General features: G+C 62.5%; 107 protein-coding genes and 5 tRNA genes (1 of these 112 only partly in view). 36 read left to right on the plus strand and 76 right to left on the minus strand.

The annotated features are described in order from the left end of the window. From rplE to IF10I1_RS18080, 31 genes are all read right to left on the minus strand, one after another. On the minus strand, positions 1 to 195 hold the 5' portion of the coding sequence (gene rplE, locus IF10I1_RS17930) for a 50S ribosomal protein L5 (protein WP_050474670.1). 360 nt of this gene lie to the left of the window's left edge; only the first 195 of its 555 coding nucleotides appear in the window; its start codon is at positions 193 to 195; its stop codon lies off the left edge, out of view. Beyond that, positions 188 to 505, minus strand: coding sequence for a 50S ribosomal protein L24 (rplX, locus tag IF10I1_RS17935; protein WP_019965861.1), 318 nt, complete (start codon positions 503 to 505; stop codon positions 188 to 190). The genes rplE and rplX overlap by 8 nt, the downstream gene beginning before the upstream one ends. Then, positions 505 to 873: a 50S ribosomal protein L14 gene (rplN, locus tag IF10I1_RS17940; protein ID WP_013652493.1), complete on the minus strand. Its 369-nt coding sequence runs from the start codon at positions 871 to 873 to the stop codon at positions 505 to 507. Before rplN ends, rplX begins: the two co-directional genes overlap by 1 nt. 69 nt (positions 874 to 942) lie before the next feature. Further along, entirely contained in the window at positions 943 to 1,170 is a 228-nt protein-coding gene (rpsQ, locus tag IF10I1_RS17945) for a 30S ribosomal protein S17 (RefSeq protein ID WP_019965862.1), read from the minus strand. A gap of 10 nt (positions 1,171 to 1,180) precedes the next feature. Then, positions 1,181 to 1,381, minus strand: a complete 201-nt coding sequence (gene rpmC, locus IF10I1_RS17950) for a 50S ribosomal protein L29 (RefSeq protein WP_019965863.1) — start codon at positions 1,379 to 1,381, stop codon at positions 1,181 to 1,183. Between the two features lie 22 nt (positions 1,382 to 1,403). Then, positions 1,404 to 1,817, minus strand: a complete 414-nt coding sequence (gene rplP, locus IF10I1_RS17955; protein ID WP_019965864.1) for a 50S ribosomal protein L16 — start codon at positions 1,815 to 1,817, stop codon at positions 1,404 to 1,406. 40 nt (positions 1,818 to 1,857) lie between these two features. After that, on the minus strand, positions 1,858 to 2,586 hold the full coding sequence (gene rpsC, locus IF10I1_RS17960) for a 30S ribosomal protein S3 (protein ID WP_019965865.1): 729 nt from the start codon (positions 2,584 to 2,586) through the stop codon (positions 1,858 to 1,860). Continuing rightward, complete coding sequence (gene rplV, locus IF10I1_RS17965; protein ID WP_019965866.1) at positions 2,586 to 2,966, minus strand: 50S ribosomal protein L22; 381 nt, start codon at positions 2,964 to 2,966, stop codon at positions 2,586 to 2,588. Before rplV ends, rpsC begins: the two co-directional genes overlap by 1 nt. Before the next feature lie 2 nt (positions 2,967 to 2,968). Beyond that, positions 2,969 to 3,247: a 30S ribosomal protein S19 gene (gene rpsS / locus IF10I1_RS17970; protein ID WP_019965867.1), complete on the minus strand. Its 279-nt coding sequence runs from the start codon at positions 3,245 to 3,247 to the stop codon at positions 2,969 to 2,971. Positions 3,248 to 3,259: 12 nt separating this feature from the next. Beyond that, a complete protein-coding gene (gene rplB, locus IF10I1_RS17975) occupies positions 3,260 to 4,093 on the minus strand; it encodes a 50S ribosomal protein L2 (protein WP_019965868.1) in 834 nt (277 codons plus the stop codon). Between the two features lie 16 nt (positions 4,094 to 4,109). Next, positions 4,110 to 4,403, minus strand: a complete 294-nt coding sequence (locus IF10I1_RS17980) for a 50S ribosomal protein L23 (protein WP_019965869.1) — start codon at positions 4,401 to 4,403, stop codon at positions 4,110 to 4,112. Further along, positions 4,400 to 5,020, minus strand: a complete 621-nt coding sequence (rplD, locus tag IF10I1_RS17985; RefSeq protein WP_019965870.1) for a 50S ribosomal protein L4 — start codon at positions 5,018 to 5,020, stop codon at positions 4,400 to 4,402. The genes IF10I1_RS17980 and rplD overlap by 4 nt, the downstream gene beginning before the upstream one ends. Then, positions 5,020 to 5,727: a 50S ribosomal protein L3 gene (gene rplC / locus IF10I1_RS17990; protein ID WP_122519810.1), complete on the minus strand. Its 708-nt coding sequence runs from the start codon at positions 5,725 to 5,727 to the stop codon at positions 5,020 to 5,022. The genes rplD and rplC overlap by 1 nt, the downstream gene beginning before the upstream one ends. 23 nt (positions 5,728 to 5,750) lie before the next feature. Further along, on the minus strand, positions 5,751 to 6,059 hold the full coding sequence (rpsJ, locus tag IF10I1_RS17995; RefSeq protein ID WP_013652482.1) for a 30S ribosomal protein S10: 309 nt from the start codon (positions 6,057 to 6,059) through the stop codon (positions 5,751 to 5,753). A 65-nt stretch (positions 6,060 to 6,124) separates the two neighbouring features. Continuing rightward, on the minus strand, positions 6,125 to 7,315 hold the full coding sequence (gene tuf / locus IF10I1_RS18000; protein WP_058900184.1) for an elongation factor Tu: 1,191 nt from the start codon (positions 7,313 to 7,315) through the stop codon (positions 6,125 to 6,127). Positions 7,316 to 7,359: 44 nt separating this feature from the next. Continuing rightward, positions 7,360 to 9,435 carry an elongation factor G gene (gene fusA / locus IF10I1_RS18005; RefSeq protein ID WP_050475497.1) on the minus strand — a complete coding sequence of 692 codons (2,076 nt, stop codon included), beginning with the start codon at positions 9,433 to 9,435 and terminating at the stop codon, positions 7,360 to 7,362. A 21-nt stretch (positions 9,436 to 9,456) separates the two neighbouring features. Further along, a complete protein-coding gene (rpsG, locus tag IF10I1_RS18010) occupies positions 9,457 to 9,927 on the minus strand; it encodes a 30S ribosomal protein S7 (protein WP_019966690.1) in 471 nt (156 codons plus the stop codon). Positions 9,928 to 9,939: 12 nt separating this feature from the next. Beyond that, on the minus strand, positions 9,940 to 10,311 hold the full coding sequence (gene rpsL / locus IF10I1_RS18015) for a 30S ribosomal protein S12 (protein ID WP_019966691.1): 372 nt from the start codon (positions 10,309 to 10,311) through the stop codon (positions 9,940 to 9,942). A gap of 778 nt (positions 10,312 to 11,089) precedes the next feature. Next, positions 11,090 to 11,389, minus strand: a complete 300-nt coding sequence (locus IF10I1_RS18020) for a regulator (protein ID WP_186393747.1) — start codon at positions 11,387 to 11,389, stop codon at positions 11,090 to 11,092. Between the two features lie 71 nt (positions 11,390 to 11,460). Next, positions 11,461 to 15,660, minus strand: a complete 4,200-nt coding sequence (rpoC, locus tag IF10I1_RS18025; RefSeq protein WP_123194003.1) for a DNA-directed RNA polymerase subunit beta' — start codon at positions 15,658 to 15,660, stop codon at positions 11,461 to 11,463. Positions 15,661 to 15,757: 97 nt separating this feature from the next. Further along, on the minus strand, positions 15,758 to 19,894 hold the full coding sequence (rpoB, locus tag IF10I1_RS18030) for a DNA-directed RNA polymerase subunit beta (protein ID WP_186424593.1): 4,137 nt from the start codon (positions 19,892 to 19,894) through the stop codon (positions 15,758 to 15,760). A 190-nt stretch (positions 19,895 to 20,084) separates the two neighbouring features. Further along, positions 20,085 to 20,456, minus strand: a complete 372-nt coding sequence (rplL, locus tag IF10I1_RS18035; RefSeq protein WP_019966695.1) for a 50S ribosomal protein L7/L12 — start codon at positions 20,454 to 20,456, stop codon at positions 20,085 to 20,087. 65 nt (positions 20,457 to 20,521) lie between these two features. Further along, positions 20,522 to 21,040: a 50S ribosomal protein L10 gene (gene rplJ / locus IF10I1_RS18040; RefSeq protein ID WP_050475500.1), complete on the minus strand. Its 519-nt coding sequence runs from the start codon at positions 21,038 to 21,040 to the stop codon at positions 20,522 to 20,524. Between the two features lie 403 nt (positions 21,041 to 21,443). Next, on the minus strand, positions 21,444 to 22,139 hold the full coding sequence (gene rplA, locus IF10I1_RS18045) for a 50S ribosomal protein L1 (protein ID WP_019966697.1): 696 nt from the start codon (positions 22,137 to 22,139) through the stop codon (positions 21,444 to 21,446). A 4-nt stretch (positions 22,140 to 22,143) separates the two neighbouring features. Next, complete coding sequence (rplK, locus tag IF10I1_RS18050; protein ID WP_019966698.1) at positions 22,144 to 22,572, minus strand: 50S ribosomal protein L11; 429 nt, start codon at positions 22,570 to 22,572, stop codon at positions 22,144 to 22,146. Between the two features lie 159 nt (positions 22,573 to 22,731). Next, the gene (gene nusG / locus IF10I1_RS18055) at positions 22,732 to 23,262 is read right to left on the minus strand and encodes a transcription termination/antitermination protein NusG (RefSeq protein WP_019966699.1); all 531 of its coding nucleotides are present in this window, start codon (positions 23,260 to 23,262) and stop codon (positions 22,732 to 22,734) included. Between the two features lie 41 nt (positions 23,263 to 23,303). Continuing rightward, entirely contained in the window at positions 23,304 to 23,501 is a 198-nt protein-coding gene (gene secE / locus IF10I1_RS18060) for a preprotein translocase subunit SecE (protein ID WP_019966700.1), read from the minus strand. Between the two features lie 104 nt (positions 23,502 to 23,605). Then, a tRNA-Trp gene (locus IF10I1_RS18065) sits at positions 23,606 to 23,681 on the minus strand. A 117-nt stretch (positions 23,682 to 23,798) separates the two neighbouring features. Beyond that, positions 23,799 to 24,989: an elongation factor Tu gene (gene tuf / locus IF10I1_RS18070; RefSeq protein ID WP_058900184.1), complete on the minus strand. Its 1,191-nt coding sequence runs from the start codon at positions 24,987 to 24,989 to the stop codon at positions 23,799 to 23,801. 172 nt (positions 24,990 to 25,161) lie between these two features. After that, positions 25,162 to 25,235: transfer RNA gene (locus tag IF10I1_RS18075), tRNA-Gly, on the minus strand. 22 nt (positions 25,236 to 25,257) lie between these two features. Then, positions 25,258 to 25,342, minus strand: a tRNA-Tyr gene (locus IF10I1_RS18080). A gap of 404 nt (positions 25,343 to 25,746) precedes the next feature. On the opposite strand from IF10I1_RS18080, the gene IF10I1_RS18085 reads away from it, so the two are divergent. Further along, entirely contained in the window at positions 25,747 to 26,571 is an 825-nt protein-coding gene (locus IF10I1_RS18085) for an RNA methyltransferase (protein WP_186393749.1), read from the plus strand. Between the two features lie 47 nt (positions 26,572 to 26,618). Here IF10I1_RS18085 and IF10I1_RS18090 read toward each other — a convergent pair whose 3' ends face one another. Together IF10I1_RS18090 and IF10I1_RS18095 are read right to left on the minus strand one after the other, a co-directional pair. Further along, positions 26,619 to 27,113 (minus strand): hypothetical protein, encoded by a 495-nt coding sequence (locus IF10I1_RS18090; RefSeq protein ID WP_186393750.1) that lies wholly within the window; start codon positions 27,111 to 27,113, stop codon positions 26,619 to 26,621. Positions 27,114 to 27,184: 71 nt separating this feature from the next. After that, complete coding sequence (locus IF10I1_RS18095) at positions 27,185 to 27,499, minus strand: antibiotic biosynthesis monooxygenase (RefSeq protein WP_019962483.1); 315 nt, start codon at positions 27,497 to 27,499, stop codon at positions 27,185 to 27,187. Between the two features lie 242 nt (positions 27,500 to 27,741). Between IF10I1_RS18095 and IF10I1_RS18100 the strand changes: the two genes are divergently transcribed. Both IF10I1_RS18100 and IF10I1_RS18105 read left to right on the plus strand, forming a co-directional pair. After that, positions 27,742 to 28,947, plus strand: a complete 1,206-nt coding sequence (locus IF10I1_RS18100; RefSeq protein WP_186424594.1) for a GTP-binding protein — start codon at positions 27,742 to 27,744, stop codon at positions 28,945 to 28,947. A gap of 132 nt (positions 28,948 to 29,079) precedes the next feature. Then, positions 29,080 to 29,155: transfer RNA gene (locus IF10I1_RS18105), tRNA-Thr, on the plus strand. A 452-nt stretch (positions 29,156 to 29,607) separates the two neighbouring features. On the opposite strand, the gene IF10I1_RS18110 is transcribed toward IF10I1_RS18105, so the two are convergent. After that, complete coding sequence (locus IF10I1_RS18110; protein WP_186393751.1) at positions 29,608 to 29,973, minus strand: hypothetical protein; 366 nt, start codon at positions 29,971 to 29,973, stop codon at positions 29,608 to 29,610. A 16-nt stretch (positions 29,974 to 29,989) separates the two neighbouring features. Further along, positions 29,990 to 31,255, minus strand: a complete 1,266-nt coding sequence (locus IF10I1_RS18115; RefSeq protein WP_244284747.1) for an MFS transporter — start codon at positions 31,253 to 31,255, stop codon at positions 29,990 to 29,992. 94 nt (positions 31,256 to 31,349) lie between these two features. On the opposite strand from IF10I1_RS18115, the gene IF10I1_RS18120 reads away from it, so the two are divergent. Both IF10I1_RS18120 and IF10I1_RS23170 read left to right on the plus strand, forming a co-directional pair. Further along, on the plus strand, positions 31,350 to 32,285 hold the full coding sequence (locus tag IF10I1_RS18120; RefSeq protein WP_186393752.1) for a LysR substrate-binding domain-containing protein: 936 nt from the start codon (positions 31,350 to 31,352) through the stop codon (positions 32,283 to 32,285). A gap of 264 nt (positions 32,286 to 32,549) precedes the next feature. Next, positions 32,550 to 32,723 carry a hypothetical protein gene (locus tag IF10I1_RS23170; RefSeq protein WP_164477524.1) on the plus strand — a complete coding sequence of 58 codons (174 nt, stop codon included), beginning with the start codon at positions 32,550 to 32,552 and terminating at the stop codon, positions 32,721 to 32,723. 163 nt (positions 32,724 to 32,886) lie between these two features. On the opposite strand, the gene IF10I1_RS18130 is transcribed toward IF10I1_RS23170, so the two are convergent. Beyond that, positions 32,887 to 33,906, minus strand: a complete 1,020-nt coding sequence (locus IF10I1_RS18130) for a 1-aminocyclopropane-1-carboxylate deaminase (protein ID WP_186424595.1) — start codon at positions 33,904 to 33,906, stop codon at positions 32,887 to 32,889. 139 nt (positions 33,907 to 34,045) lie between these two features. On the opposite strand from IF10I1_RS18130, the gene IF10I1_RS18135 reads away from it, so the two are divergent. The 3 genes from IF10I1_RS18135 to IF10I1_RS18145 all read left to right on the plus strand — a co-directional run bounded on the left by IF10I1_RS18135 (position 34,046) and on the right by IF10I1_RS18145 (position 36,017). Continuing rightward, complete coding sequence (locus tag IF10I1_RS18135) at positions 34,046 to 34,525, plus strand: Lrp/AsnC family transcriptional regulator (protein WP_019962501.1); 480 nt, start codon at positions 34,046 to 34,048, stop codon at positions 34,523 to 34,525. A 126-nt stretch (positions 34,526 to 34,651) separates the two neighbouring features. Beyond that, positions 34,652 to 35,434 (plus strand): NAD kinase, encoded by a 783-nt coding sequence (locus IF10I1_RS18140; protein ID WP_050471342.1) that lies wholly within the window; start codon positions 34,652 to 34,654, stop codon positions 35,432 to 35,434. A 58-nt stretch (positions 35,435 to 35,492) separates the two neighbouring features. Continuing rightward, positions 35,493 to 36,017, plus strand: coding sequence for an Hpt domain-containing protein (locus IF10I1_RS18145; RefSeq protein ID WP_186393754.1), 525 nt, complete (start codon positions 35,493 to 35,495; stop codon positions 36,015 to 36,017). A 21-nt stretch (positions 36,018 to 36,038) separates the two neighbouring features. Here the strand turns inward: IF10I1_RS18145 and IF10I1_RS18150 are convergent, their stop codons facing one another. From IF10I1_RS18150 to IF10I1_RS18165, 4 genes are all read right to left on the minus strand, one after another. Beyond that, complete coding sequence (locus IF10I1_RS18150) at positions 36,039 to 37,190, minus strand: DUF2336 domain-containing protein (protein ID WP_186393755.1); 1,152 nt, start codon at positions 37,188 to 37,190, stop codon at positions 36,039 to 36,041. Between the two features lie 110 nt (positions 37,191 to 37,300). After that, positions 37,301 to 38,317 (minus strand): transglycosylase SLT domain-containing protein, encoded by a 1,017-nt coding sequence (locus tag IF10I1_RS18155; protein ID WP_050471337.1) that lies wholly within the window; start codon positions 38,315 to 38,317, stop codon positions 37,301 to 37,303. Between the two features lie 204 nt (positions 38,318 to 38,521). Beyond that, the gene (locus IF10I1_RS18160) at positions 38,522 to 39,124 is read right to left on the minus strand and encodes a flavin reductase family protein (RefSeq protein ID WP_050471336.1); all 603 of its coding nucleotides are present in this window, start codon (positions 39,122 to 39,124) and stop codon (positions 38,522 to 38,524) included. Between the two features lie 4 nt (positions 39,125 to 39,128). Further along, positions 39,129 to 39,722 (minus strand): nitroreductase, encoded by a 594-nt coding sequence (locus tag IF10I1_RS18165; protein WP_186393756.1) that lies wholly within the window; start codon positions 39,720 to 39,722, stop codon positions 39,129 to 39,131. Between the two features lie 296 nt (positions 39,723 to 40,018). Between IF10I1_RS18165 and IF10I1_RS18170 the strand changes: the two genes are divergently transcribed. Beyond that, positions 40,019 to 41,122, plus strand: a complete 1,104-nt coding sequence (locus IF10I1_RS18170) for a hypothetical protein (protein ID WP_186393757.1) — start codon at positions 40,019 to 40,021, stop codon at positions 41,120 to 41,122. A gap of 88 nt (positions 41,123 to 41,210) precedes the next feature. Here IF10I1_RS18170 and thrS read toward each other — a convergent pair whose 3' ends face one another. The 4 genes from thrS to IF10I1_RS18190 all read right to left on the minus strand — a co-directional run bounded on the left by thrS (position 41,211) and on the right by IF10I1_RS18190 (position 46,162). Further along, positions 41,211 to 43,193 carry a threonine--tRNA ligase gene (gene thrS / locus IF10I1_RS18175; protein WP_186393758.1) on the minus strand — a complete coding sequence of 661 codons (1,983 nt, stop codon included), beginning with the start codon at positions 43,191 to 43,193 and terminating at the stop codon, positions 41,211 to 41,213. A 204-nt stretch (positions 43,194 to 43,397) separates the two neighbouring features. Continuing rightward, the gene (locus IF10I1_RS18180; RefSeq protein ID WP_186393759.1) at positions 43,398 to 45,071 is read right to left on the minus strand and encodes a methyl-accepting chemotaxis protein; all 1,674 of its coding nucleotides are present in this window, start codon (positions 45,069 to 45,071) and stop codon (positions 43,398 to 43,400) included. A 256-nt stretch (positions 45,072 to 45,327) separates the two neighbouring features. After that, positions 45,328 to 45,696 carry a membrane protein insertion efficiency factor YidD gene (yidD, locus tag IF10I1_RS18185; protein WP_208977666.1) on the minus strand — a complete coding sequence of 123 codons (369 nt, stop codon included), beginning with the start codon at positions 45,694 to 45,696 and terminating at the stop codon, positions 45,328 to 45,330. A 25-nt stretch (positions 45,697 to 45,721) separates the two neighbouring features. Next, the gene (locus tag IF10I1_RS18190; RefSeq protein ID WP_050471415.1) at positions 45,722 to 46,162 is read right to left on the minus strand and encodes an iron-sulfur cluster assembly scaffold protein; all 441 of its coding nucleotides are present in this window, start codon (positions 46,160 to 46,162) and stop codon (positions 45,722 to 45,724) included. 271 nt (positions 46,163 to 46,433) lie between these two features. On the opposite strand from IF10I1_RS18190, the gene folE reads away from it, so the two are divergent. The 3 genes from folE (at position 46,434) to IF10I1_RS18205 (ending at position 49,048) form a co-directional block, all read left to right on the plus strand. Continuing rightward, positions 46,434 to 47,069 carry a GTP cyclohydrolase I FolE gene (gene folE, locus IF10I1_RS18195; protein ID WP_050471330.1) on the plus strand — a complete coding sequence of 212 codons (636 nt, stop codon included), beginning with the start codon at positions 46,434 to 46,436 and terminating at the stop codon, positions 47,067 to 47,069. A 28-nt stretch (positions 47,070 to 47,097) separates the two neighbouring features. Beyond that, positions 47,098 to 47,574, plus strand: a complete 477-nt coding sequence (hisI, locus tag IF10I1_RS18200) for a phosphoribosyl-AMP cyclohydrolase (RefSeq protein WP_186393760.1) — start codon at positions 47,098 to 47,100, stop codon at positions 47,572 to 47,574. Positions 47,575 to 47,758: 184 nt separating this feature from the next. Next, complete coding sequence (locus IF10I1_RS18205) at positions 47,759 to 49,048, plus strand: O-acetylhomoserine aminocarboxypropyltransferase (protein WP_186393761.1); 1,290 nt, start codon at positions 47,759 to 47,761, stop codon at positions 49,046 to 49,048. A gap of 146 nt (positions 49,049 to 49,194) precedes the next feature. Here IF10I1_RS18205 and IF10I1_RS18210 read toward each other — a convergent pair whose 3' ends face one another. After that, positions 49,195 to 50,277 (minus strand): COX15/CtaA family protein, encoded by a 1,083-nt coding sequence (locus IF10I1_RS18210; protein WP_186393762.1) that lies wholly within the window; start codon positions 50,275 to 50,277, stop codon positions 49,195 to 49,197. A gap of 157 nt (positions 50,278 to 50,434) precedes the next feature. Here IF10I1_RS18210 and IF10I1_RS18215 point away from each other — a divergent pair, with 157 nt between their 5' ends. Further along, positions 50,435 to 50,647 (plus strand): DUF2842 domain-containing protein, encoded by a 213-nt coding sequence (locus IF10I1_RS18215; protein WP_050471326.1) that lies wholly within the window; start codon positions 50,435 to 50,437, stop codon positions 50,645 to 50,647. Here the strand turns inward: IF10I1_RS18215 and IF10I1_RS18220 are convergent. Further along, a complete protein-coding gene (locus IF10I1_RS18220) occupies positions 50,607 to 51,689 on the minus strand; it encodes a polysaccharide deacetylase family protein (RefSeq protein ID WP_186415452.1) in 1,083 nt (360 codons plus the stop codon). The two genes, IF10I1_RS18215 and IF10I1_RS18220, sit on opposite strands and share 41 nt — an antisense overlap. Before the next feature lie 213 nt (positions 51,690 to 51,902). On the opposite strand from IF10I1_RS18220, the gene IF10I1_RS18225 reads away from it, so the two are divergent. After that, on the plus strand, positions 51,903 to 53,036 hold the full coding sequence (locus IF10I1_RS18225) for a GNAT family N-acetyltransferase (RefSeq protein WP_186415451.1): 1,134 nt from the start codon (positions 51,903 to 51,905) through the stop codon (positions 53,034 to 53,036). A gap of 30 nt (positions 53,037 to 53,066) precedes the next feature. Here the strand turns inward: IF10I1_RS18225 and IF10I1_RS18230 are convergent, their stop codons facing one another. Continuing rightward, positions 53,067 to 55,367, minus strand: coding sequence for a GumC family protein (locus tag IF10I1_RS18230; RefSeq protein WP_186415450.1), 2,301 nt, complete (start codon positions 55,365 to 55,367; stop codon positions 53,067 to 53,069). A gap of 193 nt (positions 55,368 to 55,560) precedes the next feature. Here IF10I1_RS18230 and IF10I1_RS18235 point away from each other — a divergent pair, with 193 nt between their 5' ends. The 5 genes from IF10I1_RS18235 (at position 55,561) to IF10I1_RS18255 (ending at position 60,426) form a co-directional block, all read left to right on the plus strand. Next, the gene (locus IF10I1_RS18235; RefSeq protein ID WP_186415449.1) at positions 55,561 to 56,118 is read left to right on the plus strand and encodes a polysaccharide biosynthesis/export family protein; all 558 of its coding nucleotides are present in this window, start codon (positions 55,561 to 55,563) and stop codon (positions 56,116 to 56,118) included. Positions 56,119 to 56,221: 103 nt separating this feature from the next. Further along, the gene (locus tag IF10I1_RS18240) at positions 56,222 to 57,442 is read left to right on the plus strand and encodes a glycosyltransferase family 4 protein (RefSeq protein ID WP_186415448.1); all 1,221 of its coding nucleotides are present in this window, start codon (positions 56,222 to 56,224) and stop codon (positions 57,440 to 57,442) included. Beyond that, entirely contained in the window at positions 57,442 to 59,055 is a 1,614-nt protein-coding gene (locus IF10I1_RS18245; protein ID WP_208977383.1) for an undecaprenyl-phosphate glucose phosphotransferase, read from the plus strand. The genes IF10I1_RS18240 and IF10I1_RS18245 overlap by 1 nt, the downstream gene beginning before the upstream one ends. Then, complete coding sequence (locus IF10I1_RS18250; RefSeq protein ID WP_208977382.1) at positions 59,052 to 60,359, plus strand: O-antigen ligase; 1,308 nt, start codon at positions 59,052 to 59,054, stop codon at positions 60,357 to 60,359. Before IF10I1_RS18245 ends, IF10I1_RS18250 begins: the two co-directional genes overlap by 4 nt. Beyond that, positions 60,350 to 60,426 (plus strand) — tRNA-Pro (locus IF10I1_RS18255). The genes IF10I1_RS18250 and IF10I1_RS18255 overlap by 10 nt, the downstream gene beginning before the upstream one ends. Before the next feature lie 846 nt (positions 60,427 to 61,272). Here IF10I1_RS18255 and IF10I1_RS18260 read toward each other — a convergent pair. The 6 genes from IF10I1_RS18260 to IF10I1_RS18285 form a co-directional block, all read right to left on the minus strand. After that, positions 61,273 to 61,893, minus strand: coding sequence for a MerR family transcriptional regulator (locus tag IF10I1_RS18260; RefSeq protein ID WP_050471318.1), 621 nt, complete (start codon positions 61,891 to 61,893; stop codon positions 61,273 to 61,275). A gap of 22 nt (positions 61,894 to 61,915) precedes the next feature. Next, positions 61,916 to 62,230 carry an integration host factor subunit alpha gene (locus IF10I1_RS18265; RefSeq protein WP_019962525.1) on the minus strand — a complete coding sequence of 105 codons (315 nt, stop codon included), beginning with the start codon at positions 62,228 to 62,230 and terminating at the stop codon, positions 61,916 to 61,918. Between the two features lie 151 nt (positions 62,231 to 62,381). Then, positions 62,382 to 63,359 (minus strand): beta-ketoacyl-ACP synthase III, encoded by a 978-nt coding sequence (locus IF10I1_RS18270; RefSeq protein WP_050471317.1) that lies wholly within the window; start codon positions 63,357 to 63,359, stop codon positions 62,382 to 62,384. After that, positions 63,356 to 64,420: a phosphate acyltransferase PlsX gene (plsX, locus tag IF10I1_RS18275; RefSeq protein WP_186415447.1), complete on the minus strand. Its 1,065-nt coding sequence runs from the start codon at positions 64,418 to 64,420 to the stop codon at positions 63,356 to 63,358. The genes IF10I1_RS18270 and plsX overlap by 4 nt, the downstream gene beginning before the upstream one ends. A 210-nt stretch (positions 64,421 to 64,630) precedes the next feature. Then, on the minus strand, positions 64,631 to 65,194 hold the full coding sequence (locus tag IF10I1_RS18280; RefSeq protein WP_050471316.1) for a DUF177 domain-containing protein: 564 nt from the start codon (positions 65,192 to 65,194) through the stop codon (positions 64,631 to 64,633). Next, entirely contained in the window at positions 65,187 to 65,741 is a 555-nt protein-coding gene (locus IF10I1_RS18285; protein WP_019962529.1) for a ubiquinol-cytochrome C chaperone family protein, read from the minus strand. The genes IF10I1_RS18280 and IF10I1_RS18285 overlap by 8 nt, the downstream gene beginning before the upstream one ends. A gap of 130 nt (positions 65,742 to 65,871) precedes the next feature. Here IF10I1_RS18285 and IF10I1_RS18290 point away from each other — a divergent pair, with 130 nt between their 5' ends. Continuing rightward, complete coding sequence (locus tag IF10I1_RS18290; protein ID WP_050471315.1) at positions 65,872 to 66,309, plus strand: outer membrane protein assembly factor BamE; 438 nt, start codon at positions 65,872 to 65,874, stop codon at positions 66,307 to 66,309. 83 nt (positions 66,310 to 66,392) lie between these two features. Here the strand turns inward: IF10I1_RS18290 and IF10I1_RS18295 are convergent, their stop codons facing one another. The 12 genes from IF10I1_RS18295 to IF10I1_RS18350 form a co-directional block, all read right to left on the minus strand. Next, positions 66,393 to 68,522 carry a sodium-translocating pyrophosphatase gene (locus IF10I1_RS18295; RefSeq protein WP_186393768.1) on the minus strand — a complete coding sequence of 710 codons (2,130 nt, stop codon included), beginning with the start codon at positions 68,520 to 68,522 and terminating at the stop codon, positions 66,393 to 66,395. Between the two features lie 292 nt (positions 68,523 to 68,814). Continuing rightward, positions 68,815 to 70,053 (minus strand): MFS transporter, encoded by a 1,239-nt coding sequence (locus IF10I1_RS18300; RefSeq protein ID WP_186393769.1) that lies wholly within the window; start codon positions 70,051 to 70,053, stop codon positions 68,815 to 68,817. Positions 70,054 to 70,181: 128 nt separating this feature from the next. Further along, complete coding sequence (gene thiL, locus IF10I1_RS18305; RefSeq protein WP_186393770.1) at positions 70,182 to 71,213, minus strand: thiamine-phosphate kinase; 1,032 nt, start codon at positions 71,211 to 71,213, stop codon at positions 70,182 to 70,184. A gap of 1 nt (position 71,214) precedes the next feature. Beyond that, positions 71,215 to 71,760: a transcription antitermination factor NusB gene (nusB, locus tag IF10I1_RS18310; protein WP_058900219.1), complete on the minus strand. Its 546-nt coding sequence runs from the start codon at positions 71,758 to 71,760 to the stop codon at positions 71,215 to 71,217. 6 nt (positions 71,761 to 71,766) lie between these two features. Further along, a complete protein-coding gene (gene ribH, locus IF10I1_RS18315) occupies positions 71,767 to 72,216 on the minus strand; it encodes a 6,7-dimethyl-8-ribityllumazine synthase (RefSeq protein ID WP_050471310.1) in 450 nt (149 codons plus the stop codon). Positions 72,217 to 72,300: 84 nt separating this feature from the next. Further along, positions 72,301 to 72,912 (minus strand): riboflavin synthase, encoded by a 612-nt coding sequence (locus IF10I1_RS18320; RefSeq protein WP_186393771.1) that lies wholly within the window; start codon positions 72,910 to 72,912, stop codon positions 72,301 to 72,303. Between the two features lies 1 nt (position 72,913). After that, positions 72,914 to 74,083 (minus strand): bifunctional diaminohydroxyphosphoribosylaminopyrimidine deaminase/5-amino-6-(5-phosphoribosylamino)uracil reductase RibD, encoded by a 1,170-nt coding sequence (ribD, locus tag IF10I1_RS18325; RefSeq protein WP_186393772.1) that lies wholly within the window; start codon positions 74,081 to 74,083, stop codon positions 72,914 to 72,916. Next, a complete protein-coding gene (gene nrdR, locus IF10I1_RS18330) occupies positions 74,080 to 74,562 on the minus strand; it encodes a transcriptional regulator NrdR (RefSeq protein ID WP_019962538.1) in 483 nt (160 codons plus the stop codon). Before nrdR ends, ribD begins: the two co-directional genes overlap by 4 nt. A 168-nt stretch (positions 74,563 to 74,730) precedes the next feature. Beyond that, a complete protein-coding gene (gene glyA / locus IF10I1_RS18335) occupies positions 74,731 to 76,038 on the minus strand; it encodes a serine hydroxymethyltransferase (RefSeq protein ID WP_050471412.1) in 1,308 nt (435 codons plus the stop codon). 208 nt (positions 76,039 to 76,246) lie between these two features. Further along, positions 76,247 to 76,471, minus strand: a complete 225-nt coding sequence (locus IF10I1_RS18340; RefSeq protein WP_186393773.1) for a serine hydroxymethyltransferase — start codon at positions 76,469 to 76,471, stop codon at positions 76,247 to 76,249. 243 nt (positions 76,472 to 76,714) lie between these two features. Continuing rightward, positions 76,715 to 78,007 carry a murein L,D-transpeptidase gene (locus IF10I1_RS18345; RefSeq protein ID WP_094463748.1) on the minus strand — a complete coding sequence of 431 codons (1,293 nt, stop codon included), beginning with the start codon at positions 78,005 to 78,007 and terminating at the stop codon, positions 76,715 to 76,717. Between the two features lie 297 nt (positions 78,008 to 78,304). Continuing rightward, positions 78,305 to 79,216: a LysR family transcriptional regulator gene (locus tag IF10I1_RS18350; RefSeq protein WP_186394032.1), complete on the minus strand. Its 912-nt coding sequence runs from the start codon at positions 79,214 to 79,216 to the stop codon at positions 78,305 to 78,307. Between the two features lie 144 nt (positions 79,217 to 79,360). Between IF10I1_RS18350 and bla the strand changes: the two genes are divergently transcribed. After that, positions 79,361 to 80,245 (plus strand): class A beta-lactamase, encoded by an 885-nt coding sequence (bla, locus tag IF10I1_RS18355; protein WP_208977381.1) that lies wholly within the window; start codon positions 79,361 to 79,363, stop codon positions 80,243 to 80,245. A gap of 88 nt (positions 80,246 to 80,333) precedes the next feature. Here bla and ldtR read toward each other — a convergent pair whose 3' ends face one another. The 5 genes from ldtR to IF10I1_RS18380 form a co-directional block, all read right to left on the minus strand. Next, a complete protein-coding gene (gene ldtR, locus IF10I1_RS18360; protein WP_026355281.1) occupies positions 80,334 to 80,846 on the minus strand; it encodes a transcriptional regulator LdtR in 513 nt (170 codons plus the stop codon). A gap of 161 nt (positions 80,847 to 81,007) precedes the next feature. Continuing rightward, positions 81,008 to 81,919, minus strand: coding sequence for a 3-hydroxyisobutyrate dehydrogenase (gene mmsB / locus IF10I1_RS18365; RefSeq protein ID WP_256387622.1), 912 nt, complete (start codon positions 81,917 to 81,919; stop codon positions 81,008 to 81,010). A 45-nt stretch (positions 81,920 to 81,964) separates the two neighbouring features. Then, positions 81,965 to 82,378 carry a DUF6163 family protein gene (locus tag IF10I1_RS18370; RefSeq protein WP_050471303.1) on the minus strand — a complete coding sequence of 138 codons (414 nt, stop codon included), beginning with the start codon at positions 82,376 to 82,378 and terminating at the stop codon, positions 81,965 to 81,967. A gap of 55 nt (positions 82,379 to 82,433) precedes the next feature. Beyond that, positions 82,434 to 83,489: an enoyl-CoA hydratase/isomerase family protein gene (locus tag IF10I1_RS18375; RefSeq protein WP_186393775.1), complete on the minus strand. Its 1,056-nt coding sequence runs from the start codon at positions 83,487 to 83,489 to the stop codon at positions 82,434 to 82,436. A 27-nt stretch (positions 83,490 to 83,516) separates the two neighbouring features. After that, positions 83,517 to 84,656, minus strand: a complete 1,140-nt coding sequence (locus IF10I1_RS18380) for an acyl-CoA dehydrogenase family protein (RefSeq protein WP_186393776.1) — start codon at positions 84,654 to 84,656, stop codon at positions 83,517 to 83,519. Between the two features lie 294 nt (positions 84,657 to 84,950). Between IF10I1_RS18380 and hemB the strand changes: the two genes are divergently transcribed. The 4 genes from hemB (at position 84,951) to IF10I1_RS18400 (ending at position 88,783) form a co-directional block, all read left to right on the plus strand. Continuing rightward, positions 84,951 to 85,982: a porphobilinogen synthase gene (hemB, locus tag IF10I1_RS18385; RefSeq protein ID WP_186393777.1), complete on the plus strand. Its 1,032-nt coding sequence runs from the start codon at positions 84,951 to 84,953 to the stop codon at positions 85,980 to 85,982. A gap of 26 nt (positions 85,983 to 86,008) precedes the next feature. After that, positions 86,009 to 87,283: a threonine ammonia-lyase gene (locus IF10I1_RS18390; RefSeq protein WP_186393778.1), complete on the plus strand. Its 1,275-nt coding sequence runs from the start codon at positions 86,009 to 86,011 to the stop codon at positions 87,281 to 87,283. 119 nt (positions 87,284 to 87,402) lie between these two features. Continuing rightward, positions 87,403 to 87,888: an RDD family protein gene (locus IF10I1_RS18395; protein WP_186393779.1), complete on the plus strand. Its 486-nt coding sequence runs from the start codon at positions 87,403 to 87,405 to the stop codon at positions 87,886 to 87,888. Between the two features lie 124 nt (positions 87,889 to 88,012). Beyond that, a complete protein-coding gene (locus tag IF10I1_RS18400; RefSeq protein WP_186393780.1) occupies positions 88,013 to 88,783 on the plus strand; it encodes an arginyltransferase in 771 nt (256 codons plus the stop codon). On the opposite strand, the gene IF10I1_RS18405 is transcribed toward IF10I1_RS18400, so the two are convergent. Then, positions 88,784 to 89,455, minus strand: coding sequence for a uracil-DNA glycosylase (locus IF10I1_RS18405; protein WP_186393781.1), 672 nt, complete (start codon positions 89,453 to 89,455; stop codon positions 88,784 to 88,786). It lies immediately after the preceding gene. Between the two features lie 14 nt (positions 89,456 to 89,469). Continuing rightward, the gene (locus IF10I1_RS18410; protein ID WP_050471294.1) at positions 89,470 to 90,057 is read right to left on the minus strand and encodes an NYN domain-containing protein; all 588 of its coding nucleotides are present in this window, start codon (positions 90,055 to 90,057) and stop codon (positions 89,470 to 89,472) included. 363 nt (positions 90,058 to 90,420) lie between these two features. On the opposite strand from IF10I1_RS18410, the gene rpoZ reads away from it, so the two are divergent. The 10 genes from rpoZ to parC all read left to right on the plus strand — a co-directional run bounded on the left by rpoZ (position 90,421) and on the right by parC (position 100,668). After that, complete coding sequence (gene rpoZ / locus IF10I1_RS18415; protein ID WP_019962555.1) at positions 90,421 to 90,819, plus strand: DNA-directed RNA polymerase subunit omega; 399 nt, start codon at positions 90,421 to 90,423, stop codon at positions 90,817 to 90,819. Between the two features lie 77 nt (positions 90,820 to 90,896). Then, positions 90,897 to 93,107, plus strand: coding sequence for a bifunctional (p)ppGpp synthetase/guanosine-3',5'-bis(diphosphate) 3'-pyrophosphohydrolase (locus tag IF10I1_RS18420; protein ID WP_050471293.1), 2,211 nt, complete (start codon positions 90,897 to 90,899; stop codon positions 93,105 to 93,107). Between the two features lie 27 nt (positions 93,108 to 93,134). After that, the gene (gene pyrE / locus IF10I1_RS18425; protein WP_186393782.1) at positions 93,135 to 93,716 is read left to right on the plus strand and encodes an orotate phosphoribosyltransferase; all 582 of its coding nucleotides are present in this window, start codon (positions 93,135 to 93,137) and stop codon (positions 93,714 to 93,716) included. A 32-nt stretch (positions 93,717 to 93,748) separates the two neighbouring features. Then, positions 93,749 to 94,321: a DUF2062 domain-containing protein gene (locus IF10I1_RS18430; protein ID WP_058900231.1), complete on the plus strand. Its 573-nt coding sequence runs from the start codon at positions 93,749 to 93,751 to the stop codon at positions 94,319 to 94,321. A 69-nt stretch (positions 94,322 to 94,390) separates the two neighbouring features. Further along, a complete protein-coding gene (gene acpS / locus IF10I1_RS18435) occupies positions 94,391 to 94,831 on the plus strand; it encodes a holo-ACP synthase (protein WP_186393783.1) in 441 nt (146 codons plus the stop codon). Between the two features lie 136 nt (positions 94,832 to 94,967). Then, positions 94,968 to 95,729: a signal peptidase I gene (gene lepB / locus IF10I1_RS18440; protein ID WP_050471409.1), complete on the plus strand. Its 762-nt coding sequence runs from the start codon at positions 94,968 to 94,970 to the stop codon at positions 95,727 to 95,729. Positions 95,730 to 95,742: 13 nt separating this feature from the next. Beyond that, positions 95,743 to 96,450 (plus strand): ribonuclease III, encoded by a 708-nt coding sequence (gene rnc / locus IF10I1_RS18445; protein ID WP_174235457.1) that lies wholly within the window; start codon positions 95,743 to 95,745, stop codon positions 96,448 to 96,450. 153 nt (positions 96,451 to 96,603) lie between these two features. Then, positions 96,604 to 97,518: a GTPase Era gene (gene era / locus IF10I1_RS18450; protein WP_186394033.1), complete on the plus strand. Its 915-nt coding sequence runs from the start codon at positions 96,604 to 96,606 to the stop codon at positions 97,516 to 97,518. Positions 97,519 to 97,560: 42 nt separating this feature from the next. Beyond that, positions 97,561 to 98,325: a DNA repair protein RecO gene (recO, locus tag IF10I1_RS18455; protein WP_186393784.1), complete on the plus strand. Its 765-nt coding sequence runs from the start codon at positions 97,561 to 97,563 to the stop codon at positions 98,323 to 98,325. Between the two features lie 93 nt (positions 98,326 to 98,418). Next, positions 98,419 to 100,668 carry a DNA topoisomerase IV subunit A gene (parC, locus tag IF10I1_RS18460; RefSeq protein WP_123193972.1) on the plus strand — a complete coding sequence of 750 codons (2,250 nt, stop codon included), beginning with the start codon at positions 98,419 to 98,421 and terminating at the stop codon, positions 100,666 to 100,668. A gap of 1,006 nt (positions 100,669 to 101,674) precedes the next feature. Here the strand turns inward: parC and smpB are convergent. Beyond that, positions 101,675 to 102,151, minus strand: a complete 477-nt coding sequence (gene smpB / locus IF10I1_RS18465; RefSeq protein ID WP_186393785.1) for an SsrA-binding protein SmpB — start codon at positions 102,149 to 102,151, stop codon at positions 101,675 to 101,677. A gap of 278 nt (positions 102,152 to 102,429) precedes the next feature. After that, a complete protein-coding gene (gene dapA, locus IF10I1_RS18470; RefSeq protein WP_094463740.1) occupies positions 102,430 to 103,308 on the minus strand; it encodes a 4-hydroxy-tetrahydrodipicolinate synthase in 879 nt (292 codons plus the stop codon). A 226-nt stretch (positions 103,309 to 103,534) separates the two neighbouring features. Between dapA and IF10I1_RS18475 the strand changes: the two genes are divergently transcribed. Next, the gene (locus IF10I1_RS18475) at positions 103,535 to 104,416 is read left to right on the plus strand and encodes an alpha/beta fold hydrolase (protein WP_186393786.1); all 882 of its coding nucleotides are present in this window, start codon (positions 103,535 to 103,537) and stop codon (positions 104,414 to 104,416) included. A gap of 318 nt (positions 104,417 to 104,734) precedes the next feature. Here IF10I1_RS18475 and IF10I1_RS18480 read toward each other — a convergent pair whose 3' ends face one another. Then, positions 104,735 to 105,886: a porin gene (locus tag IF10I1_RS18480; protein ID WP_186393787.1), complete on the minus strand. Its 1,152-nt coding sequence runs from the start codon at positions 105,884 to 105,886 to the stop codon at positions 104,735 to 104,737. Between the two features lie 467 nt (positions 105,887 to 106,353). After that, entirely contained in the window at positions 106,354 to 108,561 is a 2,208-nt protein-coding gene (gene pbpC, locus IF10I1_RS18485) for a penicillin-binding protein 1C (RefSeq protein ID WP_186393788.1), read from the minus strand. Between the last annotated feature and the right edge of the window lie 422 nt (positions 108,562 to 108,983).

The raw sequence follows: 108,983 nt of genomic DNA on the forward strand, positions 1-108,983 counted from the left end.
GATGAGCGCCAGGTCGTCCGCAGCGATGCGCACCTTCTTGCTGTCTGCAACTGCCTCACCGACGCCCATGTTGAGAACAACCTTCTCAAGCTTGGGGATCTGCATCGGGTTGGTGTAGTTGAACTTTTCCTGCAGCTGCTTGCGCACCACTTCATCGTAGTGCGTCTTGAACCGCGGCACGTAGGTCTCAGCCATCGATCAGGTCTCCCGAACGCTTGGCCACACGGACCTTGCGGCCGTCTTCCTGCACCTTGAACCCGACGCGAGTCGGCTTGCCATCCTTCGGATCGGCTACAGCCAGGTTGGAAACGTGGATCGGGGCTTCCTTTGCCACGATGCCTGCTTCCTGGGTCTGCGTCTGGCGCTGGTGGCGGCGAACGACGTTGATGCCGCGCACGAGAGCCTTGTTGTCCGTCGGCAGCATCTGCAGCACTTCGCCGGTCTTGCCCTTGTCACGACCGGCGAGCACGACAACCGTGTCGCCTTTTTTAATTTTCGCAGCCATCAGAGCACCTCCGGCGCGAGCGAAATGATCTTCATGTGGTTCTTTGCACGGAGCTCGCGCGGCACCGGCCCAAAGATACGGGTGCCGATCGGCTCCTTGTTGTTGTTGACCAGGACCGCCGCATTGCGGTCGAACCGGATCACGCTGCCGTCGGGACGGCGAATGTCCTTCGCCGTACGCACGACGACCGCCTTCATCACGTCGCCCTTCTTGACGCGGCCGCGCGGGATAGCTTCCTTGATGCTGACGACGATGATGTCGCCAACGCGGGCATACTTCCGCTTCGAGCCGCCGAGCACCTTGATGCACATGACACGACGGGCGCCGGAATTATCCGCCACGTCGAGGTTTGTTTGCATCTGAATCATGACTTGGCCGCCTTGTTCTCTCTACGGCGCACCTGCCACGGGCGCCGGATGCTCAACAGAGCCGTGGTCTCAGGAGACCACGGTCCAACGTTTGGTCTTGGAGATCGGCGCGCACTCTTCGATCTGAACCGTGTCGCCGACCTGATACTTGTTCGCTTCGTCATGCGCCCGGTACTTCTTGGACCGGCGCACCGTCTTCTTGAGCAGCGGGTGAGTGAAGCGACGCTCCACCTTCACCGTCACCGTCTTGTCATTCGCGTTGCTGACCACGGTGCCCTGCAAAATGCGTTTCGGCATTGAGGCCTCCTTACGCGGTTGCGGTCATGCGCTTATCGCGCATGATCGTCTGGATCCGGGCGATATCCCGGCGGATCTGCCGGAAACGACCAGTGTTTTCGAGCTGACCGGTGGCCTTCTGAAAGCGCAGGTTGAACTGCTCCTTCTTCAGTGCCTCGAGTTCCGTACGGAGCTCGTCGAGGGTCTTTGCCCTTACATCATTTGCCTTCATGGCTCAACTCTCCTCGACTGCCTTACTCGGCGATCCGCTGTACGAACCGGCACTTGATCGGCAGCTTGGCAGCAGCCAGGCGCATTGCTTCGCGGGCAACGTCTTCCGGCACGCCGTCAATCTCGAACATGATACGGCCCGGCTTGACACGGCAGGCCCAGTAGTCCGGGGCACCTTTACCCTTACCCATGCGGACTTCCGCAGGCTTGGAAGACACCGGCACATCCGGGAAAATCCGGATCCAAACACGGCCCGCACGCTTCATGTGACGGGTCATTGCACGACGGGCTGCCTCGATCTGGCGGGCGGTGACACGCTCCGGCTCCACGGCCTTCAGACCGAATTCGCCGAAGTTCAGGTCAGTACCGCCCTTCGCCATGCCGTGGATGCGGCCCTTGTGCTGCTTGCGGAACTTAGTTCGCTTCGGTTGCAGCATCGTTCTTCTCTCGTTCTTGCGTTACACGGGCGCTGCCTTTTCAGGCAGCGCGCTCGCGACCACGATCACGGCGCTGGCCGCGATCACCCTGATTCGCATCCGAGCTTTCGGTCGCGCGGCGTTCAGACGCCATCGGATCGTGCTCGAGGATCTCGCCCTTGAAGATCCAGACCTTGACGCCGCAGGCGCCATAGGCGGTGTGAGCGGTCGCTGTGCCATAATCGATGTCGGCGCGCAAGGTGTGCAGCGGCACACGGCCTTCACGATACCACTCGACGCGTGCGATTTCCGCACCACCCAGACGGCCGCCGCAGTTGATGCGGATGCCAAGGGCGCCCAGACGCATGGCCGACTGAACGGCACGCTTCATGGCGCGGCGGAATGCAACACGGCGTTCCAGCTGCTGGGCGATCGAAGCGGCAACCAGGGTCGCGTCGATTTCCGGCTTGCGCACTTCAACGATGTTGATGTGCACTTCGGCGTCGGTGATCGCGGCAAGCTTCTTGCGCAGCTTGTCGATGTCCGCACCCTTCTTGCCGATGACCACACCCGGACGGCCGGAATGAATGGTCACGCGGCACTTCTTGTGCGGGCGTTCAATCACGATCTTGGAAACCGCAGCCTGCTTCAGCTCGTTCATCAGATATTCGCGGATGCGGAAATCTTCATGAAGCAGCTTGCCGTATTCACCCTTGTTGGCGAACCAGCGGGAGTCCCAGGTGCGGTTGATCCCGAGGCGCATGCCGATCGGGTTAACTTTGTGTCCCATCAGGCAGTCTCCTCGACTTGACGAACAACGATGGTCAGGTTCGAGAACGGCTTCTCGATCCGGCCAGCGCGGCCACGTGCACGGGCATGGAACCGCTTGATGACAAAAGCCTTGCCCACATGGGCTTCGGCAACCACCAGGCTGTCCACGTCCAGGTCGTGGTTGTTCTCGGCATTCGCAATCGCGGACATCAGGGTCTTCTTGACGTCACCAGCGATGCGCTTGCGGGAGAACGTCAGATCCGCCAGAGCGGAACTTACCTTCTTGCCGCGGATTGCAGCCGCCACGAGGTTCAGCTTCTGCGGGGAAACGCGCAGCATGCGCGTGACCGCCTTGGCCTCGTTGTCGGCGAGCGTCCGCTCACGCTTCGGCTTGCCCATCGTTACTTCCTCTTCGCCTTCTTGTCGGCGCCGTGCCCATAGTAGGTCCGGGTCGGCGAGAACTCGCCGAGCTTGTGACCAATCATTTCTTCAGACACCAGCACCGGAACGTGCTTCTGTCCGTTGTAGACGCCGAAGGTCAGGCCAACGAACTGCGGCAGGATCGTCGAGCGGCGGCTCCAGGTCTTGATGACCTCGTTCCGGCCGGTTTCGCGAACCTTGTCCGCCTTCTTCAGCAGATACCCGTCGACAAACGGACCTTTCCAGATCGAACGTGTCACGATCCGTACCTCTTACTTCTTGCGAGCATGACGGCTGCGAACAATGAACTTGTCCGTTGCCTTGTTGCTGCGCGTGCGCTTGCCCTTCGTCGGCTTGCCCCAAGGGGTCACCGGATGACGGCCACCCGAGGTGCGGCCTTCACCACCGCCGTGCGGATGGTCGATCGGGTTCATGGCCACACCGCGGGTGTGCGGGCGGATGCCGAGCCAGCGCGAACGTCCGGCCTTGCCCAGGTTGATGTTGCCATGGTCCGGGTTGGACACGGCGCCGATGGACGCCATGCAGGTGCCCAGAACGCGGCGCTGTTCACCGGACATGAGACGCAGGATCGTGTAACCCTGGTCACGGCCGACGATCTGAACGAAAGCACCGGCGGAACGGGCGATCTGACCGCCCTTGCCCGGCTTCAGCTCAACGTTGTGGACAATGGTGCCGACCGGAATGGAAGCCAGCGGCATTGCGTTGCCCGGCTTCACGTCGACGGACTCACCAGCCACAACCATGTCGCCAGCAGCAAGACGCTGCGGGGCCAGGATGTAGGCCAGCTCGCCATCCTCGTAACGGATCAGCGCGATGAAAGCGGTGCGGTTCGGATCGTATTCCAGGCGCTCAACAGTCGCCGGAACGTCGAACTTGCGACGCTTGAAGTCCACCAGACGGTAGGAGCGCTTGTGGCCACCACCGCGGTTCGGTGCCGTCAGACGGCCGCGGTTGTTGCGGCCGCCGGTCTTGCTCAGGCCTTCGGTCAAGGTCTTGACCGGCTTGCCCTTCCAGAGATCGGCACGGTCCACCTGAACCAGCTGGCGCCGGCCGGGGGACGTGGGGTTGAAGGTCTTGAGTGCCATAATTGTCGTCCCAGCCTTAGAGTCCGGTCGTCACGTCGATCGAGTGACCCTCGGCGAGCGTCACAATGGCCTTCTTGTAGTCGGACTGCTGTCCGATGCGGCCGCGGAAACGCTTCACCTTGCCCTTGCGGACCAGAGTGTTCACCGCAGTGACCTTGACGCCGAACAGGGCTTCAATCGCTGCCTTGATTTCCGGCTTGGTTGCCGAGTTGGCAACCTTGAAGACCACCTTGTTCTCTTCCGAGGCCATGGTCGCCTTCTCGGTGATCACCGGGCTGACGATCTTGTCGTAGTGAGCGATCTTGCTCATTTGAACCGCTCCTCGATAGCCGACACAGCAGCCTTGGTCAGAACCAGGGTGTTGCGGCGCAGGATGTCGTAGACGTTGATGCCCTGAACCGGGAGCACGTCAACAGCCGGAATGTTGCGGGCGGCGAGTGCGAAGTTCGCATCCACCTCTGCACCATCGATGACCAGCACGTTGGCGAGGCCCAGCTTGCTGAACTTTTCCTTCAGCAGCTTGGTCTTGGCTTCAGCGGCCTTGGCGTCCTCGACAACGATCAGCGAACCGGCCTTCACCTTGGAAGACAGCGCATGGGCGAGGCCCAAGGCGCGAACCTTCTTCGGCAGGTCGTGGCCATGGTCACGGACAACCGGACCAAAAGCCTTGCCGCCGCCGCGGAACTGCGGAGCCTTGCGGTTGCCGTGACGGGCGCCACCGGAGCCCTTCTGACGGACGAACTTCTTGGTCGTGCCGGAGACTTCGGCACGGCCCTTGGCCTTGTGGGTACCAGCCTGGCGCTTGGCAAGCTGCCAGCGCACAACGCGGTGGATCAGATCCGTGCGCGGCTCGAGACCGAAGATCTCGTCCGACACCGTGATCGAACCGGCGGCCGAACCTTCGAGGGTTTTGACCTCAAGTTCCATCACTCACTCTCCTTGCCCGTGGCTGCCTCGGCAACGGCCCGGAAAGCACCCGGGACCGGCACGCCTTCCGGCAGCGCCTTCTTGACGGCATCGCGAACCAGGATCCAGCCGCCCTTGGCACCGGGAACAGAGCCTTCGACCATGATCAGGCCGCGCTCGACGTCCGTGCGGACAACCTTGAGGTTCTGCGTGGTCACACGGGCATCACCCATGTGGCCGGCCATCTTCTTGCCCTTGAACACCTTGCCCGGGTCCTGACGCTGGCCGGTCGAACCGTGCGCGCGGTGGGACACCGAGTTACCGTGAGAAGCGCGGCCACCACCGAAGTTGTGGCGCTTCATGGAACCGGCAAAGCCCTTACCGATCGAGGTGCCGGTGACGTCGACAAACTGACCTTCCACATAGTGGTCGGCAGTGATTTCGGACCCGACTTCGATCAGGTTGTCCGGGCTCACGCGGAACTCAGCCAGCGTGCGCTTCGGTTCAACCTTGGCAACCGCGAAATGTCCGCGCATCGCCTTGGGCGTGTTCTTGACTTTGGCAACACCGGAGCCAAGCTGCAGTGCGGTGTAGCCGTTCTTTTCTTCAGTGCGGTGAGCAACAACCTGGCAGTTTTCGAGCCGCAATACCGTGACCGGCACATGTTCGCCGGACTCGTTGTAAATGCGGGTCATGCCCACCTTCTGAGCGATCACTCCAGAACGCATTGGCGTAAACCTTTCGATCCGACTCAGAGCTTGATCTCGACGTCCACGCCAGCTGCCAGGTCGAGCTTCATAAGAGCGTCGACGGTCTGCGGCGTCGGATCGACGATGTCGAGGAGGCGCTTGTGAGTGCGCATCTCAAACTGATCGCGGCTTTTCTTGTCGATGTGCGGACCACGAAGCACGGTGTACTTCTCAATCCGCGTCGGCAGCGGCACGGGACCCCGTACCTGCGCACCGGTCCGCTTCGCCGTGTTCACGATCTCCCGGGTGGAAGCATCGAGAATACGGTGATCGAATGCCTTGAGGCGGATCCGGATATTCTGACCGTTCATTTCAGATTTCCCGATAAGACTGGGCCCCGCCGTCCGCCTGAAGCGGCGGCGGGGGCACCCGCCGATTACTCAATGATGGAAGCGACAACGCCGGCGCCGACGGTACGGCCACCTTCGCGGATAGCGAAGCGCAGGCCATCTTCCATGGCGATCGGAACGATCAGCGTCACGACGACCGAGATGTTGTCGCCCGGCATCACCATTTCCGTGCCTTCCGGCAGTTCAACGATGCCCGTCACGTCCGTCGTGCGGAAGTAGAACTGCGGACGGTAGTTCGTGAAGAACGGCGTATGACGGCCGCCTTCTTCCTTCGTCAGGATGTAGGCTTCGGCCTTGAACTTCTTGTGCGGCTTGACCGAACCCGGCTTGCACAGAACCTGACCACGCTCAACGTCCTCACGGCCAACGCCACGGATCAGCGCGCCGATGTTGTCGCCTGCCTGGCCCTGGTCCAGAAGCTTGCGGAACATCTCAACGCCGGTCACGGTCGTCTTCTTGGTGTCGCGGATGCCGACGATCTCGACTTCCTCACCCACCTTCACGATGCCGCGCTCGACACGGCCGGTCACCACGGTGCCACGGCCGGAGATCGAGAACACGTCTTCGATCGGCATCAGGAACGGCATGTCGATCGGACGGTCCGGCGTCGGGATGTACGCGTCAACGGCGTCCATCAGAGCGCGGATGGCGTCACGGCCGATGTTGGCGTCGCGGTTTTCAACCGCTGCCAGAGCCGAGCCCTTGACGATCGGAATGTCGTCGCCCGGGAAGTCATACGAGGAGAGCAGCTCGCGCAGCTCCATCTCGACGAGATCCAGAAGCTCTTCGTCGTCGACCTGGTCGACCTTGTTCATGAACACCACCAGAGCCGGCACGCCGACCTGACGGGCGAGCAGGATGTGCTCGCGGGTCTGCGGCATCGGGCCGTCAGCGGCCGAGCACACCAGGATCGCGCCGTCCATCTGGGCAGCACCGGTGATCATGTTCTTCACGTAGTCGGCGTGACCCGGGCAGTCAACGTGAGCGTAGTGACGGTTGGCCGTCTCATACTCAACGTGCGCCGTCGAGATCGTGATGCCGCGCGCCTTTTCTTCCGGCGCTGCGTCGATCTGGTCATAGGCCTTGGCAACCGCGCCGCCAGTCTCAGCCAGCGTCATCGTGATCGCCGCGGTCAGCGTCGTCTTGCCGTGGTCAACGTGGCCGATCGTGCCAATGTTCACGTGCGGCTTCGTGCGCTCAAACTTTTCCTTCGCCATCGGATTACTCCGCTTTCTCTAGTTCTTTAATGTCGGTCGGTGGTTCAGGCGTATTTCGCCTGAACCTGGTCAGCAACGGCCTGCGGCACCTGCTCGTAATGGTCGAACACCATCGAGTACTGCGCACGCCCCTGCGACATGGACCGCAGGTTGTTTACGTAGCCAAACATGTTGGCAAGCGGGACCATCGCGGTGATCGCGGTCACAACACCACGGTCTTCCGTGCCGTTGATCTGGCCGCGGCGGGAGTTCAGGTCGCCGATCACGTCGCCCATGTAGTCAGCCGGGGTCACGACCTCGACCTTCATGATGGGCTCGAGCAGCTTCGGACCGGCCTTTGCGATGGCTTCACGGAAGCCGGCGCGGGCAGCAATTTCGAAGGCCAGAACCGAGGAGTCCACGTCGTGGTAGGCACCGTCGGTCAGGCTCGCCTTGATGTCGACCATCGGGAAGCCGGCGAGCGGGCCCGAAGACATCACGCTCTCGATACCCTTGGTCACGCCCGGGATGTATTCCTTCGGAACAGCACCACCGACGATCTGGCTCTCGAAGGCATAGCCTGCACCCACTTCGTTCGGCTCGATGACGAGCTTGATGCGGGCGAACTGGCCGGTACCACCAGTCTGCTTCTTGTGGGTGTAGTCCACTTCGGCGCGGCGGGTGATCGTCTCGCGATAGGCCACCTGCGGAGCACCGATGTTGGCTTCCACCTTGAACTCGCGGCGCATGCGGTCGACGATGATGTCGAGGTGAAGTTCACCCATGCCGGCGATGATCGTCTGGCCGCTTTCCTCGTCAGTCTTGACGCGGAAGGACGGATCTTCAGCTGCCAGGCGGTTGAGCGCGAGGCCCATCTTTTCCTGGTCGCCCTTGGTCTTCGGCTCGACGGCGATCTCGATCACCGGCTCGGGGAATTCCATGCGCTCAAGAATGACCGGCTTGGCAGGATCGCAGAGCGTGTCACCCGTGGTGGTGTCCTTCAGACCGGCGATGGCAACGATGTCGCCTGCATAAGCAACGTCGATGTCTTCACGGCTGTTGGCATGCATCTGCATCATGCGGCCGACGCGTTCCTTCTTGTCCTTCACGGTGTTCTGCAGGGACGTGCCCTTGTTCAGAACGCCCGAGTAGATGCGGCAGAAGGTGAGCGAACCGACGAACGGGTCGTTCATGATCTTGAACGCCAGCATGGACAGGGGCTCTTCGTCGCTCGACTTGCGGAGGATTTCCCCCTCGGTCTTCGGATCGATGCCCTTGATGGCCGGAACGTCGAGCGGGCACGGCAGGTAGTCCACCACGCCGTCGAGCAGCGGCTGAACGCCCTTGTTCTTGAAGGCCGAGCCAGCGAAGATCGGAATGAACTCGCCGCTGATGGTGCCCTTGCGGATGAGTGCCTTCAGCGTGTCGTTGTCCGGCTCGTTGCCTTCCAGATACGCTTCCATGGCAGCTTCATCGACTTCGACAGCCGTCTCGATCATGGCATCACGGAATTCCTGTGCCTTATCAGCCAGGTCAGCCGGGATCTCGACTTCGTCCCAGGCAGCGCCCAGGCTTTCGTCGCGCCAGATCAGCGCCTTCATCTTGATCAGATCGACAACGCCGGCGAACTCGCTCTCGGCGCCAACCGGGATCTGTACGCACAGAGCCTTGGCACCCAGACGGGTCTTGACCATCTCGACGCAGCGGTAGAAGTCCGCACCGAGCTTGTCCATCTTGTTGACGAAGATCATGCGCGGCACGCGGTACTTGTCCGCCTGACGCCACACGGTTTCAGTCTGGGGCTCAACGCCAGCGTTGGCGTCGAGAAGGGCAACGGCACCGTCCAGCACGCGCAGGGAACGCTCCACCTCAATGGTGAAGTCCACGTGACCCGGGGTGTCGATGATGTTCAGGCGCTTTTCGTTCCAGAAAGCGGTGGTCGCGGCGGACGTGATCGTGATGCCGCGTTCCTGTTCCTGCTCCATCCAGTCCATGGTGGCAGCGCCATCATGAACTTCACCGATCTTGTGGCTCTTGCCTGTGTAGTACAGGATGCGCTCGGTGGTCGTGGTCTTGCCGGCATCGATGTGAGCCATGATGCCGAAGTTGCGGTAGTCCTCGATTTTGTGCGTGCGAGACATGACGTCAGCCCTTTTCCAGGATTACCAGCGGTAGTGAGAGAAGGCGCGGTTCGCGTCCGCCATGCGGTGCGTGTCTTCGCGCTTCTTCACTGCGGAACCACGGTTGTTCGCGGCGTCGAGCATTTCACCCGACAGGCGGTCCACCATGGTGGTTTCGTTGCGGTTGCGGGCTGCAGTGATCAGCCAGCGGATCGCCAGTGCCTGACGGCGGTCCGTGCGGACTTCCACCGGAACCTGGTAGGTCGCACCACCGACGCGGCGGGAGCGGACTTCCACCTGCGGCATGACGTTTTCGAGAGCCGCATGGAACACCTCGATGGGGTTCTCACGGGTCTTCTTCTCGATGATGTCGAAGGCACCGTAAACGATGCGCTCGGCCACGGACTTCTTGCCGTGATACATGATCGAGTTCATGAACTTCGTAACGACGATATCACCGAACTTGGGATCCGGAATGATCTCGCGCTTTTCTGCGCTGTGACGACGGGACATGCCGCGCGCTCCTTACTTCGGCCGCTTGGCGCCGTACTTCGACCGGCGCTGCTTACGGTTCTTGACGCCCTGGGTGTCGAGCACGCCACGGATGATGTGGTAGCGAACACCCGGCAAATCCTTGACGCGGCCGCCGCGGATCATCACCACGGAGTGTTCCTGAAGGTTGTGGCCTTCACCCGGGATGTAACCGATGACTTCGAAGCCATTCGTCAGGCGCACCTTGGCAACCTTACGAAGTGCCGAGTTCGGCTTCTTCGGCGTCGTGGTGTATACGCGGGTGCAAACACCACGCTTCTGCGGGCAGGCCTCCATGGCCGGCACCTTGTTCCGCTTCGGCGGGTCTTTCCGCGGCTTGCGGATCAGCTGGTTGATGGTCGGCATTCTGTGCCCTTTACCTCTGCCATCCAAAAATTCGTACGCTACCCTGCTTTTCACTGACTACGTGACAAACGTAATCGCGCCTCAGCCATGTTCGCACATGGGAGGCGCTGCGAAAACCAGAGGACCACGAGGTTAATCGCGGTCGTGCAATCGACGCTTATTCGCCTTTTTGAACCCGGCAGCGTTTAAGTATTCAGGTTCCTTGCGTAGACCGCTGGAACACATCAGGACTTACCGCCTGCCCTTGGGATGGGCGGACACTACTCACGGCGCCCCCTGCCGTCAAGGGAAATCTCGGATTTCTGCGGGATTGCCCTGCCCTGCTGCGCCTTGGCCGCGGCACGGGCTGAATCTGCGCATTTCCGCATCTTTTGTAACGCCAATGCGCGCAGTATTGTAATTAAATTATACAGCCCAGGCATCCTGCAAGGCCTGGCCCTATGCCGGTTAACCGTGCCTTGCGAATCCTGCAGGGCTGTCCTGCAGCCTGCTGAGCCGCAGAAGCCCCGAATCCCCGGCGGTTTTCCCGAAAACCGGGACTCACTGCACGGTGAGCCGGTTGTTTGCCCGTTAAGGAATCAGAACAAGGGAATCAAACCACTCTGCCCTGCCCCGCTGCCGCTTGCGGGACCAATCAGGCCACTGCCGCCTGGCAGGGTTGCCAACCCTTCCTGCGGGAACGGTAAACACGGTGCAAACCCATTGCCTCAAATGCACAGGGACGGCAGCTGGCCTGTTGCCCTCTGCCGTCCCCGGTCTTCTGACTGCGATTGCTGCGTCAATCGCGGAAGGTGATCACCGCCACGTTGCCCGACAGAGCGTCCTGATAGGCGCCTTCATAGGTCGGATCATCCGGCTCGCCTTCCAGCACGCCGATCTGGTCGAGCTCGGCCTCGGCAAAGCCCTCCCCTGCCAGCGCTTCCAGCGTCTTGCGCACGGCGCTGTCGTCGTCGGGGGCGGTCAGCATCACATGGATCGGCACCGCATCTTCCGGCCCGCCGTCCTCGCTGTCCCAGACCCGGCCGATCACCAGGAAGACCGTCGGCTCCAGCGGAGTATCATCGTCATTGCCAGCCATCACGGCCTCCTTCTTGATAAACGAAAGGCCGCACGGATGGCGGCCTTTCTGGTTCATGGGTCCGGGGCCGCTTATTCGGCAGCGCCGGACAGATCCTCCAGCAGGCCTTCTGCGGCGCTGTCGCCCGAGCGCTTGCGGCGCTCGTCAAGGATCAGGTCGTCGCGGTGGGTCGCGATCTGACGGATGCGCTTCATCACGCCGCCCGTACCGGCCGGGATCAGACGGCCGACGATGACGTTCTCCTTCAGGCCGACCAGCGGGTCGATCTTGCCGTTGACGGCGGCGTCGGTGAGGACGCGCGTCGTCTCCTGGAAGGAGGCTGCCGAGAAGAACGACCGGGTCTGCAGGCTCGCCTTGGTGATACCCAGGAGAACCGGCACGCCCTTGGCCGGGGTCTTGGCGTCGTCGATGGCACGCTCGTTCGCCTCGTCGAAGTCGAGCTGGTCGACCTGCTCGCCCGAGAAGAACTCGGTCTCGCCCGGATCAGTGACCTCGACCTTCTGCAGCATCTGGCGAACGATCACCTCGATGTGCTTGTCGTTGATCACCACGCCCTGCAGACGGTAGACTTCCTGGATCTCGTTGACGAGATAGGCCGCGAGCGCTTCCACGCCCTTGACCGCCAGAATGTCGTGCGGCGCCGGGTTGCCGTCGAGGATGTACTCACCCTTCTCGATGACATCGCCTTCCTGCAGATGGAAGTGCTTGCCCTTCGGGATCAGGTACTCGACCGGCTCCAGTGCCTCGTCATGCGGCTCCACGATGATGCGGCGCTTGTTCTTGTAATCGCGGCCGAAGCGGATGGTACCGCTGATTTCCGCGATGATGGCGTGGTCCTTCGGACGGCGCGCCTCGAACAGTTCCGCCACGCGGGGCAGACCACCGGTGATGTCCTTCGTCTTGGCGCTTTCCAGCGGGATACGTGCGAGCACGTCACCAGCCTTCACCCGGTTGCCCGGCTGCACCGACAGAATGGCGTCCACCGAAAGCAGCAGGCGGGCGTCGCCACCACGGGCCAGCTTGCAGATCGAGCCATTGGCGTCCTTGACGACAACCGCCGGCTTGAGATCCTGGCCGCGATGCGACGTGCGCCAGTCGATGACGACACGCTTGGTGATACCGGTCGCCTCGTCGGTGGTTTCCTGCACCGAAGCGCCGTCCACCAGGTCTTCGAAGTCGACCACACCATCCACTTCCGACAGCATCGGACGGGTGTAGGGGTCCCACTCGGCGATACGCTGGCCACGCTTGACCGCATCACCATCGTCCACCAGCAGCTTGGCGCCGTAGGTGACGCGATGGACAGCGCGCTCGTTGCCGTCACTGTCAACGACGATGAGCGACATGTTGCGCACCATGGCAATCAGGTTGCCATCGCTGTCGCGGGTGGCGGCGCGGTTGCGGATCTTGATCGTGCCATCGACGTTGGATTCGATGAACGAGCTGTCCACCACCTGTGCCGTGCCACCGATGTGGAACGTGCGCATGGTCAGCTGGGTGCCCGGCTCACCGATCGACTGAGCGGCGATGACGCCGACAGCTTCACCGATGTTGACCGGCGTACCACGGGCAAGGTCACGGCCATAGCAGGTGCCGCAGACGCCCGTGATGGTCTGACAGGTCAGAACCGAACGGATCTTGATCTGCTGAACCTTGGCAGCCTCGATCAGTTCCACGTCCTTCTCGTCAATCATGCGGCCCTTCGGCACGATGATCTCGCCGGTTGCGTGGTTGTAGACGTCTTCTGCCGCCGTACGGCCGAGAACGCGCTGGCCAAGGCTTGCGATGACCTGACCTGCGTCCACGATCGCCTGAACGGTGATGCCGTTCTCGGAGCCGCAGTCGACTTCAAGGATGATCGAGTCCTGAGCCACGTCCACGAGGCGGCGGGTCAGGTAACCCGAGTTCGCCGTCTTGAGCGCGGTGTCAGCCAGACCCTTACGGGCGCCGTGGGTGGAGTTGAAGTACTCCAGAACCGACAGGCCTTCCTTGAAGTTCGAGATGATCGGGTTTTCGATGATCTCGCCCGACGGCTTGGCCATGAGGCCGCGCATGCCGGCAAGCTGCTTCATCTGGGCCGGAGAGCCACGGGCACCGGAGTGGGACATCATGTAAACCGAGTTCATCGGCTTCTGACGGCCCGTCTCCTGATCGATCTGAACCGCCTGAATGCGCTTCATCATCTCATCAGCGATGCGGTCGGTGCACTTGGCCCAGGCGTCAACCACCTTGTTGTACTTCTCGCCCTGAGTGATCAGGCCGTCGTTGTACTGCTGCTCGTATTCGGCAACCATTGCGGCCGTCTCGCCCACCAGCTTCTGCTTGGTGTCCGGGATGACCATGTCGTCCTTGCCGAACGAGATGCCGGCGCTGCACGCATTGCGGAAACCGAGCTGCATGATGCGGTCGCAGAAAATGACCGTCTCCTTCTGACCGCAGGCGCGGTAGACGGTGTCGATCATGCGCGAGACTTCCTTCTTCGTCATCAGCCTGTTGCAGGTGTCGAAGGGAACCTCGTGATGCTTCGGCAGCAGTTCGGCAATCATCATGCGGCCCGGCGTCGTCTCGAAGATGCCGGAGGTCGGGTTGCCGTCAGCGTCGATCGAGCGGAAGCGTCCGCGGATCTTCGTGTGCAGCGTGATGACCTTGTTGGCCAGCGCGTGCTGGATCTCGCCCATGTTGCCGAAGGCCATGCCTTCGCCCGGCTCCTTCTCTGCCATGATCGACAGATAATAGAGACCCAGAACGATATCCTGAGACGGAACGATGATCGGGCCGCCGTTGGCCGGATGCAGGATGTTGTTGGTCGACATCATCAGCGTGCGGGCTTCCAGCTGGGCTTCCAGCGAAAGCGGCACGTGCACGGCCATCTGGTCACCGTCGAAGTCGGCGTTGAAAGCCGAGCAGACGAGCGGGTGCAGCTGGATGGCCTTGCCTTCGATCAGTGTCGGTTCGAACGCCTGGATGCCGAGACGGTGCAGCGTCGGCGCACGGTTCAGAAGAACCGGGTGCTCACGGATGACCTCGTCCAGGATATCCCAGACTTCCGGACGCTCCTTCTCCACCAGCTTCTTGGCCTGCTTGACGGTCGAGGAGAAGCCCTTCGCGTCGAGACGCGAATAGATGAAGGGCTTGAACAGCTCGAGAGCCATCTTCTTCGGCAGGCCGCACTGGTGCAGCTTCAGCTCCGGACCCACGGTGATCACCGAACGGCCGGAATAGTCGACGCGCTTGCCGAGCAGGTTCTGACGGAAGCGGCCCTGCTTGCCCTTGAGCATGTCGGACAGCGACTTCAGCGGACGCTTGTTGGCACCGGTGATGACGCGGCCGCGGCGGCCGTTGTCGAACAGGGCGTCAACGGATTCCTGCAGCATGCGCTTTTCGTTGCGGATGATGATATCCGGTGCACGCAGCTCGATCAGGCGTTTCAGGCGGTTGTTGCGGTTGATCACGCGGCGGTACAGATCGTTCAGATCCGACGTCGCGAAGCGGCCGCCGTCCAGCGGAACCAGCGGGCGCAGATCCGGCGGGATCACCGGAATCACGGTCATGATCATCCATTCCGGACGGTTGCCCGACTCGGTGAAGGCTTCAATGACCTTGAGGCGCTTGGCCAGCTTCTTCGGCTTCAGCTCGGTGGTCGCTTCGGCGATCTCGACGCGCAGCTTCTCGCTTTCGCGCACCAGATCCAGCGACATCAGCATCTCGCGGATGGCTTCCGCGCCGATCATCGCCGTGAAGGCGTCCTCGCCGTACTCGTCCTGGGCGCTGATATATTCTTCCTCGCTCAGCAGCTGGTTCTGCTTCAGCGGGGTCAGGCCCGGCTCGAGAACAACATAGTTCTCGAAATAGAGCACGCGCTCCAGATCCTTCAGCGTCATGTCCAGCAGAAGGCCGATGCGGGAAGGCAGCGACTTCAGGAACCAGATATGCGCAACCGGGGCGGCCAGCTCGATGTGGCCCATGCGCTCGCGGCGCACGCGGCTCAGCGTCACTTCGACGCCGCACTTCTCACAGATGACGCCCTTGTACTTCATGCGCTTGTACTTGCCGCACAAGCACTCGTAGTCCTTGATCGGGCCAAAGATACGAGCGCAGAACAGACCATCACGCTCAGGCTTGAACGTGCGGTAGTTGATCGTCTCCGGCTTCTTGATCTCACCATAGGACCAAGACATGATCCGCTCGGGGCTGGCGAGAGAAATCCGGATCTGGTCGAAGGTCTGCGCAGGAGCCTGCTGGTTGAACAGGTTCATGACCTCATGATTCATGGGCTCTCTCCTTCGATGCACGGATGGGGAGCGGGCCGTGCCCACTCCCCTTTTCCTGCACTGTACGTCCTGTTTCAGTCTTTTTCATGCCCGCAGATCACTCTGCCGCGTCTGCCGCGGGCTCGTCGGTAATTGCGGTAAGGTCAGACTGCTGAAGTTCCACGTTGAGACCCAGCGACCGCATTTCCTTCACGAGAACGTTGAAGCTCTCCGGAATGCCGGCCTCGAACGTGTCATCACCACGGACAATTGCCTCGTAGACCTTCGTACGGCCCGCGACGTCATCCGACTTCACGGTCAGCATTTCCTGCAGCGTGTAGGCAGCGCCATATGCTTCAAGGGCCCACACCTCCATTTCACCGAAGCGCTGGCCACCGAACTGCGCCTTGCCACCCAGCGGCTGCTGAGTCACGAGCGAGTAAGGTCCAATCGAACGGGCGTGGATCTTGTCGTCCACGAGGTGGTGCAGCTTGAGCATGTAGATGTAACCCACGGTGACCTTGCGGTCGAAGGTTTCACCCGTCCGCCCGTCGTAGAGGGTCGACTGGCCGCTGGCGTCAAGGCCAGCTGCGTCGAGCATCTCCACGATGTCCGGCTCATGCGCGCCGTCGAAGACCGGCGTTGCAATCGAAACGCCCTTCTTCAGCTGTTCGGCAAGACGCAGGACGCTCTCGTCATCGTAACGCTTGACCGCATCGCCCTTGATGTTGTCGCCGTAGAGTTCGTGGATCTCGCCCTTCAGAGCCTGGATCTCACCCGTCTTGCGGTACTCGTCATAGAGCTCGCCGATCTTGCGGCCCATGCCTGCGCAGGCCCACCCAAGGTGGGTCTCGAGGATCTGGCCCACGTTCATGCGCGAAGGCACGCCCAGCGGGTTCAGCACGATGTCGACATGCGTGCCGTCCGCCAGGAACGGCATGTCCTCGTTCGGGTTGATCTTGGAGACCACACCCTTGTTGCCGTGACGGCCGGCCATCTTGTCGCCCGGCTGGATCTTGCGCTTCACGGCGACGAAGACCTTGACCATCTTCATGACGCCAGGGGGCAGCTCGTCACCGCGCTGCAGCTTCTCCACCTTGTCGATGAAACGCTGCTCGAGGCGCTTGCGGCTTTCGTCATACTGGCCGCGCAGGGCCTCCACTTCGCTCATGAACTTTTCATCGTCCATGGCAAACTGCCACCACTGCGAACGCGGGTATTCGCCAAGGACGTCACCGGTCAGGCTGGTGTCCTTCTTGAAGCCCTTCGGGCCGGCAATGGCGGTCTTGCCCAGCAGCATCTCGGCCAGACGGCCATAGACGTTGCGGTCAAGGATTGCCTGCTCGTCGTCGCGGTCCTTGGCCAGGCGCTCGATTTCCTCGCGCTCGATGGCCATCGCACGCTCGTCCTTCTCGACGCCGTGACGGTTGAACACGCGCACTTCCACGACCGTACCGGCAACGCCGGGCGGCAGACGCAGGGAGGTGTCGCGGACGTCCGAAGCCTTTTCACCGAAGATGGCGCGCAGAAGCTTTTCTTCCGGCGTCATCGGGCTTTCGCCCTTCGGCGTGATCTTGCCGACGAGAATGTCGCCCGGCTTCACTTCGGCGCCGATGTAGACGATGCCGGCTTCGTCGAGGTTCTTCAGCGCTTCTTCCGAGACGTTCGGAATGTCGCGCGTGATTTCTTCCGGTCCGAGCTTGGTGTCACGGGCGGCGACTTCAAACTCTTCCAGATGGATCGAGGTGAAGACGTCATCGGACACGATACGTTCGGACAGGAGGATGGAGTCCTCGAAGTTGTAGCCGTTCCACGGCATGAACGCGACGAGCACGTTGCGGCCGAGCGCCAGATCGCCCAGATCCGTGGACGGGCCGTCAGCGATGATGTCACCCTTGGAGATGACGTCACCGACGCGGACCAGCGGACGCTGGTTGATACAGGTGTTCTGGTTGGAACGCTGGAACTTCATCAGGCGGTAGATGTCGACGCCCGACTTGGACGGATCGAGATCTTCCGTGGCACGGATAACGATACGGGTCGCATCCACCTGATCGACCACACCGCCGCGGCGGGCACCGATGGCAGCGCCCGAGTCACGGGCCACGATCGGCTCCATGCCGGTGCCGACGAACGGCGCTTCGGCGCGCACCAGCGGCACAGCCTGACGCTGCATGTTCGAGCCCATGAGCGCGCGGTTGGCGTCGTCGTTTTCCAGGAACGGAATGAGCGCGGCAGCGACCGAAACCAGCTGCTTCGGCGACACGTCCATCAGGTCCACGCGGTCGGACGGAACGAGCATGTTTTCACCGGCATGACGGCAGGTGACCAGCTCTTCCACCAGACGGTTGCCCTCGTCGAGGACAGCGTTGGACTGGGCGACGTAGTGCTTGGCTTCTTCCATGGCCGAGAGATAGACGACCTCGTCGGAGACGATGCCATCGCGCACCTTGCGGTACGGGCTCTCGATAAAGCCGTACTTGTTCACGCGGGCGAAGGTCGCCAGCGAGTTGATCAGACCGATGTTCGGGCCTTCCGGCGTCTCGATCGGGCAGATACGGCCATAGTGGGTCGGATGCACGTCGCGGACTTCGAAGCCGGCGCGCTCACGCGTCAGACCGCCCGGTCCAAGAGCCGACAGGCGGCGCTTGTGCGTCACTTCGGACAGCGGGTTGGTCTGGTCCATGAACTGGCTGAGCTGCGAGGAGCCGAAGAACTCGCGCACGGCAGCTGCGGCCGGCTTGGCGTTGATCAGGTCCTGCGGCATGACCGTGTCGATGTCGACAGAGCTCATGCGCTCCTTGATCGCACGTTCCATGCGCAGCAGGCCGACGCGGTACTGGTTCTCCATGAGTTCGCCGACCGAACGCACACGGCGGTTGCCGAGGTTGTCGATGTCGTCGATCTCGCCCTTACCGTCGCGCAGGTCGAGCAGCAGCCGGATCACGGCCAGGATGTCTTCCTTGCGCAGGGTGCGCACGGTGTCCGGGCAGGTCAGGTCAAGGCGCATGTTCATCTTGACGCGGCCGACCGCAGACAGGTCGTAACGCTCGGCGTCAAAGAACAGCGACTGGAACATCGCTTCAGCGGAGTCCAGAGTGGGCGGCTCGCCCGGGCGCATCACGCGGTAGATGTCGAACAGCGCATCTTCACGGCTCTCGTTCTTGTCCGCAGCAAGCGTGTTGCGGACATAGGCGCCGGTGTTGATGTGGTCGATATCGAGAACGGTCAGGTCCTCGTAGCCGCGCTGGATCAGCTCGTCGAGCAGCTTGGCGCTGATCTCGTCACCGGCTTCAGCGTAGATCTCGCCGGTCACGAAGTCGACGACGTCCTCGGCCAGATACTGGCCGTGCAGGTCTTCGTCGGTCACCTTCAGGGCCTTGACGCCCTTTTCGGTGAGCTGCTTGATCGTGCGTGCGGTGACCTTGCGGCCGGCTTCGATCACGACTTCGCCGGTGTCGGCGTCGATCAGATCGTAGGAAGCCTTGTTGCCCTTGAGGCGGTCGCCGTCGAACGGCATGCGCCAGGAACCCTTGCCTGCGCGCGAATATTCGATGCGCTGGTAGAAGGTGTTCAGGATCTCTTCGCCGTCGAGGCCGAGGGCCATCAGCAGGGAGGTGACCGGAATCTTGCGGCGGCGGTCGATACGCGCATAGACGATGTCCTTGGCATCGAACTCGATGTCGAGCCAGGAACCGCGGTAGGGGATCACGCGGGCAGCAAACAGCAGCTTGCCGCTGGAATGGGTCTTGCCCTTGTCATGATCGAAGAACACGCCCGGGGAACGGTGCATCTGGGACACGATGACGCGCTCGGTGCCGTTCACGACGAACGTACCGTTCTCGGTCATGAAGGGGATGTCCCCCATGTAGACGTCCTGCTCCTTGATGTCCTTGACGGACTTGGCGCCGGTGTCTTCATCGACATCGAACACGATCAGGCGCAGGGTCACCTTCAGCGGGGCAGCAAAGGTCATGCTGCGCTGACGGCACTCCTCGACGTCGTACTTGGGCTGTTCGAATTCGAACTTGACGAATTCAAGCAGGGCCGTTCCGGCAAAATCGGAAATCGGGAAAACAGAGTTGAAGACCGCCTGGAGGCCTTCATCGGGACGGCCGCCCTTGGGCTCCTCAACCTGCAGGAACTGGTCGTAGGATGCCTTCTGAACCTCGATGAGGTTGGGCATTTCCGTTACATCGCGGATCGATCCGAAGAATTTCCGGACACGCTTGCGACCGTTGAACGTTAGGGTCATTGTCGCTCCTCGTTCGTATCGCCTTGGGTGACGGCTGTCCGCAACGCCCCTTGTCCAATCGGGCAGCTTCGCCCGGGCGCTTCGGATAACCGTCCCCTATTCGGGACTAATGCCCCGGAAACGGGTTATACCCGCCGGGGCCAGGAAACGGTCCCGGTTGCCCGGGACCGCCTTGGATCTTTCGATCCTATTACTTGAGCTCGACCTTGGCGCCAGCCTCTTCGAGCTTCTTCTTGAGGTCTTCGGCTTCAGCCTTGGAGACCTGCTCCTTGACAACCTTCGGAGCGCCTTCGACGAGCTCCTTGGCTTCCTTCAGGCCGAGGCCGGTGATGGCGCGGACTTCCTTGATCACGTTGATCTTCTTGTCGCCAGCGTCAGCGAGAACGACGTCGAATTCGGTCTGCTCTTCAACAGCAGCAGCCGGAGCAGCAGCAACGGCAGCAACAGCCACCGGAGCAGCGGCGGACACGCCCCACTTCTCTTCGAGCATCTTGGACAGCTCAGCAGCTTCCATGACGGTCAGGGCGGACAGATCTTCAACGAGCTTTTCGAGGTTAGCCATTTCTTATGTACCTTACGTTCGAACCAAATGCTTGGTTACAGACAGTGTATTGCTTAGGGGGCGCCTTATGCGGCCTCGTCCTTCTTGGCATACGCGCCGAAAACGCGGGCGAGCTGCCCGGCCGGTGCGTTGACAACCTGGGCGATGCGGGATGCCGGGGTCTGGATCATGCCCACCAGCTTTGCGCGCAGCTCATCGAGCGACGGCATCGTGGCGAGAGACTTGACGCCTTCCGCATTCAGGTTGGTCTTGCCGAGAGCACCGCCGAGGATGACGAACTTGTCCGTCGTCTTGGCGAATTCCACCATGGCCTTGGGAGCCGCGACCGGATCTTCCGAATAGGCGATCAGGGTCGGGCCCGTGAAGAGGCCATTGATGTGCTCAAGGTCAGTGCCTTGAAGGGCAAGCTTTACAAGGCGGTTCTTTGCAACCTTTACGGTGCCGCCGGCGTCACGCACTTTCAACCGCAGCGCGGTCATCTGTGCAACCGAGAGACCCGCATAGTGCGCGACGACCACAACCGAAGTGCTACCCAGCTCTTCGTTGAGGGCGGTCACGAACTCGTGCTTTTCCGCTCTTTCCACTTGCCTACTCCATTTGATGGCGTTTCCGCCACCGGTTTGCCTTTGCCGCCAGCTTGGCGGTGCGGGGAAGCCCCGTACCGCGTCACAGGCGACGCTCAGGGTTTCCTGTCCCCTCACCTCGCTTGGAGCGCGGCAAGGCATCTGGTTCGAACCGTTGCAAAACCCGGCAAGCCGGAAACAAACTGGTTCTCACCCATCTATGCAGGCCCATTCGGCTTAGACCGGTTTCCCGGCACCTGCAGTCTCGGACAGGGATGATCCGGTACGGGACCGGACCAGTGCCTCCCGGCAGAACCGGGAGGAACCTCTTGGATGCGGCGCGGGCCGAAGCTTCAACTCCAGGCCGGTCACGCCGCTGCGGCCAGCGCGAAACCCGGCAGTATGCCCTGCCGGGTCTGCAGCATCAGCCGTTGATCGAAGCCAGGTCGACCTTGACGCCCGGGCCCATTGTGGACGACAGGGCAACACGGCGCATGTACTGGCCCTTGGAACCGCTCGGCTTGGCCTTCTGGACGGCATCCACGAGAGCGCGGATGTTTTCGACCAGGGCGTCCTGGGTGAAGGAGACCTTGCCAACGCCGGCGTGGATGATACCAGCCTTCTCGACGCGGAACTGCACGGCGCCGCCCTTGGCGTCACGCACGGCCGAAGCCACGTCCGGGGTCACGGTGCCGACCTTGGGGTTCGGCATCAGGCCGCGCGGGCCGAGCACCTTACCAAGACGGCCGACCAGCGGCATCATGTCCGGGGTTGCAATGCAGCGGTCGAAGTCGATCTTGCCGCCCTGCACTTCGTTGACCAGCTCTTCGGCGCCAACGATGTCTGCGCCGGCAGCCTTGGCTTCTTCAGCCTTGTCGCCACGGGCAAACACGGCGACGCGAACGGTCTTGCCGGTGCCGTTCGGCAGCACGCAGACGCCGCGGACCATCTGGTCAGCGTGACGCGGGTCAACGCCGAGGTTGATCGCAACTTCGATGGTTTCGTCGAACTTCACCTTGGCGCGGTCCTTGAGCAGGGTCAGGGCTTCGCCGAGGGCGTAGGTCTTGTTGCTGTCGATGCCTTCACGAGCAGCACGGATACGCTTGCCAATCTTCGCCATGATCTTACTCCGTGACCTCGAGGCCCATCGAACGGGCAGAACCCTCAACCATGCGCATCGCCGCTTCCACGTCGTTCGCGTTGAGGTCCTTCATCTTGGCGGTGGCGATTTCACGCACCTGCGCCTTGTTCACCTTGCCAACCGTGCCGCGGCCCGGGGTCTTGGAACCGGACTTCAGACCAGCAGCCTTCTTCAGGAAGAAGCTGACCGGAGCGGTCTTGATCTGGAAGGTGAAGGACTTGTCGGAGAAATAGGTGATCACGACCGGGCACGGGGCGCCCTTCTCGATATCCTGGGTCTGCGCGTTGAACGCCTTGCAGAATTCCATGATGTTGAGGCCGCGCTGACCCAGCGCGGGACCGATCGGGGGAGACGGCGTTGCGGAGCCGGCTGCCACCTGCAGCTTGATGTAACCTTCGATTTTCTTCGCCATTATACTCTCCTAGCGAGTAAGCCGGATAAACCGGCATTCAGGAGCGGGTGGTCTGGCTTGACACGCCCGGCGTAGGCGCGCCTTACCTGCCACCCTCTTCTGCGCGAAGGCCATGATGGCCTCCATGCAGCTTTGGCCGCCCGTGGGCGGCCAGCTTGATCAGACCTTGTCGACCTGACCAAATTCCAGCTCGACCGGCGTCGGGCGGCCAAAGATCGACACGGCAACCTTGAGGCGCGCGCGCTCTTCGTCCACTTCCTCGACGAGGCCGGAGAAGGAGGCAAACGGGCCGTCCGACACGCGGACCTGCTCGCCAACCTCGAAACTGACCGACGGCTTCGGCCGGTCGACACCTTCCTGAACCTGGCTCAGGATGCGGCGCGCCTCGGCTTCAGAAATCGGAACGGGCTTCTGCTCGGAACCGAGGAAGCCGCTGACCTTGGGGGTGTTCTTGATCAGATGGAACGCCTCATCGGTCATGTCCATCTTCACCAGAACGTAGCCCGGGAAGAATTTGCGTTCGGCATCGACCTTGCGCCCGCGGCGCACTTCGACGACCTTTTCCATCGGAACGAGGATTTCCTCGAACAGGTCAGAAAGCCCCTTCTGGGCAGCTTTCTCGCGGATGGACTCGGCTACCTTCTTCTCGAAATTGGAGTAGGCATGCACAATGTACCAGCGCTTGGCCATGACCTCAGTTCCGTTTCCTGTCTCGTGAAACCTTGCAGGCGTCAACCGCCCACGCCGAGGAGCAAGCCAATGCCCCAGCTCATCAGCTGATCCGCCAGAAGAAAGAAGATGGAGGCAAGCACCACCATCACAAAGACCATGACAGTCGTCACAGCCGTTTCCTTGCGGGTCGGCCAGGTCACCTTGGCAGCTTCGGAGCGAACCTGCTGGATAAACGTAAAGGGATTGCTCTTGGCCATTCCGGTTCCGGTCTTGTCACGACGAGCGGGCGCGCAGAATCATCCGCGCGCCCCGCCCGAGTGGTCCTCAATAAGGCCTCGGCGGCCAATATTCAAGAACAAAATGGCAGGGGCAGCAGGGCTCGAACCCGCGACCTGCGGTTTTGGAGACCGCCGCTCTACCAACTGAGCTATACCCCTGCACGGACGGGACCTGAAGTTCCGTCCAAACCTGTTCTTATCTCCGGTTCAGGCAACCCGCAAGGGGTTGTTCAAGTCCGGAGGGGAAGGCGCCGGATGAGCCGGCGCCCGCCATCATCACTCGATGATCGATGCCACCACGCCGGCGCCGACGGTACGGCCGCCTTCGCGGATAGCGAAGCGCAGGCCGTCTTCCATGGCGATCGGAACGATCAGCGTCACGACGACCGAGATGTTGTCGCCCGGCATCACCATTTCCGTGCCTTCCGGCAGTTCAACGATGCCCGTCACGTCCGTCGTGCGGAAGTAGAACTGCGGACGGTAGTTCGTGAAGAACGGCGTATGACGGCCGCCTTCTTCCTTCGTCAGGATGTAGGCTTCGGCCTTGAACTTCTTGTGCGGCTTGACCGAACCCGGCTTGCACAGAACCTGACCACGCTCAACATCCTCACGGCCAACGCCACGGATCAGCGCGCCGATGTTGTCGCCTGCCTGGCCCTGGTCCAGAAGCTTGCGGAACATCTCAACGCCGGTCACGGTCGTCTTCTTGGTGTCGCGGATGCCGACGATCTCGACTTCCTCACCCACCTTCACGATGCCGCGCTCGACACGGCCGGTCACCACGGTGCCACGGCCGGAGATCGAGAACACGTCTTCGATCGGCATCAGGAACGGCATGTCGATCGGACGGTCCGGCGTCGGGATGTACGCGTCAACGGCGTCCATCAGAGCGCGGATGGCGTCACGGCCGATGTTGGCGTCGCGGTTTTCAACCGCAGCCAGAGCCGAGCCCTTGACGATCGGAATGTCGTCGCCCGGGAAGTCGTAAGAGGAGAGCAGCTCGCGCAGCTCCATCTCGACGAGATCCAGAAGCTCTTCGTCGTCGACCTGGTCGACCTTGTTCATGAACACCACCAGAGCCGGCACGCCGACCTGACGGGCGAGCAGGATGTGCTCGCGGGTCTGCGGCATCGGGCCGTCAGCGGCCGAGCACACCAGGATCGCGCCGTCCATCTGGGCAGCACCGGTGATCATGTTCTTGACGTAGTCGGCGTGACCCGGGCAGTCAACGTGAGCGTAGTGACGGTTGGCCGTCTCATACTCAACGTGGGCCGTCGAGATCGTGATGCCGCGCGCCTTTTCTTCCGGCGCTGCGTCGATCTGGTCATAGGCCTTGGCAACCGCGCCGCCGGTCTCAGCCAGCGTCATCGTGATCGCCGCGGTCAGCGTCGTCTTGCCGTGGTCAACGTGGCCGATCGTGCCAATGTTCACGTGCGGCTTCGTGCGCTCAAACTTTTCCTTCGCCATCGGCGTCGCTCTCTATCTGTTACGCAGTTAGTCGTCAGGTTCGAGGCGGGACGCTTTCCGGCGGCACCGGCAGCCATCTCAGGCGCCGCGGCCAATACGAATTGCTTCCCGTTCTTTCCAGGACCCTGAGCGAGCGAAGCCCGCACCGGTCAATCTGATCGGCACCCAGTGATGGAGCGGGTGAAGGGAATCGAACCCTCGTCATCAGCTTGGAAGGCTGCTGCTCTACCATTGAGCTACACCCGCTGACCCGGACTTCGGGAGACGATGGTGGAGGAGGTTGGATTCGAACCAACGTAGGCTTAGCCAACGGATTTACAGTCCGTCCCCTTTAGCCACTCGGGCACTCCTCCATTCCGTCGAGCCTCTGTCCGAAGCAGTCAGGATGGCTTCACAGACCGCCCCGTCCAACCGGCCGGGGTGTCCTGTGGCGCGTGTTATGCAGATAGGGTTCCCTGCTGTCAACGCCGATTTGGATTTCTTTCAAGAAAATTCGCCGTCAGCCGATTTCCCGCTTCGCCGGTTCTGCGGGGCAGCTCCCGCCGCCCTAGGGTTTCCCTGCCCTTCCAGCGGTTTCATGAAGTTTTGCACAGGCTTGGCCGGATATGCGCCGTCTTTGCTGCATTGCGGCGCCGGTCTCCCGGCCGCCTGTGGATGAAGCCTTCAGCCTGTCACTGCCCGAGAATCTGCAAGCGCATTCGGCCGTGTCAGCCGCCTCCCTCTTCCCCCTCCTGCATATAGAGAGTAGGAGAGCGGCATGAGCGAACATTCTTCCGGCCCGCAGCGCGGGCGCCCTTTCACCAGCAAGGCCCGTCCCGGCAAGGGACAGGGCTTCGTCAAGCCCGCCCCGCGCCGCCCCGGCCTGCCGCCGGAGGGCCCTGTGCTGCTTTACGGCCTGCACACCGTGGAAGCCGCCTTCCGCAACCGGGACCGCCGCCGCATCCGTCTCTATGCAACGGAGAATGCGGTGAACCGGCTCGAGGAGCGCGGCGTCAAGATTGACGTGCCCGTCGATATCCAGATGCCCCGCGCGCTCGACCGCATGGTCACCCGCGATGCCGTGCATCAGGGCATGATTCTGGAAGCCGCCCCCCTGCCCGCCTATGGGGTGAAGGAACTGAAGGGCGCAAGACTGGTGCTGGCGCTCGACCAGGTGACCGATCCGCATAATGTGGGTGCGATCCTGCGCTCTGCCGTGGCGCTTGCCGCCGATGCCGTTGTCACCACCGAGCGCCACGCGCCGGAGGAAGGCTCCGTGCTGGCCAAATCCGCATCCGGCGCGCTGGACATGATCCGGCACGTGCGGGTGAAGAACCTCGCCAAATTTCTGGAAGAGATGGGCGAGCAGGGCTTCTTCCGCGTCGCCCTCGACAGCGATGGCCCGGCGACGCTGGAAGAGACCACCTTCGGCAGCAAGACCGTGCTGGTGCTGGGCTCTGAGGGCAAGGGCGTGCGCCCCGGCGTGCGGGCCGCCTGCGACACCACGGCCCGTCTCGACATGCCGGGCGAGATCCGCTCGCTCAACGTGTCGAATGCCGCCGTTCTGTCGCTCTATCTGGCCCGGAGCAAGATGGGGCTTTGATCGTCTTGCGCGGGAAACACTCCCGCGCAAAAACTCTGCAGCTGATCTTATGCGGCCTGCTGATGGGCCGCGCTGCGCCTGTGCAGGAGGCCGGCCAGCCGGTCCGCCTCCAGCAGCACCCGGTTTGCCGGGCCGCCCTCGCACAGGATCATCGCATCGATCAGCGCCGGATGCACCGGGTCGGCCAGCGCGGCACGCACCATGGCCAGCACCCTGCCCTCCTGATCGGACAGGCTGGTGCGGCAGCAGGGGCAGCCTGGATCACGGAAGCGGAACGTGGTCTGGCGCACGGCGCGGATCGCCCGCATCAGCCGCATCACCGCCACCGCAACCTCTCCGCCGAGCCCTGCCCCGAATCCCGCCTGCGCCGTCAGCAGCGCCTGCTCCCAGGCCTGGCTTTGCGGCCGGGCATAGGACAGGCAGATCAGCCGCAGCACCTGCACCACCGTCTGCTCGTCGGGCGAAAGCACACTGACCGCCCCGCCCGGACAGGAAGGGGCCTGCGGGTGCGCGTCTGCGGTCTTGCGGGGCTCGGTGCTCATGGTGCTTTCTGCCTTGTCACGCGTCAGCCTTCACGGCACGCGGCGTTCGCTTCCAGTGAAATGACCCAGCCTCAGGCGCCGGTCACAGCCTCAAAACCCTCGAAGCGCGGCGGACCGGCGTAAAGGTCCTTGTTGGAACCGGCATTGCGATGCGCCTCGCGGAACTGCTCGGACTTGGTCCAGGCCAGAAAATCCTCACGGCTTTCCCAGACCGTGTGGGACGCATAGAGCGTGATGCCTTCGTCCTCATCGGCCGCCCCTTTGAGCAGATGAAAGGTCCTGAAGCCCTTCATCTCGTCGAGGCGCGAATCCCGGCCCTTCCACACGGCCTCGAAAGCCTCTTCCTGACCAGCCTTCACCTTGAAGCGGTTCATTGCCACAAACATGTGTCTCTCCCTGCGCAGCCGCCCGGACAGTCTTTTGCGGGCGGCATCAAATACCTGAGTAGATAATTCATATTTACAGGCAGGCCGCAGGTCAAGCCCCGGTCCTGCGGCCCGCCGCCGCGCAAGACGGTTTCGCCGGTGGAGAACCTGCCTGCCCCTTGGCAAGGCGGGCGGGCCATGCTAGATCGCATGTAATGTTATTACATTATAAGAACACCACTCCAGACCCACACGAGCGAACCATGACCAAACGCCTTCCCGTCACCGTGCTGTCCGGTTTTCTGGGCGCCGGAAAGACCACGCTTCTCAACCACATCCTCTCCAACCGCGAAGGCCTTCGCATTGCTGTCATTGTCAATGACATGAGTGAGGTGAACATCGACGCCGCCCTTGTGCGCGATGGCGGGGCCAACCTGTCACGCACCGAGGAAACCCTCGTCGAGATGACCAACGGCTGCATCTGCTGCACCCTGCGCGACGACCTTCTGGTGGAAGTGCGGCGCCTGGCAGAGGCTGGCCGCTTCGATTATCTCCTGATTGAATCGACCGGCATTGCCGAGCCGCTGCCCGTCGCCTCCACCTTCGAGTTCCGCGACGAGAACGGCGAGAGCCTGTCCGACATCGCCCGGCTCGACACCATGGTGACGGTGGTGGATGCGGCGAGCCTGCTCAGCCATTTCGGCTCGCTCAGCCTGCTGGATGATCTGGGCGAGTCCCTTGGGGAGGACGACACCCGCACTCTGATCGACCTTCTGGTGGACCAGATGGAATTTGCCGATGTCATCGTGCTCAACAAAGTATCGAGCGCTACACCGGAGGCGCTGGAGGCCGCCCGCAAGATCATCCGCTCGCTCAACAGCGAGGCGCGCGTGATCGAGGTGGACCATGGCCAGGTGCTGCTGTCCGATGTGCTGGGCACCGGACGCTTCGACTTCGAGCGTGCCCACACCCACCCGCTCTGGTACAAGGAGCTGAACGGCTTTTCCGATCACGTGCCGGAGACGGAGGAATATGGCATCCGCTCCTTCGTCTACCGCGCCCGTCAGCCCTTCGATCCGGAAAAACTGCAGGCCTTCATCAACCGCAGCTGGCCCGGCGTCGTGCGCGCCAAGGGCTTCTTCTGGCTGGCGACCCGGCCGGAATTCGTCGGCGAGCTGAGCATGGCCGGCGCGCAGGTGCGCACCGAAAAGCGCGGTCTGTGGTGGTCTGCCGTGCCCAAGACCCACTGGCCGGATCACCCGGACTGGCACAAGGCCATGGCGCCCTACATGGACGCGGTGTGGGGTGACCGGCGGCAGGAACTGGTGTTCATCGGCACGGACCCGATGGATGAGGAAGCGCTGCGCCGCGACCTCTCCGCCTGCCTCGTGCCCGCATCGTCCTTTGTTCCGGCCAGCTGGCGCAATCTCAAGGACCCCTTCCCCGCCTGGGGCCGCGCGGCAGCCTGACATCATCTCCCGGCGGGGCCACATTCCACCCCGCCGGGTATTCCTCTTCTTTCCGGCTATTCCTCATCAGTGGAAAAATTGCATCAAGGCGGATGCACATCCGCCAAACCCATGCTAAAAGCCGCGAAAGATGCCGGTATAGCTCAGCAGGTAGAGCACCTGATTTGTAATCAGGGGGTCACGGGTTCGAACCCTGTTGCCGGCACCATATTTTTCAATGACTTACGCCAAGACAGACCAGAACGCAGCAGGAACATATGCAACCTGTGCGAGCAGAAAAAGTCGCACGCGCGACATGGCCTTTCTGAACCGTTCATGCAGAAGGCCCGGCGCTGTTGCGGCGCCGGGCCTTCTTCACATGACTTCACAGGATCAGTCTTCGTCCGGCCAGCCGGAGGGCGTGTATAGAGCACCCTCCACCCAAACTCGCCTGACGCATCATCTCAAAGCTATGAGACAGGAATACGGGCGCAGCGGGGTGATCATTTATGATGCCCAGAGACGGTAATCGCCTAACAGTCGGCGCACCCTGACGGGGGTGGTGACGTTGCCCCCAAGTTTTATCCAGCGTGAGCGAGACACCGGGTCTGGGCTTTGCCCGTTTGGGCGGGTTGTGCAACGGGAGCTGACGTGGAGCTTTGCGGGCTGCGCGGTGTCTGGCTACGCCACGGCCTGCTCATAGACATGAAGATTGGTATTTTCGAAAGTGTCGTAAATGTAACGATAGCGGTCTATTCCCATCTTGTCGGCGCGGGAAATGAAGTAGTAATGTCCGATTGTATGAAGGATCATGAACACCCTGGAGGCGAGAGAGATCCCTTCGCCGAAGGTGAACACCCGGTTCTTGATGATGGCCTTGATCCCGAATTGGTGGCAAGGGACGAAGTGATATTGAAGTCCAAACAGGTCCGCCAGCTTGGTCGAGACGGCTTGATACTCCTCCTCATCAACGAAGCTGAGAACCGCATTTACGCGATCTTCGATTGACAGCCTTGCGAATTCAGAACTGCCGACGGCAACTGTCATTTTTGCATCTCCGTAACTATTGATTGTCGTGATCGATGGTGAACCGGGAGAGGATGAACGCAAGTCCGGCGGCCACCGAACCGACAGCGCATGTCCCGCTCCAACCAAAGTGAGAGAATGCAAGTCCGCCCAAGCCTGCCCCGATAGCGCCCCCGAAAAGCATGGTGGCCATGAACACGGTATTGAGCCGGCTGCGAGCCGTTGGGTCGAGGGCAAACACGCGTGCCTGATTTGCAACCTGAGAGGATTGGACGGCCACGTCCATAATCAATACGCCGATCGCTAGTGCCCACAGACTGCCTGGAAAGATCGCAAAGACCACGAACGCTAAAACGACTAGCGCAGCGCCGGCGCTGATCACATTTTCCGAACCGTGCCGGTCAGCGAAGCGGCCGGCCACGGGCGCCACAAAGACTCCGGCCGCTCCGATGATCGCCATCATGCCAACCGCGGAAGGACCGAGATCGAAATGTGGTAGCGAAAAGAGCAACGCGAGATTTGACCAGAATGCCAAGAACGCCCCAAAAACCAACGCTTGGATGAGAATGGCGATCCGAAGTGTCCGGTGCGTTATGAGCAACGCTGCTAGAGATCGAAGCAACGCAGAATAGCTAATCGTTGTCGTTGGCCGGACTTGCGGCAATTTGAATGCAAACAGCACCGTCAGTATGAACATGAGTGCTGCGGCCAGTTGAAACATCAGCCGCCAATCCCACCACTCGGTCACCGCTCCACTCACTGTGCGAGAGAGGAGGATTCCGAGAAGGATACCGCCCGTCACAAACCCGAGTGTCTGCCCTTTTGATGTTGCAGGTGCGATGTGGACCGACAGCGGTACAATCTGCTGTGCAACTGTAGCAAAAAGACCGATGAAAAAGCTCGATAAGATCAGAGGCAAAAAGCCCGAGGCCATGGATGCTGCCACAAGGGTCGATGCCAGGCTGAAGGTCGTGACTACGATCAACCTGCGGCGCTCTATTTTGTCACCGAGTGGCGCGATGAAAATGACGCCGGTGGTGTTTCCGATCAGCGTCGCAAAGGGAATGGCTGCGACCGCTGCCGGGCCGACACCGAATTCCTCTGCAAGCCGGCCGAGCATTGGCTGATTGTAATAACTATTTGCGACCGACAAGCCTGCTCCTGCTGCGAGCAGCAACAACAGTTTCTTGCCCAAAGCAGGCATTTCGCCTGTGTCTGGTTGCACAGCCGTCCGTTGTGTCATAACCACGCCTTTGTTGATTGGCACCTCTGCCGACGCAATACTTACTTGCTCAAGTGCCATGCCAAATCTTTTGTGACCGTGACATTGCAGGCTGTGGTTGCGATGGGCAAACCATTTCTATTGCTGTTGAGATTAGATTTGCTAAAGTCAGGGCATGAAACAACCGGTATCCCTTGTGGCCCTGAGAACGTTCCTTGAAGTCGCCCGTTTGGGCAGTATGAAGGAGGCTGCAAGTTCCCTGGGAGTGACGGCAGGCGCCGTCAGCCAACAGGTGAGGCAAATAGAGCAGCGCCTGCGGACGCGTCTTTTTCACCGCTCGAATCGCGACGTTCGCTTGACCGAGCAAGGCCACAGACTCTTTTCGTCTCTCAACAATCCGTTCCGGGAGATCGAAGATGCCGTGGCTGGTTTTCATTTTGACAAGCCACGAAATCAATGCCTCGTTGTCTCGACGGTTCCGTCATTCGCAGCTTGCTGGCTGGTTCCAAGACTCGGACGTTTCTCCGCCCTCTATCCCGGGATCGAAGTTCGCATTGAAACATCGGTGGGTCTGGTGGACCTTCGACGTGGAGGCGTCGATGTCGCGATCCGGCATGGCTCTGGTGAGTATCATGGAGTGGACATCACCCACCTGGTGACGCCGAATCTCATTGCAATCTGTAATCCGAGCTACGCTCAGGAACATGGTGCGATCGATACCCCTCGAGATTATTTGGACTATACCCTTCTGCAGGATCGCAACCGCAGTGATTGGAGAACGTGGTTCAGAGCGCACCATGTCGATGATCAAGACCATAGGGTAACGCGCGGCCCGAGTTTCGCGGATGATGCATTGCTAATCGAAGCGGTCGCAGAAGGCCTGGGCCTTGCAGTGGTGAGGGATATTTATGCCCAGCGGGCACTCTCGAAGGGGCAGGTCGTCATGCTGACGGAACGGAAGCTCGAGACAAAACAAGCCTACTTTTTTCTATCCACGCCTGACCTCGCAAACGCACCGAGAGTTCGCGCTTTTCGAAACTGGCTTCAAGGAGAAATTCGCCAAATGGAAAAGGAACCAGGGCACCATTCTTTCACGCCGATGGAGAGCTGACGGGTTCTCCTCCCACGCGTCACAAGAAAGTCGCCAGCAGGTTCCGGACCAGAAGCCGGTTTAGGTCGCAGACCCGTTAGCTGGAACACCAGGTTCTCGCGGCCATAAGCTTGATAGCAACCATGTAGTTCTCCCGCCGTTTGCCTTAACCTGTCGCAATGCCTCAAACTGTTTGATCTTGTCGAAGACCGCTCGGCGAGGTTTTGCTGCCGACAGATCCAGCGCGAGAAAGCGAAGAAGGTGCTGACGGCGACGAGGCGGCCCGTGTGGGGCCTCGATGTGGCGCTCGCGGAACTCCGGCGAGAAGCGTTCGAGCAGACAGCTCTGTTCCTCGGTCAGTTCGAACGCCAGCTCGGCGGTCACCTGCTACAGCCCGAGCAAGCGCTCGTGCCGGGTGAGCAGGCCGTGGCGCTGCCAGGCATCGCGCGCGCCGCCTGATACGGCCGGGATGGCCGAGATCTATTCGGTTCTCACCTGTATCAGGGCGCCCCAGCATGAAGGCGGCAGCCTCTTTCCTGCGAGGACAGCTTTCCGGAAAAGAAAACGGCAGCTCCCGGGGGTGGGAGCTGCCGCTTCGCACGCAGACTGGTCGATGGGGAACTCAGCCGTTGCGGTAGGTGTAGCTGTAGCCGTTGATGGCGGGGGCGCCGCCGAGGTGGGCGTAGAGAACCTTGGAACCGGCGGGGATCTTGCCCTTGCGGATGAGGTCGATCATGCCCTGCATGGACTTGCCCTCATAAACCGGGTCGGTGATCATCGCCTCGGTGCGGGCAGCCATGCGGATGGCTTCGTTGGTCTCGGCGCTCGGCACGCCATAGGCCGGATAGGCATAGTCCTCAACGATGACGATCTCGTCCTCACGCACCGGACGGCCCAGTTCCACCAGATCAGCGGTACGGTCGACGATCTCGCGCACCTGAGAGCGGGTCTGTTCCGGCGTGCCGGAGGCATCGATGCCGATCACCCGGTCGGCTCGGCCATCGGCGGCAAAGCCGACGATCATGCCGGCCTGGGTGGAGCCGGTGACGACGCAGACGATGATATAGTCGAAGCGGATGCCCATTTCGGCTTCCTGCGCCCGCACTTCCTCGGCAAAGCGCACATAGCAAAGACCGCCATAAGGATGGACGGAGGCGCCGGCCGGAATGCCGTAGGGCTTGCCGCCGGCGTCCTTGACGGACTGCAGCGCGTCTTCCCAGCTCTTGCGGATGCCGATGTCGAAGCCGTCTTCAACGATGCGGCTGTCCGCGCCCATCAGGCGGGTGAGAAGAATGTTGCCGACGCGGTCATAGACGGCATCTTCATGCGGCACCCAGCTTTCCTGCACCACCACGCACTTGAGGCCGAGCTTGGCAGCAGTTGCCGCGACCATGCGGGTGTGATTCGACTGCACGCCGCCGATGGACACGAGCGTATCGGCCCCCGAGGCCAGCACGTCCGGCACGATATATTCCAGCTTGCGCAGCTTGTTGCCCCCGAAGGCAAGGCCGGAGTTGCAGTCATCACGCTTGGCGTAGATCTCCACGGCGCCGCCCAGTTCCGCCGACAGGCGGTCCAGCTTTTCGATCGGGGTCGGGCCGAAGGTCAGGGGGTAACGTTCGAATTTATCCAGTTTCAGCATTGCCTGCTCCACTCTTGAAAGGTGGCGGAACGCTAGCAGGAAGGATATGAAAGGTGCTTGCAATCTTGGGCCTTCAATGATCGTCTGATTGCAGATATAGAGCTTTCAGATAACGATTATTCCGGATTTGATCTCTGTAATGAAAGAATCTTTCACTCCTGAGTCCCTCGACCGCATCGACCGCAAGATCCTGCATCTGCTGCAGCAGGACGGGCGCATGTCGAACGCGGATATTGCCGCAGCGGTCAATGTCAGTCCCGCCACCTGCCACCGGCGCATCCGGCGGCTGTTTGACGAGGGATATGTGCGGGACGTGCGGGCGGTGATCGATCCGCAGAAGGTCAGCCGGGGCGCGCTGGTGATGGTGGGAGTGGAGCTGGACCGCTCGACGCCCGAGAGCTTCGCCGCCTTCGAGGAGGCCATCCGCAAGCTGCCTGTCGTGCTCGATTGCCACCTGGTGGCGGGGGACTTCGATTTCTTCCTGAAGATCCGCGTCCGCGACATGGCCGATTTCAACCGCCTGCATGCGGAGCAGCTGATCGCCCTGCCCGGCGTGCGCCAGACGCGGACCTTCTTTGTCATCAAGGAAGTGGTCGACAATGCCCGGCTTGATTTTTGACCCCGCATCAACGCCCGGGGGACTTCCCCATTCCGGCAATCGCGCCTTGCAGCGGCGGGCAATCTGGCGGATGAATGGCGGGCGGCGCGGAGCCGCGGCAGATGCAGCACCCGAGTTCCAGAGCCAATGACCCAGAGAGAAATCCGCCCCGGCCGCATCGCGCTGGTTGCCAGCGACACGGAGGAAGCCCATCAGGCCCTCGTTTCGCTGACGGCGCTTTATGGCAATGCCACACCGGGCGAAGCGGATGTGATCGTCGCTCTCGGCGGCGATGGCCTGATGCTGCAGACCCTGCACCGCTTCATGAATTCCGGCATTCCGATCTATGGCATGAACCGGGGGTCCGTCGGTTTCCTGATGAACGAGTACCAGGAGGATGGCCTGCTGGAGCGGCTGGCGGCCGCGGATGTGACGACGATCCACCCGCTCTACATGCAGGCGATCGATCAGGCCGGCGTGCAATACAGTGCCCGCGCCATCAACGAAGTCTCCCTGCTGCGCCAGACCTATCAGGCGGCCAAGCTGCGCATTTCCGTTGATGGGCGCGAACGGCTGGAAGAACTGATCTGTGACGGCTGCCTGGTGGCGACCCCTGCGGGCAGCACCGCCTACAATCTGTCCGCCCATGGCCCCATCCTGCCGATTTCAGCCCCGCTTCTGGCGCTGACGCCGATCAGCGCCTTCCGCCCCCGCCGCTGGCGCGGTGCGCTGGTGCCCAATCATGCGGTGGTGGAAATCGAGGTGATGGAGAGCGCCAAGCGCCCGGTCAGCGCCGCTGCCGATCACACGGAAATCCGCAATGTGGCGAAGGTGAGCGTGCGCGAGGACAAAAGCTCCGCCTGTCTGATCATGTCCGACGCAGGCCATGGCTGGGACGAGCGAATTTTAAGTGAAATGTTCCGCTATTGACCTTACGCGGGCATCAGCGGAATCTTCCGGTATTGGCGGCAGGGCAAGGACACCGATCATGATCAGCGACGAGGATCTTCAGGGCAGCGACGTGGAGTTCGTCAAGCCGCCAACGGACCTGCGCAAGAAGGTGCGGGTGATGAGCCCGCGCGAGGCGGCCAAGTTCGATCCCATCAAGGCGGCGGAAGCGGCGCTGGAGCGGCTCTCCGTCCAGTTCGACGGCTGGATGCACCGGGAGACCGAGCAGCTGTTTGCCGACTGGAGCGCCATCGAGGAGGAGGGGCTGAACGAGACGACCCTCGCGCAGCTTTACAACACCACCCACAATGTGAAGGGACAGGCGCAGACGCTGGGCTATCCGCTGGCCGGAGCCGTCGCCGCCAGTCTCTGCCATCTCATTGAGGCCGTGAGCACACCGGAGCACCTGCCGCTGACACTTCTGCGCCAGCATGTGGACGCGATCCGCGCCATCGTGGCCGAAGAAGCCCGCGACGAGGCGAACCCGACCGGCGCAGCGCTTCTGCATAAATTGCAGGAGGTGACGCAGGACTATATCGAACGCACGGTGCCTGTTAAGGACTGAGCCTGCACCCAGGCTCTGCCCTCACGCGGCGGCCAGAAGCTCGGTATTCACCAGCAGCCGCGCTTCCTCACGGGCCGCTTCCAGGACCAGCACCCGCATCAGGGCGAAGACATCCTCCACCCCGCCGCTGACAGCCATCTCCTCAAGGCCGGCGCTGACCTCTTCCATCACCGCGCGGGTCGTGGCGGGAGGCTGATCCTGCAGGAAGCTGCAATCTGCCGCCCGGTAGGCTTCCACCATCAACTGAAACACCGCGACCGTGCGCTGGGGCAGACCGGTGGCCATGAGCAGGGAACGCAGGGCTCCGGCCCGTCCGGTGGCCAGCAGATCCGCCACCCGCGCCTGCGGCTGGCCGCAGAGGGCGGACAGGCAGGCGGACAGCACCCGCAGCCGGCCCATGCCGGCGGCGCGCAGCATCAGCCGTGCCGTCAGCTGACCGCGCGCGCGCAGATGCTCGACGAGACCACCCAGTTCCGCATCCGTGGCACCGGCTGCCAGCACGACGGTTGCGCGCTCGCGGGCCTCTTCAAGATAGGTTTCTGCGCTTTCGGGAAGCGCCTCGCCGGCAAGCACCAGCGCCTGTGCCTTGAGGCCATCGGTCAAGGCCGTCAGCAGGGTGTGGCGGATGGTCAGAGGCAGGCCGGTGCGGGCCAGCAGACGGCTGCGCACGGCAGCATCATCGGCAAAGCGTTCGGCAAGGCGGGAGAGGCTGAAGGAGACGATGACCGCATCGGGATTGTCGAGCAACACGGCGCAGGCCTCCGGCCCTGCGACTTCTGCCAGCGCGGCAGCCACAGGGGCAGAGAGGTTCCGGCGGCGGGCAATGGCGCATTGCACGGCGTCAGAGCCTTCGGCGACCAGATCGATCAGATCGCAATCGGGCACCAGCGGCGAAAATTCGAGGATCGGAGCGGCAACCAGCGCCGTGTCACGGGCCAGCGCCAGCACCACAGGGCGCGGCGCATCCTCCCGGCGGGCGAACACATCCGCAAGGGCAAAGCGGACTTCAGGCGCCGGATCATCCAGCAGATAGGTCAATGCGGCCTGACAATCGCCCCGCTCTGCCTCGCTCATCGGCGAATGCAGGAAGGCGCGTGCAAGCGCAGCGGTGGCCTCGGCGCGCTCAGCGGGCGCCGCCGTACCGGCCCAGGACAGAAACTGACGAATGATCATGACGCGTGACCCGAACACACAATGCACCTCAACAAGGTGCAAATCACACTGCCACGCAAAGGCTTAACGTTCGGTTCACCATAAATGAGGCACGGACCGGCCGCGCCTGCTCAGGCAGGCGGCAGCAGATCGCGCTTCACGCCAAGCGGCGCGTAGTTGAGGAAGCCGGTGAGGTCCAGAGGCCCTTCCTGCGTCTGCGCAATCGCCCCTTCCCCGCCCGCAAGCTGGGCCACCACACGGGTGCCGCCGACGGCGCGCGAGAAGACGTGATCATCCTTCACCCCGGCAAAGGCGGCCAGATAGCTGCCGGACATGGTGGCCGTACGCGAGCCTGCATCATCGCGGAACAGGGCCTCGAAGGGCGCGCTGGTTTCCGCAGCCCGGAAGGCGCTGTCCACCCGTGCCCCCACCGGATCGCCCGAGCCGGCCTCTTCGGCAAAGCCGGTGAGGATGCGGCTCTTCGGCAAGTCATCCGTTCCCTGCCCGGTGGCAGATGCCACCATCACCGCGGCGGCCCCATCGTGCTTGCTGACGAGGACATCGTAGACCTGCGCCAGCGTCCGCGGAGATCCCGCGCCATCATAGAAGATGGCCCGGTTGGCCTTGGCCTGCGCCGGGAACATCTGGGCGGCGGAACTCTCCGGGTTCACCTGCGCGGAATTGATCAGCCGCGAAGCCCCCTGCGCGCCGAGGAAATGGGCGATGTAAAGCTCACCCTGGTTCGGATCCCGGCCAAGGCGGTTGGAGAGGAACTCGGCATTCTTGCGGGTAAATTCGCCGGCCATGCGGGAGGAAATCTCCGGATCCTTGCGCAGGTCCAGAATCTCCTGACGCATATCGGGATCGCTGACCCGGTACTTTCCGGTGGCGGTTCTTTCGATCTGGTCGGCATAGGACTGCAGGCCGTGCCTGCCGCCGCTGTCCTTGACGGTTTCAAGCCAGGTCTGTTCGACAAACTGGAACAGACCGGTCGCACTGGAGGTCTTCGACTGCGCTGCGGGCTGGAATGAGGATTCCCGCGCAGCCGTCTTCAGCAGGTAGTCAAAGGACGTCCCCGTTGTTGTGCTTGCGGTCTGGAAGGCCTGCTCGATCCGCGACGCGATCGAGGTGGAGTCTGCTGCACGCATGAACCCGTCTCCTCGATGTAAAGATTACCACACGGTTAACATCCAGCCTGAATGGTTAACAAAAAGTTAACGGACATCCGGCGCCGGTTAACGAGTGCCACTTTCAACGGGAAAGCAGGCGAAAGCCCTGACAGATATACCGATAAATTACCGGAAGAACCCGGATCGCAAAGCCTGAAGCCGCCGCGATCCGGCAAAAGCGACTCACCCTTTGGGGCGGGTGAGCTCAAAAACGTCGCGGGTGACGTCATAATCCTTGTAACCAAGGCGGGAAAGCAGCTCCAGCCGCGAGGGCACGACGCGGCCATTCTCGATGACGCTGTCATCGATATGAACGCCGATCACCTGCCCCAGAACCATGTAGCTCTGGACCGCATTGCCATCGAGGTCCTTCAACTGCTGGATCTGCAGCATCCGGCACTCAAGCGCCGCCTTGGCCCGCTTCACACGCGGCACCTTGACCAGATTGGAAGGCGCCATTTCGAGGCCGGCCAGCTCGAATTCGGACACATCGGGACCAACGGGTGCCGAAGACGCATTCATCTCGTCGCGCAGGTCATGGCTGACGATGTTGCAGACGAATTCGCCCGTCGCCTCGATGTTGCGCACGCTGTCCTTCCAGCCGGAGGAGGAGAACATGACGATCGGCGGTGCATCGGCCACGGCGTTGAAGAAGCTGTAGGGGGCGAGATTCGCCGTGCCCTCTGCACTCAGCGACGAGATCCAGCCGATGGGCCGCGGTGCGACAAGGGCCTTGAAGGGGTTGAAGGCCAGCCCGTGAGCATTGGAAACGGTGTCATAGAACAACGGCTTACTCCCCGGCCCAGTGGGTGACGATGCTGGCAAGCTCCGGGCGCGGACGCTCGAACGGCGCCTGTGTGGGCGTGCCGATGTGGATGAAGCCGGCAAACCGCTCGCCCTCGGCTGCGCCCAGATAGCGCGCCGCGTCGTCATCGAAACTGTACCACTCGCTGATCCACTGCGCGCCGAAACCGGCTGCCGTGGCTGCCGTCAGAATGTTCATGCAAGCGGCACCGGCCGACAGTTCCTGCTCCCACACAGGGATCTTCGGATGAACGGCAGCGCGGCTCAGCACGCCGATCACGACAGCCGAGCGGATGAAGCGGTTCAGTTCCTGCGTTCTCTGAGCTTCGGAGAGCGGCCCGTTGCGGCTTTCGGCCAGCGCGGCCAGATGCTCACCGATTCTGCTGCGCGCCTCCCCTGCGTAGACGACAAAGCGCCAGGGCGCGAGCTTGCCGTGATCCGGCACGCGCGCACCAATGGTGAGGATCTTTTCCAAGGTTTCCGCATCCGGGCCCGGCTCGGACAGGGTGATGGCCAGATGCGACCGGCGGGTCAGCAAAAAGTCGGTAACATGCGGATGCGGCTTGGCAAATTCGCTCATCGGAGCCTCTGAAACGGTGGGGTGAAATCCTGGCGAAAGTGGTAAGCTTTTAACCTCACTTGTCAACCGGGCTTGCATGCGACTTGAATTCGCCCGATTTTCCGGGCCATTAACGAAATGGAAACGGATGCGGCAGCCCATGGCTGGTGCTGCCGTTGAACATCCAGTGGCCTTGGCGGGTCTGACAGAAGATCCGCGGCGAGTGGCAGAAGGCCGGCGCAGGAAAAATGATGACGGGAAACAACCGCAGCGCAGGACTGGCACGTGCTTCAAGGCGTGCTCTGACAGCAGCCCTTATGGCTCTTTTTGTGATGCAGACGGCGGCGGCGGCCCAGGAAGCCACAGCCACCCCTGCGGACCAGAAGCCCCCCTCTCTGGATGCCGGCACGGCTTTCTCGGCTCCGCTCTCCCCTCCCACGCCTCTGGGCAAGCCGCATGATTTCGGCCCCGCGGAAGGCACTTCGCCGGATCCGTCCGAGGTGCAGGGAGCCACAGCGGCGCCGCCGCTCCTGTCGCCTGAAGATCCCGCCAGCCGATTCAACGATGCGCTCGTGCCCTATGCCCCGTCGAACACGCTGACGGATGGCACCCAGTCCGGCCTCGAAAAAGGCGCGGTCTATCTGGTTGCCCGGCTGACGGAAGGAACAGCGCAGATCTCCGATGGCCTTATCTGGCGTGTCTATGGCGAAACCCCGAATGCCAGCGGCGAACTGGAACTGGTGGCAACGGCCATGGGCGGGGATGCGGAGTTCCGGCTCGATCCCGGCGCCTATCTCATCCACACCTCCTATGGCTTTGCAGGCTCCACCAACCGGCTTGTCGTCGGCCGCGGCGTCTATTCCAAGACCGTGGTGCTCAATGCAGGGGGCGTAAAGCTGAACGCAGCCCTTGGCCCGGATGATCCGCTGCCGCCAGATGACCTGCGGTTCGACATTCTGGGCATGAATTTCAACGCCATCGGCGAGCGCGAAGTCATCGTGTCCGGCGTGAAGCCGGAGGCCATCGTGCGCCTCAATGCGGGCACCTATCATGTGGTCAGCCGCTATGGCGATGTGAACGCCATCGTGCGGGCGGATATCTCCGTGGAAGCGGGCAAGCTGACGTCGGCGACACTTTTCCAGAATGCGGCCAGTGTGACGCTCAAGCTCGTCAACGATCCGGGCGGCGAGGCGATTGCCAATACGGCCTGGACCATTCTCACGCCCGGCGGCGACACGGTGGTGGAAGGCAACGGCGCCTTTCCGTCCTTCGTCCTCGCGGCAGGCGAGTATGAGGTGGTCGCCCGGAACAATGGCGTCAACTACAGCCGCAATTTCATGGTCGTCTCCGGTGAGAACGAGGAAGTCGAGGTGCTGGCCCGCACGGAAACCTCCAACGTCAGCCAGCTGCCGCAGAACTGACAGGCACACCCCGGCAGACATGAAAAGACCGCCGCAGCTTGCGCCACGGCGGTCTTTTTTTTTCATGTCAGTTCGTATGCTGCAGCACTCAGCCGCGGGCGCGTTTCAGGTCCGGCGCCACTGCTTCCTCGATGAAGGCGGCAATCGCCTCATCAAGGCTCATCGGCGTCTGGTTCTGCGAACCGAGGCGGCGGACGTTGACCGTGCGCTCTTCCGACTCGCGCTTGCCGCAGACGAGAATGACCGGCACCTTGGCCAGCGAATGCTCGCGGACCTTGTAGTTGATCTTCTCGTTGCGCAGGTCGAGATCGGCCCGGATGCCTGCCTTGCCCAGCGCCGCATGCACCTCGCGGGCGTAGTCATCCGCTTCCGAGGTGATGGTGGCGACAACCACCTGCTTGGGCGCAAGCCACAGCGGGAAGTGACCGGCGAAGTTCTCGATGAGGATGCCGAGGAAGCGTTCCATCGAGCCGCAGATGGCGCGGTGGATCATCACCGGCGTCTTCTTCTCGCCGTCCTTGTCCACGTAGAAGGCACCGAAGCGTTCCGGCAGGTTGAAGTCCACCTGCGTGGTGCCGCACTGCCACTCACGGCCGATGGCATCCTTCAGCGTGTATTCGAACTTCGGACCGTAGAAGGCGCCCTCGCCCGGCAGGATGCCGGTCTTGATGCGCCCGCCGGACTGCTCCTCGATCTGCTTGAGAACGTGGGTCATCACCTCTTCGGCATGGTCCCACAGCTCGTCGGAACCGACGCGCTTTTCCGGGCGGGTGGAGAGCTTGACGACGATCTCGTTGAAGCCGAAATCCTCATAGACCGACAGGATCAGGTCGTTGATCTTGAGGCATTCTGCCGCCATCTGCTCTTCGGTGCAGAAGATGTGAGCATCGTCCTGCGTGAAGCCGCGCACGCGCATCAGCCCGTGCATGGCGCCCGAAGGCTCGTAGCGGTGCACCACGCCGAATTCCGCCATGCGCAGCGGCAGGTCACGGTAGCTCTTCAGCCCGTGCTTGAAGATCTGCACGTGACCGGGGCAGTTCATCGGCTTCAGCGCGAAGATGCGCTCGTCCTCGGCTTCCGGATCGGCACATTGCACGGAGAACATGTTCTCCTTGTACCAGCCCCAGTGACCGGAGGTTTCCCACAGCGAGGTGTCGAGCACCTGCGGCGCGTTCACCTCATCGTAGTCGCCGGACAGGCGGCGGCGCATGTAGGAGACAAGGCTCTGGAACAGGCTCCAGCCCTTGGCATGCCAGAACACGACGCCCGGGCCTTCTTCCTGGAAGTGGAACAGGTCCATCTCGCGGCCGAGCTTGCGGTGGTCACGCTTCTCCGCCTCTTCCAGCATGTGCAGATAGGCCTTCAGATCAGCCTCGTTCGCCCACGCGGTGGCGTAGATGCGGGTCAGCATCTCGTTGTTGCTGTCGCCGCGCCAGTAGGCACCGGCTACCTTCATCAGCTTGAAGGCGTCGCCGATCTGGCGGGTGGAGGCCATGTGCGGGCCACGGCAGAGGTCCAGCCACTGGCCCTGCTTGTAGATCTTCAGGTCCTGACCTTCGGGAATCGCATCCACCAGCTCGACCTTGTAGGTCTCGCCCTTGGCGGCAAAGTAGCGCTTGGCTTCCTCGCGGGACCAGATTTCCTTGGTGAAGGCCGCCCCGCGCGCGATGATCTCGCGCATCTTCTTCTCGATGACCGGCAGGTCTTCGGGCGTGAAGGGCCAGTCCTCGCGGGTGTCCGGGTGGACGCGCTTGAAGTCGTAATAGAAGCCGTTCTCGATCACCGGGCCGATGGTGACCTGTGTCCCCGGCCAGATTTCCTGCACCGCCTCGGCCATCACGTGGGCCGCATCGTGGCGGATCAGTTCCAGGGCGCGCGGGTCCTCGCGGGTCACGATCTCGATGCGCGCATCGGAGGTGATGGCATCGGAAAGATCGCGCAGCTCGCCATCAAGGGTCATCGCCACGGCCTTCTTGGCCAGCGACTTGGAAATGCCCTCGGCAACGGCTGCACCGGTGGTGCCGGCCTCATAGGAGCGCACGGAATTGTCGGGGAAAGTCAGATTGATCATCAGTCATCTCCTGCTCACTCCTGCAGACGAGGCAGGTAAGCTTTTGTGTTTTTCGACTGGGCCTGAATAAGGGATTTGCGCGTGAGGAACAACCTCTGCGGCGCAACCAATTGCCTGGACACGACCTAAAGCCTGCGACAAAGCCAACGGGCTGAATCTCATGATCCAGCCCGTTGCATGTTCCTCATTCCATGAGCCAGCCGGTCAGGCAGCCCTGAGATTGCGCAGGAACTGCGTGACCTCCTGCTCCAGCGTGCGGGACTGGCCGGAGAGCGTGGTTGACAGTCCCATGAGCTGCGTCGAGGCTGCGCCGGTCATCTCTGCCGCCGTACCAACACCGGCAATGTTCTGGGTCACCTCGTTGGCACCAGAAGCGGCGCGGTTGATGTTCGTTGCGATTTCGACGGTTGCTGCCCCCTGCTGCTCGACAGCTGCAGAGATCGCCTGAGCCGCATCCTGAATGGTGTTGATGGTGCTGACGATCTCCGAGATCGAGTCGACCGTCGTCCGGGTTGCCGCCTGAATTTCTGAAATCTTGACCGAAATCTCGTCGGTAGCCTTGGCCGTCTGGCTCGCCAGCCCCTTGACCTCTGCCGCCACAACCGCAAAGCCCTTGCCTGCTTCACCGGCACGCGCGGCTTCAATGGTCGCATTCAGGGCCAGAAGGTTCGTCTGCTCGGCAATCGTCGTGATCAGTTCAACCACCTCACCGATCTTCTGGGCCGCATCGGACAGGGAGTTCACATGCCGGCTCGTCATTTCAGCCGTTGAGGCTGCATTCTTCGAGATGACGGCAGAACGGTCAACCTGCGAGGAGATCTCGTTGATGGAGGCAGAGAGCTCTTCAGCGCCTGCGGCAACCGTCTGAACATTGACCGAGGCCTCTTCCGCCGCTCCCGAGACTGCCTGTGCTTGACGCGAGGTCTCTTCTGCGTTTGCAGACAATCCCTCAGCCGCACCGGCAACTTCGCCGGAAGCGCGCACCAGTGACTGGATCAGTTGCCCCATGGCCGCTTCAAACTGATCGGCCAATGCACGGCGCTCGTCCAGAGCCCGCTGGGCATTCCGTGCCTCCGTCTCGACCTGTTCCGCCCGCAGCCGCTCATTTTCTACAAGGCTGTCACGGAATGTCTGCAGTGTACCCGCCATATCGCCCAGTTCATTCTTGCGGCCGACACAGGGAATGGCGGCAGAAAACTCTCCGCCTGCAATCCGGCTCATGGCGCCGGATATTCCGACAATGTTGCGGGTTACGTTGGCGACAATGTAATAGATATAAGACAGACCAATAAGGGCCGCGACTGAAGCGACAACAGCGAAGATCCAGAAGGCCCTCGAATAAGCCTCCTCCGCATGCGCGACAGACGCAGATGATCCCTGCTGATTTATATTGATAAGCTTAACGAGATCATCGGACATATCATCAAAGACAGAACGTAGCTCCCCTCTGAGAATATTCGCCGCCTCCTCATTTTGGTTCTGACGAGACAGGCCGAGAACGTCTTCACTGCGCTTCAGATAGCTTTCCCACTTTGTCCTGAAATCGTTGTAGATGCTCTGCTCCTCGGGAGAAGAGATCAACTTCTCATAATCCCTGGAGCTGTTCACGATCGCGGTTCTGATGCTTTCAAGAAATGTCTCAGCGGACCTCATTGAAGCCTCATCAAGGGAAGTGATGTGTTCAGCCTGATAAATCCGGAAGTCTGACGTTGCAGTATTGATGCTATTGACCACCGCAACACTTGGAAGCCAGTTACGGCCCAAGTCTTCAGTACTGTCGTTTAGCGTCGCCAGCCCGGATAAACCAGCCCAGACAAGGGCCGCCACGGCAGCGAGCAGCCCCGCTGTGAATGAGATCAAGAGCGTCTTCAGGCTCATTTTACATGCCCTCAATATTAAATTACCTAAAGTAATTTGATATATAAAAACTAACAGGCGCTTAATTTTATATTGCTGATTGATTAACCATCATTAACCCCTACGCTTATGGCTTATTTCTCCAAAACCACAACGCAAAAGATACGATGCAGCAAAGAAAAATCCGAATAACTCAACCAATGATATGCACGGCAGTGCAGTTCTATTGTTATTTTTTACATCCCACAGCAGGGTGCATCTGATAAAGTAAATTTTATTACGTAATATGCCTGCCGGACCAGCGGCCATAGCGCCAGGGCAGATACCAGCGGGCGGAAGGGTTCAGCGCTTCCGGCACGGGGTCATAGCCGGAGGACCCCAGCGGGTTGCAACGCAGGATGCGGGAGAGGCCGAGCCAGCCGCCGCCCCAGAAGCCGAAACGGCGGATGGCCTGACTGGTGTAATCGGAACAGGTCGGCGCGTAGCGGCAGCCGCGCCCCATGAACAGGGACAGCGAGTGGCGGTAGACCCAGATCAGCCCCAGCGCCGCATAGGCAGCCGGAGACAGGCGGCGCGGCGGCAGTGGGGATGCAGGCTCACACCTCACCTCCCTCTCGACACTGTCCTTGCCGCACTCACCGCACATCAAACAAACTCCAAGCCCTGCCTGCTCAGGCAGCCGGGGCCTTTGCCTCGATCTGGTCGAGCGCATCCACAACCGCATCAAAGGTCAGCAGGGTGGAGGCATGGCGGGCCTTGTAGTCGCGCACGGGCTCCAGGAAGCGGAACTCCTCGAACTTGCCTTCCGGCGGCGGACCGTTTTCCTTCAGCATGGCCGTTACGGTCCGGCGCAGGTCCCGCAACTCCTGCGGCGTGCAGCCGATGATGTGCCGGGCCATCAGCGAGGACGAGGCCTGACCGAGGGCACAGGCCTTCACGTCATGGGCGAACTCGCTCACCTTGCCATCGCGCACCACCAGATCGATGGTCACGGTCGAGCCGCAGAGCCGGGAATGCGCCTTGGCACTGGCATCGGGCGAAGCCAGCCGCCCAAGGTGCGGAATATTGCCCGCCAGCTCAAGGATGCGGGTGTTGTAGATGTCATCAAGCATGCGTGCCATATCCTCATGACAGCGGTCTGGGCCTTGCTGCCGGCACCCGGCCACGGAAGACAGGTGACAGCAAAAGACGGAATCGGACCACTGGGCGCTTTGCGGCGCGGGTCTTCTTCCTATATAGAGCAAGACTTGCTTCTGTTCAGCCCCGGGCTGAAGCTGCAGGAGCAGGTGTGAGAGGTTTGCGGCAAGTTTCCCCTGCCGTGATCCGGAGCAGTCAAGGCAACGTAAGATTGGCTGTTCATCCACTGTCTCAAGGACCAAACCAATGGACGCCATCTTGAAGCCTGCTGACGAAAAGGCCCCACGCCGCGCACCGCACGAGATTGCGCGTCCGAGCCGCGAGCAAGCCGAGGCCGCTGTCCGTACCCTCCTTGCCTATATCGGCGAAGATCCGGAGCGCGAGGGCCTGCTTGATACGCCCAAGCGGGTCGTCAAGTCCTATGCCGAGCTTTACAGCGGCTATGCGGAGGACCCGAAGGCGCATCTGGAGCGCACCTTTGAGGATGTGGGCGGCTATGAGGACATGATCATGGTCCGGGGCATCCCATTCCATTCCCATTGCGAGCATCACATGCTGCCGTTCATCGGCAAGGCCTATATCGCCTACTACCCGTCCGGCGGTGTGGTCGGCCTGTCGAAGCTCGCCCGCGTCGTCGATATCTATGCCAACCGGCTTCAGACGCAGGAAAACTTGACCTCGCAGATCGTCTCCTCCATTGACGAGCATCTGGCGCCGCGCGGCATCGCGGTGATGCTCGAAGCCGAGCATCAGTGCATGACCATGCGCGGCGTGCAGAAGGCGGGCGTGTCCACGATCACGACCCAGTTCACCGGTGTCTTCCAGGACGATCCGGCCGAGCAGGCCCGCTTCATGACCTTCATTCGCGGCGGAGACCGTTAATCTCCGCCCACCCCGGCGGAGAGTTGACGTGAGCAAGACCGGATTTGATCCGCGCGGATCAAAAAGCGACATCGAGAACGGTCTGTCGTTCCAGCCCAAATTTGATGAAAACGGCCTGATCGCCGCCGTGGTCACCGATGCCACGCGCGGTGATCTGCTTATGGTCGGCTACATGAATGCCGAAAGCCTGCGCCGCACCATCGATACGGGCGAGGCCTGGTACTGGAGCCGCTCGCGGCAGGAGTACTGGAAGAAGGGCGGCACCTCGGGCCAGGTGCAGAAGGTGCGCGAGATCCGCACCGATTGCGATCAGGACGCGATCTGGCTGATCGTGGATGTGGAAGGCAACGGCGCCACCTGCCACACCGGCTACCGCTCCTGCTTCCATCGTGCCCTCACCCGCCATGAGGATGGCTCGGTCTCTCTGCGTCTGATGGAAGACCACAAGGTCTATGATCCTGCCGATGTCTATGGCCACTCCGGCTGTGGGCATAATCACGGATAGATTGCGCAATGCGCGCGCATGGAAGCTGACGCAGGGGCTTTTCCGGCCCCCGCGCAAATCCTTTCTCCGGCGGACACTTACGCCGCAAATCCCGTCTTTGACCTTCTGCTCCGGCGCGGGCACACTCAGCGCCGGATCGTGCCTTCCCGTGAAGGCGAACCGCATAAAATCCTGGGAGGATGGAATGACTGCAGGAACACCCGGCTTCTCGACGCTGGCCATTCACGCGGGCGCGCAGCCCGATCCGGCCACCGGCGCGCGCGTGACACCGATCTATCAGACGGCCTCTTTCGTCTTCAACGATGTGGACCACGCCGCCTCGCTCTTCGGCCTTCAGGCCTTCGGCAACATCTACACCCGCATCACCAACCCGACGACCGCCGTTCTGGAAGAGCGCGTCGCAGCGCTTGAGGGCGGCACCGCAGCGCTGGCCGTGGCTTCCGGTCATGCGGCCCAGCTTCTCGCCTTCCACACGCTGATGACGCCGGGCGACAGCATCGTTGCCTCCACCAAGCTCTATGGCGGCTCGATCAACCAGCTCAACCATTCCTTCAAGAGCTTCGGCTGGAACGTCATCTGGGCCGACCCGTCGGATCTGGCCGCCTTCGAGGCCGCCGTTGACGGCACCACCAAGGCCATCTTCATCGAAAGCCTTGCCAATCCGGGCGGCATCGTCACCGACATTGCAGGCATCTCGGCCATTGCCAAGAAGAAGGGCGTGCCGCTCATCGTCGACAACACGCTGGCGACCCCCTATCTCTGCCGCCCGATCGAGCATGGCGCGGATGTGGTGCTGCACTCGCTGACCAAGTTCATGGGCGGCCACGGCAATTCCATGGGCGGCGTCATCGTCGACGCGGGCACGTTCAACTGGTCGGCGAGCGGCCGCTATCCGCTGCTCTCCACACCGCGTCCGGAATATCAGGGCATGGTGCTGCACGAGACCTTCGGCAACTTCGCCTTCGCCATCGCCTGCCGCGTGCTTGGCCTGCGTGACCTTGGCCCCGCCATCTCGCCCTTCAATGCCTTCATGATCCTGACCGGCATCGAGACCCTGCCGCTGCGCATGCAGCGCCACTGCGACAATGCGCTGAAGGTCGCCGAATTCCTGTCGAACCATCCGAAGGTGGCCTGGGTGTCCTACGCCGCCCTGCCGGGCGATGCGGGCCATGCGCTGCAGCAGAAATACTGCCCGAAGGGCGCAGGCGCCGTCTTCACCTTCGGCGTCAAGGGCGGCTATGACGCGGGCGTTGCCCTTGTGTCCGGCGTGGAGCTGTTCTCGCACCTCGCCAACATCGGCGACACCCGCAGCCTGATCATCCACCCGGCCTCCACCACCCACCGCCAGCTCTCCGACGAGCAGAAGACCCGGGCCGGCGCTGGCCCGGATGTGGTGCGCCTGTCCATCGGCATCGAGGACGCAAGCGACATTATTGCTGACCTCGAACAGGCCCTCGCCAAGCTGCCGGACTGAACCGGGGCTGGTTGAAGCCCAAAGTGCCCCCCCCCCCCCCCCGCCGGATCGCTCCGGCGGGGGTTTTGTTTTTGAAAAGAATCGCTTGGGCGGAAAAGGTGCGAGGCTGATTCAGCTGCTTCGCACCTTGATTCAAACAAACTGATTCAACTGCGGAACGGTGCCTCGCCCTTCAGGCGGACGAGATATTCCACCGAAAGGCCAAGCACGATCACCGCCATGGCCTGATGGGTCAGCGCCACGTCCAGCTTCACATGCAGCAGCAGCGTGGCGATGCCGATGGCGGCCTGAAGCAGCACGGCAAGGCCGAGCAGGAGAGCGGTGCCGCGCAGGCCCTTGTGGGCATTGGTGCGCAGTGTCATGACCACAAGCGCCACCACGGCCAGCACCAGCACGTAGGCGCCCAGACGATGCTGGAACTGCACGGTCATGACATTCTCGAAGACGTTCCGCCAGGCCGGGTCCATGGCAAGCAGCCCTGCCGGGATGATCTGCCCGTCCATCAACGGCCAGGTGTTGAAGGTGAGACCCGCATTCAGTCCGGCAACGAGGCCGCCGAGGAAGATCTGCACAAGGACCAGACCAATCACCACCTGTCCGAAGCGGGACAGCCTCTGCCCCTCCTGAGGCGTTGCTTCCGTGTGCGGCGCAAGCCTGCGCGCGAGCCAGAAGATATAGGCGAAGATGATGCAGGCGAGCGTGAGATGGACGGCGAGCCGGTACTGGCTGACATCCGTGCGCTCCACGAGGCCGGAGGCCACCATCCACCAGCCGACCGCGCCCTGCAGCCCGCCAAGCACCAGGCCCAGCACCAGCCAGGGCTTCAGCCAGCCCTCGATGCGCCCCGTGGCCCAGAAGAAGACCAGCGGCAGCGCAAAGGCCACACCGATGAAGCGGCCCAGCTGCCGGTGTGCCCATTCCCACCAGAAGATGAACTGGAACTCCTCAAGGCTCATCCCCTTGTTGATGAGCTGGTATTGGGGAATCTGCCGGTACTTGTCGAATTCCTCCAGCCATTCCGCTTCGCTGAGCGGCGGGATCATGCCATGAATGGGCTTCCATTCGGTGATCGACAGGCCCGACTCGGTCAGCCGTGTGGCACCGCCGACAACGACCATGGCGAGGATCAGAAGGCAGATGCCATAGAGCCAGATGCGGATCTGGGTGCGGTGGCGTGCGGCCATCTGCGGGGTCTGGGCAAGGGGTGAAACCATCTGTGAGGTGGACATGTCGCCTTCCGGATTTGACCTTTGACCGCTTGGGATATAGGTCCGCCCTGAGGAGAGCAAGCTGCGGCCTGCGGGGTTTTCCTTATTGCGACATTGCGACGCTGCGCGCAATCGCTGCAAGGATCACGCAGGCGCAGGCCAGAGGAGAGACCGGTTCATGCCTTCATTGCGGAAATTCATCGGCATGGTGCTGCTGGTGATCTTCGTTGTCGTCTATGCGCTCACAGCCATGGTCATCGGCGACATGACGCTGCAGCAGTCGTCCAACACGGTGCGGATGATCTATTTTGTCATTGCCGGTCTGGTCTGGGTCATTCCGGCGGGCGCGATCATCTGGTGGATGGAGCGCGGCGGGAAAAAGCCCGGCTGACCCGCCGGAACGCCCGGTACAGGGCAAAAGGCGCGCCGGTCAGATATTCGTCGATCACCTCCGGCCCCTGAAAATGCCCGTTGAGCGAGACGCGCGGCAGCAGCATGGCCTGTCGCGCGTGAATGGACTTGAGCACGCCCGGAACAGTCGTCACCCCGGCCCTGAGGCCAGCCCCTGCGGCCAGCGCCGCCTCGCGCAGGCCCGCGGTCTCCGCTCCGCCGTAAGGATAGGCGATGAAGGCGGGCCGGCGGCCCAGCTCATCCTCGATCCGCTCGATCCCCCGGCGGATATCGGCTTCCGCCCCGGCTTCCGGCAGGCGGGCCAATGCGTGGTGATCATGCGTATGGGCGCCGATGCTCACCAGAGGATCACGTGCCAGACTACGCGCTTCGTTCCAGCTCAGCATCTCCTCATCGGCCAGTGCCTCGAGATCAAAGCCGTTCAGCGCACAAAGCTCGCGCACCATGGCCCGCTGGCCGGTTTCGTCCAGTTCTTCCGTCAGAAGCTGGACAATCGCAGCATAACAGGCCTGCTTCTCCTCCAGCGTGGCACAGGGAATGAGCGAGGCCTCCCCCCTCGCGGCAAAATGCAGCACGTCCTGAGCGGCAATCATCCGCTCCAGCGCGATCCACCAGAGCTCCGAAGTCCGGTCAAGAAAGCCCGATGTCAGGAACAGGGTGAAGGGAACTCCCATCTGCTTGAGCAGCGGATAGGCCACCGTCAGATTGTCCCGGTAGCCGTCATCAAAGCTCAGCACCGCGTAGCGCTCCTGTCCGAAGCAGAGCTTCAGCCGGTCGACGGCCTCTTCCATGGACACGAACTTGTAGCCTCGGGAGCGGACACGCTCGATCACCTGAGCGAGAAATTCCGGAGTGATTTCAAGATGACGGTTCGGCTGGAACGTATCCTGACTGGCTGGACGCACCCGGTGAAGGGTGAAGATCAGGCCACAGCCTTGCGTGAAGGGGGCCAGCACATGGCCAAGCCTGCTGCGGCGAAGCAGCCAGAACCCTGTGTCAAATAACTGCCGCCGCTGGCTCATTCCCGTTGCCGTTCTCCCGGCCGCTTCGGCCTTCCGGCCCTTGGTACACTTTTTTCAGCCTTTGGTGCAATGCTACGGCTCAGGCAACATGACGCAGACAGAAGGCCGATGGGCATGCACCGGTCAGCCGGAACAGCAGCAAGATCCATTGACCGGACGGAGTTTCCCACCTCTCCGGCCGCACCATTGCTTGCGCCCGCAAATTCTCCAGTCGTGACCCATCTTGAAAGCCTCGGAGAAGCCCGCAGCCGCTGGCTGCAGCTTCAGGCGGCAGGGATCTACGGCCACTATCAGCGTTTCGACTGGCTTGAGGCCTGGCATGTGCATGTGGGCAGCGCTCTGGGCGTCAGGCCCCTGATCATCATCAGCGAAGACGCTTCAGGGCCTGCGATGATCCTTCCGCTTGCTCTCAACAGGCGCGGCGGAGCCACCGTGCTGGAATGGATGGGCTGGCAACAGGGCAACCAGAACACCGGCCTGTGGCGGGCCGATGCCTATGCGGCCGCTGATCCGGTTGAGCTGTCCCGCCTCTTGTTGAGGACCGCAAGGCAGGCCGGCGCCAGTCTGGTGGACCTGCGCAACATTCCCCTCACCTGGGAGGGCCGCCAGCACCCGCTCGCCCACAAGGGCACGCCTGCCAAGGATACCGTCTTCCGTGGCACGGTGGCAGAGCCTTTCGCAACGCTGCGGACGCGCCTGCAGTCCAAAGACAGCCGCAAGAAGGACGCGCGCAAGCAGAAGGCACTGGAAGCGCTGCCCGGCTTTGCCATCCGCACGCTGGAGACGGCTGCAGAGATCGAGGCAGGGCTCGACACCTTGATCAGCCAGCGGCAGGAACGCGCCCGGCAAACCGGCATCCCCAGCGGCTTTTCCGCCCCGGGCCAGCGGGCCTTTCTGCGCAAGCTGCTGCTGGAAGGGGCGGGCAAATCCTTCCCGGCGCTACAGATCAAGGTGCTGGAGGCAGAAGGCGAGGTTCTTGCGGCCTATCTTTCGGGCCTTTCCGGAAACACATGCTACGCCTATGCCAACAGCATCGGCACCGGCAGCCACTCCCAGTTCAGTCCCGGCATCGTTCTTCTCTCAAGCCTCATTGCGGCGTGCTGCGAGGACCCGGCCATCCAGACACTGGACCTCGGACTTGGAGACGAGCGCTACAAGCATCCCTGGACCCAGCCAGAGCCGCTCAGCGATCTTGTTCTGGCGGCAGACATGCGCGGGCGCTTGATCAGGCTGGTTCTGGATGTCCGCCGCACGGTGCTGAGGCGGCTGCGTCAGACCCCTGCGCTGTGGACCGGCGTCCGGGCTGTCCGGCGGTTTGCAGCTACGCTCCGCCGCCTGAAGGGCTGACGGCTCACGGCCGCCTTCCGGCAGGGCGTATCAGGCAGCGGCCTCGCCGGAGCCCTTGCGCCGGCGGATGCGTTTCACCCTCACGTCGGCATCCGTCTGCGAGGCGATCAGATCCAGCCTTTCAGCCAGAATGCGCGGCTGAATGTCCGCAGGAACCGTCACCACCACCTCATCGGCAAAGCCAAGCATATGGGTAGCTGCCGCCGTTTCAGTGAACTTGCCGAGATCAACAACGATCCGGTCATAGGTGGCGTCGATGGCGTCCAGCACCAGCGGGAAGCGTTCGTCGACCACGTCATCGCTCAGAGCCGGACGGCCCGCCTCGATGATATGCGCCCGTGATCCGGCATCCCGGTAGATCACCGAGGAGAAAGACGCCTTGCCGAAGACCAGATCGGCAAAGCCGGGCGCGGCGCCGGGATCTTCGCTCTCGGGAAAAACCTCGACCAGCAGCGCGCGCTCTTCGGCATGACCCGCTAGATCCCGGACCAGCCGGAAGGCAAAATCGTGGGACAGTTCCGCATCCGTCAGCGCAACAACGGCAACACGGCGCGGCGCTGCATCTGCGGCGTCATCCTCAGAAGCAGCGTCTGCCCCGCCCATCACCGGCGTTGCGGCAAGGGATGCCGCACTGGCGGCGGCACGCAGGCTGTCGATTGCCGCAGATGCCCCACTCTGCCCTGCCTCAGTAACTCCGGAAACACCGCCGTGATGTCCGTCATCCGCCTGAGACTGCAACAGCTCCTCATCTGAAGCTGCTGCTGCAGCAGCAGCAGAACGGTCTTCGTCTTCCTCTTCTACTACACCGTTCACCGGAGCGCCTTCGGCGTGTTCCGTTTCCGCCTGCTGGCCCTGCTGAAGGTCTTCCGGCTCCGCCTCCGGGCCACGCAGGATGACGGGAGCCGTGTAGGCTTCGGCCTCGTTGACAGGCTTCAGCGCTTCCCCGGAGAGGAACTCACGCAGGATGACAATCGCACAGCCCAGCAGGAACGTGGCGAGAGCCGAGATGAAGGTGAACAGCCCGATCTTCGGCGAATAGGGCTCGATGGGCACGCCTGCCCGCGAAATCACGCGGGCATCGGCCGGCAGGGTCTCCGCATTGCGGCCCGTGTCTGCGTTGCGATAGCTCGCCATGAGCGCGTCCAGCTGCACCGCCCGCGCATCAGCTTCGCGCTCCAGCTCACGCAGGCGCACCTGATCGGCGCTGGAGCGCGCAGCCGCAGCCTTGAGCTCTTCGACGCGGCTTTTCAAGGCAGCTGCCTGCTGCTTTGCCACCGCTGCGTCATTTTCCAGTCCGGTCAGAATCTTGCGCGCCTCGGAACGGATCTGCGCGTCATAGTCAGCGAGCTGCGACGTCAGCGCGCGGATCTGCGGGTGACCGGGCAGAAGCGTCGTGGACAATTCGGCAACCCGCGACTGGATTTCCACCTGCCGTTCCCGCAAACGCTGGATCAGGCCTGAATTGAGCACCTCGCTCGCCCCTTCAAGCGAGCCGCCGGTGTCCAGCAGCCTGCGCAGCTGCGCGGCCTTGGCGGCCGCCTCGGCTTCAGCAGCCTGTGCAGACGACTGCTGGGAGCTGATCTCGGAGAGCTGAAGTTCGTTGAGCGTCCGGTCGCCTGCGCCGGTCAGGAGGTCAGCCTTGGCCCGGAAGTCTTCCACGGCCTTGCGTGCGGTCTGCACCTCTTGTGTCATCCGGCGGATCTGCGGCTCCAATGCGGACGCTGCAGCGGCGCGGCTTTCCCGCTTGGCGGCGGACTGCATCTGCAGATACTCGTCCACCACGGCATTGGCGATTTCAGCTGCCAGAACCGCACTCTTGGCCGAATATTCGACCGCGATCACCCGGGACCCCTCCACCCGGTAGACGTCGAGATTGCGGGCAAAATGGCGGAGCAGACGTTCCTCGGCTGAAATGCGCGACGGGCTGGGAGACAGGCCGATGCTGATCAGCAGCTGCTGCAAGGTTCCGGCCTGCGTCTCGGCCTTGAACTCCGGCACGGATGCGAGGTTCATCCGCTGCGCAACGCGGCGGGCCAGATCCACGGAGGTCAGAAGCTGCACCTGGCTGGCAACGCCCTGGCTGTCCAGCAATGCACGCTCGTCTTCCGCCCCGCGGGCGGCGCCGGGGAACAGGGCATCGGCCGACTCGATCAGAACCCGCGCCTCGCCCTTGAATTTTTCCGGGACGAACTGCAAACCGGCAAAGACAAGCGCCGCCACAATCAGCGTCAGCGGCAGCAGCCAGCGCAAGGACCGGGCAATAGCACGCAGCAAGCCGCCGAGATCCAGCGCCATATCCTGCGGCTGATAGATGTCCTTCGACCCGCCCATGCACCTCACTCCATACTTGTTAGAGCGACAATGGCAAAACATGGTAAGTGAACCATTAAGCAATCCTATTTCCAGTCCAAATGAAAATTAACCTTTATAAACGAACGTTAAACACCACTCCGGCCCGACTATACGTTCACGTGCCATTAACCACGTTTTGCGAATGTGCCTCTGTGTCAGCCTGGAGTAAGTCATGTACGCGCGCCTGTTCGCAGCATTTGCCATCGCCCTCACCCTTGCCGGGTGCAGCGGCTACAAGCGCCCACCGTCTGCCTTTCACGAAATCCTGACCCAGCCCTACCGGCTCGACTCCAGCGACCGCCTGCGCATCATCGTTTTTGGCCAGAATGACCTCTCCAACACCTATGTGGTGGATCAGGCGGGTTATATTTCCATGCCTCTGATCGGGTCCGTTCCCGCCCGCGGCAAAACGCAGCAGGAACTTGCTAAGACCATTGAAGCCTCACTGCGCAAGGGTTTCCTGCGCGATCCGAATGTGTCGGTCGAGGTGGACCAGTACCGCCCGATCTTCGTCATGGGCGAAGTGCAGGCTGCCGGCCAGTACGCCTACGTGCCTGGAATGACAGTACAAAATGCTATTGCAACGGCTGGTGGCTTCTCTGCCCGTGCAGAACAGGCCAGCGCGGATCTCACACGCCAGATCAATGGCGAAATCCTCAATGGCCGCGTTCCAATCACCGATCCCGTGCGCCCGGGAGACACAATCCATGTCCGCGAGAGATTATTCTGAGGCGGGTGAGGATTAACCTGAAGATCACCCCTTTGGTCTAGTCTGCTTCCTGTTCACGCAAGAGTTCCGTAAAGAGAGCCTGCGTGAGGTCAGGGAGTTTCAAATGAATTCGCAACCGCTGCGGATCGTGCACTGTCTCCGGTCTCCAATCGGGGGAACGATCCGGCATATTCATGATCTGGCAAAAGCCCAGGCCGCAGCCGGCCACGAGGTTGGGCTCGTTTGCGATTCTTCCACCGGCTCTGCCTTTGACCTTGCCATTCTCGAAAGGCTTCGCCCGCATCTTGCGCTCGGTGTCACCCGTTTTACCATGCGCCGGCACCTCACCATTCAGGATATCGCTGCTGCGGCGCGTCTCTACGGCAGCGTGCGCGCGCTCGCACCGGATGTCCTGCACGGGCATGGCGCAAAGGGCGGGGCCTATGTGCGGCTGATCGGCTCGCTGCTGCGCGGGCGCAAACACCGGCCGGTGCGGGTCTATTCGCCGCATGGCGGCAGCCTCCACTACGATCCGAACAGATGCGAAGGGCGGATTTATCACTCCATTGAGCGCCTGCAGAACCGCTTCACCGATGGATTGCTGTTCGTTGCCGACTACGAGAAGGCAGCCTATGAAAGCAAGATCGGCGCCCTGCGCGTTCCCTCAAGGGTTGTTTACAACGGTCTGCTCCGCGAAGACTTCGAGCCGGTTACCCAGCAGGCCAATGCCGCTGATTTTGTCTATGTCGGCATGCTCCGCCAGCTCAAGGGCACGGACCTGTTCATAGACGCCATCTACGACCTGACACTGCAGACCGGACGCAAGATCAGCGCCATCATCGCAGGGGAAGGTCCGCAACGAGCCGAATTCGAGGCAAGAGCCGCTCAACTGGGCCTGGCAGATTGCATCACCTTCACAGGTGCCATGCCCGCGCGCCGCGCCTTTGCCATGGGCCGCTGCGTCGTCGTGCCCTCCCGTGCAGAGGCCATGCCCTATGTGGTTCTGGAGGCCATCGGCGCGGGCATGCCCATCGTCGCGACACGGGTCGGCGGCATTCCCGAGATTTTTGGCGTTCATGCAGACCGCCTCGTCGATTCCGGCAGCAGCAGCCGCCTTGCCAGCGCCATGCGCGCGGTCATGGCCAGTCCGGAGCGGGCCCGCGCCCAGACCGCAGAAGTGCGGCAAAGCATTATGAGCACCTTCACTGCACCGCGTATGGGTGAGCTTGTCATTTCTTTTTATCATCAATTACTTGGCATTCCCACTGTCACCAGCACGGAAGCCACTTCCTCCCTCACCCAAGGCGCATCGCTTTTGGCGAGATCGAGCAAGCAGGGATCATAATGACCACCGATTCCACGACTCCCCCCTTGTCCCAGGCCGCCGCCGCTCCTTTGGAGGGGCCGGCAAGAGCCGCAGATGATGCCGAGAGCCTGCGCAAGCGGCTCGCAGAAGAGCTGCGGCGCTCGGATACAGCCGCAGACGCCACCCGGGCCAGCAGCGGCTCCGGCACCGCGCTTTCGCCCCCGGCCGAAGAAATCGCCCGCAGCCTGCGCAGTGACGGCATCTCCCAGCCGGTGCTCGAAGGCTCGGTCCGGTTGCTTGATGTGATCATCGTCGCTGCAACGGGCTTTGCCAGCCTCAGCTTCTCCGGCACGCCCTTCACCGCGCTGACCTTCGGCGCCGTCGCGGCCGCGCTCTTCTTCACCCTTGCCTTCTTTCAGGGCTTTGATGCCTATCAGGTCCGCGTCCTGCGTTCGGGCCTTGCCCAGACCGGACGTATTGCCGGTGGCTGGACGCTGGTCCTCGCAATGTTCGCCATCGCCTTCGTGACGACCGACCTGCCGCGCCACATCGCGCCGCAGGCCGCCGGTCTCTGGTATGCTTCGGGTCTGTTTGGACTGGTTGTCAGCCGCCTCATCCTGTCGCGGCTTGTCAGCTCCTGGATCCGCTCAGGCCGGCTTGAACGGCGCGCGGTCATCGTCGGCGGAGGCCAGGCCGCCGCTGATCTTATTCATGAGCTGGAAAGCCAGAGCGGCAACGACATCCGCATCTGCGGCATCTTTGACGACCGCGCCAATGACCGCTCGCCGGAAGTGGTGGCCGGGTATCCGAAGCTAGGCAACATCGATGCACTGGTGGAATTTGGCCGCCGCGCCCGCATCGATATGCTGATCGTCTGCATTCCGTTGCGCGCCGAAAAGCGCGTTCTTGAGCTCCTGCGCAAGCTCTGGGTGCTGCCCATCGACATCCGCCTCTCCGCTCATACGGACAAGATGCGTTTCCGCAACCGCGCCTCCTCCTTCATCGGGGCGGTGCCTTTCGTCGATGTGGTTGAAAAGCCCATCACCGACTGGGACATGGTGGCCAAGCGGGTATTCGACGTGGTGGTGGCAAGCCTTGCCATCATTGCCCTGTCCCCGGTGATGCTGGCGACCGCCATTGCCATCAAGCTCGACAGCCGCGGCCCGGTGCTGTTCCGCCAGAAGCGCTACGGCTTCAACAACGAGATCATCGACGTGCTGAAGTTCCGTTCGATGTTCCATGACATGGCCGACCCGGCCGCAAAGAAGGTGGTGACCAAGGGTGATCCGCGCGTCACCAAGGTGGGGCGCTTCATCCGCCGCTCGTCCATCGACGAACTGCCGCAGCTCTTCAACGTGCTGGCAGGCACCCTCTCCCTAGTCGGCCCGCGTCCGCATGCGGTCAATGCCCACACCAATGACCAGACGTGGGATGAGGTGGTCTACGGCTACTTCGCCCGCCACAAGGTGAAGCCGGGCGTCACCGGCTGGGCCCAGATCAACGGCTGGCGCGGCGAGGTGGATACGCCGGAGAAGATCCAGAAGCGCGTCGAGTTCGACCTCTATTACATCGAGAACTGGTCGATCTTCTTCGACATCAAGATCCTCGCCCTGACGCCCATCCGCCTGCTGAATACGGAGAACGCCTATTGAGCATCGGGGCCGCCATTGCGGGACAACAGGGCAGCGGCCGCAGGCTGCTGATCCCTGTGTCACGCATCAGCGCGGCGGCCCTGTGGGTGGCCGTGTTCCTTGGCGGCTTCGTGATCGAGGAACCCGCCCCTTACGAGCTGTTCATGGCCGGGCTTCTGGTGCTGTGGCTTCTGTTCGGGCTGCGCCTGCGGCCTGAGTTCGGCCCGCTGACCGTGCTTCTCATCCTCTTCATGGCCGGCGGCACCATGGCGGTGCCCTTTGCCCGCGATGTGCCCACCGCCGCCATGTATATGGCCGTCTCCGGCTTTCTCGCCGCAACGGCGATATTCTACGCCGCCGTTGTCAGCGCCGATCCCGGCCGGCTGTTCCTCATCGAGCGGGCCTATGTTGCAAGCGCGCTTCTCTGCGCCTCCATAGGCGTTGCCGCCTATTTCCGGCTGTTTCCCGGCAGCGAGGTGTTCACGCTCTACGGCCGGGCGCGCGGGACCTTTCAGGACCCTAATGTCTTCGGCCCGTTCCTGGTGCTGCCCACGGTACTGCTGGTCCACCGGCTGCTGACGCGGGGCCTGTTCTCAAGCCCTGCCGCCTTGCTGATTCTGCCCGTGCTGGTGCTGGGCATCTTCCTCAGCTTCTCGCGCGGCGCCTGGGGCCTACTGGCCCTGTCCGGCATCATCGTCTACCTGCTCAGCCTCATCCATGAGCGCCGCCCCCGGGAACGGTTGCGGCTGGTGCTGGTGGGTGCAGGTGGGCTTGCCGCCGTGCTGCTGCTTCTTGCGGCCGCCTTGTCCATCGACAGCGTCGCTGCCATGTTCAGCGAGCGGGCAAGACTTGTGCAGGACTATGACGGCGCCCGCCTCGGCCGCTTTGCCCGCTATGGCATGGGCTTCGAGATGGTGATGGAACGCCCCTTCGGTCTCGGACCGCTGGAATTCAACAAGTATTTCCCCGAGGACGAGCACAACGTCTACCTCAAGGCCTTCACCTCCTATGGCTGGCTCGGCGGCGTTGTCTACCCGCTGCTGGTGATCTGGACGGTTGCTGCTCTCGTGCCCCTGCTCTTCCAGCACAGGCCGTGGACGGGCTTTGCCCACTGCGTTTTTGCGGTGCTCGTGGGCCATGCCTTGATGAGCGTGATCATCGATATCGACCACTGGCGCCACTATTTCCTGCTGCTCGGCCTCGCCTGGGGCCTCATCGCCATCCACAAGCTTGAGCAAAAACAGCGGACTGTGGATTTGAATGCAAGGCAAGTCTTGCGCCGGGCAAAGGAAGCGGATAGAGAGAGCCCTGTCGTCGGGCAGTAGCGCAGCCTGGTAGCGCACTTGACTGGGGGTCAAGGGGTCGTCGGTTCGAATCCGGCCTGCCCGACCACTTAAAGCCGAAAGCTCCACGGAGCATGGCAAGTGGCACCGGCGACATTTTTCCTGACATGGTGAGATGGACTGGCATGCGCTTCAAAGCGTCAGGCCTCCCATTTTCGTCATGGCATGACCTGATCATGCCATCCATGCCGTGACCTCTCATCCCGCCCCGGACAAGCGTTTCTCCGCCACAATCGACGTGCAAACCGTGCGGAAAGGCAAGGGAATGGGTGCCATGATCAAGTCATGGCATGACGGAGCGCGGGGCGGATTTTGCCGGAAAAACGCTGGCGCCCCGGTGGATGCAGCATCAACGCCTTGCCCCATCACCGCCCGTCTCAGCCCCTCTCCTGTCCTCCCAACCCATCCGTCTTCGTCATGGCATGACTTGATCATGCCATCCATGCCGTGACCTCTCATCCCGCCCCGGACAAGCGTTTCGCCGCCCTACTCGACGTGAAAACCGTGCGGATAGGCAAGGGAATGGATGCCATGATCAAGTCATGGCATGACGGAGTGTGGGGCGGATTTTGCGGGAAAAACGCTGGCGCCCCGGTGGATGCAACATCAACGCCTTGCCCCATCCCCGCTCGTCTCAGCCCCTCTCCTGCCCCCTCAACCCATCCATTTTCGTTATGGCATGACCTGATCATGCCATCCATGCCGTGCCCCCTCATCCCGATCCGGACAAGCTTTTCTCCACCATATTCGACGTGCAAACCGTGCGGAAAGGCAGGGGAATGAGTGCCATGATCAAGTCATGGCGTGACGGAGTGCGGGGTTAAAGCTTGAGCAAAAGCTGCGCGTGCCCTGCACCGGACTGATCAGTCCGGCGGCGTTCAGCACATCCCGCGCCCTACCGCGCCTGATCCAGCAGGCGCTTGCATTCCAGAAGTTCGAACAATGTCGCCTGAAGCCGGCGCACGTCGTCCTTGGAAAGGCCCGCCTCTTCGTTGCGGTCGGAGAGGAAGCGCTCCATGAAGCGGAAGCCTTTGCCCTGTGCGGCGTGAGCACGCGGATCATTGTCCGCCAGAAGCCCGCGCGGCAGAACCTCGCTCGGCAGGCCGCCCGTATCACGCGGGGGCTCCGGCTCCTGCATCACCACCTGGGGCTTGCGCTGGGGCGGCGCGGGCACGGCTGCACCGTCCTCGTCGTCCATGTCATCCATGCGCGGAGCGGCCGCCAGCGGAATGGCGTCCTCGCGCCAGATCTGCATGACGAAACGGGGTCCCTGCTCCTTGAGGATACGCTGGACGCCCTTGATCGTGTAGCCTTCACCGTAAAGAAGATGGCGGATGCCGCGCAGCAGCTCCACGTCATCGGGGCGGTAATAGCGCCGCCCGCCGCCGCGCTTCAGCGGCTTGATCTGGGTGAAGCGGGTCTCCCAGAAGCGCAGCACATGCTGGGGAAGATCGAGATCTTCCGCCACTTCGCTGATGGTCCGGAAGGCGTCCGGGCTTTTTTCAGACATGCTCATGCTGCGTCACCGGTCCGGAAGCTCAGTCGCTGCCGTTGCCTGCCAGCGACTCGTTGATCTTCTGCTTGAGTATGTTGCTGGGCTTGAAAACCATCACCCGGCGCGGCGAAATCGGCACTTCCTCGCCGGTTTTCGGATTGCGCCCGATCCGCTCCCCCTTGGAGCGGACAAGGAATGACCCGAAGGAAGAGAGCTTGACGGATTCGCCCGTCACCAGGCAATCCGAAATCTCAGAAAGCACCCGCTCCACCAGTTCGGAGGATTCCGTGCGGGACAGACCTACCTTCTGGTAGACGGCCTCACAAAGGTCAGCGCGCGTGATGGTCCTGTTACCCATGCCTCCTCCTCGCCCGGAGCGTGATCCGGCTGATTTTGCAGTGGAACTTCTTTTCCGGACGTACGGTATTGCGTCCGGAAACGAGGGTCAACCGCAGATATGAGCGCTGTCAGCTTCACGCAAGGTGATGACACAGCCCCGTCAAAACTGCTTACCAGCGCAACAGGACCGAACCCCAGGTGAAACCGCCGCCCATGGCCTCGAGCATGATGAGGTCACCGGACTTCACGCGGCCATCCTTGACGGCAGCATCAAGTGCCAAGGGAATAGACGCGGCAGAGGTGTTGCCGTGAAGATCGACAGTGACGACCACCTTTTCCGGCGCAATATCAAGCTTCTTTGCGCTGGCGTCGATGATGCGCCGGTTGGCCTGATGCGGGATGAACCAGGTGAGATCTTCACCGGTCAGGCCCGTGGCCTTGAAGGCATCCTCGATCACGTCCGTGATCATGCCCACTGCGTGCTTGAAGACTTCCTTGCCTTCCATGCGCAGGTGGCCGACCGTCTGGGTCGTGGAGGGACCGCCATCCACATAGAGCTTGGACTTGTGCTGGCCGTCCGAGCGCAGATGCGAGGTCAAGATCCCGTGATCAGCCACGGTGCCGGAGGCTTCCCGCCCTTCCAGAATCACCGCGCCGGCGCCATCGCCGAAGAGCACGCAGGTAGTGCGGTCGTTCCAGTCCAGAATCCGGGAGAAGGTCTCAGCACCGATCACCAAAACGCGTTTTGCCTGGCCGCAGCGGATGAACGTATCTGCCGTCGTCAGGGCAAAGACGAAGCCCGAGCACACCGCATGCACATCGAAGGCCACACCGTGGCGCATGCCGAGAGCCGCCTGCACCTGCACCGCCGTGGACGGGAAGGTGTTGTCCGGCGTTGCGGTTGCCAGAATGATGGTGTCGATATCCTGCGCCGTGAGGCCCGCATGGGCGAGAGCCCGCTCGGCGGCCTTGATCGCCAGATGGGACGTGAATTCGCCCTCGGCGGCGATGTGGCGCTGGCGGATGCCGGTGCGCTGCACGATCCACTCGTCGGTGGTGTCCACCATACGGGCGAGGTCTTCATTGGTGAGGATTTTCTCGGGCAGATAGCTGCCGCAGCCGAGAACGGTCGAACGGATGGTGGTCACTCGTCACCTTCGGGAGTTTCAGCGGACACGGAAAAACGGCCACGGTGATAGTGGACGAGGTCCTGGGAGATCTTTTGCAGAAGTTCGTTGCGTACCATGTCATGGGCAAGGGCGATGGCGCTGGCAAAGCCCTCCGCATCGGTGCCGCCATGGCTCTTGATCACGACGCCGTTGAGGCCGAGGAACACGCCGCCATTCACCTTGCGCGGGTCAAGCTTCTCGCGCAACTGGTTGAAGGCGCCGCGGGCCAGCAGGTAACCGAGCCTGGAGAACAGCGACCGGTTCATGGCAGCGCGCAGATAGCCTGCAATCTGCTTGGCGGTGCCTTCTGCGGTCTTCAGCGCAATGTTGCCGGCGAATCCTTCGGTCACCACCACATCGACGGTGCCCTTGCCCAGATCATCGCCTTCAACGAAACCGGCATAGGAGAAGGAGCGGAACGGCGCCTCGCGCATGATGCGGCCGGCGGTGCGGACCTCTTCAAGGCCCTTCACCTCTTCCACGCCAATGTTGAGCAGGCCGACGGTCGGCTTTTCAACCCCGAAGAGGGCCCGGGCCATTGCCCCGCCCAGAATGGCGAAATCGATCAGCTGCTGTGCATCGGCGCCAATGGTGGCGCCCACATCCAGCACCACGCTTTCCCCGCGTGCCGTCGGCCAGATGGCGGCGATGGCGGGGCGGTCGATATTGGCCATGGTGCGCAGGCAGAAGGTGGACATGGCCATCAGCGCGCCGGTGTTGCCCGCCGACACGGCCACGTCAGCCTCGCCGTTCTTCACGGCCTCGATGGCGCGCCACATGCTGGAGCGCCAGCGCCCCTGGCGCAGCGCCTGGCTGGGCTTGGCGTCCATGGACACCGCCACTTCGCAGTGGAAGAAGGTGGAGGCATCGCGCAGGCGCGGGTATTTTTCCAGAAGCGGCAGGACAATCTTTTCCTGCCCGAAAATCAGAAACCGGATGCCGGGGTGGCGCAGCAGCGCAATCTCCGCCCCCGGCAGCACCATTTCGGCACCGGCGTCGCCGCCCATGGCATCAAGGGCAATATGAATGGGTTTTGCCATCTGAAGGTTCTTGTCGTCCATTCGCTTGGGAGCGCTCATCAGGGCCGGAGGCCGTGAAAGCATCTCGAGACTGCCACTCTGATGCTGGCAGATCCGCCACAGCAAGCCGGGGTGGCTAAAGGGTCAGTCCGCCATCTTGCAGGTACAGCGCGGCGAACATAACGGTTTTGGGGCGGGAAACAACCGTTTTCGCCCCTCGCCCACTCCCCCTTATGGCTTGTCCTTGTTCTTGAGCTGCTCAAGCACCTTGAAGGGCGAAGGCTTTTCTTCTTCCTCTTCCACGTCTGCGGGTGCTTCAAACTCCAGTTCCGCATCAGCTGCGCGCGGGAACGGGTCCAGAGCCAGGACGAACTGCTCGCAGACGAGCGCGCCCAGGTCGATCATTCCGTCCTCGATCGCATCGGGCGGCTCCGGGGCTTCCAGATCGATTTCGATCTCGCCATCCTCGCCAAGGTCCGGGTTGCGACGGCGCGGATCAAGTTCCGGCTCATAGGCGCGCTCGAAGTGGTCCTTCACGTGCATCGGCAGCGGCACCAGCGTGACGACGCAGCGCTGCGCCCCCTCGGCCTCCAGATCGCCCGTCACAAAGACACCGGCCTTCTTCCAAGGCCGCACTTCCAGCGTGGCGGTGAAACGGGTGAGGCTGTCGAGGCCATAGGCTTCGGCAATGCGGGCAAGCGCCTCCGCATCAGCGGTCAGTTCGACGATCTTTGGCGTGTTGCCCAGACGCGCCACCTGGAAGCGGTGCGAAAAGGGTGTCGGCACATCAGTCATGATTCGGGGTTCCCTCAAGCGCCGGCACGTCGGGCCAGGCGAGTTTGGCGGTCATGATGTCATCCAGCGGCAGGTCCGCCAGTGTCTTGACCGCATCCATCATGTAAAGCGCCAGCTTGTCGCAAGCCGGCGGATTGGCGGCTTCGGTGAAGATGTTGCGGCCGATGGCTGCCGCCAGATCCTGCGCATTGCCGCTGTCCAGCGCCTCGCCATAGGCGGCGGCACGGCCATAAAAGGCCTCGGCCATCTTGCGTACCTTCTTCGGCACGCGGTTGTCGCTGATGCCCATTTCCCGCAAGGAAGCGTCCATATCGCGGAAAAACAGGTCGAAAACCGCCTGCGACGTGGCAGCAGCCTCCTTGCCTTCCCCCTGCAGACGGCGGAAAAGCAGAACAGCGTGCAGGATCATCATGTCGAACCGGCCATCCACGGTATCAGGCACAGAAAGTGCTGCGTAGAAGGCAGGCTGACGCGCCTGAGCCACGATAGCGCCATAAAGAGCGTATTCGGATGGCCGGGTACGGCGGCGGAAAAGGCCAAATACCATGGAATGCCTCGACTGGTCCCGAGCGGACGGTGTTGCCTTGTGCCCTAACGCAGGTTACTTGCTTTGCCAAGGAACGAATTCAAATACGCACCGGACTGCAAGGCCGGTTCAGACGGGACAGGAACGACGAATGAAGACCAAGGCGCATGTGCTGATGCTTCCCATTCTCCTCGGGCTGACCGTAGGCGGATGCTTCACCCAGACCTACAATCACGGCCATTCCATCTCCCCCGACATGCTGCAGCAGGTGCAGGTGGGGTCGAGCAAGGAGAATGTCGAGCTGGTCCTCGGGTCGCCGTCCACCACGTCCGAGATTGACGGTCTCGCCTATTACTACATTTCCCAGACCGCCGAGACGACCGCCTTCATGAAGCCGAAGATCGTCGAGCAGCGGGTGGTCGCCATCTATTTCGACAAGGATGGCTTTGTGAAGGACATCGCCAACTACGGCATGCAGGACGGCAAGGTCTTCGACTTCATTGGCCGCAAGACCCGCACCGGCGGCTCCGACTATGGCTTCCTGACGCAGATCCTGCGCGGCGCGGCCAACCCGTCACTGGGCCTCTGAGCCGATCGGAGAGCTGCAGGAAGTTCAAATCCCCCGGAAGAGCCTTCCGGGGGATTTTTGTTTGGGTGGCAGAAGCCCTGATCCTAGTGCGCCAGCACGGCCAGCAGCAGCAGGGCGACGATGTTGGCGATCTTGATCATCGGATTGACCGCCGGACCTGCGGTGTCCTTGTAGGGGTCGCCCACGGTGTCGCCCGTCACCGCGGCCTTGTGGGCATCTGAGCCCTTGCCGCCGTGATGGCCGTCCTCGATGTATTTCTTCGCATTGTCCCAGGCCCCGCCGCCGGAGGTCATCGACAGAGCGACGAAAAGCCCGGTGATGATGATGCCCAGCAGCATCGCCCCCACGGCAGCGAAGGCATTGGCCTTGCCGGCAATGGCGTTGATGGCAAAGAAGCAGACAATCGGCGACAGCACCGGCAGCAGCGAGGGGATGACCATTTCGCGGATGGCGGCGCGGGTGAGCATGTCCACCGCCCGGCCATAATCCGGCCGCTCGGTTCCGGCCATGATGCCCGGCTTTTCGCGGAACTGGCGGCGCACCTCCTCCACCACGGCAGAGGCGGCCCGGCCCACAGCGGTCATGGCAATGCCGCCGAAGAGATAGGGCAGCATCCCGCCGAAGAAGAGGCCGACGACGACATAGGGGTTCGACAGGGAGAAATCGAGCGTATCCGGCGTCAGCCCGGCAAAATAGGGATACTGGTCCGAGTTGCTGATGAAGTAGCGCAGATCCTCCGTATAGGCGGCAAAGAGCACCAGCGCGCCGAGCCCGGCCGAGCCGATGGCATAGCCCTTGGTCACGGCCTTGGTGGTGTTGCCCACCGCATCCAGCGCATCCGTCGTCACGCGCACTTCTGCAGGAAGGTCGGCCATTTCGGCGATGCCGCCGGCATTGTCCGTCACCGGGCCGAAGGCATCCAGCGCCACGACCATACCGGCCAGCGCCAGCATCGTGGTCACCGCAATGGCGATGCCGAAGAGGCCTGCCAGCGAGTAGGTGACGATGATGCCCGCGATGATGATCAGCGCCGGAACAGCCGTTGCCTCCATCGAGATGGCAAGGCCCTGAATGACGTTGGTGCCATGGCCCGTGACGGATGCCTGGGCGATGGAGCGGACCGGGCGGTAGCCGGTGCCGGTGTAATATTCCGTCACCCAGATTATCAGCCCGGTGACGGCAAGCCCCGCAACACCGCACAGATAGAGCGACATGGGCGTGAAGGAGAGGCCGCCGCTGGTGGTCAGCACCACACCCATGCCGCCGAAGACAAAGGACGTGACCGGGAACAGGATGATGAGCGACAGCACGGACGTGGCGATGAAGCCCTTGTAGAGCGCGCCCATGATCGAGTTGTTGGCCCCCAGCTTGACGAAGAAGGTGCCTGCAATCGATGTCAGGATGCAGGCGCCGCCGATGGTCATCGGATAGAGCATGGCCGGAGCCGTCGCCGCCGTTCCGGCAAAGAGGATCGCCGCCAGAACCATGGTGGCCACCAGCGTCACCGCATAGGTCTCGAACAGGTCCGCCGCCATGCCGGCGCAGTCGCCGACATTGTCCCCCACGTTATCGGCGATGGTGGCCGGGTTGCGCGGATCATCTTCCGGGATGCCCGCCTCCACCTTGCCGACAAGATCGCCGCCCACATCCGCGCCCTTGGTAAAGATGCCGCCGCCCAGGCGGGCGAAGATGGAGATGAGCGAGGCGCCGAAGCCAAGCGCCACCAGCGCATCGATAACAGCACGGCTCGTCGGGTCATAGCCGAGAACGCGGGTGAGGATGACGAAATAGACCGTGACGCCCAGCAGCGCGAGGCCTGCCACCAGCAGCCCGGTCACTGCGCCGGACTTGAAGGCAATCTCCAGCCCGGCTGCAAGGCTCTGGCTGGAGGCCTGCGCCGTGCGCACATTGGCGCGGACCGACACCATCATGCCGATGAAACCGGCAAGGCCGGAGAGAATGGCGCCAGCCGCAAAGCCGATGGCGACGGCAAGGCCCAGCAGCCAGGCGCCAAGGACGAAAATGACCGCGCCGGCAATGGCAATGGTTGTGTACTGGCGCGTCAGATAGGCCTGCGCGCCTTCCTGGATCGCCCCCGCGATCTCCTGCATCCGGGCGTTGCCCGCATCGGATGCCATCACAGACTGGATCGCCCAGCCCCCGTAAGCCAGGCCCAGAAGGCCGCAGGCAATGACGACGACAAGCTCGGTCATGAGTCCTCCCAATGAATGGGCAGCCCGGCAATCCGATCGTTCTATGACAGCATTTTATCTTGACTTCCAACGGGCTGCGACGCGCGCCAGGGCTCCGGCAAGTCCACTCTCATTCCGCAGCAAGGCGCAACAGCGTCACGTTAGCAGAATGAACATGGGGCCGGTCAAGTCCTTGGCCTCGTTTATTTTCGCAAGAGACACGAAAACATGCACCGCAACGCAGCAGGTACTTACCCAGCAAATACCGCAATGCAAAACAGGTTGCGCAAGGGTTGTTTTTACTTGGAACAAATCAAGACAACGCCGGTTCACGTGTGCCTCTTGCCAGCACGAACATGAGGATCACGCAGACGAGGACAAGCGGGAAGACCAGCAGATTGACCGTCGCCCAGCCGAAGCTGTGCAGCAGCGCGCCGGAAGAGAAGGATGCCAGCGCCACGAAGCCGAAGACGAGGAAATCGTTGAAGGACTGCACCGTCGCCCGCTCGGCGGGGCGGTAGCAGCGCGTCAGCATGCTGGTGGCGCCGACAAAGCCGAAGTTCCAGCCGATGCCCAAGAGGATCAGCGCGCTCCAGAAATGCGCCACTTCAAGCCCCATGAGCGCAATCACGGAACAGCCGCACAGCAGCGCAAGGCCGGTGAGAACGATGGTCCGCTCGCCGAAACGGGCGATCAGCGCGCCTGTGAAGAAGCTGGGGCCGAACATGGCCAGCACATGCCACTGGATCGCCAGGGCAGCATCGGTTTCGCTCAGGCCGCAGCCAATCATGGCCAGCGGCGTTGCCGTCATCACCAGGCTCATCAGTGCGTAGGAGCAGATCCCGCAGACGGCGGCGACAATGAAGGACGGCTGGCGCAGGATGACGCCCAATGGCCGGGCCTGCGCATCCGCCACGGCCTTTTCCCGGACGGGCGGCACCTTGAGGAAGGTGAGGATGACGCCCATCAGCAGGAACAGGCCGCCAAGGGCGGCATAGGTTCCGGCAAAGAGCACCGGCGCGAAGAGGTCCTTGGTGAAGATCACCGTCTGCGGCCCGATGATGCCGGAAAAGACACCGCCTGCCATCACCCAGGAGATTGCCTTGGGGCGGAAGGCATCGCTCGCCGTGTCGGCGGCCGCAAAGCGGAACTGCTGGACGAAGGCCGTCACCGTGCCAGCCAGAGCGCAGGCCAGTGTGAACAGCCAGAAGCTGCCGATGAGGATGGCCCAGGCCGCCAGCAGCGAAGCGAGGAAGCCCAGAACCGAGCCGCCCAGAAAACCGGTCCGCCGCCCCACCCGCTTCATCACCGCTCCGGCCGGCAGGGTGCCGATGGCCGTTCCAAGGATCATGCAGGAGATGGGCAGCGTTGCAAGGCCAGGGGCTTCCGGCAAAAGCGAGGCCGCAGTCAGCGAGCCGGTGGCGATGACGATGGAGGCCGTCGCCCCGCCGAGAGCCTGTGCTGCGGCAAGAATCGCGGCATTGCGGCGCGCGATGCGGTCGCCATCGGCAGCGGCGTCCTGCGCAGGCGAAAGGGAGGGCTGAGGTGACATGACAGGCTCCAGGCGGGCTCTTGGGCAGGCTGTTGGCCAGGCTTTTGGGCAGGGTCCGGGCAGAACTGGCTGGCAGGGCTATCTGCGGGGATCAGATATGGCTTCGCTGCGGGAAGCCGGGACAGGCTTCAAAAATGACGGAAGCCGCCCTGCCCTGCAAGCGTGAAAGGAAGACCACCGCGCGTCAGACGGACAGCTGGCTTGTCAGCGGCTGGCGCCTCCACCCGGCCAATCCGCGCCACCGGCACACCGGCGGCTGCCGCATCAGCCTCAAAGGCCTGCCCTTGCGCCTGCGGCACGCAGACAAACAGCTCATAGTCATCCCCGCCGGTCAGCACGCGGGCGAGAAGCTGCGGATCAGCAGCAAGTGCAGCACGGGCCGCATCCGACAGCGGCACATCGTCCGCTTCGAGGACCAGATCCACACCCGAATGACGCGCCACATGGCCCGCATCGGCGCAGAGCCCGTCAGAGATATCGAGGCTGGCGGAAGCATGGGACAGCACGGCAGAGGCCAGCGCCACGCGCGGCTGCGGCAGCAGATAGCGGTTCAGCAGAAACTCTGCATGAGGTTCAGACAGCCCGAGCTTGCGTGCCAGCTCCGGATCAAGCCGCAGGGCAAGGCCAAGGGCTGAATCGCCAATGGTGCCGGACACATAGACGAGATCGCCCGCCTTCGCGCCATTACGGCGAATGGCGCGGCCCTCCGGCACTTCGCCAAGCGCGGTGATGGACAGGACCATGCGCTCGCCGCTGCGGATCGTATCGCCGCCCAGCAGCGGGAATGCAAATTCCGCCTGATCGGCCGCGAGCCCGGCAGCAAAGCCGGTGAGCCATTGCGCGGCCCCGCTCCCGGCCATCTCCCCGCCAAGGCCAAGCCCCAGCAGATAGCCGAGAGGCCTTGCACCCTTGGCGGCAAGGTCGGAGAGGTTGACGCGCAAGGCCTTGCGCGCCACCAGATCGGCCGGATCATTGGCAAAGAAATGGACATCCGCCGCCAGCATGTCCTTGGTCAGGACCAGCTCATGCCCGGTGGAGGGCTTCAGCACGGCGGCGTCGTCGGTGAGCGCAAGGCTGCCGGGGGCGGTTGCCAGCGGGGCAAAGAAGCGCTCGATCAGGTCGAACTCGCCCAGCCCCGCATATGCCCCCTCAGCGGCCATGTTACTGGCCGTCCTGCGCGTCCTGACCTTCTTCGGCATCAGCCGCAGGCTCCAGCGGCTCCAGCTCGGCGCTGCGCAGCTGATGGGCCAGACGGTCCAGCACGCCGTTGACGAGACGCGGCTCATCCTCGGCGTAGAAGGCCTTCGCCACGTCGATATATTCGGAGATGATCACCTTCGGCGGCACGTCGCGGCGGCGCAGCAGCTCATAGCTGCCCGCGCGCAGGATGGCACGCAGCAGGCTGTCGATGCGCTTCAGCGGCCAGTCTTCCACCAGCGCGGTGTGGATGAACGGGTCAAGGCGCAGCTGCTCAGCCACAACGCCGCGCACAATGTCCTTGAACCACTGCTCGTCCGCATCGCGGTACTGGTAGCCGTCGACTTCCTTGCCAAGGCGGAAGGCGGTGAACTCGTTGACCACATCGGTCACCGAGGAGCCGCCTACGTCCATCTGGTAAAGCGCCTGCACCGCCCCGAGACGGGCGGCACCACGCTTGTTGGCCGGACGGATTTCCGGCCCCTTGTTCTGATCGGCTTCGCCGGTCATGTCAGATCAAACCCCAAGCCGTTCCCGAAGACGGATCATGTCCAGCGCTGCGCGCGAGGCAGCACCGCCCTTGTCCTTGTCGGTCACCCGGGCGCGGGCCCAGGCCTGTTCATCATTTTCCACCGTCAGGATGCCGTTGCCGAGGGCAAGGTCGGCATCGACGATGAGATCCATCAGCACGCGGGCCGATTCATTGGCGACGATGTCGTAATGGGTCGTCTCACCGCGAATGACACAGCCGAGCACCACGAAGCCGTCATAGAAGGTGCCGTCGTTTTCCATGGAGGTCAGCACCATGGACAGGGCCGCCGGGATTTCCAGCACGCCCGGAACAGCGATCCGGTCATGGGTCGCCCCCGCCTCGTCCAGCGCCTTGGCGGCCCCTTCATAGAGCGCATCGGCGATGTCTTCGTAGAATCGGGCTTCAATGATCAGGAGGTGAGGCGCGGAGCTCATCGGTCGTGTCGCTTTCTGTCTGAGAGGTGCGGTCAGGAACCATGCCTGCCCGATTTTGTCCAGCCTTTTGCGGGGGCGAGCCCCTCAGGCCTGCTCGCGGAATTCGGCAAGGCGCGCGGCATAGCGCGCCATCATGTCGACTTCAAGGTTTACGTTGTCCCCCACCTGCCTTTCGGCCCAGGTGGTTACCGACAGAGTGTGCGGAATGAGGAAGACGGAAAACTCCGTTCCCTCCACCTCGTTCACCGTCAGCGACGTGCCGTCCAGCGCCACCGATCCCTTGCGGGCGATGAAGGGAGCAAAGGCGCGCGGAGCGTCAAAGCGGAAATAGACCGTGTCCGGATGGTCGCGCCGCTCGACAATGCGGGCAAGCCCGTCCACATGGCCGAGCACCAGATGGCCGCCCAGCTCCGTGCCAAGACTGAGGGAGCGCTCCAGATTGAGCTTTTGCCCCGCCTTCCAGTCAACAGCCGTGGTCAGTCGCAGGGTTTCCGCACCGCTTTCCACCTCGAACCAGTTGCCGGTCTCATCGCGCCCCTTGGCCGTCACGGTGTGGCACGGGCCGCCGCAGGCGATGGAGGCGCCGATGTCGATCGTGTCCACGTCATAGACCGTGGCAATGCGGGTGCGCTTGCCGGCAGGAATATCCGTGACGGAGAGAATGGTGCCAAGATCGGTGACAATTCCGGTGAACATCTCAACTCTCCTTGCGGCGGAACCGCAGCAGCCTGTCCGGCCCATAGACGGCCGTATCAACCAGACGGAAATCCGGGTATTCGGCGGTGAAGCCGCCTGCCCCGCCGTCGAACGGCAGGATGCGCCCTGCCCCGAGTTCGGCCACGCCGTGGAAGATCCATGTCTCGTCCACCACACCGGCCTGCAGGAAGGACCGGGCAACGCGGGCGCCGCCTTCCACCATCAGGCGCGTCACGCCCCGGTTGGCCAGCGCCGTGAGCGCGATCTTCGGCTCGATGCCCTCTTCATTGGCGGGCACGCGGATCACCAGCACACCGGCATCGGCCAGCGCCTGCACCCGTTCGGGGTCGGCCTGATTGCCCGTCACCAGCCACACAGGCACATCGGCGGCAGACTGAACGAGACGGCTCTTCAGCGGCAGCCTTGCATCCTTGTCCAGCACCACGCGCACGGGCGAGCGGTCCTTCATGCCGGGCATGCGGCAGGTCAGTTCCGGATCATCGGCCAGCGCCGTGCCGATGCCGACGAGAATGGCGTCGCAGCTGCCACGAAGGCCATGCACCACATTGCGTGACAGCGGGCCGGTGATCGCCACCTGCCCCTCACCAACCCGGCCAATGCCGCCATCGGCAGAAAGCGCCAGCTTCAGCACCACATCCGGCCGCTGATCGGTGACGCGCAGCCGGTGCCCGGCATGCAGCAGGCGGCAGAGGTCTTCCTCCACGCCGGTGGAGACGGAAATGCCCGCTTCCTCGAGCATGGCAACACCGCGCCCGGCCACGCGCGGGCTGGGATCAAGGCAGCCGATCACCACACGGGCGACACCTGCCTCGCGCAGCGCCAGCGCACAAGGCGGCGTGCGGCCGTAGTGGGAACAGGGCTCCAGCGTGACGTAGCAGGTAGCGTCACGGGCGAGATCCCCTGCCTGCCGCAAAGCACTCACTTCTGCGTGAGGGCCGCCGGGGCGGGAGGTGACACCCCGGCCAACGATGACCGGCCCGCCGTCATCAAACTGAACGATGAGCGCGCCCACCGAAGGATTGGGCCAGACCTGCCCTTGTCCGCGCGCCGCAAGGGCAGCAGCGGCGCGCATCAGGCGGCGGTCAATCCCGGTCACGGCAGCCTTGCTGCCGGCGGCGGGCGCAACAGCTTCAGCCTCAGCTTCGCTCACGCATCCTCCTGGGGTTCGTCATTGCCGGGCAAGCCGCCCAGTTCACCGAGAAGCTCGCGGAAGTCGCGCGCCTCGCGGAAGTTCCGGTACACGGATGCAAAGCGCACATAGGCCACATCATCAATGGTCTTCAGGCCTTCCATCACATGGGTGCCGATCATCTCGCTGGTGATCTCGCCTTCGCTGGTGCTTTCCAGCTGGCGCACGATACCGCTGACCATACGCTCGATCCGCTCCGGGTCAACCGGGCGCTTGCGCACGGCGATCTCGACGGAACGCATCAGCTTTTCGCGGTCAAACGGCACGCGGCGGCCGGAGCGCTTGACCACCATCAGCTCACGCAGCTGCACCCGCTCGAAGGTGGTGAACCGCCCCCCGCAGGTGGAGCAGACACGGCGGCGGCGGATGGCCGTGTTGTCTTCCGTCGGGCGCGAATCCTTAACCTGGGTCTCTTCACCGCCGCAAAAGGGGCACCGCATGTCATCCGTTCCTTATACCAAGGCCCTGAGATACAGGGCCCTGCCAAGCCTCAAGCACCGCATGGGCGCGAAGAATCTGGTGGCCGTAAGCTCTTCGAATTCCGCTCAGAATGCAAACGATCCGCGCCGGAGGGCGCGGACCGGTTCTTGTACACGTCAGTCAGGCAATCAGGCCGGATAGATCGGGAAGCGGCTGGTGAGTTCGATCACCTTGGCCTTCACCGCAGCTTCCACAGCCGCGTTGCCTTCCTCACTGTTCGCCGCCTTCAGGCCGTCGAGAACCTCGGTGATCAGCATGCCGATCTCGCGGAACTCGGCAAGCCCAAAACCGCGCGTCGTGCCGGCCGGAGTGCCAAGGCGCACGCCGGAGGTGACGAAGGGCTTTTCCGGGTCAAACGGAATGCCGTTCTTGTTGCAGGTGATGTTGGCGCGGCCAAGAGCGGCCTCCGCCTTCTTGCCGGTGGCGTTCTTCGGGCGCAGGTCCACCAGCATCAGATGGTTGTCCGTGCCGCCGGAAACAATGTCCAGCCCCTGCTCCTGCAGGGTCTGGGCCAGCATCTTGGCATTGGCCGCAACCGCTGCCGCATAGGCCTTGAACTCCGGACGCAGCGCCTCACCGAAGGCAACAGCCTTGGCGGCAATCACGTGCATCAGCGGGCCGCCCTGAAGACCGGGGAACACGGCCGAGTTGATCTTCTTGGCGATGTCTTCGTCGTTCGTCAGGATCAGGCCGCCGCGCGGGCCGCGCAGGGACTTGTGCGTGGTCGAGGTGCAGACATGGGCATGGGGCACCGGCGAGGGATGCGCGCCGCCAGCCACGAGACCGGCGATGTGAGCCATATCGACCATCAGATAGGCGCCGACCGCATCGGCGATCTCGCGGAACTTCTTCCAGTCCCAGACGCGCGAATAGGCCGTGCCGCCGGCAACGATCAGCTTCGGCTTGTGCTCATGGGCCAGACGCTCGATCTCTTCCATGTCGAGCAGATGGTCGTCCTTGCGCACGCCGTAGGACACGACATTGAACCACTTGCCGGACATGTTGACCGGGGAGCCGTGGGTCAGGTGGCCGCCGGAATTCAGGTCAAGGCCCATGAAGGTGTCGCCCGGCTGCAGCAGCGCCAGGAAGACGGCCTGGTTCATCTGGCTGCCGGAATTCGGCTGCACGTTGGCGAACTTGGCGCCGAACAGCTCCTTGGCGCGCTCGATCGCCAGCGTCTCGACAATGTCGACATACTGGCAGCCGCCGTAGTAGCGCTTGCCCGGATAACCCTCGGCATATTTGTTGGTCAGGACCGAGCCCTGAGCCTCGAGAACGGCCTTGGAGACAATGTTTTCGGAGGCGATCAGCTCGATCTCGTGCTGCTGACGGCCGGCTTCCTTCTGGATGGCGCCGAAGATATCCGGATCGGCATCAGCCAGAGATTGAGTGAAGAAACCGGTGTAGATCGGCTCGCCGGCCAAGGTATCCGACATCGACATGGCTAGGTCCTTTTCAGCGATTCACAAAGGGCCCCTTCGCCCTTTCTTCCGCCCAAGCGCGGGCAAATGACATTGCTCCGGCATTGGCCCTTTCGGGAGCCCTGCACTTAGCATAGGCATTCCGGTGAACCAAGTGGCAGACCGTCACAGCGATCCGCAAATCCGGCATGGATCTGGTCCGCACCGGAAATGACGCGGAAATTTACGCCGTCCAGCCTCCGCGCGTCACCTCGGGCGTGCCGTTTTCTTCCGAAAGGCGCTTTGCCAGCTTGCGAAGCGCCAGCGCCTGCAGGTCCGACTGCGCCGCATTGACCGGGCCGATCACCGACACTTCAACGCCGGTCGCCGCATCAATCGCCACCACCTTCACCTGACGGCCGATGGGCACGAATTCCAGATAGACTTCACCCTTGGCATGGCCGGACATGCTGGTTTCTCCAGAGACAGAAGAACGGGCGGCACATGAAAGACACGCCCTATGGGGATCAGATGGGCATGATGGTTGGCTGCGCAAGAAAAAAGGGAGCCTGAGCCCCCTTTTCCAGTCTCATCTGATGATGCGAAGCCTTATGCCAAGGCTTTCGATGCTGACGCATCACGCCTTGAAGTCGCTCAGGCGCCGCACGGGCTTGACCAACTCTCGATGAGAAAGGTTCATCGAGAGTTCGTATTATTGCCCAGGCAGCTGCAGCTCTGCCACGTCGCCATAAAGGCCATCGCGGTTGTAGATGTCTTCACGGAAATGCACCGTGCCGTCCTCGTTGGCCCAGGCCGTGATGTAGGTCAGGTACAGCGGCACCTGCGTCTTCAGCTTCACGTCTTCCCGCAGGCCATCGCGGATGGTCTGGTCGACACGGGTGCGGTTCCAGTCCGGCGTGGTCGATTCCAGCATCCAGGACACAAGGTCACGCACGTTCTGCACACGCACGCAACCAGACGAATGGAACCGGTTGTCGGTGCCGAACAGGGTCTTCGACGGCGTGTCGTGCAGATACACCTGATGGGTGTTGTGGAAGTTGATGCGGATGGCACCCAGCGAGTTGATCTCGCCCGGATCCTGCCGGAACTGGTACTTCGTTGCCTCGTCCGAGTTCCAGTCGATCTGCTGCCAGGCCAGTTCGTTGTTCTTCCAGTCGAAGATACGGATCTTGTTCTTGGCCAGATATTCCGGATCCTGCTTCATTTTCGGGATCAGGTCCTTGCGGATGATCGAAACCGGCACGGTCCAGTAGGGGTTGAAATTGACCTCATAGACCTTGGAATTCAGGATCGGGGTCTGACGGTCGATCTTGCCGACGACAGCGGTGTGGCGCGAGCGGACGCGGCCGTTCTGAACGGCCTCGATCTCTGCCGCCGGAATGTTCACCATCACATAACGCGCGCCCAGATCACCCGACAGGGACCGCAGGCGCACAAGGTTGGTTTCCAGCTGGCGCAGGCGCACATCGGCCGGAATGTTCAGCGCCGCCAGCGTGGTCTGCCCCAGCGTGCCATCCGGGATGAGGCCGTGGCGCACCTGGAACCGGCGCAGAGCGGAATCGACGTAGGAATCGAAGGTGGTGGAGACACCGGCCTGCTGCTCCAGATCACCCGATGCGATCAGGCGGCGGCGGAGCGAGGCAACGATATTGTCCTCAGCACCGATGCGCAGCGTCTTGCCCGGCGTGGCGACGTGTTCCCAGCCGCCGCGCTGCACGATCATGGCATACTGGTCGATGGCCGAAGCCACATATTCGGCTGTCTGGGGCGCAAGGGTCGGCGTCGCGGTCTTGATCGACTGCAGGTCCTGCAGCGTGGCATCAAAACGGTCTTCCCATTCTGCGCGCTTGTTATACTGCTGCAGTGCCTCCAGCGGCGACTGCGCCAGCGCCGTTCCGGCAAGAACGCCCGTCAGAGCGCCGGCCAAGACAGCCGCGCGGGCCAGAGTGGCGGAAACTTTCGTGATCTGATTCCCGTTGCGCAACAACACCCGTCGCTCCCTTTCGCATCGCGTGGAGGTTCACCTGACCAGTTCTGATCTGCAGATACTGCAAGGTCTGCCAGCCGGTGACTTCCAGTTAACCACACGGCGGCTTAACAAATTGCAGCCTAGGTCCGGTCGGCCGCCGCATGCCCAAACGGTGAAAGCCCTTGCGCAATCGTCAGCCCCTGCCTGCGCTCATGGCACAGCAGTCATGAGTTTCATTAGTCAGGGGTTTATGGCCGAAACATGTCCAGTAAACACATCTTTGCCAGAAACGCGAACACTGGTGCTGCAAAGCTACACTGCGTTTTTTGCATGAGCGGCCGGGGCAGTTTGCTCAGGCTGACCGCAGGCATCTGCAATCCACTGCGCGAAGGCGGCCATTGCCCGTGTCTGCGGACGGTCCGAAGGCCAGACCAGAAGATAGCGCCCGGCAGAAACTGAGACCGGAAACGGCTGGCAGAGCCGCCCCTGACGAATCTGACGCTGAAACATCGCAACAGGAAGCAGCGCAGCCCCCATACCCTCGGCAGCCAGTTCCGCCAGCGCAACGGAACTGTCAAAGACAGGTCCCTTCAGCGGCGGAGGCAGCGTCCGGGCTGCCTCGAACCATTGCGGCCACTCGGCGCTGCGATAGCTGCGCAGAAGCAGTAGCTTGGCAAGGTCAGCCGGTTCACGGAGTTGTGTAGCCAGCCGGGGTGCACAGAGCGGTGACAATGGCGCCTCCATCAACGGAAGCGCGTCATGCCCGCTCCAGCCGCTGGCACCAAAACGGATCGCCATATCCAGGCCTTCACGCAGGATTTCCACGCGGTTGTTGTTGGTCGAAATCCGCAAGTCGATCTCGGGATGCGCCGCCTGAAAGGCCTCAAGCCTCGGCAGCAGCCAGCCAAGGGCGAAGGTCGTGTTGACGCCGATGCTCAGCACCTCGACGTGCCGCTTGCCGTGAAACCTGTCGAGCGTCCGGCCAATCACATCGAAACTGTGTTCCAGAACCGGCGCAAGCAGCCTCGCCTCGTCCGTCGGCACGAGGCCTTGCGAGGTGCGCTGGAACAGGATCACGCCGAGTTGATCCTCCAGCCGCGCGATCTGGTGGCTGACGGCCGCCTGCGTCACACGCAACTCAACCGCCGCTTTCGTAAAGCTGCCCTGCCGCATGGCGACTTCAAAGACACGCAGCGCATTGAGGGGAATATCGGGACGGTCCATTGCATTACTTTTCCTAATGTCGCACCTGAGGATTTGTCGTTTGAGGGCGAAATGCAAGCCGCAATAGAAGGAACGCATGACATCAATTGATGTCAGAGAGCCGCAAGTGCGTTTTCATACGCCCGGTATTTCCAAGGATTGATCATGCAAAAAACGCTTTCCCATCTCCGCCGTTCCGCTCAGGTTTTTGCCTTCTCCCTGCTGCTGGCAGCCCCGGCGGCAGCCGGCCCGGCGGACGCTCAGCTCGCTGAAACTGTTGCCAAAATCGAATCCCGGCTGAATGCCCGCGTGGGCGTGGTTCTGCATGACACCGGCAGCGGCTGGTCATGGGCCAACCGGGTGGACGAGCGATTCCTGATGAACAGCACCATCAAGACCCCGATCTGTGGTGCCATCCTGTCCGCAGCCGATGCCGGCACGCTGACCCTTGACGAGGAACTTCCCGTTCTCCAGTCAGACATCGTGTCTTATGCGCCGGTGACGGAGAAAAAAGTGGGCCAGAGCATGCCGCTCAGCGAGTTGTGCCTGGCAACCATCGACATGAGCGACAACACGGCTGCCAATCTTCTGATCAACCGCCTTGGCGGCACGGAAGCGGTGACGGAGTTCTTCCGCAGCACCGGAGACACCGTCAGCCGTCTCGACCGGCTGGAGCCTGACCTGAACACGTTCAAATCCGGCGATCCCCGGGACACGACATCACCGGCAGCCATGGCCGCCACCTTGGAAAAACTGCTTCTGGGCGATGTCCTCAGCCCTCAATCCCGCAATCAGCTGATCGAGTGGATGAGCCACGGCGGCGTCACCGGCGCACTCCTGCGCAAAACCGCGCCGGAAGGCTGGCACATTGCGGACAAGTCCGGCAGCGGTGACCAGACCCGCAACATCATCGCCATGATCACGCCGCCGGACCGGGCGCCGTGGATCGCCGTGATTTTCGTGTCCGATGTCAAAGCCGACTTTGCCACCCGGAACGGAGCCTTGCAGGACATCAGCGCTGCCGTGATTGACGTCATCAAGGCACATTGATCCCTTCTGGCTCCCGCATAACAGAAAGGCCCGTGCCGGGTGTCCGGCACGGGCCTTTTCATTTCGTGCTGCCTGCAGTCCCTGCGGATCAGAGGCGGTAGAGGATCTGGTCGGTCCAGAAACGCTCCAGGCGGCGCAGCGACTTGTTGAGCATGGCGAAGTCACCGGCGTGGATCTCGCCCACCTGCTCGACCGAGAGAATGTGACGCTCATAGAGGTCATTCACGATCTTGGCGACTTCCTGGCCCTTCGGCGTCAGGCTGACACGGACCGAACGGCGGTCCATGCGCGAACGCTGATGATGAATGTAACCGGTCTCCACCAGCTTCTTGAGGTTATAGGAGACGTTGGACCCGAGGTAGTAACCGCGGGTGCGCAGCTCGCCCGCCGTCAGCTCGCTGTCGCCGATGTTGAACAGCAGCAGGGCCTGCACGCTGTTCACGTCGGAACGGCCCATGCGGTCGAACTCGTCCTTGATGACATCAAGAAGACGGCGGTGAAGTCTTTCGACGAGCGTCAGTGCTTCCAGGTACAGCGGCTTGAGTTCCGTGTCCTCTTCTGCCTGAGCAACGGCATCCATAGCTCTGTTAGCTGAGATCATTTGTTTGCGCCTCTATATTTCTACCTGTCATTGGGTGGTTATTTTTTCCACCTTGAGACTGACCATACAGAGGCGCTTCTAAAATCCGCTTAAGAGATACGCTGAATCATCTCTTAAAATTTACCGGAGACTTTTCGTCTGTTTCGATCCATCGAAAGAATTCATTCACCACGAAGGAATCGGACGATGCCAGAGAAGTCCGTGCCCGCGTGGCCCGAATTGCAGAAGAGGGCATAGAGGGCTGCGGCCTGCGCACCCAGCGGGGTTGCCGCACCGGAGGACTGCGCCGCCTCTTGGGAAAGCTTGAGATCCTTGAGCATCATCTGCGCCGCGAAGCCCGGCTGGTAATCCCGGTTGGCGGGCGAGGACGGCACGGGACCGGGCACCGGGCAGTAGCTTGTCAGCGACCAGCACTGGCCGGAGGCTGTGGATGAAATGTCGAAAAGTTTCTGGGCGTCGAGGCCCAGCCGCTCGGCAAGGATAAACGCTTCGCTAACTGCGATCATGGAAATGCCGAGTATCATGTTATTACAAATCTTGGCGGCCTGACCGGTGCCCGAGCCACCGGCGTGGACGATGGTCTTGCCCATCACCTCAAGGAAGGGCTTGGCGCGCTCAAAGGCGGCATCCTCGCCGCCCACCATGAAGGTCAGCGTTCCGGCAGCCGCACCGCCAACGCCGCCGGAAACCGGGGCATCCACCATGACCATGCCGGCGGAAGCGGCCGCCTGTGCCACGGCACGGGCGCTGTCCACGTCGATGGTGGAACTGTCGATCAGGAGCGTGCCGGGCCGGGCGCTGGCGAGAACGCCCTCTTCCCCGGTGTAGACGGCGCGCACATGCTTGCCTGCGGGCAGCATGGAAACCACCGCATCGGCATCACGTACTGCTTCGGCGACGGATGCGACCGCCTTGCCGCCTGCGGCCTCCAGTTGGGCCTTGGCCTCCGGCGACAGGTCAAACCCCTTTACCGCATGTCCGGCTTTGACCAGATTGGCCGCCATCGGGCCGCCCATGTTGCCAAGACCGATGAAACCCACTGATGCCATGACGCAACTCCTCCCGGTTCGCAAAGTCTCATCCGGAACCGTGCCAGGCTTGGGCCATCTGCGGTCCGGCTATTTCTTCCTGTGTTCCTGCTCCACCAGATAGACCAGCAGCAGATAGATGCCGATGGTCGCCAGATAGAACGTGATCTCGTAAGGCCGCCGTCCGAACATGTCGGAAAAAGCCGTGTGCATGACGATCTGGCTGAAGGCCCGGAACAGCCACATGACCGTGCCCCAGGACACCGCCAGCCAGAGGCCGATCGCCGCCACCAGATCCAGCACGGCGAAGAAGACGGTGGCCGTCTGCCATTCAATCGGCATTTCCCAGAACCATGCGCCGCGCCAGGGCGCAAAGCCGACGATGCGGGCCCAGTGGATCACCCCGCCCGCGATCAGCAGCAGCGCCATGCAGCGCAGATACCACAGCAGCACGGTGCTCCAGGGCGGGCGGTTCTTGAGGAGATCCTGAAAGCTTGTGATCATGGCCGGCCTTGCGGGAAGGGGCATCAGGCGTTGTCAGCCAGTGCCCGCGCTTCACTCAGGGCAGCGGAAGATCGCCGCCCTCTGGCCTTCCGAAATAAGCCGCCAGCCCCGTCCTGTCCACCTCTGCCAGACTTGCCACCTGCCAGCGCGGTGCATTGTCCCGGTCCACCAGCACGGAGCGCACGCCCTCATAAAAGTCCGTGTGCTTCAGGATCTCGCTGACAATGCGGAATTCCATCCGCATGCAGCCGTTGAAATCCAGCTCCGCGCCCCGGTTCAGCTGCTCGAAGGTCAGCGCCAGACTGGTGGGCGACTTGGCGGCCAGCATCCCCAGGCAATTTCGTGCGAAGTCTGAATCACTTGCGGCCAGCGCCTGCCAGATCTGGTCAACGCTGGAGAGGCCGAAAACGCGCTCCAGTTCATCCATCACTTCAAGCAGCGGCGCGGGACCTGCCTCCACCGCGTGGCGGGCAATCGCTGCCTCCACCGGCTCCCCGGCGCAGAGCGCGTCCGTCAGTGCCGGGATGGAGGCGGAGGCCACCGCATGGGTGAGCACGCCGGTCAGCAGCGCATCGGCCTGCTTCAGCCGGGCAGAGGTCAGAGCGCAGTAATAACCGGTGCGGCGCGGCATGCGCGGCAGGAAGTAGCTACCCCCCACATCCGGGAAGAAGCCGATGCCGGTTTCCGGCATGGCAAAGAGCGTCTTTTCCGTGCCCACCCGGTGCGAGCCATGCACCGACAGGCCGACACCGCCGCCCATGACGATGCCGTCGATCAGCGACACCCAGGGCTTGGGGAAATGTTTGATGCGGCTGTTGAGGATATATTCGTCCGCGAAGAAGCTCGTCTGCTCCGGTGCGCTCTTGAGGCCCTGCACCGCGCCCATGTCATAGACCTGGCGGATGTCGCCCCCCGCGCAGAAGGCCTTCTCGCCGCTGCCGCGCAGCACGATGCGGGTGATGGCCGGGTTCGTTTCCCAGTCATCCAGCCGGGTGGCGATGGCCATGACCATGCCATGGCTGAGCGCATTGAGCGCCTTGGGGCGGTTCAGGGTGATCAGCCCCGCCTGCCCCGCCACCTCGAACAGAACCTCGTCCGCGCTCTCGCTCATGCTCTTCTGCCTCCCCGGTTGCTGTTCTCACCGGCCAATCAGATCGCGCGAAATGATGACGCGCATGATTTCGTTGGTGCCTTCCAGAATCTGGTGCACCCGCACATCCCTCAGGAAACGCTCGATGGGATAGTCGCGCAAGTAGCCGTAGCCGCCGTGCAGCTGCAGCGCCTCGTTGACCACCTGAAAGCCCGTGTCCGTCGCAAGGCGCTTGGCCATGGCGGCAAGGCGCGTGGCACCTTCCGCCTTTTGCTCGACGGCCATGGCCGCCTTGTGCAGCAGCAGCCGGGCCGCCTCCAGTTCCGTCGCCATGTCGGCCAGCCGGAATTGCAGCGCCTGAAAAGTGGATAGGGAACGGCCGAATTGCTGGCGGTCCTTCATATAGGCGATGCTGCGCTCCAGGCAGGTCTGCGCCGCCCCCAGCGAGCAGGCGCCGATGTTCAGCCGCCCGCCATCAAGCCCGGCCATGGCGAACCTGAAGCCCTCGCCTTCTTCGCCGATGCGGTTTGCTGCCGGAATGCGGCAGTCCTCGAAAATGACCTGCGCCGTCGGCTGGCTCTTCCAGCCGAGCTTCACTTCCTGCGCCCCGAAGCTGAGCCCCGGCGTGCCTTTGTCCACGACGAAGCAGGAGATGCCGCCCGGCCCCTCCCCGCCCGTGCGGCCCATGACAATATAAACGTCCGACGCCCCGCCGCCGGAGATGAAAGCCTTGGTGCCGTTGAGGACGTAGCTGTCCCCATCCCGCACAGCGCGGGTTCTAAGGCTTGCCGCATCCGAGCCCGCGCCCGGCTCCGTCAGGCAGTAGCTGCCGAAACGGCGCATGCTGCACAGGTCCGGCAGATAGCGCTCGCGCAGCTCCTGCGAGCCGAACCGGTCGATCATCCAGCCGGTCATGTTGTGAATGGAGATATAAGCCGCCGTCGAGGTGCAGCCCTTGGCGAGTTCTTCGAAGATCAGCGCTGCATCCAGCCGCGTCAGGCCCGAACCGCCCAGATCCTCGCGCACATAGATGCCGGCAAAGCCAAGCTCTGCCGCCTTGCGCAGGGTCTCCACCGGGAAGATGGACTTCTCGTCCCACTCCCGCGCATGGGGCTCCATCTCGTCGCGGGCAAAGCTGGCGGCCACCTCCTGAAAGGCGCGCTGCTCCTCGTTCAAGGCAAAGTCCATGGGGCTCCTCCCGCCTGCACGGATGGCCGCAGATGGCGGTGCGGGGCGGCGGTTCTCCTCCTGCCTGCCCCTTGCCGCTCTGCAACCCTTGTCCTTCCGGGGTAGCCCGTTTTGACCTTAACGTCAATTTGGTGGCAGATCGTCTCTTTGGCCTATGGCTTGGCGCAAACGGCCTTCGATCATGAGGCAAAGACAACGATGCCGCAGTCCTCCCTATGGCATCACGGCGGCGCTGTTGTTACAGTCCGCGCCCATCACGCATGATCAAAACTTCCGAATTCCAGGACCCGCTCCATGTCCAGCCCGTTCCACAGCGTTTCCCCCGAGCACATTGATGACATTCTCGGCGGCCGCCGCCTGCGCCGCAACCGCCGCGCCGACTGGGCGCGCCGGCTGGTGCAGGAAAACGCCCTGACCGTGAATGACCTGATCTGGCCGATCTTCCTCGTCGATGGCAGCAACATCCGCCAGCCGGTGCCCTCCATGCCGGGCGTCGAGCGCATGTCGGTGGATGAAGCCGTGCGCGAGGCCGAATATGCGGCGAGCCTGTCGATCCCGGCGCTGGCGCTCTTCCCCTACACCGATCCCGGCCTGCGCGATGATGCGGGCAACGAGGCCCTCAATCCGGAAAACCTCATCTGCCGCGCCTGCCGCGCCATCAAGCAGGCGGGCCTCAACATCGGCCTCATCACCGATGTGGCGCTGGACCCCTACACCAGCCACGGCCACGATGGCCTGATGCATGGCGAGCGCATCCTGAATGACGAGACCGTCGATCAGCTTTGCCGTCAGGCCCTGACGCAGGTGGAAGCAGGCGCAGACGTGATTGCGCCCTCCGACATGATGGATGGACGCATCGGCGCCATCCGGCGGGCGCTGGATGCCAACGGCCACCGCGACACGCAGATCATGGCCTATGCCGCCAAATATGCCTCGGCCTTCTATGGCCCCTTCCGCGACGCGGTGGGGACCTCCAAGACGCTGATCGGCGACAAGCGCACCTATCAGATGGACCCGGCCAACACGGACGAGGCCCTGCGCGAGGTGGAACTGGACATTGCCGAAGGCGCCGACATGGTGATGGTCAAGCCCGGCATGCCCTATCTGGATGTTGTCTGGCGGGTGAAGGACACCTTCCGCATGCCGACCTATGCCTATCAGGTGTCGGGTGAATACGCGATGATCCAGGCCGCTGCCGCCAATGGCTGGCTTGACGGCGAACGCGCCATGCTGGAAAGCCTTCTGGCCTTCAAGCGCGCCGGAGCGGACGGGATTCTCACCTATTTCGCGCCCCGCGTGGCAGAGCTTCTCAAAAGCGGCCTCTGAGAGGCCGCCCATTTCCGGACGGATCCATGCATAGCCCCTCTGATCGCCAGACCTCTGAAAAACAGGCTTCTGGCCCCCTGCCGCTTTCCCTTGCCGATGTGGAAGAGGCGGCGCGTCTGATCCGGGGAGCCGTGCTGCGCACGCCGTTCCTGCCCGCGCCCAAGCTGTCGGCGCTGACCGGGGCCGAGGTTTTCGTCAAATACGAGAACATGCAGGTCACCAACGCCTTCAAGGAGCGCGGGGCGCTGGTGAAGCTGCTGTCGCTGACGGCGGAAGAGCGCCGGCGCGGCGTCATCGCCATGTCGGCGGGCAACCATGCACAGGCTGTCGCCTATCACGCCGGCCGGCTCGGCATTCCCTCCACCATCGTCATGCCGGAGACGACGCCTTTCGTGAAGATCACCGCCACGCGCGGCTATGGCGCCGAAGTGGTTCTGGCTGGTGACACGCTGGTGGGGGCAACGGCTGAAGCGCAGCGCCTGTCGGAGGAAAAGGGCTTCGTCTGGGTGCATCCCTTCGATGATCCGCATGTGATCCGCGGCCAGGGCACCATCGCGCTGGAGATGCTTGAAGACGTGCCGGACCTGGAGTGTCTCGTCATTCCGGTTGGCGGCGGCGGCATGATCTCCGGCATGGCCGTGGCCGCCAAGGGCCTGAAGCCCGGGATTTCCATCGTGGGCGTCGAATCGCGGCTCTATCCGGGCATGTGGAGTGCCGTGCATGACCAGGATCTGCCTTGCGGCGGCCCGACGATCGCAGAGGGCATTGCCGTCAAGGACGTCGGCGCCCTCACGCGCAAGATCGTGCGCGAACTGGTCGATGACATCATTCTGGCCGAGGAAAGCGCCATCGAGCGGGCCATCAACCTGTTCCTGACCCAGCAGAAGACATTGGCGGAAGGCGCAGGGGCTGCCGGCCTTGCCGCGCTGCTGACGGCGCCGGAGCTGTTCCGGGGCAAGAAGGTGGGGCTGGTGCTGTGCGGCGGCAACATCGACCCGCGCCTCGTCTCCTCCATCGTGATCCGCGAGCTCTCCCGCGATGGCCGCCTTGTCTCGGTGCGCATCGACACGCCGGACCGGCCGGGTGTACTGGGCGAAATCACCTCTCTCATCGGCGGGCGCGGCGGCAATGTGGTGGACGTGTCGCACCACCGCCTGTTCCTCAACGTGCCGGCCAAGGGCGCAACGCTGGATGTGACCTTCGAGACCTTCGACGCCGCCCACGGCCAGGCCATCATCGAAGCCCTGCGCGAACGCGGCTACGCGGTGCGGCAGATGAACGTGGCCGAGGTGATGGCCTGAGGCAGCACGCTGCGCGGTGAAGCTGGCGGGCATACCAAAAACCCTGACGGCAAACTGGAACGGAACAATTGACTGTTCGTCCCGTTCTTCCCACATGAATGGCAGAAACGGAGGCGGCAATGTCCTATCAGGCTGAAATTCTGGAACCCAGGCGCGGCGGCTTTGGCGCCACCGATGATCCTGCACTTTTCAGCGGGCTGCGCAGCAAGCGCATCATGGCCTTCCTGATCGACACGGCCATCATCGCCTTCTTCACCGTGATGGCGGGAATACTCATCTTCTTCCTAGGCATTTTCACGCTGGGCCTTGCCTGGTTCGCCTATGCCTTCCTGTGGCAGGGCGTGGCGCTGACCTACACCGCCATCACACTGGGCGGCGAGCGCGCTTCAACGCTGGGCATGCGCGCCATGGGGCTCGAAATGCGCCTGTGGCACGGCGGCAAGCCCTATGCCCTGCTGGCAGCGATGCATGCGCTGCTGTTCTGGTTCTCCGTCACCCTGCTGACGCCGCTGGTGCTGCTGGTCAGCCTCGTGTCAGACCGCAAGCGCCTGCTGCATGACATCATCCTTGGAACCGTCGTCATCAACGCGGACCGCCGTTTCTGACATCAGACCGGATTGCGCGGCGTTCCGGCACCGGAAATTGCCGGAAATGGGTGCTTGACGTTCCCTCTTGCCGCGCCATCCTGTCGGGATATCATTGTCTGCAACGAGAGGCAGATCTTCCGACGTGACCCGGCACCCGATCGACCATCCCCAGTTCTACCTGACGGCCCCCGCGCCGTGCCCGTATCTGCCGGGCCGGCAGGAGCGAAAGGTGTTCACCCATCTGGTCGGTCATCAGGCCCCTGCCCTCAATGACGTGCTGACGCAGGGCGGCTTCCGCCGCAGTCAGAACATCGCCTACCGTCCGGCCTGCGAGGCCTGCCGGGCCTGCGTTTCGGTGCGGGTGCGGGTGGCGGATTTCCAGTGGACCAGCTCCTTCAAGCGCACATGGAAGAAGGGCAGCTGGCTGGTTGGCGCCGAGCTGCCGCCCTCCCCCTCCAGCGAACAATACGACCTCTTCCGCACCTATCTTCTGGCCCGGCATGAAAATGGCGGCATGTCGGAAATGAGCGTGCTGGACTATGCGATGATGGTGGAAGACACCCATGTGGACACCATGGTCATCGAGTACCGGCGCCGCGGGCCGGACACGTTCCTCACCCGGCGCGGCACCGGGCCGCTGATCGGTGTTGCCCTGACCGACCGCATGGCCGACGGCCTGTCGATGGTCTATTCCTTCTACGATCCGGCCGTCGACAGCCTCAGCCTCGGCACCTTCATGATCCTTGAGCATATCGAGCGCGCCCGCAGGCTGAGTCTGCCCTATGTCTATCTCGGCTATTGGGTCGAGGGATCGCAGAAGATGGCCTACAAGGAGCGTTTCCAGCCGCAGGAGCACCTGGGCCCGGAAGGCTGGTCGCAGCCCGGCCCGTCCGCAAGCCTGTCTGACGGCTGATCAGACCCGTAAAGAGCTGGTCTTATCCACGTGAGCGCGGATCGAAGTGAAGACGCTGCGGAACATCTCCCGCGTCAGCCGTCCGGTGTTGGTGTTGTAGCGGGAGCAGTGATAGCTGTCGAAAAGCTTCACCGGCCGTCCGGACAGCTGAATGTCATGCCCTGCCCCATGCACGAAGGGTGATTTCGCACGCGGCAGCGACAGAGCGGTCAGGAACGTGTCATGGGCAATGCGCCCCAGCGCCAGCACCGCGCGGACCGAAGGCATGGCGTCAAGCGTTGCAATCAGGAACGGCCGGCAGGTCTTGATTTCCGGGCCGGTCGGCTTGTTCTCCGGCGGGACGCAGCGCACTGCATTGGTGATCAGGGCATCCACCAGCTCAAGGCTGTCATCCGGACGCGCCTCATAGACGCCCCTGGCAAAGCCGAAGTCGATCATCGTCTCGTAGAGAAGATCGCCGGCATAATCCCCGGTAAACGGCCGCCCTGTCCTGTTGGCACCACGCAAGCCCGGCGCAAGGCCAACGATCAGCAGGGACGGTGCCTTGTCGCCAAAGGACGGCACGGGCGCGTTGAACCAGTCCGGCGACAGACGCCGGTGCTCTTCGCGGAAGGCAACGAGACGCGGGCACAGCGGACAATCGCGTGCCGGGTCCAGAGCAACACCAGCCATATGCGGTTCAGGCCTCAGTAGTCGTCGTCTTCGTCGATGTCGCGGTCACGGTCCGATGCACGCGAGGGGCGCTCGGCGGGATCACGGCCAACGCGGTTGGCAAGGCTCGCCAGTTCAATGAAGTGGTCGGCCTGGCGGCGCAGATCATCGGCAATCATCGGCGGCTGGGTCTGAAGCGTGGAGACAACGCTTACCTTACGGCCCTTGCGCTGCAAAGCTTCGACCAGCGAGCGGAAATCACCATCCCCCGAGAACAGGACGATGTGATCAACGCTATCGACCAGCTGCATGGCATCGACAGCAAGTTCGATATCCATATTGCCCTTGACCTTGCGGCGGCCGCTGGAATCGACAAATTCCTTCACCGGCTTCGTCACAACCTTGTAACCGTTGTAATCGAGCCAATCAATCAGCGGACGAATTGAGGAATACTCCTGATCCTCAATGATCGCAGTGTAGTAATAGGCGCGCAGCAAATAGCCTTTGCTTTGAAACTCCTTCAACAGCATCTTGTAATCAATATCGAAACCGATCGCCTTTGCCGTCGAATACAAATTCGCACCATCGATAAACAAAGCAATCTTTTCTCTCGAATCAAACATAAGGCAATTCCTTTCCGGCGCCAGAGGGCTTTGGCGCAGCACTCAAAATATCAGGCGCAATTGATTGACTTGTATAAACAATCACTCGCTCGTTTACGTTGCTTCCCAGGCAGCAAAAGTTAAACTTTTAACTGAACGCCATTATTTGGACGTCTTTTGATGGGCGCAACAGTTGGGTACTACATTGGCGCAGCACTCCGCAATCGTAAATATGGCCCCCATTTGCGCATGTGAAAGGTTCTCAAGCCATTTTTTCACCCTTGTGACGCCTCATGCTCAATCACGAAACAGCGAGGGTTGCGCTAAGGTGCAGTTGCTAATATACGCTCATCACTTGAATTCCAGAACATATGGAGAAGTCCTATGGCGCGCGTGACCGTCGAGGATTGCATCGACAAGGTTGATAACCGGTTCGAGCTGGTGCTGCTGGCAGCACATCGCGCCCGGATGATCTCAAGCGGTTCGCCGCTGACCATCGATCGCGACAACGACAAGAATCCGGTCGTCGCCCTGCGAGAAATCGCAGATGAGACGGTGAGCCCGGAAGATCTTAAGGAAGACCTCATTCATTCTCTGCAGAAATATGTGGAAGTGGATGAGCCGGAGGCGGAAGCCGTACCGCTCGTTCCGTCCAGCAATTCTGGCGGCACCCAGGTCAATGCGGTAGACGATTCGAACGTTGAGTTCGACCGCATGTCGGAAGAAGATCTGCTGCGCGGTCTGGAAGGCCTTGTGCCGCCGGAGCGTTCGGACGACATCTGATTTCCGGCATGAGGCGGGTCATCTGAGTTGGCAAGCCCTGGTGCTGCAATCTGTGTCCAAGGGTGTCTGCTGCGGCCATGATGCGCCAATACGAGCTTGTCGAACGGGTTACCCGCTATAATCCGAATGCCGATGAAGGCCTTTTGAACAAGGCCTATGTCTATGCCATGAAGAAGCACGGGTCCCAGACCCGCGCTTCCGGCGATCCCTATTTCTCCCATCCGCTCGAAGTGGCTGCCATCCTGACCGATCTCAGGCTGGATGATGCGACCGTTGCCGTCGCGCTGCTGCATGACACCATCGAGGACACGGATGCCACCCGCGCGGAGATCGACACGGTCTTCGGCGAGGAAATCGGCAAGCTTGTCGAAGGCCTGACCAAGATCAAGCGCCTCGACCTCGTTTCCCAGAAGACCAAGCAGGCGGAGAATTTCCGCAAGCTGCTGCTCGCCATCGCCGATGATGTGCGCGTGCTGCTGGTGAAGCTGGCGGACCGGCTGCACAACATGCGCACGCTCCAGCACATGCCGGAGCACAAGCGCGGCCGCATCGCCGAAGAGACGATGGAGATCTATGCCCCGCTTGCCGGGCGCATGGGCATGCAGGACATGCGTGAGGAGCTGGAGGACCTGTCCTTCCAGGTGCTCAATCCGGAAGCCTATGCCACGATTGCCGAGCGGCTTACGGGCCTGCGCGAGCGCAATGGCGGGCTGATCGGCGAGATCGAAAGCCTGCTGACCGCCCAGATCGCCGAGCGCGGCATCGCCGCCCGGGTCAAGGGCCGTGAGAAGCGCCCCTACTCCATCTTCCGCAAGATGCAGCAGAAGTCGCTGGGCTTCGAGCAGCTTTCCGACATTTACGGCTTCCGCGTCATCGTCGGCACCACCGAGGCCTGCTACCGGGTGCTGGGCATCATCCACACCACCTGGCCGACCGTGCCGGGGCGGTTCAAGGACTACATCTCGACGCCGAAGCAGAACGACTACCGCTCGATCCACACCACGATCGTCGGCCCCAGCCGCCAGCGCGTGGAACTGCAGATCCGCACCGAGGCGATGGACCGGGTGGCCGAATACGGCATTGCCGCCCACGCCCTCTACAAGGACGGGCAGACGGGCGGGCGCAACATTGCCCGGCACACGGACGAGAGCCGCGCCTATGACTGGCTGCGGCGCACCATCGACCTCTTGTCGCAGGGCGACACGCCGGAAGAATTCCTTGAAAACACCAAGCTGGAACTGTTCCACGATCAGGTGTTCTGCTTCACCCCCAAGGGCCGCCTGATCGCCCTGCCGCGCGGGGCAACGCCGATCGACTTTGCCTATGCGGTGCATACGGGCATCGGCAACACCTGTGTCGGCTGCAAGATCAACGGCAAGATCATGCCGCTGGTGACCGAACTGCGGAATGGCGACGAGGTGGAAGTCATCCGCTCGCAGGCGCAGACGCCGCCGCCCGCCTGGGAATCGATTGCCGTGACCGGCAAGGCCAAGGCCGCGATCCGCCGGGCCACCCGCGAATCCATCCGCAAGCAATATGGCGCCCTTGGCGAGCATGTGCTGCAACGCGCCTTCAACCGTGCGGACAAGCCTTATTCGGAAGGCCTGCTGGATGGCGTGCTCGGCCTGCTCAATCAGGAAACCATTGCCGACCTGCTGGCCAGCGTCGGGCGCGGCGAGTTGAGCGCGCAGCAGGTGGTCAAGGCAGTGCACCCGGACTATCAGGACGAGCGCACAGCTCATCTGAAGCCGGAGCCTGGTGAAGGCTGGTTCGATCTCGAGAAGGGCCAGGGCCTCAAGTTCCGCATTCCCGATGCCGCGCAGGGCACCGATGGCCTGGCGCTGCCGATCCGCGGCCTGACCGGTGACATTCCGGTGAGCTTTGCCCCCAATGGTGGCGCCGTGCCCGGCGACCGGATCGTCGGCATCCTGACGCCTTCGGAAGGGCTGACTATCTATCCGATCCAGTCTCCGGCGCTGAAGGAATTCGACGACCAGAGCGACCGCTGGATCGACGTGCGCTGGGACATCGACGTGGACAATCCGGAGCGTTTCCCGGCGCGCATCAACGTGTCAGCGCTGAATGAGCCCGGCTCCCTCGCCGCCATCGCCCAGGTGATCGGCGACAATGGCGGCAACATCGACAATCTGAAGATGGTCCGCAAGGTGGCCGACTTCCATCAGATGATCATCGATCTCGAGGTATGGGATCTGAAACATCTGAACCGTATCATCAACCAGCTGCGGGCCAAGCCGAACGTGTCGAGCGTGACACGTGTCAACGGCTGACCCGGCACAAGACGGAGACTTTGGACGATGACGCAGGACGAAGTCCTGGCCGTTTTCCGCGAGGCGGGGGCCATTCTGGAAGGGCATTTCATTCTTTCCTCCGGGCTGCGCAGCCCGGTCTTCCTGCAGAAGGCCCGCGTCTTCATGTATCCGGAGAAGACCGAGCGCCTGTGCAAGGCGCTGGCGCGGAAGATCGAGGCGGCCGGCCTTGGCAAGATCGATGCCGTCGTCTCCCCTGCCCTTGGCGGCCTGATCCCCGGTTATGAAACCGCCCGCCACCTCGGCGTTCCGGCCATGTGGGTGGAGCGTGAGGGCGGAGAGTTCCGCCTGCGCCGCTTCGAGATGGAAAAGGGCGCGCGCGTCGTCATCGTTGAAGATATCGTCACCACGGGCCTGTCCAGCCGCGAGACGGTTGACGCACTGAAGGCAATTGGCGCAGACGTTCTGGCCGTGGCCTGCCTGATTGACCGCTCCGCCGGAGAGGCGGACACAACCGTGCCACTTGTATCGCTGACACAGTACAAGGTGCCGGCTTATGAGCCGGACAAGCTGCCGCCGGAACTGGCGGCGCTTCCGGCCGTGAAGCCGGGCAGCCGCAACCTCGCCTGAGCGGGCAAAACGGGAAAGGGAGACAGGACCGCATGCTGTTTCAGCGCAGAACACCGCCAACCCGGCTTCAAAAGATGCGCGTCGCCGTCTGGCCGCGGGAAAGCTGGTCCCGGTCGTTCCGCTATTACGGCAAGCGCGTCCTGCGCCTGACTGCAAGCCCGGACGCAATCGCCAGAGGTTTCGCGGCAGGCGCCTTCGCCTCCTTTACCCCCTTGATGGGCTTTCATTTCCTGCTGGCGGCCGCCTGCGCCTTTGCAATCCGGGGCAACATGCTGGCCTCGGCGCTTGGCACGGCTGTCGGCAATCCGCTGACCTTTCCCTTCATCTGGGCTGCGACCTACAAACTGGGCCACCTGATCCTGGGCTCCAGCCAGCATGAGATTGCCCGCCGCGAAGGCGCCACCCGCTATGGCTTCAACCTGATGGAGCAGTCGTTCGATACGCTCTGGCCGGTGATCAAGCCCATGCTGATCGGCGGGATTCCGCTGGGACTGGTCTGCGGTGCACTGTGCTATGTCATCGTTTTCCAGAGCGTGCGCACCTATCAGGAAGCCAAGCGCCTGCGCCTTGAAAAGCGCCGGGACGCAAGCCGCAAGGCCGAATAGCTTGAAGATGCCTGTCCGGCATCCTAATTCCATGTCTTGCGCGTTCTGACGGGCCAGGGAAAGGCAGCCATGATTCTTGGCATCGGCAGCGATCTGATCGACATCCGCCGCATCGAGCAGACACTGGAACGGTTCGGCGACCGCTTCACCAACCGCGTCTTCACTGATCGGGAGCGCCAGCGTTCCGACCGGCGCGCTGAGCGTGCCGCCTCCTATGCCAAACGCTTTGCCGCAAAGGAGGCCTGTTCCAAGGCACTTGGCACCGGCATCCGCATGGGTGTTGCATGGCGGGAGATGGGGGTGGTGAACCTGCCGAGTGGCCGCCCGACACTGGAACTGACGGGCAGTGCCGCCGGACGGCTTGCCCGGCTGACGCCCGAAGGCTTCAAGGCCCGCATTGACCTGACCATTACCGATGACTACCCGCTGGCGCAGGCCTTCGTGGTGATTTCCGCCTGGCCGCAGGACTGGCCGGAGCCCCCTGCGCCGCCGGTGCGCGAGCAGGCCTGAGGCTTCCACAGGCAGCAAGAAAGGCTTGTGGCAGGCCTTGCGCCAAGCCTTGCGTTGCCAGCCCCGGCATGAACGGCTAAAAGTCGCTGCAACAGACTGAGGCCAATGGCGCCTCGCGGCACGAATGAAGGACGACATGAGCGTGACGGACAAGAAAAAAGCCAAGGAAGGCAGCCTTGGCGAAACGGTCAAGGTGATCGTTCAGGCCCTGCTGATCGCGCTGGTCGTGCGCACGTTCCTGTTTCAGCCGTTCAACATCCCCTCCGGGTCGATGATGAACACGCTGCTGATCGGCGATTACCTGTTTGTGTCGAAATACAGCTACGGCTATTCGCGCTACTCCTTCCCCTTCGGCATGCCGCCCTTCTCCGGCCGCGTGCTGAGCTCGGATCCGGAGCGCGGGGATGTGGCCGTGTTCAAGACCCCGCACGACAATTCCACCGACTACATCAAGCGTGTGATCGGCCTCCCGGGCGATGAAATCCAGATGATCGATGGCGTGCTGCATATCAACGGCGAGGCCGTCCCGCGCGAGCGCATCGAGGACTTCATCGACAAGGACAGTTTCGGCAACGAGCGCCGCGTCGCCCGCTACCGTGAAACCCTGCCCAATGGCGTCAGCTACGACACGCTGGACCTGACCCCGCGCGGACAGTCCGACAACACCCGCCCGTTCAAGGTGCCGGCCGGCCATTACTTCATGATGGGCGACAACCGCGACAATTCCACCGACAGCCGCGTGCCGGTGGAACTGGGCGGTGTCGGTTATGTGCCGCTCGACAACTTTGTCGGCCGCGCCGAAGTGATCTTCTTCTCGGTCGATGGTGGTCAGCCTGCCTGGCAGTTCTGGTACTGGCCCTGGTCCGTCCGTTGGGACCGGCTGTTCCAGTCGATCTGAGGCAGGAGACGGCATGACCATTTCCCGCAAGACAGACATGCTTTCCGCCGTCGAGGCGCGCATCGGCCACAAGTTTACCGACCGCAGCCTGCTGCAACAGGCGCTGACCCATGCCAGCGCCCTGTCCGGGGCCGACACGTCCGGCGGCAGCTACCAGCGGCTTGAGTTCCTCGGCGACCGGGTGCTCGGGCTTGCGGTTGCCAGCATGCTGCACCGGCACTATCCGCGTGCCGACGAAGGCGAAATGGCGCGGCGCCTGAACCACATGGTCAAGCGCGAGACCTGCGCCGAAATCGCCATCGAGCTGAAGCTGGGCGATGACATGCGCATCAGCCAGAGCGAGGCGCAGACCGGCGGGCGCCAGAAGACGGCACTGCTGGCCGATATCTGCGAGGCCGTGATTGCCGCAATCTATCTGGATGCGGGCTTCGAGACGGCGGAAGACTTTGTGCGCCGCCTGTGGGAGCCGCGCATGCTGACCTTCTCCGGCCCCTTGCGCGATGCCAAGACCACCCTGCAGGAGTGGGTGCAGGCCAAGAGCCTGCCGGCACCGCTCTACAAGGTGGTGGACCGCACCGGCCCGGACCATGCGCCGGAATTCATCGTTGCCGTGCAGGTGGAAAAATTCCCCAGCGCCGAAGGGCGCGGCAACTCCAAGCGCGTGGCCGAACAGGCTGCCGCCGAAACCATGCTGCGGCGGGAAGGCGTCTGGAGCGACTGACGCCCGAGGCCCATGCACGGGATGCTTCGCCTCACCCAACAAACCCGCTATGATTGACCCGCCGGGGCCGGACCGCTGTCCGCCACGCCGGATGACACCTTGAAAGACGACGATTTGACCGATCAGGACCTGCCCGGCACCGCCGGGACCGACATGGATACCCTTCACACCGCAGACGGCACCCGCGCGGGCTTCGTTGCCCTCATCGGCGCGCCGAATGCCGGAAAATCGACGCTGATCAACCAGCTGGTCGGCACCAAGGTCTCCATCGTCACCCACAAGGTCCAGACCACCCGCTCCATCGTGCGCGGCATTGCCATGCATGGCGCCTCGCAGATCATCTTCGTCGACACCCCAGGCATCTTCAAACCCAAACGCCGGCTGGACCGGGCGATGGTCGACACCGCCTGGGGCGGCGCACGCGACGCGGATGTAACCGCCCTTCTGATCGATGCGCGCAAGGGCCTGACCGAAGAGGTGGAAGGCATCCTTGGCCGCCTTGCAAACATGCCCGGCAAGAAGGTGCTGATCCTCAACAAGACGGACGTCGCCAACCGGGAAAAGCTTCTGAAGGTCGCCACCACCGCGAACGAAACCGTCACCTTCGAGCGCACCTTCATGGTCTCGGCCCTGACCGGCGATGGCGTTTCGGACATTCTCGCCTATTTCGCCGGAGAAGTGCGCCCCGGCCCCTGGCTTTATCCGGAGGATCAGGTTTCCGATGCCCCCATGCGCATGCTGGCGGCGGAAATCACCCGCGAGAAGCTGTTCGAGCGCCTGCACGAGGAAATCCCTTACGTCTCCACCGTCGAGACCGAGCTGTGGGAAGAGCGCAAGGATGGGTCCGTGCGCATCGAGCAGACGATCTATGTGGAGCGCGACAGCCAGAAGGCCATCGTGCTGGGCAAGAAGGGCCAGACCATCAAGATCATCTCGCAGGCCGCCCGCACCGAACTGACGGAAATCGTGGAACGGCCCGTGCATCTGTTCCTCTTCGTCAAGGTGCGCGAGAACTGGGCCGATGATCCGGAGCGTTACCGCGAAATGGGGCTGGAATTCCCGCGCTGATCCGGCGCGGGACACAGAACAGGGAAACCGGGTGGCACGCCGATGGAATGGACAGATGACGGCGTTCTCCTTTCCTGCCGCCTGCAAGGGGAAAGCGCGGCTGTCGCCGAGGTGATGACCCGCCATCAGGGCCGGCATCTCGGCCTTGTACGCTCCGCCCGCTCGCCCCGCATGACGCCGCTGCTGCAGCCCGGCAACACGCTGCGCCTCACCTGGCGCGCCCGCCTGCCCGGCCAGCTCGGCCTTTTTTCCGTTGAAGGCCTATCCTTGCGCGCCGGTTTCCTGATGCAGGAAGCATGCGCACTTTATGGCGTGCAGCATCTGGCCGCCCTCACCCGCCTGCTGCCGGAACGCGCCGCGCATGAGGGCCTGTTTCAGGCCCTCACCGTGGTGCTGGACCACCTGCACGAGCCGCTGATCGCCGGTCCCCTGATCGTGCGCTATGAACTGGCGCTGCTGACAGAACTCGGCTTCGGCCTTGACCTCAGCCGCTGCGCCGCCACCGGTCAGGCCTGGGATCTGGCCTATGTTTCGCCCAAAAGCGCCCGTGCCGTCAGCCGCGATGCCGGGGCCCCCTACCGGGACAAGCTGCTGCCTCTGCCCGCCTTTCTGGTGGAGGGCGAGCGCCAGCCGGGCACGGAAATCAACTTCACCGACCTCTCCGGCGGCTTCACGCTCACCGCTTTCTTCCTCGACCGGCACGTCACCGGCCCCGCCGGTCTTGACCTCTCCACCACGCGCACCGGCATGACAGCGGCCTTCGCCAAGGCCTATGAGCAGGCGGGCCTGATGGGCTTTCCCGGATAAACCGCTCAAGACCGGGGAAAAACCTGCAGAATTCTGCCATTTCCACCCCCGCAGAATTGTGTGGATGGGGCAATCCGGGCTATGGCTCGCAGCATGGGAAACGAGCTGATTCCACCAAGCGGCATTGAAGGCGTCAACCTGCGCGAAGCGCTGGAAGAACGGTACCTTGCCTATGCCCTCTCCACCATCATGCACCGGGCGCTGCCCGATGTGCGCGACGGCCTGAAGCCGGTTCACCGGCGCCTGCTCTACGCCATGCGCCTTCTGAAGCTGGACCCCGGTGCCGGCTTCAAGAAATGCGCCCGCGTGGTCGGCGACGTGATCGGTAAGTATCACCCGCATGGCGACCAGGCGGTCTATGACGCCCTTGTGCGCCTTGCCCAGGATTTCGCGCAGCGCTATCCGCTGATCGAGGGCCAGGGCAACTTCGGCAACATCGACGGCGATAACGCGGCGGCGATGCGTTACACCGAAGCGCGCCTGACCGACACGGCCAAGCGCCTGCTCGACGGGCTGGACGAGGACGCGGTCGATTTCCGCGAGACCTATGACGGCGAAGAGCGCGAGCCGCTGGTTCTGCCGGGCGGCTTCCCGAACCTGCTCGCCAATGGCTCCTCCGGCATTGCCGTGGGCATGGCGACCTCCATTCCGCCGCACAATGCCCATGAGCTGTGCCTTGCCGCCCAGCACCTGATCAAGCATCCGGAAGCCGAAACGCGGGATCTGCTAGCTTATCTCAAGGGCCCGGACTTCCCCACCGGCGGCATTCTCGTGGATGATCCCAAGGGGCTGCTGGAGGCCTATGAGACCGGCCGTGGCAGTTTCCGCGTCCGCGCCCGCTGGGCCGTGGAGGATCTGGGGCGCGGCCAGTGGGTCGTCGTCGTCACCGAGATCCCCTATCAGGTGCAGAAGTCGCGCCTGATCGAGAAGATCGCCGAGCTGCTGACCGCCCGCAAGCTGCCGCTGCTGGACGATGTTCGCGACGAATCTGCTGAAGACGTGCGCGTCGTTCTGGTGCCGCGTTCGCGCAACGTCGACCCTGCCCTTCTGATGGAATCCCTGTTCAAGCTCAGCGAGCTTGAAACCCGCTTCCCGCTGAACCTCAACGTCCTGTCCATGGGCAAGGTGCCCATGGTGATGGGCCTGAAGCAGGTTCTGCGCGAGTGGCTGGACCACCGCAAGGAAGTGCTGGTGCGCCGCTCGCAGCACCGTCTGGCGCAGATCCTGCACCGGCTTGAGGTGCTGGAAGGCTATCTGATCGCCTATCTCAACCTCGACGAGGTGATCCGCATCATCCGTGAGGAAGATGAGCCGAAGGCCTCGCTGATGCGCGCTTTCAGCCTCTCAGACGTGCAGGCGGAAGCCATCCTCAACATGCGCCTGCGCTCCTTGCGCAAGCTTGAGGAAATGGAAATCCGCAAGGAACACGAGAAGCTCAGCGCCGAACGTGACTCGATCAACGCACTGCTCGGCTCCGATGCCAAGCAGTGGGCGCATCTGGCCAAGGAAACGGCAGAAATCGCCAAGGCCTATGGCCCGGAGACTGAGCTCGGCAAGCGCCGCACCGATGTGGCCGAAGCGCCGGACCATGACATCGGCGACATCCAGCAGGCCATGATCGAGAAGGAGCCGGTCACGGTCATCATCTCGGAAAAGGGCTGGATCCGTGCACTCAAGGGCCATCAGCAGGACCTCGCAACGGTCGCCTTCAAGCAGGGCGACAAGTTGAAGTTCTCCTTCCATGGCGAGACGACGGACAAGATCCTGCTGCTGACCACCGCCGGCAAGTTCTTCACCCTTTCCGCCGCCACCCTGCCGGGCGGGCGCGGGCACGGAGAGCCGGTGCGCCTGATGGTGGACATGGACGAGGGCCAGGACATCGTCTGCGCCTTCATCCACAAGCCGGGCCGCAAGCTGATGGTGATCAGCGACGAGGCACGCGGCTTCATCGTGCCGGAGGCCGATGTCATCGCCAACACCCGCAAGGGCAAGCAGGTGCTGAATGTCACCGCGCCGAACGAGGCCGTGCTCTGCATTCCGGTGGAAGGCGATCAGGTCGCCATTATCGGCCAGAACCGCAAGCTGCTGGTCTTCCCGCTGGCGCAGGTGCCGGAAATGGGCCGCGGACGCGGCGTGCGCCTGCAGCGCTACCGGGATGGCAGCGTCGCCGATGCGGTGGTCTTCTCAGGCGAAGCAGGTCTTGTCTGGATCGACAGTTCGGGCCGCAGCTTCAACCGCTCCATGGACGATCTCGCCGACTGGCGCGGCGACCGGGGCCAGGCCGGCCGCCTGCCCCCCACCGGCTTCCCCCGCACCAACAAGTTCGGCACGGGCAAGCTTTGATAGCATGAGCAGTTTCAAGGCGTGATGCGTCAGCATCGAAAGCCTTGGTGTGAAACGGCACGGGGAGAAGCTGCAAGGCTTCTCCCCGATGCATTAGAGCTCCCCAGCACCATAGCCATAGTCTCCGTCATGCCATGACTTGATCATGGCATCCATTCCATTACCCAACCAAGAGCAAAGACCTTCCACATCGCAACGGAATGCCACAAGGCGCAACCTGAAATGGAACGGCATGGATCCCATGATCAAGTCATGGGATGACGAATACGGTTTGGTCAGTGACAGGTGGCGAGTGGACCGGCGTGCCTGCAACAGACACTTCTCAGCCAGCCAGATCCAGAAAAAGCAAGACCGAAACAGCGTTTCAACCAGCCCAATCACATCAGCCACACACTCCGTCATGCCACGACTTGATCATGGCATCCATTCCATTGCCCATCCAAGAGCAAAGACCTTCCGCATCACACCCGAATGACACCAGGCGCAAGCTGAAACGGAACGGCATGGATCCCATGATCAAGTCATGGGATGACGAATACGGTGTGGTCGGTTACAAGTAGCGAATGGTCCGGTGCGGCTGCAAAAGCCTGTCGACAGCAGGCAAAATCCGGATCGGGCAAGACCGAAACAGCGTTTCAACCAGCCCAATCACATCAGCCACACACTCCGTCATGCCACGACTTGATCATGGCATCCATTCCACTTCCCATCCAAGTGCAAAGATCTTCCGCATCGCACCCGAATGACACCAGGCGCAAGCTGAAGCGGAACGGCATGGATCCCATGATCAAGTCATGGGATGACGAATACGGTGTGGTCAGTGACAGGCGGCGGCGTCTTGCGCATGAACGTGCCGCATATGAGTTTTACCCACAACATATCCACAGCCTGCCAACAGCTCTTTCACAAGCTGCCAACAGGCTTGGGCACAGGGTTTTCCAGAAGGATTGCACAAGACTGATACGTCAGCTGAAGCAGTTCCCCAGCAAGCACCAGCGTTCAGACTTCAGCTGCCGGACTTCAGCAGGCGGCCTTTTTCGCGGGCCCAGTCGCGGGCCTTTTCGGTTTCGCGCTTGTCATGCAGTTTCTTGCCGCGGGCAAGGGCGAGTTCCAGCTTGGCGCGGCCCTGCTCGTTGAAATAGATCTTCAGCGGCACCAGCGTCTTGCCTTCCTTGGCCACGGCTGCTGCCAGCTTGGCGATCTGGCGCTTGTGCAGCAGCAGGCGGCGCGGGCGGCGCGGCTCGTGGTTGAAGCGGTTGGCCTGAAGGTATTCCGGCAGATAGGAATTATAGAGCCAGATCTGACCGTCTTTCTCCGCCGCGTAGGATTCCTGAATGTTGGCCTTGCCGCCGCGCAGGGCTTTCACTTCCGTGCCGCGCAGCTCGATGCCGACTTCCAGAACGTCCTCGATCTCGTAGTTGAACCGCGCCTTCCTGTTGTCCGAAACAACCGTCCGGGCGGGGCCGCCAGACTTGGGCGCCATGGTCACATCTTCCCTGCATGGACGCGGAAGGGCCACATCCCGGCCCTTCCGGTCAGTTTGTCAACACAACCTACCCCTCCTTCGTCATCCCGGCCAAGCGCAGCGCGAGCCGGGACCGGTGAGCCGGAGGGCAAGTTGTTTTTCTCCAGAGCCATAACCGGTGCGCCTTGGCTCACCGGTCCCGGATCTCCGCTTCGCTGCGTCCGGGATGACTAGGGAGAGGTTTTGTCATAAATCAGACCGAAGGGGCGGTCGCAGGCCCTTCCGGTCATTCTATTTCAGTTGATCAGGCCCGCATGCACCATCGCATCGCGGATCTGGGCCTGCGTTTCCGGCGAAACCGGGACAAGCGGCAGGCGGACTTCGTTCTCGATCTTGCCGAGGAGCGACAGGGCATATTTCACGCCGGTCGGGTTCGGCTCGATGAAGAGCGCGTTGTGAAGCGGACCCAGCCGGTCCTGAATGGCGAGCGCGGCGGCATAGTCACCGCGCAGCGTTGCCGCCTGGAAATCGGCACAGAGCTTCGGTGCCACATTGGCCGTCACCGAAATGCAGCCCTGCCCGCCGTGGGCGTTGAAGCCGAGCGCCGTGATATCCTCGCCCGAAAGCTGGAGGAAGTCCGGTCCGCAAGTCTTGCGCTGCTGGGTGACACGCGCCATGTTCGCCGTCGCGTCCTTGACACCCTTGATGTTGCGGCAGGTGCTGAACAGCTCTGCCATGGTCTCCGGCGTCATGTCGATGACCGAGCGGCCCGGGATATTGTACATGATGATGGGAATGCCCACAGCATCATCAATCGCCCGGAAATGCGCCTTCAGGCCCGCCTGGTTCGGCTTGTTGTAATAGGGCGTCACCACCAGCAGGGCGTCCGCGCCGGCCTTTTCCGCATGGCGGGCGAAATCGATCGCCTCAGTGGTGTTGTTGGAGCCAGCGCCGGCGATCACCGGCACGCGGCCAGCCGTCACCTCGATGCAGAGTTCGATCACGCGCTTGTGCTCGTCATGGGTCAGCGTCGGGCTTTCGCCCGTGGTGCCCACCGGAACGAGGCCGGAGCTGCCCTCTTTGATCTGCCAGTCCACAAAATCCTGAAAGCGTTTCTCATCGACCGCGCCATTCCGGAACGGAGTGATCAGCGCTGGTATCGATCCCTTGAACATTTTCAGAATTCCTTGTTGGACTTTGTTTTCCCGCAGATTTCAGGCGGGAATGGTCCGGCACAATAATGTGCAAGTGGCCTTGCGGCAATGGCTTAGACGGCATCAGATTGCGCTTGCGGACAGGCCTTGCACACCTGTTGCAGCAAGGTAGCATGGCTGCTCCTGCGGCATCCGCAAATGGTGGCTGCAAACCGGCGGCAAGCGGCCGGGCAGCCGGGGAGAGATCATGAGCATTACGGCAGAAGAGTTTCACTGGACCGCAGCAGATGGTCTGCGGCTGGCCGGATGCGTCTGGCATCCGCCTGTTGAAGTGCCCGGTGCCGTGCCGCTGATTTGCCTTCCGGGCCTCAGCCGCAACACCCGGGATTTTGCGGATGTGGGACAGGCTCTGGCCGCCAATGGCCGCAAGGTCTATGCGCTCGACTATCGCGGGCGCGGTCGAAGCGACTGGGATCAGAACTGGACCAACTACAGCCTGCCCGTAGAAGCCTCTGACATTGCCCTGTTTCTGGCTCAGGCCGCCCTGCCCCGCTTTGCAGTGCTGGGCACCTCCCGCGGCGGGCTGCATGCCATGATGATGGCAGCGCAAATCCCGCGTGAGATCTTCTGCGCGGCTATCCTCAACGATGTGGGGCCGCGAATCGAGCTCGGCGCGCTCCTCGAGATCCGTGACAGCTTTGCCGCGCGCCAGGTCTACGCCAGCTTCGAGGACGTGGCAGCCGCACTGAAGAGCGCTCTCGCCCGTGATTTCCCGAAGATCGACGATGCCGGCTGGCTGAAATTCGCCAGACAGGCCGGAAGGGCAACCGAAGAAGGCGTGATCTTTGACCACGACCCCGCGCTGGACAAGCCGATGGAAGCCATCACCGCCGATACACCCTGGCCCGAACTCTGGCCCCTGTTCGCCCCGTTGCTGGACAGGCCGGTACTCGTGCTGCGCGGCGCCAATTCCCGGCTGCTGACGCAAGCCACGCTGCAGGAGATGGCGGCCACACATCCGGATCTCTCAAGCCTGACCATCCCGGACGAAGGCCACGCGCCGCTCCTGTGGGACAGCCTCAGCCAGAGGGCGATAGAGGACTTTCTGCGGGCAAGAGTGGACGGTTGATCGGGCGGCTCCCGGCAGGAAGTCTTCCGCTTGAAGCCCGCCTCCACGAAAGACCGGCAGATCCGTAGACCGGCAGAGCTTATACCAAGGCGCTGAGATGCTGACGCATCACGCCTTGAAACTGCTCAGGTGCTGCACGGGCTTGACCAACTCTCGATGAGTTAAGCTCATCGAGAGTTGGTCTTAGTCATGCCACAGCCACAGGCAGAGACTGGACGAGACCACGGCAAAACGACCGCTGCAATCGCACAGCATCTTGAAAAAAGAAAAACCCCGCAGCTTTCGCTGCGGGGTTTCCATCAAATCCAGAGGATCTGATTAGAACGTGCGCTGAACGCGGAACATACCAGCGATGGAGTCCTTGTCAGCAGCGTTCTTGATCGAACGGTTGCGGTACTCGAGCTCGCCACCGAAGATGAGACCGGAAACCGGCTCCCAAACGAGGTTACCCGAAACGCCCCACTGGGTCACGTCAGCCAGAGCAAACGGACGGTCGATCTTGGCGTAGGAAGCGTCGATGTTGGTCGACCACTGCGAGGTCCAGTAGTGGGTCAGACCACCGCTGACCGACCAAGCCTTGGTGGTCTTGGTCGTGCCGTTGGCGAAGTAGACGTCCTGCAGGCCGGTGATGCTCGGAGCACCGACGTAGGAGATAGCGCCATCAGCATACTGAGCCTGGAAGGAGATGGAGTCCTTGGCTGCGATCATCGGCAGCTTGAAGGTCACGCCAGCGCCGATAGCGTAGCCAACCTTGGTCTTGGACGAGGTAGCAGCCAGACGAGCTTCGTGCAGAGCACCCATCAGCTGAGCGGAACCCCAACCCTGGTCGACGCGCAGGTTAGCAACAACGTCCGGCATGCGGTGACCGGTGGTGCCAACCTGACGGTAGGTGCCATCTTCGAACGACAGGGTAGCGCTGATGCCGTTGCCGAAAGCAGCGGTGTAAGCAGCAACCCAGGTCGAGCCCTTGTCAGACCAGACATGACCGATCGGGCCGTTGAAAGCGCCACCGGTGTAGTAGTCGAAGAACGAACCGGTGCGGCCGAAGGTGAAGCTGCCGAACTGGATGAAAGCCTTGTCGAGCGTCGTGGACGTCGAAGAGCTGTCATTGATGCCGGAGTTGGCAGTGAAGTAGGTGTCGATGTAGGCGCGAACCAGACCGTATTCTGTGTTGGTGCGAGCGTCCAGACGGATGTAGCCACGAGCGCGGGTAGAGGTGCCAGCGTCGGTACGCTCATCCCAGTTGTTGTTGCTGTCGCCGAAGTCGTTGAAGTAGAAGTCAGCGCGGACGCGGCCGCCAACGCGGAGGCAGGTCTCGGTGCCCGGGATGTAGAAGAAGCCCGTGCCGAAAGCGTCGCAAACGCGAACGTAGTCAACCGGCTCCGGAGCGACCGGCAGATCAGCGGCCTGTGCGGTGGTGGCAGCAGCAGCGGCAGCAGCCGCGCCGAGCAGAATGCTCTTAAGGTTCATTTTCTGACCTCCAAATCAGTCAATCAATGGTGTTCATCGCCGCCGCCCTCTTGGGCTACAATCGAATTCCACCGATCCCCGCGAATTGTTCTGATATTGCCACCGGCCGGAGGTATGATCCTTGGACGGCAATCCAGTGCGACCCGGAGGCCGCTCGCACAGTGACCATACCCATCCGCGTTTTTCGTTCAACCTCGAAACACCCTCCAGCCCCGGTCCGGAGCCGCTTTCAAAATGCGGTGTTGCACGAAAGTCACGACTTTGGGGGTGATCTTAAGATTCCCGTAACCAGTGGGGCCGGATCTGGGCGGAAAAACCCTTACGAATCCGTTTCTTCCCTGGTTAATCTGCAGCTGTGCCCCTGTTGAAAGAATGTCCCGCAGAGCGGATTCGGCGCGGCACAGCGGCAACAGCGGGCAGTTTCCGCCGTCCGTGACCGCACAGCAAGCGCTGAAGATCAGTCTGGTTCAGTGCAGGCGGACACTGATCCGGTCGCTGCGGCCATCCGCATCCACGACTGTGATGACAGAATCGCCCGGACCGTCGGGCGCCCAGGCAAGGCTGGTCATGAACTGGCCGGTTCCAACGGGGCGCCCGTTGGCAAACCAGGCATAGGGCCCGCGGCCGCCCTGAAGTTTCACCACCAGCGCCGCATTCCGATCCGATGCAAGGCCAAGTTCGACCTCTGCGCCATCGGGCGGATAGGCGATTCGCAGCGCTGCGCTCTTCTGAACAGACTGTGTCCCGCCAGACTGAGCTGCAACGGGCCCTCCGCTGTCGAGCGAACGGACACGCGCTTCCTTCAGCGGCAGCGGCAATCCGGCATTGGCGCTCTGCAGCACACCGGCAGGCGGCTGCGGCAGGGGAATGCGCTTGGCTCCCAGCCGCTGGAACGCCTCAAAGAGAATCGGTGCGGCAGAATTGATGCCGGTCATGCCCGGCACCGGCGTGCCGTCCGGCCGCCCGGTCCAGACGGCCACCACGTGCCGGCCATCGAATCCGGCCGCCACCGCATCCCGGTAGCCATAGGCCGTGCCGGTCTTGAAGGCGATTTCGCCCTCACCGCTCGAATCGGGCCGCGGCACGCCGAGAAGAACATCGCCCACATACCAGGCCGCCGCAGGCTCCAGCAGCGGCAGGCCTGAGGGACGGGCGGCAGCCTTCATGTCAAAGCGCAGCGGCATTGCCTTGCCGCCGTTGGCAAGGTCCGCATAGAGCGTTGCAAGATCCTTGAGGCTGAGGCCGACGCCGCCAAGACCGATGGCCAGGCCCGGCGCGACACCTGAGGGCAGGACCGGCTCGACGCCCGCCCGGCGCATACGCGCAGTCAGCTGGGCAGGCCCCACCGCATCCAGCAGCCGGACAGCAGGAATATTGAGCGAGAGCTGCAAAGCCTCGCGCACGGTCACCGTGCCCTGAAAGGACATGTCGAAGTTCGTCGGTGTGTAGCCGCCAATGCGGACGGGCCGGTCCTCGATGTAGCTTTCGGGATGCGCAACCCCCTCCTCAAAGGCAAGCCCATAGATGAAGGGCTTCAGCGCTGAGCCGGGAGAGCGCACGGCGGTGACCATGTCCACGTGCCCCTGACGGCTTTCTTCCTCGAGGCCGGGCGAACCGACCCAGGCCAGAATCTCGCCCGTGGTGTGATCGGCCACAAGGGCCGCAGCGGAAAGGCGGGAATTGCCGCCCCGCACTTTCGAGGCCAGCAGGGCTTCGAGCGACTGCTGCAGATTGCGGTCAAGAGTCAGGCGCTGCTCCAGGGCCTGCGGATTGGCGCTCACCACCTGGCGGGTCAGGTGCGGGGCGATCATCGGCATGGCACGGCGGACGGAAGGGACAGATTCGCCCTTGGCGGCCTCTGCTTCTTCTTCATCCAGAACACCGGCCTCTACGGCCCTGTCCAGCACCCGGTCCCGCGCCACACGGGCAGCCTCCGGCGACCGGTCCGGCCTGCGGGCTTCTGGCGCCTGCGGCAGGGCGACGAGCAGCGCAGCTTCTGCCGGCGTCAGGCGGCCCGGCTCCTTACCGAACCAGACGAGGCTTGCCGCCCGCACGCCTTCCAGATTGCCGCCGAAGGGCGCGCGCAGAAGATAGAGCCGCAGGATCTCGTCCTTGGACAGATCCCGCTCCATGGCCAGTGCGGCCACCATCTGCTGATATTTGCCGGACAGGCTGCGCGTGTCCGCCTCGCGGGCAAGACGCGCGGTCTGCATGGTGAGGGTGGACCCACCGGAGATGATGCGCCCCGCCATCAGCATCTGGCCGAGCGAGCGGGCCAGCGCCAGAGGATCAACGCCGCCATGGTCCCGGAAGCGCCGGTCCTCGAAGGCGATGAGCATCCTTATATAAAGAGGATCAACGGCGGAGACGTCCACCGGCAGGCGCCACCGCTCGTCAGAGGCGGTGAAAGCGCGCAGCAGATCGCCGTTTCGGTCGAGCACTGTCCGGGAAACGGACAGGTCATCATATTTGCGGGCTGAGGGCACCGCCGCCACATCGAGCGCCACGCGCAAGGCCCCTGCCCCGGCTGCGGCAAGAACCAGCCCGGCAACGCAGCCCGTTAGCCAGAAGCGGCGGCGCGTGATGCGCATGCGCGGCGGTTTGCTGTCCGGGCGGGCGGTCTCCCGCCCGGAGAGTTCAGATGATTGAACCAGCTTGTCTTCGCCATCGGTCATGACTGGCTCATCCCGTTTCAGCAGGGCAACTACATACACACAACGCGTTTGAATGCGCTATGAACCTTGCCCGGCCGTGAAAGAGATGATTATTTTCAAAAACTTATCTCTTTAGCCGAAGCCTCTCATTTCCCCTCCCCCTTGAGGGGAGGGGGCAGGGGTGGGGGTATTCACGCCGGAGCGTGACATAACTGCCCCTCTACTCTGTGCAGCAAACCAACAATCAAAATACCCCTGTTTTTCAGTCTGTTACCCCCACCCCCAACCCCTCCCCTCAAGGGGCAGGGGAATCGCGTATGTCGAATAAGGGGTTGTTTTACTGAGGCAAATCGATTCATGAGTTCTCCGTCCCGGGAGGTTGCGATGAGTAGATTTGCCGCTTGTTTTGAAGCTTTGCCTGATCCGCGCAGCAGCAACGTGCG

This window comes from Pannonibacter sp. I15F10I1 (assembly GCF_900185665.1).
GTDB classification, from domain to species: Bacteria; Pseudomonadota; Alphaproteobacteria; order Rhizobiales; family Stappiaceae; genus Pannonibacter; species Pannonibacter indicus.

Bases quoted from the DNA above. Each gene is read 5' to 3' on its own strand.
- rplX (WP_019965861.1), bottom strand. From the start codon at position 505: ATGGCTGCGAAAATTAAAAAAGGCGACACGGTTGTCGTGCTCGCCGGT.
- rplN (WP_013652493.1), bottom strand. From the start codon at position 873: ATGATTCAGATGCAAACAAACCTCGACGTGGCGGATAATTCCGGCGCC.
- rpsQ (WP_019965862.1), bottom strand. From the start codon at position 1,170: ATGCCGAAACGCATTTTGCAGGGCACCGTGGTCAGCAACGCGAATGAC.
- rpmC (WP_019965863.1), bottom strand. From the start codon at position 1,381: ATGAAGGCAAATGATGTAAGGGCAAAGACCCTCGACGAGCTCCGTACG.
- rplP (WP_019965864.1), bottom strand. From the start codon at position 1,817: ATGCTGCAACCGAAGCGAACTAAGTTCCGCAAGCAGCACAAGGGCCGC.
- rpsC (WP_019965865.1), bottom strand. From the start codon at position 2,586: ATGGGACACAAAGTTAACCCGATCGGCATGCGCCTCGGGATCAACCGC.
- rplV (WP_019965866.1), bottom strand. From the start codon at position 2,966: ATGGGCAAGCCGAAGCGTGAGCGGACGCTCGCCGACAACGAGGCCAAG.
- rplB (WP_019965868.1), bottom strand. From the start codon at position 4,093: ATGGCACTCAAGACCTTCAACCCCACGTCCCCCGGCCGGCGCCAGCTG.
- IF10I1_RS17980 (WP_019965869.1), bottom strand. From the start codon at position 4,403: ATGAGCAAGATCGCTCACTACGACAAGATCGTCAGCCCGGTGATCACC.
- rplD (WP_019965870.1), bottom strand. From the start codon at position 5,020: ATGGAACTTGAGGTCAAAACCCTCGAAGGTTCGGCCGCCGGTTCGATC.
- rplC (WP_122519810.1), bottom strand. From the start codon at position 5,727: ATGCGTTCTGGAGTGATCGCTCAGAAGGTGGGCATGACCCGCATTTAC.
- rpsJ (WP_013652482.1), bottom strand. From the start codon at position 6,059: ATGAACGGTCAGAATATCCGGATCCGCCTCAAGGCATTCGATCACCGT.
- tuf (WP_058900184.1), bottom strand. From the start codon at position 7,315: ATGGCGAAGGAAAAGTTTGAGCGCACGAAGCCGCACGTGAACATTGGC.
- fusA (WP_050475497.1), bottom strand. From the start codon at position 9,435: ATGTCTCGCACGCACAAAATCGAGGACTACCGCAACTTCGGCATCATG.
- rpsG (WP_019966690.1), bottom strand. From the start codon at position 9,927: ATGTCCCGTCGTCACAGCGCAGAAAAGCGCGAGATCATTCCGGATCCC.
- rpsL (WP_019966691.1), bottom strand. From the start codon at position 10,311: ATGCCGACCATCAACCAGCTGATCCGCAAGCCGCGGAAAGACCCGCCG.
- IF10I1_RS18020 (WP_186393747.1), bottom strand. From the start codon at position 11,389: ATGGCTGGCAATGACGATGATACTCCGCTGGAGCCGACGGTCTTCCTG.
- rpoC (WP_123194003.1), bottom strand. From the start codon at position 15,660: ATGAATCATGAGGTCATGAACCTGTTCAACCAGCAGGCTCCTGCGCAG.
- rpoB (WP_186424593.1), bottom strand. From the start codon at position 19,894: ATGACCCTAACGTTCAACGGTCGCAAGCGTGTCCGGAAATTCTTCGGA.
- rplL (WP_019966695.1), bottom strand. From the start codon at position 20,456: ATGGCTAACCTCGAAAAGCTCGTTGAAGATCTGTCCGCCCTGACCGTC.
- rplA (WP_019966697.1), bottom strand. From the start codon at position 22,139: ATGGCGAAGATTGGCAAGCGTATCCGTGCTGCTCGTGAAGGCATCGAC.
- rplK (WP_019966698.1), bottom strand. From the start codon at position 22,572: ATGGCGAAGAAAATCGAAGGTTACATCAAGCTGCAGGTGGCAGCCGGC.
- nusG (WP_019966699.1), bottom strand. From the start codon at position 23,262: ATGGCCAAGCGCTGGTACATTGTGCATGCCTACTCCAATTTCGAGAAG.
- secE (WP_019966700.1), bottom strand. From the start codon at position 23,501: ATGGCCAAGAGCAATCCCTTTACGTTTATCCAGCAGGTTCGCTCCGAA.
- tuf (WP_058900184.1), bottom strand. From the start codon at position 24,989: ATGGCGAAGGAAAAGTTTGAGCGCACGAAGCCGCACGTGAACATTGGC.
- IF10I1_RS18085 (WP_186393749.1), top strand. From the start codon at position 25,747: ATGAGCGAACATTCTTCCGGCCCGCAGCGCGGGCGCCCTTTCACCAGC.
- IF10I1_RS18090 (WP_186393750.1), bottom strand. From the start codon at position 27,113: ATGAGCACCGAGCCCCGCAAGACCGCAGACGCGCACCCGCAGGCCCCT.
- IF10I1_RS18095 (WP_019962483.1), bottom strand. From the start codon at position 27,499: ATGTTTGTGGCAATGAACCGCTTCAAGGTGAAGGCTGGTCAGGAAGAG.
- IF10I1_RS18100 (WP_186424594.1), top strand. From the start codon at position 27,742: ATGACCAAACGCCTTCCCGTCACCGTGCTGTCCGGTTTTCTGGGCGCC.
- IF10I1_RS18110 (WP_186393751.1), bottom strand. From the start codon at position 29,973: ATGACAGTTGCCGTCGGCAGTTCTGAATTCGCAAGGCTGTCAATCGAA.
- IF10I1_RS18115 (WP_244284747.1), bottom strand. From the start codon at position 31,255: ATGGCACTTGAGCAAGTAAGTATTGCGTCGGCAGAGGTGCCAATCAAC.
- IF10I1_RS18120 (WP_186393752.1), top strand. From the start codon at position 31,350: ATGAAACAACCGGTATCCCTTGTGGCCCTGAGAACGTTCCTTGAAGTC.
- IF10I1_RS18130 (WP_186424595.1), bottom strand. From the start codon at position 33,906: ATGCTGAAACTGGATAAATTCGAACGTTACCCCCTGACCTTCGGCCCG.
- IF10I1_RS18135 (WP_019962501.1), top strand. From the start codon at position 34,046: ATGAAAGAATCTTTCACTCCTGAGTCCCTCGACCGCATCGACCGCAAG.
- IF10I1_RS18140 (WP_050471342.1), top strand. From the start codon at position 34,652: ATGACCCAGAGAGAAATCCGCCCCGGCCGCATCGCGCTGGTTGCCAGC.
- IF10I1_RS18145 (WP_186393754.1), top strand. From the start codon at position 35,493: ATGATCAGCGACGAGGATCTTCAGGGCAGCGACGTGGAGTTCGTCAAG.
- IF10I1_RS18150 (WP_186393755.1), bottom strand. From the start codon at position 37,190: ATGATCATTCGTCAGTTTCTGTCCTGGGCCGGTACGGCGGCGCCCGCT.
- IF10I1_RS18155 (WP_050471337.1), bottom strand. From the start codon at position 38,317: ATGCGTGCAGCAGACTCCACCTCGATCGCGTCGCGGATCGAGCAGGCC.
- IF10I1_RS18165 (WP_186393756.1), bottom strand. From the start codon at position 39,722: ATGAGCGAATTTGCCAAGCCGCATCCGCATGTTACCGACTTTTTGCTG.
- IF10I1_RS18170 (WP_186393757.1), top strand. From the start codon at position 40,019: ATGGCTCTTTTTGTGATGCAGACGGCGGCGGCGGCCCAGGAAGCCACA.
- thrS (WP_186393758.1), bottom strand. From the start codon at position 43,193: ATGATCAATCTGACTTTCCCCGACAATTCCGTGCGCTCCTATGAGGCC.
- IF10I1_RS18180 (WP_186393759.1), bottom strand. From the start codon at position 45,071: ATGAGCCTGAAGACGCTCTTGATCTCATTCACAGCGGGGCTGCTCGCT.
- yidD (WP_208977666.1), bottom strand. From the start codon at position 45,696: ATGTGCGGTGAGTGCGGCAAGGACAGTGTCGAGAGGGAGGTGAGGTGT.
- IF10I1_RS18190 (WP_050471415.1), bottom strand. From the start codon at position 46,162: ATGCTTGATGACATCTACAACACCCGCATCCTTGAGCTGGCGGGCAAT.
- folE (WP_050471330.1), top strand. From the start codon at position 46,434: ATGGACGCCATCTTGAAGCCTGCTGACGAAAAGGCCCCACGCCGCGCA.
- IF10I1_RS18205 (WP_186393761.1), top strand. From the start codon at position 47,759: ATGACTGCAGGAACACCCGGCTTCTCGACGCTGGCCATTCACGCGGGC.
- IF10I1_RS18210 (WP_186393762.1), bottom strand. From the start codon at position 50,277: ATGTCCACCTCACAGATGGTTTCACCCCTTGCCCAGACCCCGCAGATG.
- IF10I1_RS18215 (WP_050471326.1), top strand. From the start codon at position 50,435: ATGCCTTCATTGCGGAAATTCATCGGCATGGTGCTGCTGGTGATCTTC.
- IF10I1_RS18220 (WP_186415452.1), bottom strand. From the start codon at position 51,689: ATGAGCCAGCGGCGGCAGTTATTTGACACAGGGTTCTGGCTGCTTCGC.
- IF10I1_RS18230 (WP_186415450.1), bottom strand. From the start codon at position 55,367: ATGGGCGGGTCGAAGGACATCTATCAGCCGCAGGATATGGCGCTGGAT.
- IF10I1_RS18235 (WP_186415449.1), top strand. From the start codon at position 55,561: ATGTACGCGCGCCTGTTCGCAGCATTTGCCATCGCCCTCACCCTTGCC.
- IF10I1_RS18240 (WP_186415448.1), top strand. From the start codon at position 56,222: ATGAATTCGCAACCGCTGCGGATCGTGCACTGTCTCCGGTCTCCAATC.
- IF10I1_RS18245 (WP_208977383.1), top strand. From the start codon at position 57,442: ATGACCACCGATTCCACGACTCCCCCCTTGTCCCAGGCCGCCGCCGCT.
- IF10I1_RS18260 (WP_050471318.1), bottom strand. From the start codon at position 61,893: ATGAGCATGTCTGAAAAAAGCCCGGACGCCTTCCGGACCATCAGCGAA.
- IF10I1_RS18265 (WP_019962525.1), bottom strand. From the start codon at position 62,230: ATGGGTAACAGGACCATCACGCGCGCTGACCTTTGTGAGGCCGTCTAC.
- plsX (WP_186415447.1), bottom strand. From the start codon at position 64,420: ATGGCAAAACCCATTCATATTGCCCTTGATGCCATGGGCGGCGACGCC.
- IF10I1_RS18280 (WP_050471316.1), bottom strand. From the start codon at position 65,194: ATGACTGATGTGCCGACACCCTTTTCGCACCGCTTCCAGGTGGCGCGT.
- IF10I1_RS18285 (WP_019962529.1), bottom strand. From the start codon at position 65,741: ATGGTATTTGGCCTTTTCCGCCGCCGTACCCGGCCATCCGAATACGCT.
- IF10I1_RS18290 (WP_050471315.1), top strand. From the start codon at position 65,872: ATGAAGACCAAGGCGCATGTGCTGATGCTTCCCATTCTCCTCGGGCTG.
- IF10I1_RS18295 (WP_186393768.1), bottom strand. From the start codon at position 68,522: ATGACCGAGCTTGTCGTCGTCATTGCCTGCGGCCTTCTGGGCCTGGCT.
- IF10I1_RS18300 (WP_186393769.1), bottom strand. From the start codon at position 70,053: ATGTCACCTCAGCCCTCCCTTTCGCCTGCGCAGGACGCCGCTGCCGAT.
- thiL (WP_186393770.1), bottom strand. From the start codon at position 71,213: ATGGCCGCTGAGGGGGCATATGCGGGGCTGGGCGAGTTCGACCTGATC.
- nusB (WP_058900219.1), bottom strand. From the start codon at position 71,760: ATGACCGGCGAAGCCGATCAGAACAAGGGGCCGGAAATCCGTCCGGCC.
- ribH (WP_050471310.1), bottom strand. From the start codon at position 72,216: ATGAGCTCCGCGCCTCACCTCCTGATCATTGAAGCCCGATTCTACGAA.
- IF10I1_RS18320 (WP_186393771.1), bottom strand. From the start codon at position 72,912: ATGTTCACCGGAATTGTCACCGATCTTGGCACCATTCTCTCCGTCACG.
- nrdR (WP_019962538.1), bottom strand. From the start codon at position 74,562: ATGCGGTGCCCCTTTTGCGGCGGTGAAGAGACCCAGGTTAAGGATTCG.
- glyA (WP_050471412.1), bottom strand. From the start codon at position 76,038: ATGTCGGATACCTTGGCCGGCGAGCCGATCTACACCGGTTTCTTCACT.
- IF10I1_RS18340 (WP_186393773.1), bottom strand. From the start codon at position 76,471: ATGTCCGGCCATGCCAAGGGTGAAGTCTATCTGGAATTCGTGCCCATC.
- IF10I1_RS18350 (WP_186394032.1), bottom strand. From the start codon at position 79,216: ATGGACCGTCCCGATATTCCCCTCAATGCGCTGCGTGTCTTTGAAGTC.
- bla (WP_208977381.1), top strand. From the start codon at position 79,361: ATGCAAAAAACGCTTTCCCATCTCCGCCGTTCCGCTCAGGTTTTTGCC.
- ldtR (WP_026355281.1), bottom strand. From the start codon at position 80,846: ATGATCTCAGCTAACAGAGCTATGGATGCCGTTGCTCAGGCAGAAGAG.
- IF10I1_RS18370 (WP_050471303.1), bottom strand. From the start codon at position 82,378: ATGATCACAAGCTTTCAGGATCTCCTCAAGAACCGCCCGCCCTGGAGC.
- IF10I1_RS18375 (WP_186393775.1), bottom strand. From the start codon at position 83,489: ATGAGCGAGAGCGCGGACGAGGTTCTGTTCGAGGTGGCGGGGCAGGCG.
- IF10I1_RS18380 (WP_186393776.1), bottom strand. From the start codon at position 84,656: ATGGACTTTGCCTTGAACGAGGAGCAGCGCGCCTTTCAGGAGGTGGCC.
- hemB (WP_186393777.1), top strand. From the start codon at position 84,951: ATGTCCAGCCCGTTCCACAGCGTTTCCCCCGAGCACATTGATGACATT.
- IF10I1_RS18390 (WP_186393778.1), top strand. From the start codon at position 86,009: ATGCATAGCCCCTCTGATCGCCAGACCTCTGAAAAACAGGCTTCTGGC.
- IF10I1_RS18395 (WP_186393779.1), top strand. From the start codon at position 87,403: ATGTCCTATCAGGCTGAAATTCTGGAACCCAGGCGCGGCGGCTTTGGC.
- IF10I1_RS18405 (WP_186393781.1), bottom strand. From the start codon at position 89,455: ATGGCTGGTGTTGCTCTGGACCCGGCACGCGATTGTCCGCTGTGCCCG.
- IF10I1_RS18410 (WP_050471294.1), bottom strand. From the start codon at position 90,057: ATGTTTGATTCGAGAGAAAAGATTGCTTTGTTTATCGATGGTGCGAAT.
- rpoZ (WP_019962555.1), top strand. From the start codon at position 90,421: ATGGCGCGCGTGACCGTCGAGGATTGCATCGACAAGGTTGATAACCGG.
- IF10I1_RS18420 (WP_050471293.1), top strand. From the start codon at position 90,897: ATGATGCGCCAATACGAGCTTGTCGAACGGGTTACCCGCTATAATCCG.
- pyrE (WP_186393782.1), top strand. From the start codon at position 93,135: ATGACGCAGGACGAAGTCCTGGCCGTTTTCCGCGAGGCGGGGGCCATT.
- IF10I1_RS18430 (WP_058900231.1), top strand. From the start codon at position 93,749: ATGCTGTTTCAGCGCAGAACACCGCCAACCCGGCTTCAAAAGATGCGC.
- acpS (WP_186393783.1), top strand. From the start codon at position 94,391: ATGATTCTTGGCATCGGCAGCGATCTGATCGACATCCGCCGCATCGAG.
- lepB (WP_050471409.1), top strand. From the start codon at position 94,968: ATGAGCGTGACGGACAAGAAAAAAGCCAAGGAAGGCAGCCTTGGCGAA.
- rnc (WP_174235457.1), top strand. From the start codon at position 95,743: ATGACCATTTCCCGCAAGACAGACATGCTTTCCGCCGTCGAGGCGCGC.
- era (WP_186394033.1), top strand. From the start codon at position 96,604: ATGGATACCCTTCACACCGCAGACGGCACCCGCGCGGGCTTCGTTGCC.
- recO (WP_186393784.1), top strand. From the start codon at position 97,561: ATGGAATGGACAGATGACGGCGTTCTCCTTTCCTGCCGCCTGCAAGGG.
- parC (WP_123193972.1), top strand. From the start codon at position 98,419: ATGGGAAACGAGCTGATTCCACCAAGCGGCATTGAAGGCGTCAACCTG.
- smpB (WP_186393785.1), bottom strand. From the start codon at position 102,151: ATGGCGCCCAAGTCTGGCGGCCCCGCCCGGACGGTTGTTTCGGACAAC.
- dapA (WP_094463740.1), bottom strand. From the start codon at position 103,308: ATGTTCAAGGGATCGATACCAGCGCTGATCACTCCGTTCCGGAATGGC.
- IF10I1_RS18475 (WP_186393786.1), top strand. From the start codon at position 103,535: ATGAGCATTACGGCAGAAGAGTTTCACTGGACCGCAGCAGATGGTCTG.
- IF10I1_RS18480 (WP_186393787.1), bottom strand. From the start codon at position 105,886: ATGAACCTTAAGAGCATTCTGCTCGGCGCGGCTGCTGCCGCTGCTGCT.
- pbpC (WP_186393788.1), bottom strand. From the start codon at position 108,561: ATGACCGATGGCGAAGACAAGCTGGTTCAATCATCTGAACTCTCCGGG.